At 44.0% G+C, this 115343-nt stretch carries 109 protein-coding genes, 1 pseudogene, 1 riboswitch and 1 other annotated feature (1 of these 112 cut by a window edge); of the genes and pseudogenes, 6 read left to right on the forward strand and 104 right to left on the reverse strand.

Annotated elements, in window-relative coordinates:
• Positions 1-151: 151 nt before the first annotated feature.
• From ACTNB3_RS00805 to ACTNB3_RS00825, 5 genes are all read right to left on the reverse strand, one after another.
• Positions 152-2242, reverse strand: a complete 2091-nt coding sequence (locus ACTNB3_RS00805; RefSeq protein WP_441024126.1) for an alpha-amylase family protein — start codon at positions 2240-2242, stop codon at positions 152-154.
• A 21-nt stretch (positions 2243-2263) separates the two neighbouring features.
• A complete protein-coding gene (locus tag ACTNB3_RS00810) occupies positions 2264-4444 on the reverse strand; it encodes an alpha-galactosidase (protein ID WP_427818905.1) in 2181 nt (726 codons plus the stop codon).
• Positions 4445-4546: 102 nt separating this feature from the next.
• On the reverse strand, positions 4547-5389 hold the full coding sequence (locus tag ACTNB3_RS00815) for a carbohydrate ABC transporter permease (protein ID WP_427818904.1): 843 nt from the start codon (positions 5387-5389) through the stop codon (positions 4547-4549).
• On the reverse strand, positions 5389-6267 hold the full coding sequence (locus tag ACTNB3_RS00820; protein WP_427818903.1) for a carbohydrate ABC transporter permease: 879 nt from the start codon (positions 6265-6267) through the stop codon (positions 5389-5391). Before ACTNB3_RS00820 ends, ACTNB3_RS00815 begins: the two co-directional genes overlap by 1 nt.
• 18 nt (positions 6268-6285) lie before the next feature.
• Positions 6286-7575: an ABC transporter substrate-binding protein gene (locus ACTNB3_RS00825; RefSeq protein ID WP_441024129.1), complete on the reverse strand. Its 1290-nt coding sequence runs from the start codon at positions 7573-7575 to the stop codon at positions 6286-6288.
• A 206-nt stretch (positions 7576-7781) separates the two neighbouring features.
• Here ACTNB3_RS00825 and ACTNB3_RS00830 point away from each other — a divergent pair, with 206 nt between their 5' ends.
• Positions 7782-8657, forward strand: a complete 876-nt coding sequence (locus tag ACTNB3_RS00830) for an AraC family transcriptional regulator (protein WP_427818901.1) — start codon at positions 7782-7784, stop codon at positions 8655-8657.
• A gap of 44 nt (positions 8658-8701) precedes the next feature.
• Here ACTNB3_RS00830 and ACTNB3_RS00835 read toward each other — a convergent pair whose 3' ends face one another.
• Together ACTNB3_RS00835 and ACTNB3_RS00840 are read right to left on the reverse strand one after the other, a co-directional pair.
• Entirely contained in the window at positions 8702-9874 is a 1173-nt protein-coding gene (locus ACTNB3_RS00835; protein ID WP_427818900.1) for a M20 family metallopeptidase, read from the reverse strand.
• A gap of 2 nt (positions 9875-9876) precedes the next feature.
• On the reverse strand, positions 9877-10263 hold the full coding sequence (locus tag ACTNB3_RS00840; RefSeq protein WP_427818899.1) for a RidA family protein: 387 nt from the start codon (positions 10261-10263) through the stop codon (positions 9877-9879).
• A 190-nt stretch (positions 10264-10453) separates the two neighbouring features.
• On the opposite strand from ACTNB3_RS00840, the gene ACTNB3_RS00845 reads away from it, so the two are divergent.
• Positions 10454-11155 (forward strand): helix-turn-helix transcriptional regulator, encoded by a 702-nt coding sequence (locus tag ACTNB3_RS00845; RefSeq protein WP_427818898.1) that lies wholly within the window; start codon positions 10454-10456, stop codon positions 11153-11155.
• A gap of 138 nt (positions 11156-11293) precedes the next feature.
• On the opposite strand, the gene fliB is transcribed toward ACTNB3_RS00845, so the two are convergent.
• From fliB to ACTNB3_RS00990, 29 genes are all read right to left on the reverse strand, one after another.
• On the reverse strand, positions 11294-12400 hold the full coding sequence (fliB, locus tag ACTNB3_RS00850) for a flagellin lysine-N-methylase (protein ID WP_427818897.1): 1107 nt from the start codon (positions 12398-12400) through the stop codon (positions 11294-11296).
• Between the two features lies 1 nt (position 12401).
• Positions 12402-13085 carry a Crp/Fnr family transcriptional regulator gene (locus ACTNB3_RS00855; RefSeq protein ID WP_427818896.1) on the reverse strand — a complete coding sequence of 228 codons (684 nt, stop codon included), beginning with the start codon at positions 13083-13085 and terminating at the stop codon, positions 12402-12404.
• A 639-nt stretch (positions 13086-13724) separates the two neighbouring features.
• Positions 13725-15812 carry a molybdopterin-containing oxidoreductase family protein gene (locus tag ACTNB3_RS00860; protein WP_441024133.1) on the reverse strand — a complete coding sequence of 696 codons (2088 nt, stop codon included), beginning with the start codon at positions 15810-15812 and terminating at the stop codon, positions 13725-13727.
• Positions 15813-16072: 260 nt separating this feature from the next.
• Positions 16073-17113 carry a sulfate/molybdate ABC transporter ATP-binding protein gene (locus ACTNB3_RS00865; protein ID WP_427818894.1) on the reverse strand — a complete coding sequence of 347 codons (1041 nt, stop codon included), beginning with the start codon at positions 17111-17113 and terminating at the stop codon, positions 16073-16075.
• A gap of 45 nt (positions 17114-17158) precedes the next feature.
• Entirely contained in the window at positions 17159-17863 is a 705-nt protein-coding gene (modB, locus tag ACTNB3_RS00870) for a molybdate ABC transporter permease subunit (RefSeq protein ID WP_427818893.1), read from the reverse strand.
• Between the two features lie 13 nt (positions 17864-17876).
• Positions 17877-18785 carry a molybdate ABC transporter substrate-binding protein gene (gene modA / locus ACTNB3_RS00875; protein WP_427818892.1) on the reverse strand — a complete coding sequence of 303 codons (909 nt, stop codon included), beginning with the start codon at positions 18783-18785 and terminating at the stop codon, positions 17877-17879.
• Positions 18786-18970: 185 nt separating this feature from the next.
• Entirely contained in the window at positions 18971-19906 is a 936-nt protein-coding gene (locus ACTNB3_RS00880; RefSeq protein WP_427818891.1) for a molybdopterin-binding protein, read from the reverse strand.
• Positions 19907-19912: 6 nt separating this feature from the next.
• Positions 19913-20878: a GTP 3',8-cyclase MoaA gene (gene moaA, locus ACTNB3_RS00885; RefSeq protein ID WP_427818890.1), complete on the reverse strand. Its 966-nt coding sequence runs from the start codon at positions 20876-20878 to the stop codon at positions 19913-19915.
• A gap of 46 nt (positions 20879-20924) precedes the next feature.
• On the reverse strand, positions 20925-21953 hold the full coding sequence (locus ACTNB3_RS00890) for an XdhC family protein (protein WP_427818889.1): 1029 nt from the start codon (positions 21951-21953) through the stop codon (positions 20925-20927).
• A gap of 3 nt (positions 21954-21956) precedes the next feature.
• Positions 21957-22982: a molybdopterin-binding protein gene (locus ACTNB3_RS00895; protein ID WP_427818888.1), complete on the reverse strand. Its 1026-nt coding sequence runs from the start codon at positions 22980-22982 to the stop codon at positions 21957-21959.
• A gap of 93 nt (positions 22983-23075) precedes the next feature.
• Complete coding sequence (gene mobB / locus ACTNB3_RS00900; RefSeq protein WP_441024137.1) at positions 23076-23594, reverse strand: molybdopterin-guanine dinucleotide biosynthesis protein B; 519 nt, start codon at positions 23592-23594, stop codon at positions 23076-23078.
• Positions 23576-24781, reverse strand: coding sequence for a molybdopterin molybdotransferase MoeA (locus ACTNB3_RS00905; RefSeq protein WP_427818886.1), 1206 nt, complete (start codon positions 24779-24781; stop codon positions 23576-23578). Before ACTNB3_RS00905 ends, mobB begins: the two co-directional genes overlap by 19 nt.
• Positions 24782-24969: 188 nt before the next feature.
• A riboswitch (molybdenum cofactor riboswitch) is annotated at positions 24970-25106 on the reverse strand.
• Positions 25107-25217: 111 nt separating this feature from the next.
• Complete coding sequence (gene mobA / locus ACTNB3_RS00910) at positions 25218-25817, reverse strand: molybdenum cofactor guanylyltransferase (RefSeq protein ID WP_441024139.1); 600 nt, start codon at positions 25815-25817, stop codon at positions 25218-25220.
• Positions 25818-25945: 128 nt separating this feature from the next.
• A complete protein-coding gene (fdhD, locus tag ACTNB3_RS00915; protein ID WP_427818884.1) occupies positions 25946-26671 on the reverse strand; it encodes a formate dehydrogenase accessory sulfurtransferase FdhD in 726 nt (241 codons plus the stop codon).
• A gap of 131 nt (positions 26672-26802) precedes the next feature.
• Positions 26803-29511, reverse strand: a complete 2709-nt coding sequence (gene fdhF / locus ACTNB3_RS00920) for a formate dehydrogenase subunit alpha (protein ID WP_427818883.1) — start codon at positions 29509-29511, stop codon at positions 26803-26805.
• Positions 29508-31346, reverse strand: a complete 1839-nt coding sequence (locus ACTNB3_RS00925; RefSeq protein ID WP_441024142.1) for an NAD(P)-binding protein — start codon at positions 31344-31346, stop codon at positions 29508-29510. The genes fdhF and ACTNB3_RS00925 overlap by 4 nt, the downstream gene beginning before the upstream one ends.
• A gap of 28 nt (positions 31347-31374) precedes the next feature.
• Positions 31375-32199 carry a formate/nitrite transporter family protein gene (locus ACTNB3_RS00930; RefSeq protein WP_441024144.1) on the reverse strand — a complete coding sequence of 275 codons (825 nt, stop codon included), beginning with the start codon at positions 32197-32199 and terminating at the stop codon, positions 31375-31377.
• A 208-nt stretch (positions 32200-32407) separates the two neighbouring features.
• A complete protein-coding gene (yqeB, locus tag ACTNB3_RS00935; protein WP_441024146.1) occupies positions 32408-33235 on the reverse strand; it encodes a selenium-dependent molybdenum cofactor biosynthesis protein YqeB in 828 nt (275 codons plus the stop codon).
• A 175-nt stretch (positions 33236-33410) separates the two neighbouring features.
• On the reverse strand, positions 33411-33593 hold the full coding sequence (locus ACTNB3_RS00940) for a hypothetical protein (RefSeq protein ID WP_441024148.1): 183 nt from the start codon (positions 33591-33593) through the stop codon (positions 33411-33413).
• Between the two features lie 126 nt (positions 33594-33719).
• A complete protein-coding gene (locus tag ACTNB3_RS00945) occupies positions 33720-35060 on the reverse strand; it encodes an ATP-binding protein (protein ID WP_441024150.1) in 1341 nt (446 codons plus the stop codon).
• Positions 35050-35736 (reverse strand): response regulator transcription factor, encoded by a 687-nt coding sequence (locus tag ACTNB3_RS00950; RefSeq protein ID WP_427806295.1) that lies wholly within the window; start codon positions 35734-35736, stop codon positions 35050-35052. Before ACTNB3_RS00950 ends, ACTNB3_RS00945 begins: the two co-directional genes overlap by 11 nt.
• 72 nt (positions 35737-35808) lie before the next feature.
• A complete protein-coding gene (gene phoU, locus ACTNB3_RS00955; RefSeq protein ID WP_427806294.1) occupies positions 35809-36465 on the reverse strand; it encodes a phosphate signaling complex protein PhoU in 657 nt (218 codons plus the stop codon).
• A 1-nt stretch (position 36466) separates the two neighbouring features.
• Positions 36467-37216 carry a phosphate ABC transporter ATP-binding protein PstB gene (gene pstB, locus ACTNB3_RS00960; protein WP_427818878.1) on the reverse strand — a complete coding sequence of 250 codons (750 nt, stop codon included), beginning with the start codon at positions 37214-37216 and terminating at the stop codon, positions 36467-36469.
• Positions 37203-38078, reverse strand: a complete 876-nt coding sequence (gene pstA / locus ACTNB3_RS00965; RefSeq protein ID WP_427806292.1) for a phosphate ABC transporter permease PstA — start codon at positions 38076-38078, stop codon at positions 37203-37205. The genes pstB and pstA overlap by 14 nt, the downstream gene beginning before the upstream one ends.
• Complete coding sequence (gene pstC, locus ACTNB3_RS00970; protein WP_441024153.1) at positions 38071-38958, reverse strand: phosphate ABC transporter permease subunit PstC; 888 nt, start codon at positions 38956-38958, stop codon at positions 38071-38073. The genes pstA and pstC overlap by 8 nt, the downstream gene beginning before the upstream one ends.
• A gap of 19 nt (positions 38959-38977) precedes the next feature.
• A complete protein-coding gene (locus tag ACTNB3_RS00975; RefSeq protein ID WP_441024156.1) occupies positions 38978-39892 on the reverse strand; it encodes a substrate-binding domain-containing protein in 915 nt (304 codons plus the stop codon).
• 245 nt (positions 39893-40137) lie between these two features.
• Positions 40138-40785 carry a GTP pyrophosphokinase gene (locus ACTNB3_RS00980; protein WP_441024158.1) on the reverse strand — a complete coding sequence of 216 codons (648 nt, stop codon included), beginning with the start codon at positions 40783-40785 and terminating at the stop codon, positions 40138-40140.
• Positions 40786-40803: 18 nt separating this feature from the next.
• Positions 40804-41316, reverse strand: a complete 513-nt coding sequence (locus ACTNB3_RS00985; protein ID WP_441024160.1) for a cysteine hydrolase family protein — start codon at positions 41314-41316, stop codon at positions 40804-40806.
• Between the two features lie 128 nt (positions 41317-41444).
• Positions 41445-42263 carry a glucosaminidase domain-containing protein gene (locus ACTNB3_RS00990; protein ID WP_441024162.1) on the reverse strand — a complete coding sequence of 273 codons (819 nt, stop codon included), beginning with the start codon at positions 42261-42263 and terminating at the stop codon, positions 41445-41447.
• 135 nt (positions 42264-42398) lie between these two features.
• Between ACTNB3_RS00990 and ACTNB3_RS00995 the strand changes: the two genes are divergently transcribed.
• Entirely contained in the window at positions 42399-42662 is a 264-nt protein-coding gene (locus ACTNB3_RS00995) for a hypothetical protein (RefSeq protein ID WP_320856036.1), read from the forward strand.
• 61 nt (positions 42663-42723) lie between these two features.
• On the opposite strand, the gene ACTNB3_RS01000 is transcribed toward ACTNB3_RS00995, so the two are convergent.
• The 8 genes from ACTNB3_RS01000 to ACTNB3_RS01035 all read right to left on the reverse strand — a co-directional run bounded on the left by ACTNB3_RS01000 (position 42724) and on the right by ACTNB3_RS01035 (position 52496).
• Positions 42724-44079, reverse strand: a complete 1356-nt coding sequence (locus ACTNB3_RS01000) for an MATE family efflux transporter (protein ID WP_320856037.1) — start codon at positions 44077-44079, stop codon at positions 42724-42726.
• Between the two features lie 39 nt (positions 44080-44118).
• Entirely contained in the window at positions 44119-45447 is a 1329-nt protein-coding gene (locus tag ACTNB3_RS01005; protein WP_320856038.1) for a TldD/PmbA family protein, read from the reverse strand.
• A gap of 1 nt (position 45448) precedes the next feature.
• Positions 45449-46828 carry a TldD/PmbA family protein gene (locus tag ACTNB3_RS01010; protein ID WP_320856039.1) on the reverse strand — a complete coding sequence of 460 codons (1380 nt, stop codon included), beginning with the start codon at positions 46826-46828 and terminating at the stop codon, positions 45449-45451.
• 18 nt (positions 46829-46846) lie between these two features.
• Positions 46847-47809 (reverse strand): ABC transporter ATP-binding protein, encoded by a 963-nt coding sequence (locus tag ACTNB3_RS01015; RefSeq protein WP_320856040.1) that lies wholly within the window; start codon positions 47807-47809, stop codon positions 46847-46849.
• 5 nt (positions 47810-47814) lie between these two features.
• A complete protein-coding gene (locus tag ACTNB3_RS01020) occupies positions 47815-48828 on the reverse strand; it encodes an ABC transporter ATP-binding protein (RefSeq protein ID WP_320856041.1) in 1014 nt (337 codons plus the stop codon).
• Positions 48829-48838: 10 nt separating this feature from the next.
• Positions 48839-49759, reverse strand: a complete 921-nt coding sequence (locus ACTNB3_RS01025; protein WP_320856042.1) for an ABC transporter permease — start codon at positions 49757-49759, stop codon at positions 48839-48841.
• Between the two features lie 16 nt (positions 49760-49775).
• Positions 49776-50711: an ABC transporter permease gene (locus ACTNB3_RS01030; protein ID WP_320856043.1), complete on the reverse strand. Its 936-nt coding sequence runs from the start codon at positions 50709-50711 to the stop codon at positions 49776-49778.
• A 105-nt stretch (positions 50712-50816) separates the two neighbouring features.
• Positions 50817-52496 (reverse strand): peptide ABC transporter substrate-binding protein, encoded by a 1680-nt coding sequence (locus ACTNB3_RS01035; RefSeq protein ID WP_441024169.1) that lies wholly within the window; start codon positions 52494-52496, stop codon positions 50817-50819.
• Positions 52497-52671: 175 nt separating this feature from the next.
• On the opposite strand from ACTNB3_RS01035, the pseudogene ACTNB3_RS01040 reads away from it, so the two are divergent.
• Positions 52672-54148: pseudogene (locus ACTNB3_RS01040) on the forward strand (DDE-type integrase/transposase/recombinase).
• 452 nt (positions 54149-54600) lie between these two features.
• Here ACTNB3_RS01040 and ACTNB3_RS01045 read toward each other — a convergent pair.
• Positions 54601-55455, reverse strand: coding sequence for a MurR/RpiR family transcriptional regulator (locus tag ACTNB3_RS01045; RefSeq protein ID WP_320856045.1), 855 nt, complete (start codon positions 55453-55455; stop codon positions 54601-54603).
• A gap of 141 nt (positions 55456-55596) precedes the next feature.
• On the opposite strand from ACTNB3_RS01045, the gene ACTNB3_RS01050 reads away from it, so the two are divergent.
• Entirely contained in the window at positions 55597-56613 is a 1017-nt protein-coding gene (locus ACTNB3_RS01050; RefSeq protein WP_441024171.1) for a M42 family metallopeptidase, read from the forward strand.
• 35 nt (positions 56614-56648) lie between these two features.
• On the opposite strand, the gene ACTNB3_RS01055 is transcribed toward ACTNB3_RS01050, so the two are convergent.
• The 45 genes from ACTNB3_RS01055 to ACTNB3_RS01275 all read right to left on the reverse strand — a co-directional run bounded on the left by ACTNB3_RS01055 (position 56649) and on the right by ACTNB3_RS01275 (position 99170).
• Positions 56649-58025 (reverse strand): ABC transporter permease, encoded by a 1377-nt coding sequence (locus tag ACTNB3_RS01055; RefSeq protein WP_441024174.1) that lies wholly within the window; start codon positions 58023-58025, stop codon positions 56649-56651.
• Positions 57982-59538, reverse strand: a complete 1557-nt coding sequence (locus ACTNB3_RS01060; RefSeq protein ID WP_427806283.1) for a COG1361 S-layer family protein — start codon at positions 59536-59538, stop codon at positions 57982-57984. Before ACTNB3_RS01060 ends, ACTNB3_RS01055 begins: the two co-directional genes overlap by 44 nt.
• Positions 59535-60299, reverse strand: a complete 765-nt coding sequence (locus tag ACTNB3_RS01065) for an ABC transporter ATP-binding protein (protein ID WP_427806282.1) — start codon at positions 60297-60299, stop codon at positions 59535-59537. The genes ACTNB3_RS01060 and ACTNB3_RS01065 overlap by 4 nt, the downstream gene beginning before the upstream one ends.
• Before the next feature lie 110 nt (positions 60300-60409).
• Positions 60410-60943: an AAA family ATPase gene (locus ACTNB3_RS01070; protein ID WP_427806281.1), complete on the reverse strand. Its 534-nt coding sequence runs from the start codon at positions 60941-60943 to the stop codon at positions 60410-60412.
• A gap of 134 nt (positions 60944-61077) precedes the next feature.
• Positions 61078-62718 (reverse strand): Na/Pi cotransporter family protein, encoded by a 1641-nt coding sequence (locus ACTNB3_RS01075; RefSeq protein ID WP_427806280.1) that lies wholly within the window; start codon positions 62716-62718, stop codon positions 61078-61080.
• 13 nt (positions 62719-62731) lie between these two features.
• Complete coding sequence (locus ACTNB3_RS01080; RefSeq protein WP_441024176.1) at positions 62732-63247, reverse strand: NUDIX hydrolase; 516 nt, start codon at positions 63245-63247, stop codon at positions 62732-62734.
• Positions 63248-63323: 76 nt separating this feature from the next.
• The gene (locus ACTNB3_RS01085; RefSeq protein ID WP_427806278.1) at positions 63324-63680 is read right to left on the reverse strand and encodes a SpoVA/SpoVAEb family sporulation membrane protein; all 357 of its coding nucleotides are present in this window, start codon (positions 63678-63680) and stop codon (positions 63324-63326) included.
• Positions 63681-63740: 60 nt separating this feature from the next.
• Entirely contained in the window at positions 63741-64751 is a 1011-nt protein-coding gene (locus ACTNB3_RS01090; protein WP_427806277.1) for a stage V sporulation protein AD, read from the reverse strand.
• Positions 64748-64951, reverse strand: a complete 204-nt coding sequence (locus ACTNB3_RS01095; protein WP_427806276.1) for a hypothetical protein — start codon at positions 64949-64951, stop codon at positions 64748-64750. The genes ACTNB3_RS01090 and ACTNB3_RS01095 overlap by 4 nt, the downstream gene beginning before the upstream one ends.
• A gap of 103 nt (positions 64952-65054) precedes the next feature.
• Positions 65055-66800 carry an EAL domain-containing protein gene (locus ACTNB3_RS01100; RefSeq protein ID WP_441024179.1) on the reverse strand — a complete coding sequence of 582 codons (1746 nt, stop codon included), beginning with the start codon at positions 66798-66800 and terminating at the stop codon, positions 65055-65057.
• 173 nt (positions 66801-66973) lie between these two features.
• Positions 66974-67426 carry a SpoVA/SpoVAEb family sporulation membrane protein gene (locus tag ACTNB3_RS01105; protein WP_427806271.1) on the reverse strand — a complete coding sequence of 151 codons (453 nt, stop codon included), beginning with the start codon at positions 67424-67426 and terminating at the stop codon, positions 66974-66976.
• A 19-nt stretch (positions 67427-67445) separates the two neighbouring features.
• A complete protein-coding gene (locus tag ACTNB3_RS01110) occupies positions 67446-67862 on the reverse strand; it encodes a stage V sporulation protein AB (protein ID WP_427806270.1) in 417 nt (138 codons plus the stop codon).
• Positions 67822-68487, reverse strand: coding sequence for a stage V sporulation protein AA (locus ACTNB3_RS01115; protein ID WP_427806269.1), 666 nt, complete (start codon positions 68485-68487; stop codon positions 67822-67824). The genes ACTNB3_RS01110 and ACTNB3_RS01115 overlap by 41 nt, the downstream gene beginning before the upstream one ends.
• A complete protein-coding gene (locus tag ACTNB3_RS01120; protein ID WP_427818870.1) occupies positions 68471-68650 on the reverse strand; it encodes a hypothetical protein in 180 nt (59 codons plus the stop codon). The genes ACTNB3_RS01115 and ACTNB3_RS01120 overlap by 17 nt, the downstream gene beginning before the upstream one ends.
• Positions 68651-68720: 70 nt before the next feature.
• Complete coding sequence (sigF, locus tag ACTNB3_RS01125) at positions 68721-69434, reverse strand: RNA polymerase sporulation sigma factor SigF (protein WP_441024181.1); 714 nt, start codon at positions 69432-69434, stop codon at positions 68721-68723.
• Positions 69413-69883, reverse strand: coding sequence for an anti-sigma F factor (spoIIAB, locus tag ACTNB3_RS01130; RefSeq protein ID WP_427806266.1), 471 nt, complete (start codon positions 69881-69883; stop codon positions 69413-69415). The genes sigF and spoIIAB overlap by 22 nt, the downstream gene beginning before the upstream one ends.
• Positions 69883-70197, reverse strand: coding sequence for an STAS domain-containing protein (locus ACTNB3_RS01135; RefSeq protein WP_427806265.1), 315 nt, complete (start codon positions 70195-70197; stop codon positions 69883-69885). The genes spoIIAB and ACTNB3_RS01135 overlap by 1 nt, the downstream gene beginning before the upstream one ends.
• A 131-nt stretch (positions 70198-70328) precedes the next feature.
• A complete protein-coding gene (locus tag ACTNB3_RS01140; RefSeq protein WP_427806264.1) occupies positions 70329-71711 on the reverse strand; it encodes a tetratricopeptide repeat protein in 1383 nt (460 codons plus the stop codon).
• Between the two features lie 11 nt (positions 71712-71722).
• A complete protein-coding gene (locus tag ACTNB3_RS01145; protein ID WP_427806263.1) occupies positions 71723-71857 on the reverse strand; it encodes a hypothetical protein in 135 nt (44 codons plus the stop codon).
• Positions 71850-73160, reverse strand: a complete 1311-nt coding sequence (locus tag ACTNB3_RS01150; protein ID WP_441024183.1) for a bifunctional folylpolyglutamate synthase/dihydrofolate synthase — start codon at positions 73158-73160, stop codon at positions 71850-71852. The genes ACTNB3_RS01145 and ACTNB3_RS01150 overlap by 8 nt, the downstream gene beginning before the upstream one ends.
• Positions 73161-73184: 24 nt before the next feature.
• On the reverse strand, positions 73185-75443 hold the full coding sequence (locus tag ACTNB3_RS01155) for an LTA synthase family protein (protein ID WP_441024186.1): 2259 nt from the start codon (positions 75441-75443) through the stop codon (positions 73185-73187).
• Positions 75444-75526: 83 nt separating this feature from the next.
• Positions 75527-78175 carry a valine--tRNA ligase gene (locus ACTNB3_RS01160; RefSeq protein WP_427806260.1) on the reverse strand — a complete coding sequence of 883 codons (2649 nt, stop codon included), beginning with the start codon at positions 78173-78175 and terminating at the stop codon, positions 75527-75529.
• Positions 78176-78255: 80 nt separating this feature from the next.
• Positions 78256-78488, reverse strand: a binding site (T-box leader).
• 110 nt (positions 78489-78598) lie between these two features.
• Positions 78599-79837 carry a DUF1015 domain-containing protein gene (locus ACTNB3_RS01165; RefSeq protein ID WP_441024189.1) on the reverse strand — a complete coding sequence of 413 codons (1239 nt, stop codon included), beginning with the start codon at positions 79835-79837 and terminating at the stop codon, positions 78599-78601.
• Positions 79838-79913: 76 nt separating this feature from the next.
• Positions 79914-80699, reverse strand: coding sequence for a DUF6179 domain-containing protein (locus ACTNB3_RS01170; RefSeq protein WP_441024191.1), 786 nt, complete (start codon positions 80697-80699; stop codon positions 79914-79916).
• A gap of 4 nt (positions 80700-80703) precedes the next feature.
• Positions 80704-81240 (reverse strand): DUF6323 family protein, encoded by a 537-nt coding sequence (locus tag ACTNB3_RS01175; RefSeq protein WP_441024193.1) that lies wholly within the window; start codon positions 81238-81240, stop codon positions 80704-80706.
• A gap of 173 nt (positions 81241-81413) precedes the next feature.
• Positions 81414-82685 carry a phosphoribosylamine--glycine ligase gene (gene purD / locus ACTNB3_RS01180; RefSeq protein ID WP_441024195.1) on the reverse strand — a complete coding sequence of 424 codons (1272 nt, stop codon included), beginning with the start codon at positions 82683-82685 and terminating at the stop codon, positions 81414-81416.
• A 10-nt stretch (positions 82686-82695) separates the two neighbouring features.
• Positions 82696-83322 carry a phosphoribosylglycinamide formyltransferase gene (gene purN / locus ACTNB3_RS01185; protein WP_441024197.1) on the reverse strand — a complete coding sequence of 209 codons (627 nt, stop codon included), beginning with the start codon at positions 83320-83322 and terminating at the stop codon, positions 82696-82698.
• On the reverse strand, positions 83316-84341 hold the full coding sequence (gene purM, locus ACTNB3_RS01190; RefSeq protein ID WP_427806255.1) for a phosphoribosylformylglycinamidine cyclo-ligase: 1026 nt from the start codon (positions 84339-84341) through the stop codon (positions 83316-83318). Before purM ends, purN begins: the two co-directional genes overlap by 7 nt.
• A gap of 25 nt (positions 84342-84366) precedes the next feature.
• On the reverse strand, positions 84367-84879 hold the full coding sequence (gene purE, locus ACTNB3_RS01195) for a 5-(carboxyamino)imidazole ribonucleotide mutase (protein WP_427806254.1): 513 nt from the start codon (positions 84877-84879) through the stop codon (positions 84367-84369).
• Positions 84880-84997: 118 nt separating this feature from the next.
• Complete coding sequence (locus tag ACTNB3_RS01200) at positions 84998-87040, reverse strand: aminopeptidase (protein ID WP_441024348.1); 2043 nt, start codon at positions 87038-87040, stop codon at positions 84998-85000.
• Complete coding sequence (locus ACTNB3_RS01205) at positions 87037-87417, reverse strand: DUF6142 family protein (RefSeq protein WP_441024200.1); 381 nt, start codon at positions 87415-87417, stop codon at positions 87037-87039. The genes ACTNB3_RS01200 and ACTNB3_RS01205 overlap by 4 nt, the downstream gene beginning before the upstream one ends.
• Entirely contained in the window at positions 87365-87862 is a 498-nt protein-coding gene (locus tag ACTNB3_RS01210) for a VanZ family protein (protein ID WP_427806252.1), read from the reverse strand. The genes ACTNB3_RS01205 and ACTNB3_RS01210 overlap by 53 nt, the downstream gene beginning before the upstream one ends.
• A 15-nt stretch (positions 87863-87877) precedes the next feature.
• Positions 87878-88030, reverse strand: coding sequence for a hypothetical protein (locus tag ACTNB3_RS01215; RefSeq protein ID WP_427806251.1), 153 nt, complete (start codon positions 88028-88030; stop codon positions 87878-87880).
• A 12-nt stretch (positions 88031-88042) separates the two neighbouring features.
• Positions 88043-88723: an orotate phosphoribosyltransferase gene (gene pyrE / locus ACTNB3_RS01220; RefSeq protein WP_427806250.1), complete on the reverse strand. Its 681-nt coding sequence runs from the start codon at positions 88721-88723 to the stop codon at positions 88043-88045.
• Between the two features lie 37 nt (positions 88724-88760).
• Positions 88761-89663: a dihydroorotate dehydrogenase gene (locus ACTNB3_RS01225; RefSeq protein WP_427806334.1), complete on the reverse strand. Its 903-nt coding sequence runs from the start codon at positions 89661-89663 to the stop codon at positions 88761-88763.
• A gap of 11 nt (positions 89664-89674) precedes the next feature.
• Positions 89675-90457, reverse strand: coding sequence for a dihydroorotate dehydrogenase electron transfer subunit (locus ACTNB3_RS01230; RefSeq protein WP_427806249.1), 783 nt, complete (start codon positions 90455-90457; stop codon positions 89675-89677).
• Between the two features lie 115 nt (positions 90458-90572).
• Positions 90573-91499 (reverse strand): orotidine-5'-phosphate decarboxylase, encoded by a 927-nt coding sequence (pyrF, locus tag ACTNB3_RS01235; protein ID WP_441024202.1) that lies wholly within the window; start codon positions 91497-91499, stop codon positions 90573-90575.
• Between the two features lie 30 nt (positions 91500-91529).
• Positions 91530-92807 (reverse strand): dihydroorotase, encoded by a 1278-nt coding sequence (locus ACTNB3_RS01240; RefSeq protein WP_441024205.1) that lies wholly within the window; start codon positions 92805-92807, stop codon positions 91530-91532.
• 108 nt (positions 92808-92915) lie between these two features.
• Positions 92916-94115, reverse strand: coding sequence for a S41 family peptidase (locus ACTNB3_RS01245; RefSeq protein ID WP_441024207.1), 1200 nt, complete (start codon positions 94113-94115; stop codon positions 92916-92918).
• A gap of 33 nt (positions 94116-94148) precedes the next feature.
• Positions 94149-95267, reverse strand: a complete 1119-nt coding sequence (locus ACTNB3_RS01250; protein WP_427806245.1) for a murein hydrolase activator EnvC family protein — start codon at positions 95265-95267, stop codon at positions 94149-94151.
• A 28-nt stretch (positions 95268-95295) separates the two neighbouring features.
• Positions 95296-96207: a permease-like cell division protein FtsX gene (ftsX, locus tag ACTNB3_RS01255; protein WP_427818858.1), complete on the reverse strand. Its 912-nt coding sequence runs from the start codon at positions 96205-96207 to the stop codon at positions 95296-95298.
• Positions 96197-96883 (reverse strand): cell division ATP-binding protein FtsE, encoded by a 687-nt coding sequence (gene ftsE, locus ACTNB3_RS01260; protein ID WP_427806243.1) that lies wholly within the window; start codon positions 96881-96883, stop codon positions 96197-96199. Before ftsE ends, ftsX begins: the two co-directional genes overlap by 11 nt.
• Before the next feature lie 16 nt (positions 96884-96899).
• The gene (locus ACTNB3_RS01265; RefSeq protein WP_427806242.1) at positions 96900-97988 is read right to left on the reverse strand and encodes a PucR family transcriptional regulator; all 1089 of its coding nucleotides are present in this window, start codon (positions 97986-97988) and stop codon (positions 96900-96902) included.
• Positions 97989-98147: 159 nt separating this feature from the next.
• The gene (locus ACTNB3_RS01270; protein ID WP_427806241.1) at positions 98148-98846 is read right to left on the reverse strand and encodes a WecB/TagA/CpsF family glycosyltransferase; all 699 of its coding nucleotides are present in this window, start codon (positions 98844-98846) and stop codon (positions 98148-98150) included.
• A 126-nt stretch (positions 98847-98972) separates the two neighbouring features.
• Complete coding sequence (locus ACTNB3_RS01275; RefSeq protein WP_427806240.1) at positions 98973-99170, reverse strand: small, acid-soluble spore protein, alpha/beta type; 198 nt, start codon at positions 99168-99170, stop codon at positions 98973-98975.
• A 113-nt stretch (positions 99171-99283) separates the two neighbouring features.
• Here ACTNB3_RS01275 and ACTNB3_RS01280 point away from each other — a divergent pair, with 113 nt between their 5' ends.
• Positions 99284-99559 (forward strand): DUF3343 domain-containing protein, encoded by a 276-nt coding sequence (locus ACTNB3_RS01280; RefSeq protein ID WP_427806239.1) that lies wholly within the window; start codon positions 99284-99286, stop codon positions 99557-99559.
• Positions 99560-99601: 42 nt separating this feature from the next.
• Here ACTNB3_RS01280 and ACTNB3_RS01285 read toward each other — a convergent pair whose 3' ends face one another.
• From ACTNB3_RS01285 to hisH, 14 genes are all read right to left on the reverse strand, one after another.
• Entirely contained in the window at positions 99602-99793 is a 192-nt protein-coding gene (locus ACTNB3_RS01285) for a PspC domain-containing protein (protein ID WP_427806238.1), read from the reverse strand.
• 45 nt (positions 99794-99838) lie between these two features.
• The gene (locus ACTNB3_RS01290) at positions 99839-100705 is read right to left on the reverse strand and encodes a DUF4097 family beta strand repeat-containing protein (protein ID WP_441024209.1); all 867 of its coding nucleotides are present in this window, start codon (positions 100703-100705) and stop codon (positions 99839-99841) included.
• A complete protein-coding gene (locus ACTNB3_RS01295) occupies positions 100705-101424 on the reverse strand; it encodes a DUF1700 domain-containing protein (RefSeq protein WP_427818855.1) in 720 nt (239 codons plus the stop codon). The genes ACTNB3_RS01290 and ACTNB3_RS01295 overlap by 1 nt, the downstream gene beginning before the upstream one ends.
• The gene (locus ACTNB3_RS01300; RefSeq protein WP_441024212.1) at positions 101421-101744 is read right to left on the reverse strand and encodes a PadR family transcriptional regulator; all 324 of its coding nucleotides are present in this window, start codon (positions 101742-101744) and stop codon (positions 101421-101423) included. Before ACTNB3_RS01300 ends, ACTNB3_RS01295 begins: the two co-directional genes overlap by 4 nt.
• Positions 101745-101925: 181 nt before the next feature.
• Positions 101926-102192, reverse strand: coding sequence for a DUF1294 domain-containing protein (locus tag ACTNB3_RS01305; RefSeq protein WP_427806234.1), 267 nt, complete (start codon positions 102190-102192; stop codon positions 101926-101928).
• Positions 102189-105833 (reverse strand): helicase-exonuclease AddAB subunit AddA, encoded by a 3645-nt coding sequence (gene addA, locus ACTNB3_RS01310; protein ID WP_441024214.1) that lies wholly within the window; start codon positions 105831-105833, stop codon positions 102189-102191. Before addA ends, ACTNB3_RS01305 begins: the two co-directional genes overlap by 4 nt.
• Positions 105834-109169, reverse strand: a complete 3336-nt coding sequence (gene addB / locus ACTNB3_RS01315; protein WP_441024217.1) for a helicase-exonuclease AddAB subunit AddB — start codon at positions 109167-109169, stop codon at positions 105834-105836.
• Between the two features lie 2 nt (positions 109170-109171).
• Positions 109172-110416, reverse strand: a complete 1245-nt coding sequence (gene hflX, locus ACTNB3_RS01320; RefSeq protein ID WP_427818852.1) for a GTPase HflX — start codon at positions 110414-110416, stop codon at positions 109172-109174.
• A 5-nt stretch (positions 110417-110421) separates the two neighbouring features.
• The gene (locus ACTNB3_RS01325) at positions 110422-110988 is read right to left on the reverse strand and encodes a tetratricopeptide repeat protein (RefSeq protein ID WP_441024219.1); all 567 of its coding nucleotides are present in this window, start codon (positions 110986-110988) and stop codon (positions 110422-110424) included.
• Positions 110989-111013: 25 nt separating this feature from the next.
• The gene (locus tag ACTNB3_RS01330; protein WP_441024221.1) at positions 111014-112879 is read right to left on the reverse strand and encodes a heavy metal translocating P-type ATPase; all 1866 of its coding nucleotides are present in this window, start codon (positions 112877-112879) and stop codon (positions 111014-111016) included.
• Positions 112880-112918: 39 nt separating this feature from the next.
• Entirely contained in the window at positions 112919-113278 is a 360-nt protein-coding gene (locus ACTNB3_RS01335; protein WP_427806228.1) for an ArsR/SmtB family transcription factor, read from the reverse strand.
• Between the two features lie 53 nt (positions 113279-113331).
• On the reverse strand, positions 113332-114006 hold the full coding sequence (locus tag ACTNB3_RS01340; RefSeq protein WP_427806227.1) for a uracil-DNA glycosylase: 675 nt from the start codon (positions 114004-114006) through the stop codon (positions 113332-113334).
• Between the two features lie 22 nt (positions 114007-114028).
• The gene (hisF, locus tag ACTNB3_RS01345) at positions 114029-114790 is read right to left on the reverse strand and encodes an imidazole glycerol phosphate synthase subunit HisF (RefSeq protein WP_441024224.1); all 762 of its coding nucleotides are present in this window, start codon (positions 114788-114790) and stop codon (positions 114029-114031) included.
• A 12-nt stretch (positions 114791-114802) separates the two neighbouring features.
• Positions 114803-115343, reverse strand: partial view of an imidazole glycerol phosphate synthase subunit HisH gene (gene hisH, locus ACTNB3_RS01350; protein WP_427818849.1) — the 3' portion only. The gene runs 65 nt beyond the window's last position; 541 of the gene's 606 nt are visible here — the last part of the coding sequence; its start codon lies off the right edge, out of view — the gene reads right to left on this strand; the stop codon is at positions 114803-114805.

Here is a 115343-nt window from a genome sequence, read left to right on the forward strand (position 1 = left end):
AATTTTCAATTATATTTTACTTAATTTCTTTTGATGCTGATAGGTAAATAATGAAGATGGATGTGTCAATTTTATAGTCATTAGATTGCGGCAATCAAAAAACAGCCAATCTGCCGGCAAGTTTGCAGACTGGCTGTTCATTTAGGCATTACTATACTTTATTATGTTTTTTTGCCGCTCTTCTTTTACTTACATTTCTGATCTTTTTGTTCTTGTTCGGAACTGAAACCGGCTTCACAGGTTCTTTTTTTTCTTCTAATGGCGCAGTCACTGTTTCCGAAGATTCTTCTGCCGCGTCACCTATTACACTTTCTTCCGCGATCGGCTTTTCCTCTATAACGTCTTCCGCCACAACTGCTTCCGCTATAGCTTCTTCCGCCACATCTTCTTCCATCTCATCTTTATCCTTCGCAGTCATCGCCCAGATAAAGTCATGTGCCGGAATCCTGATATCTTTGAGCTCTGTTTTTTCTCCGGTCATCAGGTTCTCATATTCCTCTTCTTCGTACATCCATGCAGTTCTTTCCTGGTCACTGAAATTGTAGAAGCTGTAGAATTTCTCACCATCTTTTTCACGCATGATGCCAAGTATCGCGGTATCATGAACGTCGTAAGTATATACATTGGCGGAAGCATCGAAAATTGCTTCGTTTTTACGAATCTGTTCCAGTTTCGACAATGCCCGGAAGATTTTTCCCTGGACAGTATCCGGATTCTGGCAGTTTTCTGTAAGATCCCACCGGAACGCGCCGCGGTGAATATAGCGGCTGTCTACGCATTTATCCGGATCTTTCTTATAAGTATAATCATTGACCTGTCCGATTTCATCTCCGCTGTACAGCATTGGGATACCGGACTGGGAGAGCATATAGGCATGAAGCATCAGGTCCATGCGGATAGCTTCTTCCATTTTCTGAGCATTCTGTTCAAATCCGGCGCTTTCTACTCCGCACATGGAAGCTGTTGTTCCGCAGAATCTTGCATCCTGTGTGACAGGATCATCGTTGTAGAGTTCTCCGCGGCTCGGACTTCCCTCGAATTTACCTGTGAAATAATCATTCAGGAACCGTTTGTGATCCACTTCCTTCATTCCCCATGATCTCAGCGTGCCGAAATCAAGTCCCCACCCGATATCATCATGACAACGGAGATAATTCAGGAAGGTATATTCTCTCGGAAGGCTGTTCACGATATCAAGCTGCTGCTTCAGCAGGCGTGTATCCTTGGTTGCCACACTGTTCCATGTGGTCGCCATGGTTGTTACGTTGTAAAGCATATGACATTCCGGCTTTTCTACCGTACCAAAATACGGAACTACCTTCTCCGGTTCCATAACTACTTCACCGAGAAGTGCCACACTCGGGCAGACGACCTCACCGATCATGCGCATCATACGGACAATGGTATGTACCTGCGGCAGGTTTCTGCACGGGGTTCCGAGCTGTTTCCAGATATAAGGAACTGCATCGATCCGGATGATGTCCATTCCCTGATTTGCGAAGAACAGGAAATTATACATCATTTCGTTGAATACCCGCGGATTCCGATAATTCAGATCCCACTGATACGGGTAAAATGTCGTCATTACAAAATGTCCGGCTTCCGGTACCCATGTAAAATTCCCCGGTGCGGTTGTCGGGAACACCTGCGGAACCGTTTTTTCAAATTCTCTCGGGATATCATAATTATTATAGAAGAAATAACGGCTCATGTATTCTCCGTCACCGTTCTTTGCCTTTACCGCCCATTCATGGTCCTCTGAAGTGTGATTCATTACAAAGTCCATGCAGAGATTCATCTCTCTCTTATGACAATCCTCCGCCAGATCAGCCAGATCCTCCATCGTTCCAAGCTCAGGCTTCACCTTACGAAAATCGGCGACTGCATATCCTCCGTCGGATTTTCCTTTCGGGGAATCCAGAAACGGCATCAGATGGATACAGTTTACATTACATGATTCCAGATAGGAAAGTTTCTCCTTCACACCTTTCAAATTGCCTGCAAAATTATCGATGTACATCATCATTCCCAGCATATCGTTCTTCTTGAACCATCCCGGATTCTCTTCCCGGATCAGATCTCTCTCTTTCAGAGATTCATGCCGGTTGGTATAATATTCATACATCTGAGAACATAATTCTGCGAACATATCTTCATTATGGTACAACTCCATATAGAGCCATTTTAATTCATCGTGGTGTTTATTCATCCTTTTCTGAAATACTGTATCTGCATTAACCATAATATTAACGTCCTTTCTCTATCAGTTTCTCACCAGATAAATCTGTATCGCCTGGTACTCACTCATACTTGCCAGAACCGGAATTCCCGCATCCATCAGTGCCGCCCCGCTATAAAGCGCACCTGTAGTCTGATTCCTATACATGGCATCTTCGTCCAGCCCCTGAAGTCTGACATAAGAAGCAGTCATATTTCCATGCATCTCAAGCATCACGATATTTAACAGGACTTCACTTCGATCCTCTGAGACAAACTCCCATGCTCCCGTCTCATCTTCAAAGGGATTGGTCAGGCGGAAATAGGTTCCGTTCTGAATCAGATCTGCATATCTATGATAATCCTGAATCTGTCTGCGGATTTCTTCTTTTTCTTCACTGCCGAGTTTGCCCAGATCAAGCTCATATCCAAAGGTTCCGGCCATTGCCACAACGCCTCTTGTATTCATCGGCATCGTTCTGCCTGTCTGATGGTTCGGAACTGCAGATACATGAGAACCCACCGCTGAAACCGGGAACCCGAATGAAGTTCCATATTGAATCCGAATCCGGTCTGCCGCATCGGTATTATCACTGCACCAGATCTGCGGTGTATAATATAACATCCCCGCATCAAACCTGCCGCCTCCTCCGCTGCATCCTTCAATCAGCATATCCGGATAGCGGTTCACAAGACGCTCCAGGAAATCATAAAGTCCAAGTATATAATCATAGAGGACTCTTCCCTGCTCACCTGCCGCTGCCGAGTAGACCTCTGCAATACTACGGTTGTAATCCCATTTTAGATATTCTATATTTCCCTGATCAAGTACCTCACAGATTTTATCATAGATATAATTTACCACGTCCCTACGTGAAAAATCAAGTACAAGCTGATTTCTGCTTCGAACAGGCTTTCTGCCTGGTATCGCAAAAGCCCAATCCGGATGCTCGCGGTACAGATCACTGTCTTCACTTATCATCTCCGGTTCCACCCAGATTCCGAATTTCAAGCCTTCTGCATTGACTTTCTGAATCAGTTCACTTAATGGCATTCCCAGTTTCTTTTCGTTGACATACCAATCTCCCAGACCACTGTTGTCATCGTTCCGTTTGCCAAACCATCCGTCATCCATGACCAGCATTTCGATTCCGGCTTCTTTGGCATGTCTGGCAAGCCGGCAGAGAGATTCGCCTGTAATATCAAAATAAGAGGCTTCCCAGCTGTTCAGAAGCACCGGCCGCACTTGATTCTTATATTTTCCCCTGCAAATATGTTTCCGGATACATGCGTGCTGATTCTGAGAAAGACGGTTCAGTCCCTGATCCGTATAAGTAAGGATTACTTCCGGTGCGAAGAAACTTTCACCCACGTCGAGCGGATAACAGAATGCTTCATCCTGAAGCCCCATCAGCATTCTCGTCTGATTATACTGATCTTTCTCAACTTCCGCCTTAAATTCACCACTGTAAACAAAGTTCATCGCATAGCAGCTTCCATGTGATTCGGTTGTCTCGTGTCCTGCAAGAATGACTACCGGACTGTACTGATGGCTGGATGCGCCTCTGCGGCTTCCGATCACTGTATTTGCATGCAGCACTTCGCTTCTCTGGAAATTTCGTTCCATCACATGGCGCCCATAGAAGCTGATTACATCATATCTTCCTCCTACAAAGTCAAGACAGGCAGACTGCACTTTTTCCAGATAAAGCTTATGTTTCCCCGCATTTTTGACTATGACACTTCTGGTAATGATATTCTCCTCCGGAAGAACACCATATAATAAAGTCACTTCCAATCCGTTTACCGGATCCACAAGATCAATTTCCAAAGTTTCGGCTTCCTTCTCCGAAGCATAGACTGCCGGGAGCCCCGGAAGACTGTATTTTCCATCTTTTATTTCATATCCACGAAACTTAAGATCACTTCCCGTGATTCCCGCGCCGTCACGGACAATCAATGCCGTACTCCGATAATCGCCCGTTCCTCTGCAGGGATACTCCTGCGGGAGCGCATCCATCGAATAGGTACGATCCTCACCCGCCTCATACGGATTTCCCGAAAAGCCTCTGTCAGCGCAAGTAATAAGGTAATCCATACATCCTTTTGCTTTCCTTCCATAATAAAGATGAAGAAGATATCCGTATGCATCTACCTGCATTTGGTATGTCGTTTCTTTTGTGTCTAATGTAAATATTCTTGTCTTCTCTTCAAAAATAATGCTCATGCTGTCTCTCCATTTGTAATTGCCATATTTTTGTTGTTACAGCGCAAGGGCCAAAATTAATTTTGACCCTTACTTTCACCTTATATTATATACATTTGATTCTTATTTTACAGCCCCATTTACTACACCATTTAGTATTTGTTTCTGACAGATCAGATAGAAAATCAGAATTGGCAGAAGTGCCAGCAAGTAGGACGCAAATGCCAGATTAAAATTGGTTCCGAACTGCGTCTGGAATGTCATCTGTGCCAGTGGGAGGGTTGTCATACCGGAACCTGACATAATGACAAGCGGAGTCATAACGTCATTCCATGTTCCGAGTGCGGTCAGAACTGCAACAGTCGCATGCATTGGCTTCATGATCGGGAAAATGATTTTCCAATAAGTCTGCCATGTTGTCGCGCCGTCCACATAAGCGGCTTCTTCCAGTGCCATCGGAATATTTACCAGATAGCCGGAATAAAGAAGTACGTTCATCGGCATATAGAATACCACATAAAGGATGATCACGCCAACCCAGTTCGCAAGCCCGAGACGCGCAGTCTGTTTTACCAGAGGCATCATCAGGATTGCGAAGGGTACGAACATACCGCTGACGATGTAGAGATATGCAAAATTATAAAATTTGCTGTGTCCTTTATTTCTACCAATCGCGTATCCGATGAGGGAGTGGATCACAATGGAGATCACAACCGTCAGTACAGTGATCAGGATACTGTTAAATAAAGAATGCCAGAAATCGGTGACTCTCATGGCTTCCGCGAAGTTGGAGAGACTCCAGCTCTTAGGAAGAGAAAGGATTCCGCTGATACTGTTCGTCATTTCTGACGGCTGTTTGAATGCGATCACAATTGTCATATAAAGCGGAAATGCAACTGTAATCAGCCCCAGGATCAGCAAAATCGTAACCGGCCAGTTTACTTTTTGATTTACTTTTTTCTTCATTATAACTGCTCCTCCTTCTTACCTAATACTCCAAGCTGGAATACGGAAATTCCAACGATTACTATAAAGAAGATTACCGCGTTGGCACTCTGAAATCCAAATTGTCCGCCGCCCATACCATTCTGGTAAATGAGGTAGGAGATGGATTCTGTACTCTGTGCAGGGCCGCCTTTCGTCAATGCCATGATCTGATCGAACACCATCAGGAAGTTCTTCACACAGAGCACCATGTTGATAGTAAAGAACGGAAGGATCAGAGGGAAGGTCAGATTCTTGAATTTCTTCCATCCTGTCGCTCCGTCGATGGAACCGGCCTCGTATACATCCTCCGGCACTGTCTGCAGACCGGAAATATAAATAATCGTGTTCATCGCAATGGACTGCCATGCACATACAATTACAACCGCAACCCATGCCAGCTTCTCATTGGACAGCATACTGGAACCAAGCGTTCCGCTTCCGATCATCTTGCCGAATGCCGGAAGAATATATGTAAAGAAATAGTTAAAGATGTAACCAACAACCAATGCACCAAGAATATTTGGTACAAAGTATGCACCGCGAAGTGCGCTTTTGAATTTGATCTTACTGTTCAGTCCCATTGCCAGCATAAGACTGATCACATTTACCACGATAGTTGCTGTAATTGCAAGCTTAAATGTAAACAGGTAAGAGTTTCCCACACGGGAATCCTGGAACAGATCGATATAGTTACGAAGTCCGACCCAGTCGAAGCTTCCATATCCTTTAAAGTTTGTAAAACTGTAAATAACACCCTGAATCAACGGTAAAGTATTAAAACAGAAGAATAATAACATGATCGGGATTGTGATTGCGAGAAACGTACGTTTCCGTCCTGTCATTCCTTTTTTATCCATATTCCGGTTCCCCCTTTTCTAGTTTTCGTCCGGATGTTCCGCTTCATATGCTTCAACTTTCCGGATAATATCTCTGTTGTAACGTACCCAGTCTTTGTCAAATTTTGCAAGGAATGCATCCACATCCTGCTTCATAAGGAAAGTCTGGATCTGCGCATCCACAGACATTTCTGCAGGATAGTAATGATCCTGGTAATCAGCCATTCTTCCGTCAGCAATATAGGATTTCATACCATCCAGCATAGATGGAAGTTCGAAATCACCTTCTTTACAAGGTACCGCATTCTGGTTATCAAGATATTCCTGAATGCTTTCATCTTCCAGAAGGAATCTTAAAACTTCATAAGCTGCTTCTTTATTTTCACAGTCTTCCATCACACAGAACTGAAGGTCGATACCTGAATTCAGCACATTGTCTTCTTCATTGTCATTTACCGGGAATACGAAAGAATCGATATCCATATCCGGGTTTACAGATTTGATCTGCGGAACCGCATAGCTTCCGATGGTGTACATCGCTGATTCTCCATTTGCAAAGGCAGTACATGCTCCATTGTAATCATATGCAAACGGATCGTCCGGTCCATATGGCAGAAGCTGAAGCATCTTTTCAGCTACTTCCCGGTATTCTTCGGTAAATGTAGTTGCCCCTTTATTGACCTGTCTGCACACATCTGCATCTACAAGTCCTACTGCCATCGCATTCCACGGTGCCAGTGTTGTCCAGGTGTCTTTGAATCCGAAATAAAGCGGAAGGATACCTTCAGACTGGATTTCATTACAAAGTGCGATAAATTCATCCCAGGTCTCAGGAATTTCCCATCCATGTTCCTCAAACATTTCTCTGTTATACAGGATTCCGGCAGCATTTGCCACATACGGCACCGCGTAAATTCCTTCCTCCGGCACATACTCAAGTGCTTTGTCAATATCCTTATATGCCTGTTTGATATCGTCAAGCCCGTCAAAATCGGAAATATCCATCAGCATATCAGAATCGACAAATGAAGAAAAATTCACATCTCCTCCGATTCCGATAATATCCGGATTGTCTTCTCTTATAAATCTTGTCTTTAAAATTGTCATTGCATCACTTGGAGACTCAATGGTAAGATGAATATCATCATGCGTTTCATTAAATCTTTGCTCAATCGCTTCAAACGCATCGACTGCTTCCGGCTTGTACTGCACCAGATTGATTTCAATCTTTCCGCTGTTCTCTTTGTTTCCGCAGGCTGTCAGCATCATCGCCGCAACCATGGTCACACTTAAACCTACGCTAACTAATGCTTTTCCTTTTCTTCGCATCTCTCATTTTGCTCCTCTCTCTCATAACATCCGCGCGCTGTTGTTTGTAATGCTATTATAACTTATCAAAATGCTGTCATAAATAGCCTTGTTTTTGAATTTTTATACCAAAATAATGCCTTTATGTGATATAATTAAATTCATCTAGCATTTTGGTATAAAGTGCGGAGAAATCCGTGCATCATATAATTAAGGGGGATTATCCTATGAGTGATTTACTTTTTTCTGTCTTTCCAAATGAAAATTTTGTTGATCTCGGACTCTATCAGTACGGCTGGGAACAGTGTACTCCATCCCATTCTTTTGGTCCTGCCGCAAGAAATCATTTTCTCTTTCACTACGTCATTTCCGGAACAGGACTTCTTTTGGCAGACAATTCAAAAGGGGTGACTCAGACTTATCCAATTAAAAGCGGACAGGGTTTCATGTTGTTTCCCGGCCAGATTTCCACTTATGTTGCTGACAAAGAACTCCCCTGGGAATATACCTGGCTGGAATTTGACGGGCTCAAAGTTCATGAAATGGTAGAAATTGCCGGGCTTACCCGTGACGCTCCAATCTATCATGCCAAGTCCAAAGAACTGCGGCAGAATATGATGGCGGAAATGCTGTATATTGCGCAGAACTCAGACAAATCTCCGTTTCATCTGATTGGACATCTGTATTTGTTTCTGGACTATTTTACCCGTTCTACTGCCACGATGAGACTGAAGCAGGATGGACGCCTGCGGGATTTTTATGTAAAAGAGGCACTCTCTTTTATTGAACAGAATTTCCAGAATGATATCTCTGTAGAAGATATCGCAGGATTCTGCGGTCTGAACCGGAGTTATTTCGGTAAAATTTTCCGTGACACGATCGGGAAATCGCCTCAGGAATTTCTGATGAGTTACCGGATGCAGAAGGCAACCGAGCTTTTGAAGCTGACGCAGCTTAATATCAATGATATCGGAAATGTGGTCGGGTATCCGAATCAGCTGCATTTTTCACGCGCATTTAAAAATATTTACGGAATCTCGCCAAGACAGTGGCGGAATGAAAACCGGATCGGTCCTCCGGGAAGTGGAACCATAGAGACCTAATATGATACAATGGTCCCAAAAAGAAGAGACGCAGCACCTAAAAGCTACGTCTCTTCTTTAAGTTGTACAATCAATTGTCTAAGAACCTGTTCGCATCGCTCAATATCCGCGATTTCTACGAATTCATCAGGTTTGTGTGCATACTTCAGATTTCCGGGACCATAGGACAGACAGTTTCTATTCCCAAGTTTTCCGGCTATGACAGCAGTATCTGTATATCCGGGAAATGGTCTTACAGACGGCTTTTCTCCCGTAACTTCCTGCACTGCCTTCTTCAGTTCCTTCAAAAACCCGGATTCATCATTTTTCTCTATGTATGGACGATTTCCGGTAATCCGGTATTCAAATTTTACTCCGGGCACAGCATTTTGGGCATATGCAATCGCCCGATCTGTAATTTCCAGAACTTTGGTATCTGTCGTAGGCGGTGTCAGTCGGCAATCCACCCACAATTTACACTCATCCGGCACTACATAAGGCTGATATCCTCCCTGGATCTGTCCGAAGGTCACTGTTGTCCTTCCCAGTTCTTCATGAACCGGAAGCTGTGCAAAAGAATTTCTCATGTCGCTGATGCATTCCGCCATCGCGGCAATCGCATCCGCTCCTTGTTCCGGCTTACTGGCATGTGCCGTGATACCATGCGCACTCAGTTCCAACCAGAATCTTCCTTTGTGTGACATCTGAATCTGTCCGTCCGTTGGCTCCAGATCCATCACCCAGTCCTCTTTTCTGACCTGATTCCATCTGACGACGCATTCTACACCGTTCATATCGCCTTCTTCATCTACCGTGCAGATCAGGCGGAGCGGCCGTTTAAGCCTGCATTCACCTGATTCGCACCTTCTGGCTGTTTCTTTAAAAACCGAAAGAGCACAGGCCAGTCCCGATTTCATATCACAGGAACCGCGTCCATAAATCCGTTCCCCTTCTGTATCTGCTCCAAATGGATCTCTGGTCCACTCTTTCCCGACCACTACGGTATCCATATGACAGATCAGAACCAGCGCAGGCGCTTCTTTATCGAATTGATATGAGGTAATCTCTGCGATAAGATTCCTTCGTCCATCAAACACTTCATTTTCCGTAATCCTGATTCCCGGAACTGATAAATACTCTTTGATAAATTCTTCTACATTCTTCTCACCGACACCAGGGTTCGTACTCTCGATCCGAACCAGTTTTCTGGTGAGATTTAAAGCTTCGCCCGTAATCACTTTTATTCTGCTTTCAGAGCAACTACTTCGATTTCTACAAGTGCAGCCTTCGGAAGAGCAGCTACCTGAAATGCGGATCTTGCAGGATAGTTTCCTTCATTGAAAAATTCTGCATATACGCCGTTCATTTTCGCAAAATCGGCAATATCATTCAAATATACCGTTGTCTTTACAACGTCATCCATGGTGCATCCTGCAGACTCGAGAATTGCTTTTACATTTTCCAGAGACTGTCTGGTCTGCCCTTCGATATCCGTTGCTGCAATATCTCCTTTTCCCGGGCAGATTGGAAGCTGGCCTGAAAGAAAAAGAAGGTTTCCTGTATTGATTCCCTGAGAATATGGTCCGATTGCAAGCGGTGCCTTGTTTGTGTTTAAAATAGTTTTCATTGCTTAATTCCTCCTGTTTATGCGCCTTTCATTCGGCTAATTTATTATTATAAGAATAATTTATCACTATATTTATTTAATGTCAACTTTTTCTTATTTTCACAATAGTTTTTTTCAGCATTGAAAAATAATGATTTGCATGCGATAATACTTTTAAGATATTTTATATCAAAGCGAGGGAATTTTATTTATGACATCAAGTATTTTAGAACCATACAAGATACTGGTTGAATTTCTCGGTCAGGCCCTTGGATCAGATTATGAAGTAGTTCTTCAGGACCTTTCCAGTGAAAGCAAATCGATCATTGCAATTGCTAACGGACACATCAGCGGGCGCTCCGTAGGCAGTCCACTTACCAATGCCGCACTTCAAATGCTCTCTTCCAGGCTCTATGAATCCAGAGATTATCTGGCTAATTATAAAGGCATTGCCGAAAACGGACATATTCTACGCTCTTCTACCATGTTCATTAAAGATGAATCTGGTATTCCGATTGGAATGTTATGCATTAATTTTGATGACAGCCGATATAACGACCTTCACGAAAAGCTTCTTTCCGTGATTCATCCGGCCTCCTTCCGTGGAAATACACCTGTTTTCCAGAAAACCTTATCCGTATCTCAGACAGAGGCACCGGAAGAATCCGTTCAGATCACGGAAAGCTTCCCGATGGACATCAATTCTTTGATGCAGAAAATATTCGAAGATTGTACAGCTGCGCTTACAACGCCTGTAGACCGATTGAATCAGCTCGAAAGGAAAGAAATTGTCAGCAAATTAAATGAACAAGGCCTTTTCAAACTCAAAGGAGCGATTTCCTTTGTCGCGAAAAAGTTCTCCTGTTCAACAGCAACCGTTTACCGGTATCTCAGTGAGATTACGGCGCAATAATAGAATTAAATAGTAACAGTTCAGCCATGAGCAAGAGCCTTAGTTGCTTCAGCAGTCGGGTCGAGCTTCATGGCCGAACTGGTACCTCCTAACACTGCCTATGTTACATATTACGCAGCATCACAATCAATACCTTACCTAGAGAATCTTCTTCAAATTTTCATCCGAATGCTCCACTTCTCTGGAATACCGATAGACCAGCTCTGTCAGTTCATCCAAATCCAGCATATATCCATTTCTCACCCAGCGTGCCTTAAAAAGTTCCTTAATGAGGAACACACTCTCCATCGCCATCCGCGCTTTTGCATAAATCTTTTCATCATAGACGGCACCACAGAAATAAGTAAAAAGGAAATAGACCATAAGCTGTTCCAGTTGAATGTCCATATCCGGCATCTCATTTTTCTGCCATTTTGCAAACTGCTCTGTCAGTTCTCTGTATTTTTCTGCACCGTCTGCATATAAGATTTCCTCGGTTTCCATAAGAACCGTATCCCAATCCTCCCGCAAAAGTTCCAATTCGTACAGCTTCCGAAATATCTTATGGGCATAGTAATACTGCTCCAACCGATTCTCATATGCCATAAAATATTCATATTTCTCTTCCACGAATTTGCGCGTTTTTTCCGTCTGGTACCGTTTGATCACTTCTTCACAAGAAAACATTTCCTCATGATTGATCCGAACCTGCAGATCATGCGCCATTCCCATAATGAGACCGATTCTTACAGCTAGAGAAATGCTTCTGTTCTGAAGAATTTCCAGCATTTTCTCCCTTGCATCTGCCAGAATAGAATACAAAAACGGATCAAAATCCTCGTATTCTTCTTCCCCTTCTTTTTCATAAGTAAGAAATCGAACCGGTTCTTTTCGGTTCATCAGCATTTTTGCCACTTCCGGACAGGATACGGAAAGTGTAATTTCCCGAATGTTTTCAAACTCTTCCACATGTCGCGGATAAAGTCTGCAAGTTTTGCAAAGGCTCTCTTTTCCGAGATTTGAATACAGATCACAGAGATTATTTTCATTTAGAAACGCACATCTTTTTTCTTTATCCTGCCGAAAAGTTTCCTGCATAAAATCCACGGAAGCGAACATTCTTTTGCGGAACCTCCCCTTCACCTGACCGTATTTTCTTAACGATTTCCTGTCGATCACAATCTGCCAACCGGCACAGCAGGTATCCTCACACTGATCTGCTGTGCAATAAAATTCTTTATAATAATCAGGTATTACATAACGCATTCTACTTCTCCTTTTCATGTATCACAAAATGATTCTTTCTCACCGTGAGAATCCCTTCTTTTTCCATCATTTTCAGTTCGTGTGACAGCACGCTCCTATTAAGCCCTAAGTAGCTTGCCATCTGTTCTCTGTTAAAATCGATATCAAATTCATTGCTTTTATATCGGATCATCTGGATCTTCAAATATTTTTCAATCCTTCCTCTTGCACTTTTTGCGGATAGGATTTCGATCTTTCTGTACTTTCGGATGTCTTCATTTGCCAGAAACTGTACCGTCTGCTGGTATAGGAAAATCCGATCGCTTTCCGGGAGATATCCTTCCTGCTCCAGATATTTTACAGGGAACCAGAAAATAGATGCCTCTTCCACAGCATAGACTGAATACGGACTTGTTTTTTTCTGACTGATTGCAATTTCCAGTCCTACTACATAAGAAGGGAGCAGTTTCTGGACCATCTGCTCTGTTCCATCAGGATAGTATTGGACCTTGCACAGTTCACCTGATATCAGGATTCCGATTTCATGAAGCTCCTGTTCTTCTTGGATGATCATTTCATTTTTCGTATATTGGCACAGCTTTCCATTCAGACTGCGAATCGTTTTCTCGGCACGCTCTCTTTCCAGATTCCGAAATAGAATGCTTTGGAAAATTTCTTTTTGAATTTCTATGTCTTTTTTGTCCATAATATTCTCTCCCCTATCGTTTGTATTATAGCATAGACTATAGAACGAAATTCACACTTTTTTCATTTGTTTAACAATCTGTAGTATGCTATACTCGTTTTGCCTGAAAATATCGATTGCAGCTCTATATTTTCAACGCCGTTCGGCAAATCATTCAACTTTATTAAACTATTTACTAATTGCAGACTCTATAATCCTTTGCGAAGTTACATTGCTGTTTTTTTCCACGATTGTTATAATACATTATAGAAATTTCTGAATTCTTCTATTGCAGAATTTTCACAGCAAGCTGCATTCGTTCCGATTATGGTTTCTGCAGAAAGGAGAACCTATGACAAATAACCAGAATGAAAGTGCAGTGAAAAATCGTATTGTAAAAGATAACGGAGCAAAACTTATTGAAAGGGATACCCAAAGAATACTTTGATAATCTGGCAGAAAATACCCCGGATTATTTTTTAACATTGATCAGTAAGATTATTGCTGAACTTATGAAATCTGAATAAAACATAAACTTGGGATTTCCACTTTAATAATTTCTAAATTCATCAAAGCGGGAACCCCAAGTTTTTTTAATATACAATACCATTTATGGCAAAATATGCCAATGGGCGCTGGTCGTGACAAATGCAGCGTCCCCTATCTCACTATTTTTTCGATGCGGCATGGAACCGATTTCATAGTCGGGAATCCTGTAATTGGATCATTGTAATCCAGGCTTGTCAGTTCATTTACATTTCCTATTTTCCATGCTTCTGGCATATATGCACTTCCGCCGCCATGGGGAATGTGAATACAATGACGCGTCATGCCCGCCAGTCTGGTTTTGAATGTTCCTGTACCAAATGGAGTTGTCACTTGTGCCCAGTCTCCATCATCAATTCCCAGTTCTTTTGCATCTTCTGGTGAAAGATCCATATATGGATAAGGTTCTACTTTAGCAACACCCGGAAGGTTTGCGCCAAATACGCCCATTCTATGAATACTTCTCGCACCTGTTGTCATTATGAATGGAAATGCCGGATCATTCATTTCCGAAATAGAACGTATATCGGTGTATTCCGGATATGGTGTAAATCCGTTTTCTTCTAAAAGAGTGGAACAGATTTCAAATTTTCCTGATGGAGTCGGGAAACCTGGCTGTCCGTCTGCACGAAGTCCGCCTGTTACATATTTTTTATAAATACGAGGAGGCTGTTTTTTTCCAGATCCAAAATCACCGGCATACGGCGGCATTTCTTCGCAAAGCCACTTCTTCAATTCTTCGACATTGGATGGATAATCATCACCCACACCAAGTGCTTTTGCAAGCCGTCCGAGAATGATACAGTCATTACAGCTTTCTCCTACCGGAGATATGGCCGGTTCCATTAACTGAATCGTTCCATTTTCATCTACATATGGTTTATAGGTTTCAAACAACGTACATGCCGGGAAGATTACGTCAGCATAGCGGGAATCTTCGGTTGGATATCGGTCTAATACGATCAGACAATCCAGTTTCTTATATACTTCCCTCCATTTCTTGCTGTCCGGGAACGTAAGCGCAGGGGAACCACCGGCAAGAATCAACGCTCTAATCGGATAAGGATCATCTTCCAGCACTGCTTTCGGAAAACGTGCAAACTGTCCACTTCCCATAAATTTGTAGAACATTGGGAATTCGCGGGTGCCGACCAGTTCTTCTTCCGGAAGTTCTTTTGGTTTAAAAGTAGGAAGTCCTTTACAGTTAAAATAAATACCTCCTTCTACGTCCAGCTTGCCCGTGATCGCCCATAATGTAAAAATAGCACGGTTATTCTGGATTCCGCTGAGCTGATATTCCAGACCAGTATAAGAAACCAGTGATATTTTTTCTGTTGAGCAGAAGATATCGGTCAATTCGTTAATCATATCAAGAGAGACACCACACCATGTAGAAAGCTGTTCGATTGTCAAAGTGTCCAGATATTGTTTGAATTCTTCAAAACCGCGCGTGTAATCGCGTACAAATTCTTTATCATAACGTCCCGAATTAATGATGAGTTTTAACATTGCCAGAGCCAGCGCACCGTCAGCACCTGGGACAACCGGAACCCAGAGATCCGCAAGTTCTCCGATTCCTGTTTCACGCGGATCTATAACAATCAGTTTTGCACCTCGTTCTTTTGCCGCTTTGATTGCCTTTAGTGCCATCTGTGGACCGTCATCTGTAGTGGAATTCTTCCCCCACGCGAAGATGTAATCACTATTTGGAATATCCTGTACCATCATACGAGTACCGATTCCCACGGTTGTCATTGGTGTGACCATGCTGGAAGCCATGTTGCAGATAGAAGCCACGTTGAAATCATTTGGTGAACCAAGACGTTTCATAAGACATGGCTTTGTTCCATTATTTAGAATACGACCGATCGGCATTCCAAGAACCCCTCGGCCAAGATAAGACGCCAGCGATTTTTTTCCATATTTTTCAGCTGTTTCGCGGATTAATTGAGCCGCATATTCAATTGCTTCTTCCCATGTGGCACGACGGAATTTTCCTTCTCCTTTTTCCCCATTCCGGATAAGTGGATATGTAAGACGATCCGGGCTGTACAAGAGTTCCGGGGTAAGTGCTCCCCGGACGCAAAGACGTCCCTTAGGTGATGCTTTATCTGGTTCTACACGAACAATCTTGCCATATTCAATGGTGACATTTACCTGACACCCTCCCTGACACATTCCGCAAATACGATTTACTATCATATGTATTACCTCCTTTTCCCCTTTTGTTACATCATATGATGTTGGGATCAAAAGCCTTTGACCCCATGATGCTTACGGATTTCTTCGCGTTTCACGCTCCCGAAATCCTAAAGTATCATCATATCATAGAAATATGATTTTGAGCAGAGTATCATTTGATATTTCGTCGTAAATATTCTATGTTCTTATTGGGAAAAAAGATTAATTAAAATGTAAACAAACCCACCAATGGGCTCTGCTCGTGACGGATGCAGCGTCCCCTATTTAAGTACCAGTACTTTCTCATGCGGTACTACAAGCGCTTTCGGCATTCCTTTTTCATCGATTTTATCATACAGATTCCGCTGGACGAACCAGCAGATGTCCTCATTTCCTGCTTTGGATTTTATGAAATATTTTCGTTCAAATGGGCACTCTACCATGTTCCATTGTTCGACTGGAATTACATTTTCCATAGTGCCATTCCAGATTGGAATAAAATCGTGGGCTCTGATTCCAATAGATTTTGCCTGAGCAGGAATATCTCCTTTTAGTGTGATTCCCCATTCAAGGATATCGTATTTACCGTCACTTGCTTCAGATATCTTAACGATATTCTTGCATCCGGTGAGTCTTGCTGCGGCTTCCCACTGTGGGTTATCGAAGAGTTCTTTTGTCTTATCCATGCAGATTCCTTTTCCGTTTTCCATGATCAGAATTTCTTCGCTGAAGCTGTAGATTTCATCACGGCTATGGGATACGAGTATTGCTGTTCCATCGTAATCTTCCAGTAGTTCCAGTAGTTCTCTGAGCATCCGGTCCCGAAGGTGGGCATCGAGAGCCGAGAATGGTTCATCCAGAAGGATGACATCCGGTTCGTATACCATGATTCTTGCAAGTGCAACTCTTTGCTGCTGTCCTCCGGAAAGCTGTCCGGGAAGGTGTTTTTCCAGTCCCTGTATCTGGAAACGTTCCATCATCCGGTGCACTTTTTCCATTTTTTCTGCTTTTTTACCGGTAAGACCTGCTGCTATATTTTCTTCCACCGTCATAGTCGGGAACAGTGCATAATTCTGAAAGAGATATCCTACTCTTCTTTGTTGTGGTTTTAAGTCAATTTTTTGATTGATGTCAAGTAGAATCCGACCGTTTATGTTTACATATCCTTCGTCCGGGCGCTCGATTCCGGCAATGCTTTTTAAGGTCAGGCTTTTTCCGCAGCCGGATGCACCAAGGATTCCGATCCGTTTGCCCTTGCTTTGCATACTCACATCCAGGCAGAATCTTCCGAATTCTTTTTTGATTTTAATATCGATAGCCATCCTTTTCCTCCTGATTTGTTATCAGTTTCTTATTACTGCCTTTTCTTACCAGTGCCTGATGTTCTTCATCTTCTTGCCGGATACCAGATTCATGAGTACGACGATTGCAAATGCGATCACCATCACAATTACGACCCATACACCTGCTGTCAGGAAGTCCCCATCCTGAATAACCATAGCGATTTTCTGGGAAATGGTTCCGGTCTTTCCGGGGATATTTCCCGCAAGCATGGAGGTTGCACCGTACTCCCCCATAGCTCTTGCAAAGGTAAGTACCGTTCCTGCTGCCACTCCGGGACCTGCCGCCGGTACGACAACTTTCCAGAAAATCTTCCGTTCCGACATTCCAAGCGTCCGCGCTGCATAGATTAAGTTTACGTCTACCTGTTCAAATGCTGCTCTGGCATTCCGGTACATGAGCGGAAATGCAATCACGGTTGCTGCGATCACACATCCTGTCCAGGACTGTACAATTTTAATGTCAAATGTCGTATAGAGATATTCTCCCACCGGTCTTCTGGTACTGAAAATCAATAATAAAATGAATCCTGCAACGGTTGGCGGAAGCACGAGAGGGAGTGTAAGGATCCCGTCCAGAACCGCTTTCACTCCCGCTTTTGTATACATACATTTTCGCGCTGCATAGATTCCAAGAAAAAAGGAAAGGATTGTCGCCGCCACTCCGGTCTTCAGCGAAATGAATAATGGGCTGAAATCCAGAGATGTAAGTATTTTTCCTATTTCTCCCATGCATCTGCTCCTTTTACTCTACATTTGTGTCAAAATAGTAGCTGTCAAATACCTGTTTTGCCTCATCCGATGTGATAAATGCGAGGAAATCAGCTGCCGCCTGCTTCTCGGCATCATCTGCTTCTTTATTTTCAACCTGGCAGACTGGATAGATTACATTTCCTGTCAGATCATAGCTTACTTTTTCAAGAATGTCTAATTTATCTTCATATCCATAAGTATCTGAGTAGTAGGTTGTTCCAACTTCACATGCACCTTCTGCAACAGCGATGAGAACTTTACTTACATTAGCCTGTTCACTGATTTCCACTCCGCCGAGTGCCTGGATAATTTCTTCAGTGGTAATAGCGGATACATCATCAACCTTATTCAGAATTCCAAGATTTACAAGTGCCTGACGAGTATATTTTCCTACCGGAACGCTTCCGCCTGCAAGTGCAATGCTCTTTGCTTTATTCAAAGTCTCAAGACCTGTAACTTCTGTACCACTGTCCTTTAATGTAACGACAACTACCTGGTTATTTACAACATTTTTTCTGGTTCCATCTACTACAAAGCCATCGGCTTCGAGCTGATCCATCTGTTTCTGTGCTGCGGAGAAGAAAATATCACATTCATATCCTTCTTCAATCTGTGTAAGCAGGGTTCCTGAACTGTCTGCATTAAATGTAATCTTCACTTCCGGATGCTCTTCATTATACTGCGCTGCCAGATCTGTCATAACGGTATTTAAGCTGGCTGCGATAAACACCTGAATTTCTACCGGCTCTTTTGTTTCCTCTTCCTGATCTGTCTCCTGCTCCTCTGTGTTCGCAGTTTCAGGCTCTGACTCTGTTTTAGCTCCGCATGCTGCAAGTCCCGCTAACATAGCAAGAATCATTGCTGCAGCTGCCAGTCTCTTTCCAATTTCTCTCATTTTCATAATTTTGTTCTTCCTTCTTTTTCCTTTTATATTTGTAACTGTTCAGAGCCAAGCAGATTTGTCAAAAAAGGGTGATGAATGCTTGCATTCGTGAGCACTTTTTTGTACAAATCTATTTGGCGGATACGCCACACTGAGGAAACACGAAGTGTTTTCGAGGTTGGCTCTGAACAGTTACTTATATTTTATTGTCTTGCGCACTCACCTTCGCTTCCTCTCAGGATTCCAAGTCCGTGAGAGAGCTCCGGTAAAATGAATTCAAGAGATTCTTTGACTGCTTTCGGGCTTCCCGGCAGATTCACAATCAGTGTGCCCTTTCGTATTCCCGATTCTGCTCTACTAAGCATAGCCCGTCTGGTGATCGTCATGGAATATCCGCGGATTGCTTCGGCAATTCCTCGTGCCATCCGGTCACATACCGCAATCGTTGCCTCCGGCGTGATGTCCCTCGGAGAAAATCCGGTTCCGCCTGTCGTAAGAATCAGGCTCACCTGCCTCTGATCGGCAAGGCGCTTCATCTGACGCTCAAGTCCCACTCTTTCATCCGGAAGGAGAATCGTCTCCACCACATCGTATCCGGCTTCTTTTAACATTTTGCAGATGAGCGGCCCGCTTTTATCTTCCCTTTCTCCGGCAAAGCCTTTATCACTTAAGGTAATCACAGCCACTGTAAATGGCCTTTCCTGCTCCGGCGGAATCATTTCGATCTTATCACCTTTTTGAATATATCCTCCGTGAAGCACCTTTGTAAATACACCTTCTCTCGGCATGATGCAGTCACCCATTTTTTTATAAATCTCGCAATGACTGTGACACTCTTTTCCAATCTGGGTCAGTTCCAGAAGGACTTCGCCAATCTTAAATCTGGTCCCCACCGGAAGCGCCCGCAGATCATACCCTTCTACGATGAGATTTTCGCCAAATGCGCCATAATCTATTTCTGCTCCTCTTGCGCGGAAATCTTCAATCTTTTCCACTGCAAGAAGGCTGATCTGGCGATGCCATTTACCGCCGTGGGCGTCTCCTTCAATGCCCCAATCCTCCAAAATCTGCGCCTCCGGTATTTCTTTCTTCTGCGTTCCTCGCTTTTCGCTGATACAGATTGCTTTTATCTCTCCCATATTTTATTATCCTCCTATCGAAGCCATTTCGCGCTGCTCCGTAATCATTTCCTTCTGTTCAAACTGATGCGATACCGGTTTATTTGAAATCGCAAGTACCAGCAAATGATTTACTTCTTCCATGTCTCCTGCTCTGAGTGCTTCTTTAATGGATAAGCTCTCATCAAAACACAGGCATGCTTTTATATCACCCGTTGATGTCATGCGGATCCGATTGCAGCTCTTGCAGAATTTGCCATGAATTGCACTGATAAATCCGATACTTCCTTCAAATCCCGGAACAGAATAATAGATTGCCGGTCCGTTTCCATGTACACGGGTATCGGGCTTTAATTCCCCGTATTTTTCTTCCATTTTTTTCAGCAGCTCTTCATTATAAACAGGCTCAAATTTTTTTCCATATCCGATTGGCATCATCTCGATAAACCGGACATCCAGCTTTTTATGATGTGCAAGTTCGGCTAAAGCCTGCCATTCCTTTTCGTTCTGCCCTTTCTGAAGAACCGAATTGATTTTCACCGGAATCTGAAGTTCCAGTGCTGTCTCAATTCCATCCAGCACTGCCTTAAGTTCATCCCTTCCGGTAATCTCTTCAAATCTTTTTTCGTCCAGAGTATCAAGACTGATATTTACAGCATCCAATCCTTTTTCCTTCAGTTGTTCTGCGTATTTTGAAAGGAAAACTCCGTTTGTCGTAAGTGTAACCTTTTCAATCCCCGGAACTTTCTTTAGCATTCCCACAAGCGTAGGACATCCAATTCTTGCCAGCGGTTCCCCGCCTGTCACTTTTATTTTTTTAATTCCCAGTGTTGCCGCTTCTTTGACTACGACTTCTATTTCTTCAAACGTCAGTATTTCTTCCATCGGGACCCAGGAAATTCCTTCCGGCATGCAGTACCGGCAACGCAGATTACATCTGTCTGTGATGGAAATTCTCATATAATCGATTTCTCTTCCAAAACCGTCCTTCACTTGAGTTTCCTCCTTTTTTCTGATTCGTTCGGTTATCAGCCAAAAACTATATCAATTCAAGAAGTACGCTCACGACGCCTCCGCAGACCATCCCTTCTTCCTCTGCGTCCGCGCCTGTCATATCCACCTTACAAAGAGCGATTTCGGGGCCTTTTCCTGCCGCCATCAGAAGTGCCTTCTGTGTGACATTCGCCTCCATACATCCTCCGCCTATCGTACCGATACATTTCCCATCTCTAAGAACCAACATTTTGATTCCGACTCCCTGTGGTGCAGAACCTTTTCTCTTTACAATCGTTGCCATGACTTTCTTTTCTGGATAATCCTCCCGATCCAGAACCGCCTTCACAATTTCTTTCGTATATCCGCAGGTTCGTTTCTTTTTATTCTTCACTTCGATAATCTCTGCCATGATCGCAACTGCAATTTCCACCGGTGTCTGTGCTCCGATGTCAAGGCCGATCGGTGTATATACTTTGTCTAATACTTCTTTATCAATTCCTTTTTCTACAAGCGTCTGCTTCACCATCGTGGTTCGGCGTCTGCTTCCTATCATCCCAATATAGGCATGTTCTTTCTGAGCAATCTTTTCAAGGCAAATCTGATCGTATCTGTGACCGCGGGTTACGATTACAAAATAAGTGTCTGAATTTCCTTCCACTTTATCCAGTCCTTGTTCAAATGGTTCACATATCACGTTCGTTGCCCCTGCGCGTCTTGCATTGTCAGCAAAAGTCGGTCTGTCTTCCAAAACCGTCACTTCACATCCCATCATGACACCTAGTGTAATGACAGGAATCGATACATGACCGCCTCCGCAGATGACAATTTGCTTCTCCTGCCCCAGAACATCACAAAATATCTCACGGCTTCCAAGAAGAAAAGTTTCTGTTTCATTCCGTTCTTGGATTTCCTTCTTATATTCCCGGAAAAATCCATTTTCTCTGCTCTCCCAAACGATATTTCCATCTACTAATAAAGCCTTTTCTCCGATATTTTCTCCGTCCAGAACGGTCAGAACGCTTCGAAGCCTGTTCACATCTGTCTCTTGTATTGCCTCAAATAATGCTCTCATTTTCTACATTGCCTTTCCAAATCCACAATTTGGGAACGTACATACAGGACATGAGAGGCAAAGTCCTCCTTGTCCAAGTAGATTTAGATCTTTGACTTTTAATTTTTCACCGGTCATAATTCTAGGAAGAACCAGATCGAAAATGGTCCGTTTCGCATACATCACGCAGCCCGGAAGGCCCATTACCGGAATTACACTATCATAATATGCCAACATGAACATGGCTCCCGGAAGCACCGGTGCTCCATATGTCACGATCTCGGCTCCCGTATTCTTGATGGCAAGCGGTGTCCGGTCATCCGGATCCACACTCATCCCGCCCGTGCAGATCACCATGTTACATCCTCTTGCAATCATTTCCATGATCGCTTCTGTGATTTTCACATGATCATCGTCACACAGAATATGTTCCGCTTCTTCAATTCCATATTCTGCGATTTTCTCCCGGATCACCGGGGTAAATGTATCCTGAATTCTTCCTTTAAAGACTTCGCTTCCCGTGGTCACGATACCGACTTTTTTCTTCTCGTAAGGTCTGACCTGAAAAATCGGTTCGTCACCGCCGATCTCTTCCGCCGCCTTCATCTTGTCCTCATGAATCACAAGCGGAATCACTCTGGTTCCTGCAATCTTGTCTCCCTTTTTGATTGGGAAATTTCCATGACGGCTTGCAATCATAATCTCACCAAGCGAATTGATCCGGTTCAGCTTCTCCACATCAATTTTCAGCACTCCGTCAATATCTGCAATCAGTTCGATTTTTCCTTCTTTTACATCTGAGGGGTGCATATTACTTCCCTGACAGATCTTTCGAAGGATCTCTGCCGCTTCATTTTCATGCAGCATTCCTTCTTCCTTTTCCCAAATATACAAATGCTCTTTTCCTACAGACAGAAGAACCGGAATATCTTCTTCCTTCACTACATGCCCTTTCCGAAATACGGCATCCTTCGTGACTCCTTTAATGATCTGTGTAATATCATGGCACAGAACCTGTCCTACAGCATCCTCTGTTTTTACTAGTTTCATCTTTTTTATCTCCTAAATCTACTTTGTACGTTCTCATTTCCCGAAAACAGTATAACAAAACCGTACATAAAATCATGTTGCCCAGACAACTTTTTATCGATTTAATCCTGCTTTTTCCAGCAGTATCCCTAATATTGTCTCGATTTCATCCAGTCCTGTCATCTTTTCTTCTTTAAAATGTCCGTCCTCCCAATCGCTTACAATCAGAAATCTTCCCTCAGGATTGGAAGCCGGCTCTCCTGATATCTCCCTGCGGATCACTTCTATTTTCGGATAAGTACTGTTCTTCATTCCCTCAATCAGAATAAGATCCGCTTTCGGAAACTGTGCAATCATTTCCTCAGGAGTTTCCCTGCAGCCTTCTTTGTATACGAAACTTCGATATTTTGAAAATACCGCCGTTCCATACGCACCGGCTTCGCGAATCCGGTAGCTGTCCGTTCCGGGTATATCACACTCAAAATCATGTCCGTCGTGCTTAATAACCGCCGTTCGGATTCCTTTTTCCGAAAGAAGCCTCACAAGCCGCGTGATCAGTGTCGTTTTTCCGGAATTTTTCACACCGCATATTACTGCGACAAATGGTTCTTTTTTTACAACATCACCACACATACCGTCTCTCCTTTTTCTATCTTAGGAGTTCCCGCCGGAATCTCAATCAGGCAGTTACAACCACACATACTGCTTAGAATTCCGGAATCATTTGAACCATCTGCGATTTTCACATGGCCATCCGCGCATCTCGCTCTGACATAACGTGTGACATGGCTCATTTTCAAAAATTCACTGTCACATACTGCCATGATTCTCTTAATGGCAAGGTCGTATCTTCCGGACATTTTTGCAAGTACCGGGCGGATTAAAAGCTCCAGATTTACAGCCGCACCATACGGGTTTCCCGAAAGACAAATGAGCGGCTTTCCCTGATAGAGTGCACAAAGGGTCGGCATTCCGGGCTTAATCTGTACTCCCCAGAAGAGCTTTTGACAGTCCAGAATCTGAAGCACTTCATGCATGATGTCTTTCTTTCCTACCGATACACCTCCTGTCGTGATCAGGATATCTGCATTTTCGGCAGCTCTCTGGATGTGCCCTGCAACAATCTTTGCATCATCTTCTGCCCTTCCCTGATAAGTAACCTGTACTCCCCAGGACTTCAGGCGCGTGACACAAGTATATAGATTCGAATCATATATTTTCCCCGGAAGAAGCTCTTCGCCGGGGAGCATGAGCTCATCTCCGGTTGTCAGCACCGCCGCGCGCGGCGCTCTGTAGACTGATATCTTCTCCATCCCAAGACTTGCCAGGACTCCCGCTTCTATCGAACCAATTACCATTCCCTTTGTCAGAAGCTTCGCTCCCTTTTTGTAGTCTTCCCCTTCAAAGCAGTAATTCTGGTATGCTTTGATCTCTGCATAGATTTCTACCGTATCTTCTCCGTAATCTGTATCTTCCTGCCCGATGATGCAGTCGGCTCCTTCCGGAATCGGCGCACCGGTCATGATTCTAACGGCCAACCCCGGCTCCACTTTTTTCTCCGTCACATGACCGGCATCCACTTCATCGATCACACGCAGCCTGACCGGCCTTTCCCTCAAAGCTCCCCGGATATCCTCGCTTCTTACTGCATATCCATCCAGGGGTGACCTAGAAAACGGAGGCTGATTTCTTGTCGCATAAATATCTTCGGCAAGCACCCCTCCTACGGCATCCCACAGAGATATTTCCTCACATGCAGTGATTTTCTCCGTATGACTGAGCAGAATTTCTGCAGCCTGTTCTAACAGTAACCTTTCCATTTTCCTCTCCTTTTTTAAAGTATTATTCAAGTACGCCTCAGCGTACTTGCTGCGAGGTGCGCGTCATGCTTTGCATGACACAATACATCTGCGCACCTCTGCAATCCGCCGGAGGCTTTATCTTCTTTCAAGATAAAAAAAGGCAGCAGAAAGACATGAAAGTCCTCCTACTGCCGTTTATGCACAATACGACCACTTCATGTTCTTTTTTTCAAATAAGGAAGGCCTTCACATTTCTATTCGGACCCCGGGGATGAGAGATTCATCCCGGCTTGGCATCATATCTCTTCGACTTAGATGCTTTCGCTCAAAGAACACTTATATTATATCATATTTTATTATTGGGGAACATCCCCTAATCATTATTTTGCTTTTTTATCAGTACCGGGGACGTTCCTTTTGTAATGCATGACCTTTTGTCCCTTGGCTCATAATATCATTGAACATCAATAACAGAAAGCATTTTATACTCTTCCATAGTATTCACATTCCGCAACATCCTGGCAAAATTTTCATTCTCAGTCACATCTACATATAAAATATGCATTTTTTCAAATGCATCTCTGATTTTATAATTTCCCGATAAAATCTGCCGTTCCATCACCTGTGCAACACATTTCCGGTAAATCGCTGCCAGCGGATGCATTCTTCTTTCCAGTACCGGCATGACACCGTCATATATGATATGCTCCTGTTTTCCCGCTTCGTCCATCTTTGTTTTCAGATAACGGAACAATTCGATTTTCAAAAATGGCATATCGCACGCGGCAACCATCACTTCATCCGACTCACACGCTGTAAGTCCGGCATGTATTCCGCCAATTGGACCGCAATCGGGATAAATATCCCTCACAATCCGGCAATTCTCATACGTTCCATGGACCTTTGCTCCGTAGGAAATCCAGATTGTATCTGCGTCTTTTGAAAATTCATGTATCATTCGGGTGGTAAATGTCTCATTTCCATAGAGAAGATCTCCTTTATGTCGCCCACCCATGCGGCTGCTTTTTCCGCCTGCAAGCAGTAATCCATCCATATTCTATCACCTTATCTTTTCACGTCCTTTAGAAAGTATAGCATATTCTGACTCCGAGCAGATACATTTTTGCAGAAATTCAAGACTCACCGCCTAAAGAGGCGGAAGTCATCTCCCATCTGATATTACTACGACACATACACCCTAATCCGATCCGGTCTTGCCGCACAGATCAAGGTAAGACGATATTTCTTTGCCAATTCTACTGCTTCTGCCGTCGGAACCGCCTTACAAACTGCTATGGGTATCCCGGCGCGTATCACCTTTTCAGCCATATCTGAGGGCATTCTTCCACTGGAATACAGCATACATTTTTTTAAATCTATTTCATGTAACAAAGCATAACCAACCACTTTATCGATTGCATTATGACGGCCGATATCTTCGCAGGCAAATATTACTTCCCCCTCTTTTGCAAGAAAGCAGCTGTGTGTTCCCCATGTTTCGTTGTGAAGCGGCATTCCTTCTGCAAGGATATCTGCCAAATGGAAAATCCATTCTTCTTTCCACTTGACAGGCAAAACCGGGGACAACTTTTTACACTGCTTTTCATTCCATGCATCATTTTTCATGGTAATCGTTGCAATTTTCCCTTCGTTTCCTATATGAATCTTCTCTATTTCATCTACCTTCTCTATGATTCCTTCTGTTCGAAGTCTTCCAAGGACAGCTTCCGTAAGATACTGTGGAGTGCACATCGTATGAAGAATAAGCTTCTCATTGATGATAATATCTATTTTTTGTTCTCGTAAAATTCTCGTATTTTCCTGATATCGTTTTCCTTCCCGACTTATATACAGACACTCACTCTTTTCTGTTAACGGTCCCTGTTCATATTGATTCATTACTTGCATGAAGTCTTCCTTCCTATCATGTCAAATCCTGCACTATTTGCAAGGAAACCGGCACCATACAGGCACCGGTCTCATCATACTTTCAAGTACGTCTCAGCGTACTTGCTGCAAGGTGGGAGTCTCATCTTCTTTCAAGATAACTTTTCTACTCTAACGGCACAGACTTTATATTCCGGTGTGCTTGAAATTCCGTCCAATGCATCATTCGTCAGCCAGTTCGCACCGCCTTCGATGTAGTGGAACGGCATCCAGCACTCACCTTCTCTGGTCTTTCCTGATACACTCGCTTTCACCTTGATTCTTCCTCTTCTGGAAGAAACAGCTACCATCTCGCCATCTGCAATACCAAGTTTCTTAGCGTCTTCATTATTCACTTCAATGAAAGATTCGCTGGCAATCTGATTTATTCCTTCTGTTTTATCCGTCATTGCGCAGGCATTGTAATGGTACAAGATACGTCCGGTCATCAGTACAAGCGGATAAGTTTCATCCGGAAGTTCCATGGATGGTTTGTATTCTGCCGGCCTGAAATATCCAAGACCTCTCGCAAATTTACCCACATGCATAATCGGAGTTCCAGGATGCTCCGGATTCGGGCATGGCCACTGAAGTCCTCTTCCCGCCACTTCTTCGCTGTCCAGACGGGCATGACTGATGCCGCCAAATGACGGGGTAACAGAAGCGATTTCATCCATGATCTCTGCCGGTTTCAGATGAGGCTGCGGATATCCCATACGGTTCATAATCTCCGTAAAGATCCATGTATCCGGTCTGGTCTCCCCTGCAATTTCAACAGCCTTTCTGACACGCTGTACACGGCGTTCTGTATTGGTAAATGTTCCTTCTTTTTCCGTATATGAACGTCCCGGAAGAATCACATCCGCAAGTTTTGCGGTCTCCGTCATGAACAGTTCATCCACCACGAAGAAATCCAGAGATTCCAGTGCATGGATCACATGACTGGTATTCGGATCCGTTCTGACCGGATCTTCACCGAAAATGAAGAGTCCTTTGATCTCTCCCGAGATCATCTTCGGGAAACAGTCGGTCGCTTTGATTCCGACGTTCGGGTTAAGTTTCGTATTCCATGCTTTCTCAAACTTCTCCACAATACCCGGTGCAACGATATTCTGATAACCCGGGAACTGATTCGGAGCGGCGCCCATATCGCAGGCACCCTGTACGTTATTCTGTCCGCGGATCGGATTTACACCGCATCCCGGACGCCCGATCTTTCCGACCATCATCGCAAGATTGGAGAGTGACATAACGCCCTCTGTACCGGTATGATGCTCTGTAACTCCCAGACAGTAAAGAATCGGTGCGCGATCTGCCGTTGCATACATTCTTGCCGCCTCTCGCAGAAGATCCGGATCAATACCGCAGATTTCTGCCACACGCTCCGGAGTGTATTCCTTCACAGCTTCTTTCATTGCTTCAAAGTTCTCGGTCCTCTCTTTGATGAATGTCTCATCCGTCAGGCCTTCTTCAATAATAATATGCATCATTCCGTTCGCAAACGCAACGTTTGTTCCCGGTCTTAATTTCAGGTGGATATCCGCCTTCTTTGCAAGATCGATCTCACGCGGGTCAGCTACGATCAGCCTGGTTCCTTTCTCCACCGCCTGGCGGATCTGCATACCGATGACCGGATGTGCATGTTCCGGATTCGATCCAACGAGCATGATCACATCGGATTCGTGTGTGACATCGTAAATCGTATTTGTCATGGCTCCTGAGCCTAATGTGGTTGCCAGCCCGGCAACAGTAGGAGCATGTCAAACACGCGCACAGTTATCGGTATTGTTGCTCTGGAATGCGGTTCTCACCATTTTCTGAAGCATATAGACGTCTTCATTGGTGGAACGTGAGCAGGCAAAACCGGCCAGTGCCTCACCTCCGTAATTATTTCTGATTTCGGTAAACTTTCCGGCAACCAGGTCAAGTGCCTCATCCCAGGTTGCACGCTCAAATTCTCCCGTCTCTTTATTCTTGATCAGCGGATAACGGATCCGTTCCGGAGAATCCACAAAATCAAAAGAAGCACTTCTTCCTTTTACGCATAACAGGCCGTGATTGGATGGACCGTCCGCTCCCTCTACATCAACAATCCTGTTATCCTTCACGATCAGATCCAACTGGCATCCTGTCGCACAGTGCGGACAGGTTGTACGGACCTTTTTCGTCTCCCATGTCCGGTATTTTTTCTTTCTTTTCTCTGTGATTGCTCCTGTCGGGCATGCCTGAGCGCAGTTTCCACAGGATTCACATAATGTCATATCCCAGTCTTCTCCGAACGGAGCCTCGATGATATTGAACATTCCTGTCTTTCCCAAAGTAATTGCATGTCTGCCTGTCATCTTTGCGCAGGTATTTACACATCTCTGACAGTGGATACAAAGTTCCGGCTGGTAGCTTAAGAACGGATGGCTATCTTTAGCCGGACGTTCAATCTTCTTTCTTGTTCCAAGATAAGAGGTTTCCTCGATTCCATATTCGTTGCAGACATCCTGAAGTTCACAGCTTCCGTTCTGCGGGCAATAAAAACATCCTCTGTGGTGATTGGAGAGAAGCAGATCGAGTACTATTTTCCGGGCCTCCACCACACGTCCACTCATGGTCTGAACGACCATGCCTTCTTTGACAAGTGTATTGCAGGAGGTCGGCAGTTTATCCATACCTTCCACTTCTACTACACACAGACGGCAGGAACCGATCTCATTTACTTCTTTCAGATAACACAGTGTAGGAATCCTGATTCCAACGGATCTTGCTGCTTCAAGGATCGTTGTTCCTTCCTGCACTTCTGCCTGAATTCCGTCAATTTTCAGATTAATCATTCGTCACGTCCCCCTTTCAGTACACCGCATCCGAAGTGATCGCAGCGCAGACATCTTCCGGCCTCCTGCATTGCCTCCTCATGAGTATACGGATTTTCCACATGCTCAAAATCATGCTTTCTCTCATATGCCGGACGTTCAGTAATGTTGGCACGTCCGGTCGGAATTCGATTGTTTTCTTTTGGACTTGGCACTGTGGCTTCACAGTTCAGTTTATGATGATAACCGAGGTATTCATCAATATTATGTGCCGCAACTTTTCCGGCTGCTATAGCCCGGATTGCCGTAGCAGGCCCGGTTGCGCAGTCTCCTCCGACAAATACTCCGGGAAGATTCTCCACTGCCGTATCCAGGCCGGCCTTAAATACACCGCGTTCTGCCTCCATTCCGAATTCTTCAAACGGACGGCTCACGATATCCTGTCCTACCGCGATCAGGATAACTTCACACGGAATTCTCTCCGGATCTTTTTTCGCATCGACCGGACTCGGGCGTCCCGCACGGTCATACGGTCCGATCATCTGCGGCTGCACGATGAGTGCCGAACAGTTTCCTTCGGCATCTTTTTCAATGCTCTTCGGAGATTTCAGCGTCAAAAGCTCGATGCCTTCCATTACAGCCGATTCAATTTCCGTATCCAGCGCCGTCATATCATCCTGACGCCTTCTGTAGACGATACGCACGTCTTCGGCATTGCAGCGCACTGCACTTCTCGCTGCATCCATCGCCACATTTCCGCCACCGATTACAACAACATTTTTGCCGGTGTAATCCGGAATATTTCCATTCCCGATCCGATCCAGCATCTCCACTGCGGATTCCACATTTCCCGCATCGCTGCCTTCCAGACGAAGACGCTTGCCTGCCTGTGCGCCGATCGCTACAAACATCGCATCGTATTCTTTATGTATCTCTTCAATCGGAATCTCGGTTCCGACTTTTGCTTCATATTTGACTTCAATATCTCCTGCTGACAAAATCGCACGGATATCCTCATCCAGCCGATCCTTCGGAAAACGATAATTCGGAATACCATACCGAAGCATACCGCCCAGCGCTTTCTGTCGCTCAAAGATCGTTACTTTATGTCCCATAAGTCCCAGAAAATATGCTGCAGTCATACCGGCAGGACCGCCTCCGATGACTGCCACCTTTTTACCGGTTGACTTATTCGCTTTCGGAACCGCAACTTTATCTGCCGCAATCTGATCCACCGCATATTTCTTGAGTCCGCGGATATTGATGGAATCGTCAATCAGATTTCTCCGGCATCTCTGCTCACAAGGATGTTCGCAGATCATGGCACAGGCCGTCGGAAGCGGGTTGTCCTTACGGATCATGTTGATCGCCCCCGCATAGTCTTCCTCCCCGATCAGCGCAATGTATGCCGGGATATCCACATGCGCCGGACAAAGATTGATGCACGGCACCTTCTGTCCCATCTCGCCGGGACAGACATGGTCTTTAATATGGCTCTCATATTCTTCCCGAAATGTATCCAGTCCCTGCAGCACTTCAATAGCTGACTGATAGCCAATCGCACAATCCGCCGTATCCCGGATCATGACAGCAAGCCGTCTCATATGCTCCAGCGTCTCCATGGTAGCATCACCTTCCAGGATGCTCTTCAGTAATGTTTCGAGCTGCGGAAGCCCGTCACGGCAGGGAACACATTTTCCGCAAGTCTGGTTCTTTGAAGCCGTAAGCAGTGAAAGCTGTACGGTCAGCGGACAGGTTCCCGGCGGATATACTTTTACTTTTGTCTCAAATTTTTCCAACAGCCTGCCGATTTTTACGTCACAGCTTTTTGGATCTGCAAGAAAAATCTTACTCATTTCCTTCCCTTCTTTCTCTTTCTTTTTTCTATTTCTGATTATTTCTCAGATAAATAAACCAGTAAACACATCCGACGCAGATACCGCCGCCGACAATGTTGCCGAGCGTAACCGGAATCAGATTCGTTCCCAGGAAATTCCCCCATGTGATCACATCCAGATTTACGCCTGCCGCCGCTGCCGCTTCCGCATATGCCGGAACTCCTTTGGCAAAAATACCAGCTCCGATATAATACATATTCGCCACACTATGTTCAAATCCGCAGACCACAAAGATCATGATCGGAAAAAACAGACCAATAATTTTGCCGGCAACATCTTTTGCCGCAAAGGAAATCCATACTGCAAGACATACCAGGAAATTGCAGAAAATTCCTCGGATAAATGCATCTCCAAAGCTTAACGTGCATTTTCCTGCTGCCGTAGAGAGCACGGAAACTGCCATTCCGTTATCGAAAAGGCTGATCTGATGAGAATACACCACTCCGGCTGCCACAAGAAGTCCCCCGATAAAATTGCCGAGGTAAACAACAACCCAGTTCTTCAGCATACCGGACACCTTGATCTCCTTCTCCAGAAGCGGGATCGTAAGCAGACAGTTTCCGGTAAACAGTTCACTTCCCGCAAGAAGCACCATCGTAAGCCCTCCCGGGAAAATGCATGCTCCTATCAGTTTTCCGACAGATGCCGGTTTTACTCCTACCGCTGCTGTCGTTGCTCCTACGCCGCCAAGTGCAATAAAAGCTCCGGCCATGACTGCCATGAGAAGCATCTTCGGAATCGGTGTATTTACCTTGCCTTTTCCGATATTGATATAATTTTTGGCCACTTCAGCCGGTGAAAATAAATTCATTTTCTTTTCTCCTCCCTTTTATCAATTATTTTAATAATTCTATTTGTAAATATTATTGTATAAGAGATATAACCAGATTTCAAGAAAAGTTATTTTCTAGACAAGTAAGTTATTTTTGTGACATTTTACAGTACTAAAACAAGACCACTGGACATTTTGAAAGTATACATAGTAGCGAAAAAAGGTCATCTGACACGACCGATGACCTTTACTTCTTATGTTCTTTTATTTTTTTCGTCTCTACAATGCTGCACACGCTCTTTCCGATTATCCTGGCTTTATCTGAGATCAGGAAACAGTTCCTGCGGTCAGGTCTTGCATCGATATCACCAATTTTGAGTCCTTTCTTTACTTCTACTCCTTTCTGAAGCATTCCTCTTACGATTCCCGACATTTTTGCGGTCACCGATATTCCCCCAGTCTTTGCGACAATCTGCCCTTTCTGAACCAGATCGCCAATCTGTACTAATGGTTCCATGATCCCATCCGCCGACGCACTTACTAGTCTCTCCCGGGTATAGCCTCCGACTTCTCCGGGAATCCCCGTATTCGGAGCCGCAGTTCCTTCTGTAATAATTCTTCCAAGCTCATCTCCTCTTAGAGTCTCAATCACATAATGACAATCTTTTCCTGCATGGAATCCCGGACCGATTCCAATCACAAGAGGCGCATCCTGAATCGAAGTGCCCAGATTTCTTTTTGCCATAATTGCATCCACCAACACATCTGGAAGGTACTCACCAATTATTTTAGCTTTTTTATCTACAAGAACAGGAATATTCCCATTCTCCACTTCCAAGTCGATCTCTTCCAGATTGCTGACCAGAACTGCTTTCGCCTTTTCAACCTGTGCTTCCCCTTCGTATACCGCACGCGAAAATGACACCATCCTTCTAACTGCAAGCGGAATCGGGATTTCCGTCATCACGACCTCATGTCCTGCTTCCCATAATTCATATGCAATCCCTGTTGCCAGATCTCCTGCACCTTTTATCAATATCCTCATCTCATTATTCTCTTCTTTCTTCAGCACCATCCGATTCCTTTTATTTTCAAACACCGTAATAACATTATGTACGCCTTTATCAAAAAGTGCAAACAAAATTTATATTCTTGTGAATTTTTTGTCGACTCCAAAATCATTTTCTCATTTGCATAGCAACAAAGAGGGGCACGGCTCTCATCGCCGTGCCCCCTCTTACTATTTTGTCTTATCTTTCATAAATAATATATGCCGGATTATGCAAAGTAACAGATTTTTCGAACTTTTCTTTCATTTCCTTCCGTTCTGCCTTATCTCTCTTCTTTCCATATTTATACCAGTACGAAACTCCTCCGAAAAGAACAAAAGCGGCACAAGTTGATAAGATTTCTGCAATCGCCAATGATGTCATAATAGTTACCTCCGAGTTAATGCTTTATTTTTTCTTTATCTAACGGCTATTCTAGTACTCATTTAGCTTTCAGTCAATTCATATTAACAAAAATAATAAACGAATTTTCTTTATTTATGAATAGAATTATGTACATTCCGACGTATCATTTTCTTCATGGAAGATCAGTTCCATCCTGGTTCCCTTTCCGACTTCACTCTCCACATGTATATCCGCCCCATGCAGGAGCGCTCCATGCTTCACAATCGAAAGTCCAAGGCCGGTTCCTCCCGTCTCTCTTGAATGACTCTTATCTACCCGGTAAAACCTTTCGAAAATTCTGTCCTGGTGTTCTTTCGGAATTCCGATTCCGGTATCATTCACGATCACTTTTTTTCCATTCAGCGTATTTCCGACCCATACACTGACTTTTCCGTTTGGTACATTATATTTGATTGCATTTTCAATCATATTATAGATCATCTCATCCAGAACCTGCCTGATTCCGTGGCAGGTCACATGCTCTCCCACTACCTCGATCCGCACATTTTGTTTCTCGGCCTGTACGGAAAGCCGGCTTACAATATCACGGACCAGCCGATACAGATCTACATCTTCTTTTTCCAGTTCAATTGTTCCCTCATCGAGCTTGGAAAGCCGGATGATATCGCCGATCAATGTGATCATACGACTGGCTTCATTATAGATCCGGCGCGAAAACTCTCTCATATCCTCCTGACGTACAAGACCGTCCATCATGATCTCCGCATATCCGGAGATTGAAGTCAACGGTGTCTTCAGTTCATGCGACACATTGGCAGAGAATTCTCTTCGCATCTGTTCCATCTTTTCCTTTTCCCTGTTCTGCCTGTCGATTCTCTCCAGAAGCGGCGAGAGTTCTTCATATACATCATTTTCCAACGGTTTTTCCAGATCCAGCGTATTGATCGGCCGGATCAGACGTCCGACTTGTACGTTCGTCACAAACCAGGAAATCAGAGCCATTGCGATCCCGATCAGGATCATATACGGAAGAACTTTAAGAGCCGTCCGCCATACTGTGTCCATATTCTTCGCCACACGCAGAATCGTTCCGTCATCCAGTCTCACTGCATAATACAGCATTTCCTTTCCGACTGTATCCGACAGGCGGATGTCCTGCCCGGTTCCGCTCTTTTTTGCCTCTTTAATTTCTTTTCTGCTGCTGTGATTCTCCAGTGCGTTCTGTTCTCCTGTCGAATCGTAAAGGACCTTGCCTTCTGCACTGATCCAGGTCACGCGGGTCTCCTTGCGCGCCTCATCCATATCCTTCATATACTGTTCGCCCGAAATACGGATAGCCGTCCGGATATAATCTGCCTCCTGCGCCAGTTCCGTTTCCATGATGCCAAGTGTCTGCCGATAGATAACAATCGTCATCAGACTATAAGAACAGAGCAGTGCCAGCGTCACGATCAGGATCATACTTCGCTGAATTTTATTTTTCATCTTTCTCTCCCCGTATCCTATATCCGACTCCGCGTACCGTCTCAATCCGTTCGCCTTCTTCTCCAAGCTTCTGGCGCAGAGTTCTTACATGGACATCCACGGTCCGGGTCTCACCGCCAAATTCATATCCCCAGATCTCCTCCAGAAGGCGATCCCTTGTGAGAACGATATTCCGGTTCTCCATGAGCATTCTAAGCAATTCAAATTCTTTCAAGGTCAGCGTCACATCCACTCCTGCGGCATACACCTCATGTTTCTTCTTGTTCAGCCGGATCTGTCCGACAACAAGTTCTTCCGCCTCTTCGGTCTTCACACCGCTTCTTCGAAGTACTGCCTTGATTCTTGACACCAACTCCATCATGCCGAAGGGTTTGGTTACGTAATCATCTGCTCCCGAATCCAGTCCCAGCACTTTATCATATTCTGCGCCTTTGGCAGTCAGCATGATGACCGGAATATGCCTTGTTTCCGGCGCCGCTTTCAGTTTTTTCAGAATGGACATTCCATCCTCACCTGGAAGCATGATATCAAGCAGAACAAGCTCTGGCAGATTCTCTGCCAAAGCTTTAAAAAAAGCGGGACCATCTTCGAAGCCTCTTGCTTCCATTCCTGTAGTTTCCAGTGTATACACTACTAAATCACGGATGTTTGCCTCATCCTCCACACAAAAAATCATTTTGTTTTCTCCTTCTTTACAGATCAAAGGCTCCCAGATCCATTTTTCCAGACATGCCGCTTTCATTCAATGTCAGATACGGACATTTCCCGCATGAATACCTGTGATGGAAAATTCAACCCACTCTGCAATATTCGTCGCATGGTCACCGATTCGCTCCAGATATTTCGTGATCATGATCAAATCGATCGCTGTATCACCGCCGCAGCCTTTCTGTTCCGCAATGGTATCTACAAGCTCTTTTTTGATTCTGTCAAACAGTTCATCCACCACATCATCCGCATCCATGACTTTCCTTGCCAGTTCCAGATCTTTCTGCACGTAAGCGGATACACTGTTTCTCACCATCTTCATCGTTGCTTCTGCCATACGCCCGATATCTTTCAGGTTTTCATCTCCATTAAACTCCGCTGAAGTAACAATATCTGCAATATCTGCCGTTTGATCTCCGATTCGCTCCATATCCGTAATCATCTTGAGCGCCGCCGATATCTGCCGCAGATCTCTCGCAACCGGCTGCTGCTGAAGAAGCAGTTTCAGGCAAAGATTCTCGATGTCTTTTTCCATCTGGTCGATTTCCTCATCTGCTGTGATCACCGCTTTCGCACGGCCCATGTCATTTTCTTCCAGTGCTCCGGTAACCTCTTCGATCGCCGTCTCACAGAGCTCTCCCATATGTATGAGCATCTGGTTCAGCATTTCAAGCTGTCTGTCAAATCTGTTCCGCATGTTATCCAAACCTCCCTGTAATATAGTCTTCTGTCCGTTTGTCAGAAGGAATTGAGAATAGCTTCTCTGTATCATTATATTCAATTACTTCACCCAGGAGGAAAAATGCCGTATTGTCAGACACGCGGACTGCCTGCTGCATATTGTGCGTGACCATGACAATAGTATAATCTTTTTTGAGTTCCATCGCAAGGTCTTCTATTTTCGATGTTGAAATCGGATCCAACGCCGAAGTCGGTTCATCCATCAGCAGGACCTCCGGCTGTACTGCAAGTGCTCTCGCAATGCAAAGTCTCTGCTGCTGCCCGCCTGACATTCCCAGTGCACTCTTTTTCAGTCTGTCCTTGCACTCCTCCCAGATTGCCGCATCCCGAAGGGATTTTTCCACAATTTCATCTAGTTTTGCCTTGGAACGGATTCCATGCGTTCTCGGTCCGTAAGCTATATTATCATAGATGCTCATCGGGAACGGATTCGGTTTCTGGAATACCATTCCGACCCGCTTTCTCAAATGATTCACATCGATATCCCCGTAAATGTCTTCGCCATCCAGAAGGATCTCTCCTTCAATGCGGCAGCCTTCCACCAGATCATTCATTCGGTTCAGAGATTTCAATAAAGTAGATTTTCCACAACCGCTGGGTCCGATAAATGCTGTGATTTTATTTTCTTCTATGTCCAGATTTACATTTTTCAGCGCTTTAAAATCACTGTAATATAAATCCAGATTCTTCACACTAATTTTCGCCATTTCCATTTCCTTTCGTAATCTTTTTTGCAATCACTCCGGATAACATATTAATACCGATAACCAGAATCAGCAGAATCACTGCCGTTGCATATGCCTTATCCGTATGGAGTCCTTCATTTGCCAACACATACATGTGAAGCGCCAGCGTACGTCCGGATCCCAATACATTTTTCGGAATCTGTGCAACGGTTCCTGAAGTATACATAAGTGCTGCCGTTTCACCGACGATACGTCCGATTGCCAGGATCACACCTGCAAGAATTCCGGGAACCGCACTTGGAAGTACGATTCGGAAAATCGTACGCAGTTTTCCTGCTCCGAGTCCGAAGCTTCCTTCTCTATAGGAATCCGGGACAGATTTCAATGCCTCTTCCGTCGTACGCATGACAAGCGGAAGAATCATGATCGCCATGGTAAATGCTCCGGCAAGCAGCGATAATCCCCATTTTAATGTCGTCACAAAAAACAGCATACCGAAAAGTCCGTATACGATTGACGGAATTCCCGATAAGGTCTCTGTAGTAAGACGGATAACTCCGATAAACCGGTTGCCTCTTTTTGCATATTCCACAAGGAAAATGGCAGAGAAAATTCCCAAAGGTACCGCAATGATCAGCGAAAGCAGCGTCATTGCAACCGTGTTGACCAGCGCCGGGAATAAGGAAACATTATCCGAATTGTATTCCAGCGCAAATAAATCTGCGGAAATATAAGGGATTCCATGAATCAAAATATACGCGATCAGAAATAACAGTACCGCAAAAGTCAGGAACGCGCTAAGCAGAACCAGAAGTGCGAGCACTGCGGAGCCGGGTGCATTCTTGTAAGAAATCAATTTTTGTTTGATCTTTTTTTTACTCATTCTCACCCCTCCTGTTCAATAACGCTACACTGAAGTTAATGATCAGAATGAATACAAAGAGCACGACGGCTGTAGCAATCAGCGCTTCTCTGTGAAGCCCTGACGCATATCCCATTTCCAGGACGATATTTGCAGTCATGGTTCGTACTCCTTCGAAAATACTTTCCGGAAGACGCGCCTGGTTTCCGGCTATCATGATTACTGCCATCGTCTCACCGATTGCGCGTCCGATTCCCAGAACTACACCGGCAATCACACCGGATTTCGCAGCCGGAAGCACAACCTTGAAAATGCTCTGTTCGTGTGTTGCTCCCAGCGCCAGAGAGCCTTCATAATACTGTGACGGAACCGCGCGGATGTTGGATTCCGTCACACCGATAATCGTCGGAAGAATCATCATTCCAAGCAGAAGAGATGCCGTCAGGATCGAATTCCCGTCTCCACCCTTATGCAAAATTCCTGCCTGTCTGAGTGTTTTCCCGAATTCCCGAATTGCCGGAACCATGACCACAAGCCCAAAAAATCCATAAATGACCGAAGGGATTCCTGCCAGAAGTTCTGTTGCGCCTTTAAGCACCGGGTAGATCTGTTTCGGACAATATTTTGCCATAAACACGGATGTAAGAATTCCAATCGGTACACCGATCAGGATTGCACCAGCTGTGACGTAAATGCTACCCATGATCATCGGGAAAATTCCGTATATGTCATTATTCGGACGCCATACCGTACCTGTCAGGAATTTTACAAATCCTATTTCTTTCATTGCAGGGACACCATTTATGAATAAAAATACACAAATGAGTGCTACCGCCAGCACCGAAGTGCAGGCGGCAATAAAGAACACACCCTGCATGAGTTTTTCTTTCCATGCATTCATATGAAGTACCTCATATTATTTATTTAACGATTTCATCCCAGGCAACTGTTTCACCGGTAAAGATTGCTTTCACCTGATCACTTGTCAGTTCCTCTACCGGACTGTCATTATTTACGATTACTGCAATACCGTCTGTCGCAATTACGATAGAAGTAAGTTCCTGTGCTTCTTCATCCTTCAGTTCGCGGGATGCCATTCCGATGTCGCAGATGCCGCTCATTGCGGAAGTCATACCGGTTGTAGAATCACTCTGGTTGATTTCAATTTCAGCTCCGGAATTTACTTTCTGATATGCTTCTTTTAATTTCTCCATAACCGGTGTTACAGAAGAAGATCCTGCCACAACTACTTTACCGGTTGCTCCGTTTGATTCATATGGTTTTACATCATCAAGTGAAATGTATCCGTTCTCAGACACAACCTTCTGTCCTTCTTCGCTCAGAATGAAATTGATGAAATCCTGTGCGATGTCTGAAATCTCATCTTTTGTTGCAATGTTAAACGGTCTTGATACTTTGTATGTACCGGCTTTGATGTTTTCCTCTGTTGCTTCCGCACCGTCGATCTTCACCGCTTTCACGCTGTCTCCGAGAGATCCCAGTGAAACATATCCTATTGCATATTCATTGCCTGCTACGGTTGACATCATAACTTCTGTACTGTTTGTAATATTGGCATCCTCTGTTGTATGGTCTACCTTATTTCCGTTTTCATCTTTCTGCTCGATTCCGAAAAGTTCGATAAATGCTCCTCTTGTACCGGATCCGTCTTCTCTGGAAACTACCGTAATATCATTGGAAGCATCCCATTCTGCTGTCTGCTGTTTTCCTTCCCCTTCTGCTCCAGTCTCTTCTGATTTGCTTCCACATCCGGCTGCAAGAGCTCCGGTCATTGCCACTACTAATGTCATTGCTAATAACTTTCTCAGTTTCATAATTACCACTTTCCTCCATTTGGTTATTCCTGTTTTTCTTTACAGGTGATATCATATAGGAATAATGTAAAATCCAAAACGGAGAGTATGTAAAGTGTTTGTAAAGTTTTCCGGGATTTAAAAGCGTCTCCGGATCTTTTTAGACGTATGCATGGCAGCACAAAAAGACATCCGGCCGTATTTTAGTCGGATGTCTTTCTATATATAACTCTGCGGGAAAACTCTCTGCAGATTTCTTATTCATTTCAGGTAGTATAGCGTTCTCCAGCCAATGCGGTGATTGCTTCATTCAGCGAAAGCATCTTATCATCCAGTGCAGATACCATATCCGCACATTCCCGTAATTCCTGACTGATATAGTCCGGTGCCTTTCCTTCAAATTTATAGTAGATTTTATGCTCCAGACTTGCCCAGAAATCCATAGCTATGGTCCGGATCTGGATCTCAACCTTCGTATCCACCACACTGTCCGAAAGAAAAATCGGCACAGACACCAGCATGTGATAACTTTTATAACCGCTTTCCTTCGGATTCTTAATATAATCCTTAATGGATAAAACTTTCAGGTCACTTTGTTTCCCAATCATCTCCGCGAGGCGGTAAATATCCGATGTGAACGAACAGATCAGTCTTACTCCCGCAATATCATTGACATATCGCACCATATTCTCGATAGAAGTCTCATGGCCATTCCTTTTCAGCTTCTTGACAATACTTTCCGGTGTCTTGATTCTGGTCTTAATATGTTCAATCGGATTATAACTGTGAACATGCTGAAATTCGTCATTCAGAATATCCAGCTTCGTCCCTACTTCCTTCAGTGCGGCATTATAAAGAAACATGACGGTCTTCCAGCTGTCCACATCGTCATAATTCTTAAGTGCTGCTTGCATGTAGTTCTCTCCTTTACCTTATAAAATATCAATCTGACACATTTTCATCGTTTCCAGAGCTGCCTTATGGCTTTCCGGTGTAACCCCTGCACAGCAGGATGCATCCACGCTGATATTAGCCTCCGGCAATGCTGCTTTCAAGAGTAACGCATTGGACACAACACAAATGTCCGTGCAAAGCCCTACCAATTCAATATCCGTGTATTTTCTCTGCGCCGCAAAATGCGCAAGCTGTGTACTTCCAAACGACGGCTTGTCGATTACTTTCCCGGCATATGGTTTCAAGGCCCCAACGATCTCCCATCCCGGAGTCCCTTCTACACAATGTACGACCGGAAGCTTTCTTCCCTCCTGTGTCTTTAAATAATCTTCTCCGTGTGTATCTCTGGTAAATACGATATCCGTCTCTTCTTCTTTCGCATCTTTCACTTTTTCCACTACGCCCGGTACGATTTCCACGGCTTCCGGTGTACCGAGACTGCCATCAACGAAATCCTTCTGCATATCAACGACAACCAGTAATTTCTTCATCTTCACTTAGCCCCCTTAATACATAATTCTTCTATTCGAGAGCGTCCTTTCACCTATCATCTTCAAGCGCGAGACACCTCTATGCATATTGTACCATACTCCAGTTCTTATCTGAATTGATTTGAAAGTTATTTAATAAAAATTTTCGTATTCCACATATCATGGATCATTTCCACAATATCATAACCGTAGTTTTCTCCGGTCGCCCATCCATATCCCTGCGGATTCTCTTTTTGCCCCAGCCATTCCACATAAGGCGCACACCCTTTCGTCACATAATCATAACGATCATCGACACATTCCCCGGACAACGCTTCTGTTGTCGCATATGCTTTCAAATGCTGAATCTGGGCTCTGACTCCCGTACGCACATCCGGAAAACTGTTGCCCGGAACTCCTCCTCCTGTCGTACCGATTCCCGCGAAATTATACTGTGTGATCTTCGCGTCACCTCCATATTGGAGCCATCCGGTCTCTTTCATGGTCTGCGCAAAAGCAACCTCCGGCCTTACCCCCTCCTGAACCGCTTCTTCATAATATATCCGGCAAAAAGTCTCAATGTCGGGAGCTCCGCCCTTAGCAAGGGCATCCGCCGGATAGTTCTCACCACTCTCATTAAAATATTCCACCATCTGCGAAGTCTGAATACTACTTTCTCCCATGATCGGATACTGCCCGGGAACGATCGACGCCTCCAACGCCTCCACTTCACTACTCCCCGCATCTTTCTCACTGCTTTTCTCCGTCCCGGTCTGTTCGTCTTCCTTCTGCGGATTCCCGTCCGTCTTTTCCGTATGCTGTACTTTTACGTTTTCATGGAACCTTTTCATAATCTTCTGTTCCAGAAGCATGGCACCACACACCAACGCCATTACAAATATCGCAATCAGTATCTGTATATTCCTTTTTCCCAATCTTTTCTCAACTCTGTTCCAAAACTGTATCATGCCACTTTGTCCACTGCACTTTCTTACTTAATAACTATTCTATTTTACACAAATTATTTCCATTATAAAAGGATTTACTTTCTATTTATATTCCTTTATACTGAGAAAAGATTGATTGATAAGGAGTGGAAAACGATGTTCCGATTATGGGCGAAAGAATTCAAAGATAACCGCATGTTACGAGACACTATGATCTGCGACGACAGTGATGATACAAGAACACATAAGATTTTTCGTGCATTGGACGAGGTCTGCTATGAATTTGATCTCAGCAAACCGATCTGGCTGGATTCTACGATAAATGAATTTAAACGACATGCAAAGACACGGTTTTATCAGGATAATTTTGTGGATTCAATTGATTTTGATTATTTAGAGATTCATGTGATTGAGGAATAAGGTAGCTGAAGAGAATATAAAAAAGAACAATCAAAACTGATTGTTCTTTCTTCATTTTGTCTCAATATGATTTTTTTAACCCATGTATCCAGTCTGTTTTTTTGTAAATAATCAAAAATACCACTGAACTGATCGTCCAGGTGATTGGATACGCCCAGAAAACAACGTTAATGACTGGCACTAAACGGATTGCAATTGAAATATAAAGAATTCTGATTCCACACCAGACGATCATCATAACAAACATCGGGACAAAGCTTCGTCCGGCACCTCTTTGTATTGCACCCATACAATGCGAAAACGCAAGTAAACAGTAGAATAATGAAATCGTTCTCGCCTGCATGACTCCAATCTGTACCGCCTCGCCACTTCCGCCAAAAGCCTCGATCAAAAGTGGAGCTAAACTAAAAATACATACTCCTATGATTTCTGCCATGAACATAGAGCAGGAAACGCCGAATACGGCACCCTTTTTCGCTCGGTCATATTTCTCAGCTCCCAGATTCTGACTGATAAATGTCGTGAGTGTCTGACAAAAACAAGTGACCGGCATGAACGCAAAACCTTCTATCTTAAAATAAGAACCACTTCCTGCCATAGCGCCTGCACCAAAGCTATTGATCTGTGACTGGACAAACACATTTGCAAATCCTACAATAGAATTCTGGATTCCTGCCGGAATTCCATTCGATACAATTTGCTTTAACATTCCTTTGTCCAGACAGATTTCCCACAGGTTCAGTCGTAGATCTTCCGGATTATGCGCAAGTTGCCAGATGCATAAAAATGCACTCAGGCACTGTGAGACCAGGGTTGCAAATGCGGCGGCTCCAACGCCAAAATGAAGACCGGCAATCAGAACAAAGTCCAACACCACATTTGTAACCGATGAAATAATCAGATAAATAAGTGGATGTTTACTGTCACCAAGAGCCTGTAGGATTCCCATAGAAAAATTATACAGAACAAAGCCCAGTGACCCTGCAAAATATACGCGGAAATATGCCATAGAACTTGGCAGCACTTCATCCGGGACCCCAATAAGCTTCAGAATCAGCGGTGCAGCAATCTCAGCCATCACCGTTATGAAAATACCACAAACAAGTGCAAAACCTATTGCCGTATGCATGGCCTTTCGCATATCTTTCATGTTTCGTGCACCAAAGTTTTTCGCTATGACAATACCAGAACCGATACCGATCCCGTTAAAAAAGCCGACCATCAAAAGAATCAGCTGTCCTGACGAACTGACCGCTGCCAGTGCATTATTTCCCATAAAGTTTCCTACAATCAATGAATCGACCGTATTATAAAGCTGCTGAAACAAATTCCCCCAAAAAAGAGGGACCGCAAAAGCAACCATTCGTTTCCAAATAGGTCCCTCTGTCATAAGAGTGGCCGAAGAAGAGCGCGACATCTCTATATTCCTCCATTTCTTATGTATAAATCTTCTTTTTTATGAACCAGATACCACTAATTGTTTAATAAAAACAGATGGTGCCACAAACGCTCCAGTTCCTGTCAGACTGGTTAGGTAATCATTCCCTATCGCCCCTATTTCTTTTAACATATCATAGAAATTTCCAGCCACAGTGATCTGATTGACTCCACCTGTCATCTGTCCATTTTCCACAAAATAGCCTTTGGAAATCAGCGTAAAATCACCACTGACCACATCTGCTCCTGCAAACATACCGTCGCAATGTGTGATGTAAAGTCCATCTTGCATTTCACGAATTAAGTCTTCTCTTGATTTCTTCTGGCCTTCCAGTCTTACATTGGTCACTCCAATTTCCGGTTTGCCTTTATAGCTGTTTTTAAATCCATTTCCAGTTGTCTGTCCATTCGTTTTTTCTGCTTCTTCCTTATTATATAAGAAGAGTTTCAACACACCGTTCTCAATCAGAGCTTTTTTACTCGTAGGCGTTCCTTCATCATCAAAACTGCGATTATTGACTCCTCCCGGAAGCATTGGATCTTCTACCAGACTTACGATCTCTGATGCAATGGATTCTCCTTTTTTCTCTGCAAGCTTACTGATTTTTTTATTTACAGAATCCGCTCCAAACGCGCTGATGTACATGCTGAGCATCTCGCAGATCACACTGTTTTTGAGGACAACCGGATATTTTCCTGAAGCTGCCGGTCTTGCATCCAACATTCCACAGGCGTCTTTTGCAGCTTCTTCAAAAAGTGCCTGAAGTCTTAGGTCTTCCATCATACATGCGGTCGCATCATTTCCCGAAATCTGTACCACACTATCTTTTTCCGCTGTCGCATTTACCCATACATGGGCAAACTTGATACTGTCTTCCATGCAAACTCCACGGTCATTCAGGATACGGATCTCACGAACCGTCTCTCCCAGATGGCAGCTGCTGATTTTCTTCAGCTCTGGATACTCTTTCAGAACCTGCTTCTCTGTCCTAAGAACATGTTCCGTCATTTTATCCAGCGTATTGAGCTTCCATTCTTTTTTACACTCTGTCGATGCAAGATTCAAAGCCTTGAATGGGATATTTTTCATCTCCGCCGCCATTTTCAAAAACTGAATCTCTTCCTCAAAAAGTTCTTCTGAAAAATCCTCTACAGAGATTGCCCCTGCCTTTCCCTGGTATTCACCCTGCACATGGCAGGAAGTCACATTGCTTTGCTGGCTTTCAAAAGCCCTTCCTTCATGGGCATTCACCGACACTTTCTTTTCTGTCTCAAAGTAAAATTCCAGATTGGAAATTCCCTGCCCATGGGCAGCTTCTGTAAATTTCTGAACAAATGCATTCATCATCTTACTGAATCCCTCCTACTGTCATATTACTTACGCGAACGGTCGGCTGTCCTGCTCCGATAAATAATGCTCCACTGGAAGCATAGCAGAATCCCTGACGAAGTTCATAGTTATTTGCGACCATATCCACATTCTGAAGCACGGTAAGGCCGTTTCCAATTAACGTGATTCCTCTCACCGGAATCGTAATTTTCCCATTTTCGATCAAATAGCATTCTCCGGCGCTAAAGTTAAAATCACCGGTTGCCGGTTCCACAGACCCGCCATTGATTGCACTGACAAAGAGTCCTCTTTCTGTGGAGCGGATGATTTCTTCCGGAGTACTCTTCCCAGGTGCAATGTACGTATTTGTCATTCGTGAAGTCGGAACAAATTTATAATTCTGTCTTCTGGAAGACCCGGTCGGTGCAAGTCCTGCACGCATCCCGTTCAAACGGTCCACCATATAGCTCTTCAGAATTCCATTTTCAATCAGAATATTCTTCTGTGTAGGCATTCCCTCATCGTCAACATGAAGAGAACCCCATTCATTTGGAATGGATCCATCGTCAATCAATGTGACCACATCAGAAGCCACTTTTTTCCCGAGCTTTCCACAAAATTCGGAAGACTTGTTGGCAATCACGGATGCTTCCAGACTGTGTCCACAAGCTTCATGGAACAAAAGTCCACCAAATCCATTAGCAACGACTACACTCATCTGTCCGCCCTTGCATGGCTGAGCATGAAGAAGAACTTTTGCCTGTCTTGCTGCTTCTCTTGCACAGGCTTCTACATCGATCAAATCATAATATTCATGTCCACGCATTGCACCCGGTCCATAGTAGCCTGACTGGGTGTCTGTTCCCGACTGTGCAAACGCATCGATGTAGAGTCTTGTTTTCTCGCGGTGGTCTTCTACAAAAAGTCCTTCTGTGTTAGCAATCTGGACCATCTGTTCCATATCGGTCAGCTTTACTTTCATCTGTACGATTTCCTCATCGTACCCCATTCCGGCTTTCACCGCTGCCTTTAACGGACGCAGCCTTTTCTCTGCAGTAAGCAAAGACGCCGGAATCACATCACTGCCCATCGTATATATCTTCTTTTCCTGAAGGGCAGCTCTTGCCAGAGCGTCGCCCTTCATCGTTTTTGTTAAATTCTGAATCAGTTCTTTCAATGCTTTTTCAGAACGATCATTCGTGTAACCATAATAACAGTTCTTATCCTTGAAAATACGGATTCCAACACCACTGTCTCGTCCTACCTTACTTTGACCGATTCCATCTGGATTTCCTTCTGTTTCCTGTAACAACGTGTTTTCATCGAAAACTTCTGCAAAATCAGCTCCACGCAAAGATGCCTCATCCAAAATGTTATCTATCGCGTTTTTCGAAAGCATACTGCATTCTCCTTTATTTTATTTTGCCTGGCAATGATGGCAGGCAACAAAATGATCTGGTGCCACTTCTTTTAGTGTCGGTGCTTCCTGTGCACAGATTTCTGTCGCATATGGACATCTTGTACGGAATTTACATCCACTTGGCGCATTAATAGGACTTGGCACTTCTCCTTTGATTTCCATACGATTTTTCGCTCCACCGGCATCCGGATCTGCAACCGGAATCGCAGACATCAGGATCTTTGTATACGGATGAATTGGATTTGCAAAAATCTCTGTACTTCCAGTCAGTTCCACAAGACTTCCCAGATACATGACACCTACACGGTCTGAAATGTGTCTTACCATAGAAAGGTCATGCGAAATGAACAGGTAGGTGAGTCCTCTTTCCCTCTGTAATTTGATCAGAAGATTTACCACCTGTGCCTGAATCGAAACATCAAGGGCTGAAATCGGCTCATCACAAACGATGAAATCCGGGTCTACCGCAAGCGCACGTGCAATACCAATACGCTGTCTCTGTCCACCGGAAAGTTCGTGTGCGAAACGGTTCGCAAATTCTTCTTTCAAACCTACACTTCGAAGAAGTTCTGTCACTTTTTTGCTCTTTTCTGCTGCACTGTAATTAAAATGCACATCCATACCTTCTGCAACGATTTCTCCAATCGTCATACGTGGGTCCAGAGATGCATATGGATCCTGTAAAATAATCTGTGCTCTCTTCTTGAATGCAAGCAGATCTTTTCCCTTTAATTTGCTCACATCCTGTCCATCAAAATAAACTTCACCAGATGTTGCGTCATATAATTTCAGGATTGTTCTTCCGCAGGTCGTTTTTCCACATCCAGATTCTCCTACGAGACCAAGGGTTTCCCCTTTTCGAATATTCAGTGTAACATTGTCAACTGCCTTCAGTGTCCCTTTTTTCCCAACGCTGAAATATTTACACAAGTTTTTTACTTCAATTAAAATCTCACTCATTGACGCTACACCTCTTTTTCATAAAATGATTTTACTTTTGGTGCATTTGGATGCTGTAACCAGCAGGATACTTTGTGTGTACCATCTACCAGTGTCTCTTCTGGCATTGCTTCTTTACAGATCTGCATGCAGTATTCACATCTTTCCGCAAATGGACAATGCTTCAACTCATTGATCAAATCCGGCGGTGTTCCCTGAAGTGCATATAAGTCTTTTTTATTTTCTGAATCCAGTCTTGGAACAGACGCCAAAAGTGCCCATGTATATGGATGTTTCGCATTCTTGAAGATTTCCTGCACGGTTCCTCTTTCAATGACCTGTCCGGCATACATGACCTGAATTCTGTCTGCAAAGTCTGCAACAACACCAAGATCATGAGTAACAAGAATGATTGCCGTGTTAAGCTCCTTTTTCAGTTCTCCCAAAAGCTCCATAATCTGTGCCTGGATCGTAACGTCAAGGGCGGTCGTCGGTTCATCTGCGATCAGAAGGGTCGGATTACATGCAAGTGCAATGGCAATCATGACTCTCTGACGCATACCACCTGACATTTCGTGAGGATAAGCATCAATACGCTTTTCCGCATCCGGAATCTTAACGAGTTTCAACATATTGACTGCTTCTTCTCTTGCAGCTTTTTTATCTAAGCCACGGTGAAGTCTAAGACCTTCCATGATCTGTTTTCCGACCGTCATCGTTGGGTTCAGAGAAGTCATTGGATCCTGAAAAATCATACTTACTTCATTTCCACGATAGTTGGAAAGTTCTTTCTTGGACATGGCAAGAACATCCTGATCCCGATAAATGATTTTAGAACCTTCTTTGATTTCTGTCGTATTTGCAGGATGGAGACGCATAATCGCCTTGGCGGTTACAGTCTTCCCACATCCGGATTCTCCTACGAAAGCAAGTGTCTCCCCTTCATTCAATTCAAAGCTGACACCACGAACTGCTTTTACTTCTCCGGCATATGTATGAAAAGATACTTGTAAATTCTCAACATTTAATAATTTTCCCATAGCTCTATCTCTACTTTCTTAATTTTGGATCCAGGGCATCTCTGAGGCCATCACCAATGAGTGTAAAACAAAGCATGGTGAGGGCAATCATTCCTGCCGGGAAGAACAACTGTGTCGGGTAGAAGGTCATCTGGGCCTGTGCTGCTGAAGCAAGGGCACCCCAGCTGGTGTTCGGCGGCTGAATACCAAGTCCAATATAACTCAGGAAGGCTTCTGAGAAAATGTATCCCGGAATATCAAACGTAATAGCTACGATAACGGTACTGAGTGTATTTGGAATCATATGACGGGTAATTATTTTCGAAGGTTTTACACCAAGTGCCTGTGCTGCAAGCACATACTCTTCATTCTTGATCGTCAGCATCTGGGCACGAACCATACGGGCCGTTCCACACCAGCCGGTAATTGTCATGGCAAGGATCAGCGAGAACATTCCTCCACCTCCTAATACCAGGGAAAGAACAATAACTACGATGAGGTAAGGTACACTGATCAGAATTTCCACAATTCGCATCATGATATCATCTACGACACCACCAAAATAAGCAGCAATTCCACCATAAAGGCAGCCGATAACTGCTGAGAGAAACGCTCCTACGATACCAATAGTAAGAGACACACGGCCCGCGATCCATACACGCGCGAAGATATCTCGTCCTAATTTATCTGTTCCGAACCAGTGTTCCTTACATGGAGCCAGGTTAATAGCACCTTCGTCAATCTGCTCGAATGCATAGCCACTGATTCCCGGTCCGAAGATGACCATGAATATGATAATCGCAAGCAAGATGAGTGCTGCTGTTGCAATTTTATTCTTACGAAATCGTCTCCAGGCATCCTGAAAATAACCAATACTCGGTCTTGATGTTGATTCGACACCATCATTTTCAATCCCGATAATCTGAAATTTTTCTTTTGCAAAATTCTGCATCCTCTTTTCCTCCTGGTTACTTCTTTCCTGACACACGGATTCGTGGGTCAAGAATCATATACACAAAGTCTACTACCAGCTGCATTACAATAAAAAGTACTGCATAGAATACGGTCGTTCCTAATATCATTGTATAGTCATTACTGTTGATAGAAGTCACATAGTAAAAACCGATTCCTGGAATTGAGAACATTCTTTCAGTTACAAAGGCCCCTGTAAATACACCAACCACACTGCTTGAGAAAATAGTTACGGCTGGAAGTAAAGAGTTGCGAAGAACATGTCTGAAAATGACTGCTCTCTCACTTAACCCTTTGGCACGGGCGGTAAGGACATAGTCCTGATTTAACGTATCCAGCATGCTGGATTTGATATAACGGGCATACGTTGCAATCGAACTGAAGCTCATACATAAGATTGGTAAAACTAAATTTTCCGGTTTGCCCCATCCGGAAGCAGGTACCATATGAAGTTTTACAGCGAAAATATACTGTACTAAAGAAGCAAGCACGAACACTGGAACTGTAGCACCTAGAATCGCGATGAACATTACGATGTAATCCGGCCACTCGTTCTTCTTAAGTGCTGCAATGATACCAAGTCCAATACCGATTGTTGTACCAATGAGGAGTGCGATTCCACCTACCATACCTGAGACTGGCGATGTTTTTGCAATCTCTCCTGCTACAGAACGTCCGGCAAAAACAAGACTTTCTCCAAGGTCAAAATGCAGCAATCCTTTCATATAAAGAAAATACTGTTCGATCAGTGGTTTATCGAGTCCATATTTTGCATAAAAGTTTAATTTTGTCTGTTCTGGCAAGGCTCTTGCCATATTTGCGAGAGGATCTCCAGGTATACTTCTCATCAAAAAGAATGTAACAGTTGCAACCGCAAGTATTGTCAAGATCATATAGAAGAGACGTTTCACTATATATTTCGCATTAGCCACAATATTTCCCCCTTTATCATAAGAGTTTTATTCAAAGAGGGCCATTCCCCCTACAGGTAACGGCCCTTTGGTGTTTCCTTTTTTCGATATTAGATTGTCAGAAAACTATCTTCCTTCCACATAAACATTCTTCCATCCTTCATGTGTGAAGTAAAGGTTGTCCTGTCCATATTCTGCGTACTTGTCATGTAAGTATGACTTTGTGAACTGGTGAGAAACTGACGTAGCAAATGGGCACATTACATTTGCTTCAAGTAAGATGTTTTCTGCATCAATGTACATCTGCATACGTGCATCTTCGTCCATTTCCTGTGAAGCTCCAAGAACAAGTTTGTCGTATTCCGGATCAGACCACCCAGTTGCGATCTGGTTGAAATCTGTCAAATGGACGCTTAACATATCGTATGGGTCATTATAGTAAGCTCCCCATGCCATGAAACCAAGCTGGAAGTTTCCGCTGTATACGTTATCAGAAAAGATACCCCATTCACTGAAATCAATCTTAACATCTACACCAAGTGCTTCTTTATACATCTGCTGTAAGTATTCACCGAATGTACGGAACCAGTCTGATGTTCCTGCAAGCGAGAATGTAACGTCAAGTGTAGAAGGATCATCACCAAGACCAAGTTCTTTCATACCTTCCAGTAAGATGTCTTTTGCTGTTGTCTTTGCTAATGTTTCTTTTCTCATTTCTTTCAATGTATCTCCGGCAACAGAACGCATTGTCTTGTCCCCTACAGAGATTGCCGGAGCGATCCATCCGTATAATGGTTCTCTCAGTCCACTGAATGCGATGTCATTAACTTTTTCCTGGTCTACCGCCATTGTAAAAGCTTTACGGATGTTTGCATTAGAGAAGAGCTCGTCTTCTGTGTTGTAGAAAGCAAATGAGATTGTTCCACCAGAAATCTTTGTATGAACATTACTGTCATCTGCCTGATATTTCTGAAGCTCTTCCTGTGAGCTTACTGTGATAACATCAATCTGTCCAGATTCATATGCGTTCATGATAGCCGCCGTATCTGACATAATCTGGTATGTTACGTAATCAAGATCAACATTTTCAGCATCCCAGTAGTTTTCATTCTTTTCAATTTTGATAGAACTGTTATGTGTCCATTCTGTAACTTTAAATGGTCCATTGTAGACAAACTTATCAAAATCTGCACCATACTGTTCGCCATACTGTTCCACGATTTCTTGTCTCTGTGGATAGAATACAGAAGCATCTGTGGATTCAAGGAAGGATGGCATTGGGTTTTCCAATGTGATGACAAGTGTGTGTTCATCTGGGGCTTCAACACCAAGTTCTTCCGGTGCCATCTCACCTTCTGAGATTGCAGCGTAGTTCTTGATTGGTGACACGAAGAATGAGTTTGGTGATCCGGTTTCAGGATCAGCTGTTCTCTGAAGAGAATATACATACTGATCTGCTGTTACAGGTTCTCCATCGCTCCATTTTCTGTCTTCTCCCAGGTGGAAAGTCCATACAGTACCAGTTTCATCTGATTCCCATGTCTCGGCATCTCCAGGTACGAAGGTGTATTCTCCGTCTCTCTGTCCTACACGGATCAGACTTTCCATGCTGTTCATAAGAATATCACTTGAATATGTGTCTGAACGAAGGCTTGGGTCCAGTGTTGTAGGATCTGCTGCAAGATATGTATTCACATACTGTTCTTCTGCTCCACCTTCTGTTGCTTTTTCTTTACTGCCACTACATGCCGCAAGAGAAAATGACATGACTGCTGTTAACAGTAAAGCAATGATTCTTCTTTTCATAATTTTAACCTCCTCCTAAAATTAGGTAGTGTCAAAAACTACCTGTTTTTTATTTTAAGAATTCTTTTAAAACCTTGATTTTCGGAGGTTTGCAAATAAAAAGAGCAATTACCTCCCTTTTTGTAGTATAATGTCTATCGCCAAACAAACAAAACACGAAAGGATTTAATTGCTCATGGACATTATACTTTATTTACTTCAATTTATTCAATACCAACATAAACAAATCTGCTGGCTTCTTAACTTTATCTGCAGATACATCCCACTTAAGCAGTGGGCCTTTGATGATTCCCATTCTCCAAAGTACCAAAAGTTCAAGATTGATGAACTTCCTCTGGTTACTGACTTCCGCCAGGACTGGACTTATAAAGATCTCATCCCTTACTATGAAAAACGTTATGGTAAGAAGATCCGCCCTGTCAGCCGTCGGTCAGAGTGTGACATTCCTGATGACTGTACCTGCCCCCGCTGTGATGCCCCAAAACCTTTTTTGTACAAAAACAACGGTTCCAAAGGACAACTCCTCTGTAAGATCTGTGATACAAGATTCTCACCGGATGAAAATCGCTTCTCCTCTGTGAAACTACGTTGCCCCCACTGTGGAAACACTCTAGTTCCAAAGAAAGACCGCAAGCACTTTATCGTCCATAAGTGTGTCAATCCCAAATGCCCTTACTATATCCACAACCTCAAAAAAGTGGATAAGGATGACCTAAAAGAGGATTACGGCAAAAATAAATATAAGCTCCACTATATCTACCGTGAATTCACGATGGATTTTTTCAGCATGGATTTAACTACCCTGCCAAAGAATGCCTCCTCTCTGAAATTCAGCAAGCACAACGCACATGTCATGTCCTTATGTCTGACTCTTCATGTAAACCTCGGCCTTTCACTCCGCAAAACTTCTCAGGCTCTCAAAGACCTGTATAACATCAGCATTTCACATCAGCAGATTGCCAACTATTGCAAGACTGCCGCCATCTGCATTAAACCAACCCTTTGTAGACCAGTATCCCTACGAAAAAGGAGACGCCTTCACGGCCGATGAAACCTACATAAAAATCCGTGGTGTTAAAACCTATATCTGGCTTATCATGAATGCTGCCACCCGCTCCATCATCGGCTACCAGGTGTCGGATAACCGTGGGGTGGATCCCTGCATCCTCGCCATGCGTATGGCATTTCAGGGGCTAACAAAACTGCCGGAGAACTTCAAGTTTATCGCTGACGGCTACAGTGCCTATCCTCTCGCCGCAATGGAATTCGTAAAGAAGTTCGGGAAAGACTTTACTTTCAAAATCACTCAGGTGATTGGGCTTACCAACGACGATGCTGTTTCTAAAGAACACCGCCCATTCAAGCAGATGATCGAGCGGCTCAACCGCACCTATAAGGCTTCTTACCGTCATACAAACGGTTTTGACAACATCGACGGTGCCAACTACGACCTTGCTCTCTGGGTTGCTTACTATAACTTCCTTCGTCCGCACAAACACAATAAATACAAAGTTCTAAACGAAGTGGATCTGTTGCAAGGTGCTGACAACATGCCAGGTAAGTGGCAGCTTCTCATCTTCCTTGGCCAGCAGACCATCCTAAATATGCAGAAAACTGATGTTTCTACATCGGAGCGGAGCTGTTGTCAATAGAACCGTGGAATACCGGAGCAGGCGGCAGCGCCGACTGTGAGGATATGCCGCGAAAGTCTATTGACATAAGGCTCACGGATAATCCTATCCAGCAGAAAAGGGGCAACTGCACCCTTTTCCTGCCTTCCGGCGAGGACGGGTTCGGGCGGAGCCCATTAATGGGTCAAGGGACAAGTCCCTTGCAGGTTCTTAGGGCAGCGCCCTAAGCCCTCGGAGAGCTTATCGGAATAAATATCTGCAATTATCAAGGTTCATTTGAGCCTATTTTATTGACTCTGTTTTTTCATAACTTACTTGACACTACCTAAAATTAAAGTATTTCTTTCAATTTGTTATCACTATTATAACATTTGCTTTAATAAATATCTATAAAAACAAAAAAAATATGCAATTTTGTACAAATTGCATATTTTCATTAATATTTTTACTATATTTTCACCAAGAGTTTTTCATCAATTACTGAATCTTCTGAATTCTTCTCTTACTTTTCGCCCTTTTTTATTTCTTTCAACAATTCTAACTGCGGCAATCAGCAAATTCACAATTGCTGTCGGCGATGACAGAGTATTCAGTGACAGACGGGTAGTACTCTTTGCCAAGATCAATCTGTCTGCATGAGAACAGATCTCTGCATTTTCAGAGTCTGTAATTACAATCACTTTCGCGCCAAGTTCTTTTGCATAGCCGGCAAATTTATCTGTGGCAAAATAATAATCCGGGAAAGAAAAAGCAACAACCACCGTGTGTTTATCAATCAGAGGGAGGGTGGCGAATACATTTTCATTCAGCTCCGTATTCACCTTGACGGAACCAATTTCGCCGCCAGCCAGTCCTGTAGCAAGAAAATCGGTTAATAAATAAGAAATACCCCTTCCACAAATGACAACTTTCTGGGTTTCTACAATAATTTTCGCCACTTCCAGCAAATTTCTCGTATCCATTTCTCTGATTGTATCGACAACAATTTGTAATTCTTCCTGTCTGAGTTCCTGCAGAAATTTCTCTTCATCGCTCAGTTCATATTCTGGAATGTCAATTTGATAATATTCATTTCCTTCATACAGCTGTTGCTTTTCTCCATTACCAAGCAGTTTTCTGAATTCATATTTCACTTCATTGAAACTGTTGTACCCCAGCGTTTTGCACATATTAAGGATCGTAACTTCCGTGACTCCTGTCTGCCGGCTCAACTCCCGCAAGGAAATAAATGTCAGCGTATCTGTATTTTGAAGCATAAAATCCGCAATTACTTTCTGCTTTTTTGTCATTTCGGAATAAGATTCTTCTATTTTTTTTATGATATCCATCGCTCTACCTCTTTACTACAACAAACCATATTAGTATTATTGTAATCTCTTTCCATTTTTTTTGCAAATGTTATTGTATTTTTTTCAAAAAAGCATTAAACTAAAAATTATAGTAAATACTTTAATTTCAAGGAGGAATTTATGAACACTTATATGAATTATATCACCGAGGAACTGAAAGCCCTCACTTCGATTCCAAGTCCTTCCGGCTTTACCAAAGAAGTGACTGTTCATGTTCACAAAGTGTTGACTGATATGGGCTATGAACCATATTTTTCTAACAAAGGGAATGTTCATGTTACGCTCGGTGGTGAAGAAAATCCGTTGCTTCTTGCAGCCCATCTTGACACCCTTGGCGCAATGGTCCGTTCCATCAAGGACAATGGACGTCTTCGTCCGACAACACTAGGCGGTCACCAGTGGACAACCTGCGATGGTGAGAACTGTACGGTTCACACACGGGATGGAAAAGTGTACACAGGCGTTGTACTCAACACCGAACCTTCTGCTCACGTTTCCGATGAAAAGGCGGAACGCAAAGAAGCTAACATGGAAATTCTTCTGGATGAAAATGTAAACACAAAAGAAGACACAAAAGCACTTGGAATTCAGGTCGGAGATATTATTTCAATGGATCCTCGCACGACCGTAACTAAAAGCGGTTACATCAAGAGCCGCTTCTTGGATGACAAACTTTCAGCAGCCATCCTTCTCGGACTCGCCAAAATGGTAAAAGAAGAAAATATTCAGTTAAAGCGTAAAGTTTCTCTTCTCTTCACTGTGTACGAAGAAGTTGGTCATGGCGGATGCTTTATTCCAGAAGACACAAAAGAAATGTTGTCTGTAGACATGGGATGTGTAGGCGCCGATCTTGAATGTACAGAACGTCAGGTTTCAATTTGCGCAAAAGATTCCGGCGGGCCTTACAACTACGATGTAACCAGCGCTCTCATCAAAACAGCAAAGGAAAATAGCCTTGACTTCGCAATCGACGTATATCCTCATTACTGTTCTGATGTTGAGGCAACACTCAAGAGCGGATATGATGTCTCTCACGGACTCATCGGACCTGGTGTATATGCATCTCACAACTATGAACGTTCCCATGCAGATGGTGTAAGAAATACACTCGCTCTCTTAAAAGCATATATCTCATAAATGAAAAGCCAGAGTACACCGTACCCTGGCTTAAATTACTCGTTCCTAATAGCCGCCAGCGGGCTTAACCGCATTGCCCTTAGTGCAGGGAAATACCCCGCTACCATTCCGACCAGTACCGCAAATCCTATAGATGCAAGTGCCAGCCAGGGCGGAATATAAGAGATTCCGCTACTCATTCCCATCGCATCTCCGGCACTTCCTACAACAAAGTTGATCACACCGGATATTGCGAAGCTTAATATATTTCCGATCACTCCTCCAAGGAAACCGATGAATGCTGCCTCCAGAAGGAAGAGCTGCTTGATATTCTTTAAGCTGCAGCCCAGAACCTTAAATACACCGATTTCTTTTGTGCGTTCGTAGATAGACATCATCATTGTATTGGCAATTCCGATTGCTGCGACCAGCAGAGATACCGCTCCGATTCCCCCAAGAACCGCCTGAACAATAGCGAACTGTTTCTTCATACTCTCCATATATTCGATGTTGCTGTCTACATTGTATCCCAGTTCCCGAAGCGTATTGGAAACCTCTTCTACATGATCCAGATCATCCACTTTCACTCTGGCAGAAGAGTAAGCAAAGAATTTATATGGCTTACCCGTCTTTGTTGATGGCTGCCCCGGAATCACTCTTCCGGAAAACTCTTTTTTCAACATATTTTTCAACGTTGTCACATCACAATAAGCACTATAGTAAAATGGTGTATATGTTTCCACGTCTCCATCCACCACACCACTTGCCTTGACGACATGCTTTTTTGCAGTATGCGTAGTTCCGGACGAACCATCACCGTACCTCATATCATCATATGACTGCACATCCAGAATCAGGAACAGTGAATCCTTCTCCAGATCAATATCCGGAAGCTCACCTGTTTCCCAGTATCCGCTTCCTCCGTTTTTGTCATAAAACTGCATCAGTACACCGTTTCCATAGACCAACTCCAATACATTGCCTCCCTCCTTCGGAAAGCTTCCGCCTTCCTTCAGAGGCATATTCTGTGCTTCCATTGCTTCTTTGGTGGTTCCGATCAGATTGATATAGCCCATGTATTTTCCCTTTAACGCATAGGCACTCATCTCATAGACCGGCGCAGCAAGGGTTACATGTTCCACACCCGCAATTTCCTTGATTGTATCATCGGTAATGTACTTGGTCGTATCATCTTCTTCACCGTCATAATACGTCATGGCGTCACCGGCGCTTTTTCCGGTAACCGTGAGCATCGTAAGACCACCCGACTGTTCCACCTCTTCATACAGCGAACGCTGAAGTCCCATTCCCAGAGAAATCATAACAACAATAGAGGCTGTACCGATAATCACGCCCAGAACTGTCAGAAATGTCCGGAGCTTCCGTCTCTTAAGATTCCCGATGCTCATCCTCAATAAGTCTATGATACTCATCGACTAAGCCTTCCTCCTCTTCTTCCAGTCTGCGTTTTTTCTTCTTTTTCATGATCATTATTCCTACAACCACCGCCGCAATGATCAAAAGTCCTACAATAATCGGTATGATTGGAAGAGACGATTTCGATTCTTCCATCATGGTATCGTCCATGTTCATATCATCCATGATTGCTTCCATAATCTCAAGCTGAAACTCTTTCTCGGATTCCGTCACATTTCCGGATTCATCTTCATAGCTCAGTATCATTTTCATCGTCTCCGGACCGGCTGTCGCCTCTTCCGCCAGCAACATTCCGTCGATACTCGCCGTTGCTCCGGATTCTACATTTCCCACAAAAATTTCTTCCGTCTTAATACCGTTTCCTTCAAACCTTGCTTTCACGTTGTATAATTTGACTCTTCCGAGGTTATACAGCTCACACATAATGTTGGCTTCTTCCCCGACAGAAATCGTTGCCGGATTGATCTCGAACTCACTGAATTCAAATCTTGCATCCTGCTTGACCGGAATAGAAACCGAAGACATACTCTCGTACTGTCCGCCTTCCGAATCTTCATATTTCATCGATATTTCCACACTATACGGTTTCTGTACCAGATCTGATTTTGCATTCAGTTCAATCGAAATATCCTGTGTTCCGTTTGCCTTGATCTTCTCCAGATAAATGGAACTGGAACCGGAAGATGGGAGAAATGCCGGGGAAGCCGTCTCATCACTTCCCTCTGTAGGCGAACTCAGATCAAACAGCATATTACTGACCGCCGTCTTCTTGGAAGTATTTTTCAAATGAATCGTCAGGCGGAAATCGCTTCCTGCCTTCACTTCTGCCGGATTCGTTGAAAATCCGGTCACGATCACACGCGGAGTTGATACGTTTCCGCCTCCGGAGGATCCTCCGTCTATATTTGTGATACCGCCTGCATCCCCATAGTTTGTTGGAAGGTCGTCAACGCTCGTTCCAGTATTTCCGGACGGTTCCTGTGTCGTCTGTCCGCCCTGATTATTCTGACCGGACTGATTGTCCTGTGATTTTTCTTCTTCCTTCGCAATCGTCTTTACATAAATTCCATATTCGCCGTCAATTTTTCTGCCGGATTCATCATCCGCTTCTGCCGTAAAGTCAAACGGCAGTTTATAATATGTAAGGCTGACATTTTCACGGGCAGTGAACTCAAATTCTACCGTCAGTTTCTCACCCGGTTCCATATGATCGATACCATAAGTATAATCTTTGTTCTCAATCTCAAACGGCCATTCTTCAATCTTTTCACTGACCCTTGGTGTAATCCGTATATTTTTCAGATTCACACCTCCCGTATTCTGGGCAGTCAGTTTCAGTTTCTTCGTTTCCGAATACTTATAACTTAAAATCGTATTATCGGCTGCCTGCACGCTCAGCATGGGAATCCCCACAGAAGTTTCTTCCGCTCTTGCCGGAATTGCCGGCACCACTCCCATCAGAACTGCCAGGCAAATCATGATTGCTCCCAGTTTTCTCAATTTTTTCATACTCTCTGCTCCTTGTTTTCTGCTTTTTTCTCTTTCTTCTCTTCCTTCAGCGTCTGAAGTGCCTCTTTCCTGCCTCTGTTATCCTCGATTCGTACAATTTCTCCATCTATAATATGAAAGACTCTGTCCGCATAAGTGGCAAGATGATCGTCATGCGTAACCATAACCAGGGTTTTGTTCTGTTTGCGTACCACATCCTGCATCAGCTTCATCACCTCTTCGGAGGTGTGCGAATCCAGATTGCCTGTCGGTTCATCCGCAAATATGATCTTCGGGTTCACGACCAGTGCTCTGGCGACCCCGACTCTTTGCTGCTGTCCGCCCGACATCTGGTTCGGAAGATGTTTCTTATGTTTCTTCAGATTGACCAGCTCCAGCATTTGATCTGCCTTTTTCAATCTACTCGTCCTTCCCTCCCCTCTGAAAGTAAGTGGCAGCGCCACATTTTCCAGAGCATTCATTGTACCGATGAGGTGAAAGGACTGGAAGATAAATCCTACATTATCCCGCCGGAAACTGACCAGTTCGTCTTCCTTTAGCTTTTCAATATGCTGACCGCCTATGATGATTTCTCCCTTTGTGGGCTTTTCAAGTCCTGCCAGCATATTCAGAAGTGTGGATTTTCCGGATCCGGATGTCCCGACTATCGCACAGAATTCACCTTGATGGATCTCAAAGTCAACACCATTCAGCGCACGAACCACACTGTCTCCGACGCGGTAGAGTTTATACAGATTATGTACTTCGATAACATTCTCCATGAAACTCCTCCTCTCACAAAGTTATGTACTCAGTATATCGGATAATTCTACACAAAAAACGGTGAAATTAGTTAAGATTATCTTAATTTTCCGCAGAAGGAACAGACAGACTATCTTCTTGCCCGATACATAGCTGCCAGCGTATCCACCACGTCCTGAATATCCATGAGACTAACATTAAATAACATCTGGTGAGATTCAATGCTCCCCCATGTATTTCCGGTATGCTTCTCATAGTATTCTTTTCGTTCCGCATCGGTTTTCTTGATTTTTTCCCATGCTTCTTCTTCATTCAGATTATAGATTCTCATGATTCTGTGAATTCTGTCCCTGATCTCCGCATAAACAAAAGCATTCAGGCAGGTATGCCGCCCTTCCAGAATGTAATCCGCACATCGCCCGATAATGATACAGGGCTCTTTATCTGCCAGCTTACGGATCAGATCAGATTGTATCTGAAAGACTTCTTTACTGAGCTGCCCTTCATCGGACTGATCCGGCAAAAGCCCCATTTCTTTGGTTGCCATCTGAATCAGGTTGCGGTCATAAAGGGGTATGCCGAGTCTGTCGGACAAACGCTTCCCGACTTCGTGTCCACCGCTTCCGAATTGCCTTCCAATAGTAATAATCACATTTTTTTTCATACTGACCGCCTCCCATTTTATCTGAAAATAGTTGATTATATTATACAATATTCTATCTTTTGCCGCAATCACGAGAAGAAAAAACAGACAGCTTTTCTCAAAGAAATCCTGTCTGTTTTACAAAGTCTGATCGATTAATTATGTGCTTCCAACACTTCTTCCGCAATATTTCTTGCATGATCGGAAATACGTTCCATGCATACAAGCGTATCCAGAAATACAATACCTGCTTCTGTATTGCACTGGTTGTTCGTCAGCCTTTCGATATGTTTTGCGCGAAGCGAGATCTCCATTCCATCCGCTTCCGTCTCTTTCTCAATTGTCTTAAGTGCGCTGTCCTTGTCGTTTTCTTCAAACGCCTTCAACGCGTTCAGATAACTATCTGTACAAACCTCTATCATCTCTGTCAGATGTTCTCTTCCCACTTCTGAGAACATCACCTTTTTCTCAGCCAGAGCTTCTGCAAATTCGGAAATATTCTCACAGTAATCACTGATACGTTCCATATCAGATACGACCTGAAGGATGTGGGCAACATCCTGATGTTCTCTCTGACTGATCTGCAGTGAAGTCAATTTGATCGCATAAGATGTAATTCCGGCACTCAGCTTATCGACAGTCTCTTCATCCTCCCTAAGAAGCTGAATTTCGTCTTCATTCAATGAGAACAAGACATCTTTGGCCACCTGTAGTGACTTTTCAACAATATGTCCCATTCTGATAACTTCTGAAAACAGAGACTGAAGTGCAAGACTCGGCGTCTCCATCATACGTTCATCAAGGAGTACCATACTGTCATCTTTTTCACCATCCTCGACTTTACCGATCTTCTTCGCAAGTTTAATAATATAATCGGAAAGTGGGAAAAGCATTACAGTTGTCGCAATATTGAATATCGTATGCACCATACTGATCTGTGTCTGCGTTATTGTTCCTGTTGCCCATGCGGGGTTTACTGTTTTCAAGTAAATGATTGCCACAATACTGAATAAGACGGTTCCTATAATATTAAACAGAAGATGCATCAGCGCTGCTGTCTTGGCATTCTTCTTCGCTCCCATACTTGAAAGGATCGCAGTCACACATGTACCGATATTCTGACCCATGATGATATAGATTGCAGCACCGAAAGGTACCAGTCCCGCTGCAGCAAGACTCTGCAGGATTCCGACCGATGCAGAAGAACTCTGGATGACAGCCGTCACAACCGCGCCTGCAATAATACCAAGTATCGGATTGTGTCCCAATTTCACAAAAATACTGCAGAACGCCTCTGAATCCTTAAGTGGTGCAACGGATGCGGACATCGTTGAGATTCCGACAAACAGAAGTCCAAACCCGATCACGATACTGGAAACATCTTTTGATGAACGCCGCTTTCCGGTCAGCATAATGATAACACCAAGCATGATCGCAAGCGGCGCAAGCGTAGACGGACTCAGGAACTCGGCCCATTCCACACTGGACACCAGCCAGCCGGTGATCGTTGTACCTACATTGGCTCCCATGATAACACCCATGGCCTGCTGCAGATTCATGATTCCGGCATTGACAAAACCGACCACCATGACCGTTGTGGCGGAAGAACTCTGGATTACTGCCGTGATAAATGCTCCTAGAAGCACACCGAAAAACTTATTTTTCGTCAAGACTCCCAGCAGTGATTTCATGCGGTCCCCGGCAGCATTCTCCAGTCCCTGTGCCATGATCTGCATTCCATAGATAAACATTCCCAGTCCCCCGACAAAGGGGATGATAATACTTACATAATCCATGCTTTTTCTCCTCTTATGTATGATTGTTTGAAATGTCAGACCGCCCTGTTTCCGTACATTCCGGTATGATTCGGTGTCCGTTCAGGATAACCTCTTTTAATACGTCACCACAATAACAGAGCTTCATAGAGAAGAACGGAGCATTTTCATTCAAAAGCCGGAAGAAAATCTTATCTCCTTCCCACAGATTCAGTTTTTCAACATCCTGCTTTTTCACCCACTTCAGTGTACCTTCCCGACACTCACCGATCTCACCGGTATAACCATCTGCCGTGTACAAAAAAATATACTCTGATTCCCATCCTTCACTCAAAAAAGTCAGGACACCGCGCAGGCGGTAGGAAGTAAGACGCAGTCCCGTCTCTTCCCATACCTCCCGCAGCAGACATTCTTCCGGACTTTCATCCGGCTCAAACTTTCCACCGACTCCAATCCATTTATCTTTATTTACATCATTTTTCTTTTTGACACGATGAAGCATCAGATAAGAATCTTCATTTTCAATATAGCATAGTGTTGTTAATACCATTGTTCCGTCCTCATTTCAGACATTTTCCGTCAATTTTGATTGTATCATTCTTTATACGAGAACACAATGAAGTTTTTTATTTCTTCATCTTCGGCTCAAAAATCCAGGATGCCAGATATCCGAATACAAGAGCAGCACAGATCCCTACCGCGCTGGCCTTAAATCCTCCCATGAAGATTCCGATAAATCCGTTTTGATCGACTGCCTCTTTTACGCCCTTCCACAATGTATTTCCAAATCCCAGAAGCGGCACGCTCACACCGGCACCCGCATATTCCTGCAAGGGTTTGAAAATCTGGGTAAATCCCAGAATACAGCCTGTCACAACCAAAAACACCATAACCCTTCCGGGCATCATCTTCGTACGATCCAGCAGAATCTGTGCCAGTGCACAGAGCAGCCCGCCTACCCAGAATGCATTCACATAATCCATTTGTCTCTCCTCCTGTCTCTGTTACATTTTCTTATGCCTCATCCAATCTGCTTTTTCCTTCTAACAGTGTTCCAGAATGATTCCATGTGCGATTCCCGGTACGCTTTCTCCTTCGTTATAGCTGACGGTAGACATCAGTGCGCCGGTCGGTACAAATAAAATTCGCTTCCACTCACCCTTTTCCAGTTTTGGAAGAATATATGCAGACAGTGTTGCCGCCGCACATCCGCAGCCGCTTCCTCCGGCATTGGTGTTCTGTGTTTTCTGGTCAAAGATCAGCATTCCGCAGTCCATATGATTTTCTTTGATATCTTCTCCGTTTTTACGGATCAGGTCAAATAATATCGTCTGTCCTACATATCCCAGATCTCCGGTTATAATCCGGTCATAATCACTTGTCTGATATCCGAAATCCGCAAGATTCTGCAAAATCGTATCACAGGCCGCAGGCGCCATACAGGCTCCCATGTTTTGTGAATCCTTCATACCGTAATCCACTATTTTTCCAATTGTCACACCACCGATTCGCACATGACTCTTCTTTTTGCCCACAAGAAATGCCCCGCTTCCGGTCACAGTCCAAGACGCGGAAAGCGGCCTCTGATTCGCATATCCAAGCGGAAACCGGAACTCTTTTTCCGCACTCCCGAAATGACTGGAGGTTACTGCCAGAACCTGCTCTGCGTAACCTCCTGCTACCGTCATTGACGCAAGTGCAATCGCCTCCCCGGAGGTAGAACAAGCTCCAAAAAGTCCGAACATGGGTATTTTCAGCTCCTCCACACCCATTGAAGTTGCAATTCCCTGGCGAAGCAGATCACCGCCAAAGAGATACCGAATCTCTTCCGGCATAACTCCTGCCTTTTTCATCGCAAGCTGACAGGCCATAGTCTGCATCGTGCTTTCCGCCGCTTCCCATGTCTGCTCTCCAAACAGATCGTCGTCTGACGCAATATCAAATTTTTTTCCCAGCGGACCTTCACTCTCTTTCTTTCCAACTACCGAGCCGCTGCTGGTAAGAAACGGAGATTCTCCAAATAAAATGCTCTGCATCCCTTTCATGTGATTCATTGCCGGCACCCCATTTCTTCCTGTGCCAGACGGTTCACAAGATTCTCCATTTCATTTTTAGATTTCACTCGTCTGCTTTCTTCTTCTACACTCCTTTTCTGCATTTCATCCATATTGGAAAATGCTTTCATCGCCTTCTCATTCATTGCCAGATTCATTGTAAAACCGATCGGCAATTCTCTTACATTTCTTTCTTCCATACTTCTTTCTCCTGTCATTTCATCCTGATAAATCAGATAATCTTTTAAGTCATCTTCTAAAATGATTTTCTTACCTGCATAGTATAACTCATATCTTTCGTTTCTAAGCTGGAAACATTATCCAATCTATTCCATGATCCGGCATCAGCGCCACTCCGACCGAGGAGCTGTCAGGAATCGGCGTGAGCACTCCAATCTCCTCGTTCTGGCCACGGTTGATTGCATACAGAATCTCTTCCTTTTTCTTCATTTTTTCCAGCACCTGTGTGCTGTTATGTACTTGTGGATTGTCCTTATCAAATCGGACCATATCCAACGTTTCTATCAAACTCTTTTCTTTTAGTGTAATTCCATATCTGACGATATAATTACCATCGCTGTCCATCAGGAATAAATATTTAGCCTGCTTCTCCTCCAGAATCTGATTAAACAGTTCCATATCATCCAGCGGAATTTCACCATACAGAACTATCAGGGAAATCTTTCCAGGATGCTCCAAAAGATAGTCCATTGCCTCCTGACCATTGCAAACCTCATGCACAGTGTAATACTCTTCCAGCATTGATTTCAGGAGTTCTCTGTTCATTTCATTATCATCAACAATCAGAATCGAATATTTTTCTCCACTACATATTTTCAATATTTCTTCTTCCTTCGCAATCACATCAACCGATGCTTTGCTTTCTGTCTTTTTATCCAACAGCTGTTCAAACTCCTCATACGGTACAGGTTTTGCGTAGTAATATCCCTGCACATAATCGCAGCCTAAACTTTTCAGCTTTTCAATCTGCTCTTTCGTCTCCACGCCTTCTGCAATCGTAGACAGATTCAGCCATTTTGACAAGCTAATGATAAACCCAAGAATATTTTTCCGGTCATTGGAGTTCTTTTGTATGATCTGCTGCGGTTCATCGGTGTAAACCGATTCCGTGATTTCCAGATGCAGATATTTTCGTTCGATCTCATACTGATCTGCAAGATGGGTGATCCTTTCTACGAGTCCCGGCAATTCAAAATCCACCCGAGAAACATTGACAGAGATTGGAATCATCGTTCTGTTTTCCTCTTTCCATTTTCTCAGTATTTTACATGCTTCCTCCCACACATAATAATCCACTTTTACAATAAATCCATTTTTTTCAAATAACGGAATGAACTCCCCCGGAGACATAAATCCCATTTCCGGATGGATCCATCGCACCAATGCCTCTGCTCCGATGATATTCTCTGTATTGATATCATATTTTGCCTGATAATAAACCTGAAACTGGCGTTCTTTTAACGCTCTTTCCATCGTATCAAGGATTTGCTGTTCACGAAGAAGTGTTGCACGAAGAGAGTCATCGTACATAGCTACATTTTTACCGTACATCTTTTTGATACGGTTCAGCGCCAGTACAGCTCTGTCGCACATCCCGGACGGTACGATTCTGCGATCTACATGCTCATATATTCCATATTTGATCACCAGATTTCGAAATTCCATCTCATTCTCATTTTCTCCAAACTGCCATAGAATCCGTTCCTTCCAGCTTCCGTCACCATGCCGGATCAGCATAGCAAATACATCTCCATGCATACGGGTACAGATTCCTTCTCCATTCAGAAGTCTCTGATACTTATCCGCCAGGTAGCAAAGCACTTTATCTCCATTTTTGATTCCAAAACGTTCATTGACCACTTTAAAGTTCTCTACGTCTGCTACGACCATATCATACTGCGTATCCGGATCTTTCTCCAGAATGTCTGAGACCTGCAAGTAAAACGCTTCTCTGCTGCAAAGCCCGGTAAGATGATCGCACTCATTGTTATGCGTTCTTTCACTTTGCATTCTATTTCCCGTTTTCACAGTACCCCTCCCCGATCTTTTGTCCTTTCATATCTTTGATACAATACTCCTTTCAGCAGCATGATTGCCCAAAATGCCACTATATGTTTCATTTCACCAAAATATGCTGTGTTTTACTAGATAAACATGAGCACTTTTTCCATTTTTACACACGAAACTAATAAAGGAGTGGCTTACACCACTCCGGTCACTGTTCCGATCCAATATATGATTCCTAATACCCAGCTTGTAAAGATTCCATATAGAATGACCGGTCCGGCTATCGTAAAGATCTTACATCCGATTCCCATGACCTGTCCTTCTTTCTTATACTCGATTGCCGGTGCAGCTACTGAGTTGGCAAATCCCGTAATCGGCACAAGCGCACCTGCTCCTCCCCAGTCTGCAATCTTCGGATACACTCCGATTCCGGTGAGGATCACACTCAAAAGCACTAAAATCATAGAGCACCACCCTCCACTCGTATCTTGATCCAATCCCAGCATTTCACAATAGTTCAGAATCCCCTGCCCTATCACGCAGATCACTCCTCCTGTCACAAAAGCTTTTGCCATATCCGGTCCCAGCTTTCTTACTGGAGTTCTTTCTTTTACATACTTTTCATAACCATTCTGTTTCATTTGCATCCTCCAACCACATTCTTTTTTACCATCTCATGTAGAAATACCAGATTGCTCCGATTCCTTTTCCGAGTGCCATCCCCAGAATCAGAAACGGAATACACTTTATCAATTTTATTCTTCGCACAAAAATAGGAAAAATATTCAGCACCTCCGCCAGTGCCATAGACCAGCAGCCCACGAAGATTCCGGAGAATAATCCGAACACAGACAGCAGCCATCTTCCCCCCGGAATCCAGATCTGATAGACCCAGAAGAGATTTCCCAGAATTCCTCCGGCTGCTATACAGTCCTCATACCACAGAATTTTTTCTCCGGTATGGGTTCGATCGGCAAAATCCGAAACAACTCCTAATCCGATGATAAATGAGAACAGTCCTGCTGCCGTTCCCATTCCGGCACTAAGCCCCAGTATTCCCAGAAGAATCTGTTTTCCCCACATCCAGCTCCATCTCCTTTCTGGAGTATGCCTCGATCAGAGTTGACTGTATATCGTTTTCATAGAGCCGCATTTCCACTTCCATAGGCGTCGGATCTACAGAGAACCTCTTTCCTCCAAAATGATTGAAAAATACCAGTATCCCTATAATCAGACCAATACTGTATGTGAGTTCCAGCAGAGAAAAACCGTCTGACGGATGCCCCATTACCTGACTGTAGATCTGACCGAACATTTTCGTTATTCCGACATCATTATTAAACGACATGATGGAAAAAGCAGCTCCCAGAAATGTAATCCCCGAAATAACGCAGACTTTGGCCAGATGATACAGCCGGTTTTGCTTTTTCGGGTTTTCATATGTGATGATAAGATCGATCTCTCCTTCATTCTGAATCGTCAGGTTCGGATATTCCTTATGAATGCATTCAATCACTTTCAGAACCGATATAACAAAACGATGCTGCCCTTTTTCAGGAATTTTCAGAATCCGCAGAGTTTTGACCTTATTCAGCACATTCTGATTACTGCATTCCATAGAAAGTAAATCTCCCAACGTCACTTCCAGCTTTGATACCTCTGTGTTTTTTTCCCCTTTTATATACAAAATATCATTTCCGGATGCCATAGCAGTTGTCCCCTTCCCATCCATACATTTTTGCAACCAGAGTCCCCTCTGTCCGATCGTCCGAGTATTCCATGGTCTGAAAATAGTAAACTGCTCCGATAATGACCGCAAACATCAAAACTGCCAGCAGTAAGATGCGGATCCTTCTTTTTGTTTTTTCCATAATCCACACACCTCTCTTTCTGCTGGTAGTATGTCATCTTTTTTGTAAAATATGCAGTTTTCTTGTTTTTTTATAGTTGTCTCCTGAGCTCTTCCAATATCTTTTTCTCCATTCTTGACACCTGAACCTGAGAAATTCCCAGTTGTTCTCCAACTTCTGTCTGAGTCTTGTCCGCAAAATATCGAAGATAGATCAATTGTCTTTCCTCCTTTCCGAGCTGCTCTAGCAGTTCTCTGAACAAAATTCGTTCCAGTACCCGGTCTTCTCCAGATTCCTGCTCTTTCAGCTTGTCCAGAAGTTGAATCTCCTGCCCATCTTTCTGATAAACCGTTTGGTGAATCGATTCCACTTCTGCATTTGCTTCCATAGCCATGACCAGATCTTCCTTTTCTACCCCCATACACTCTGCAAGTTCATGGAGCATTGGCTCTCTTCCCCATTTTCTCTGTAATTCCTCCTGACATGCAAAAGCCTTGTATGCCAGCTCTTTTAGAGACCTGCTTACTTTGATCATTCCGTCATCTCTCAAGAAACGTTTGATCTCTCCTGAAATCATTGGAACTGCATAAGTTGAAAATTTCACATCATAAGACAGATCAAATTTATCAATTGCTTTTAAAAGACCGATACTTCCAATCTGAAACAGATCCTCCGCTTCTGCGCCTCTTCCATAAAATCGTTTTACCACACACCAGATTAGTCCGGTATTCTCTTCCACCAATTGTGCTCTCGCTTCTTCATCTCCTTCGTGAGATTTTTGGATTAAAGCGAGCGTGTGTTCCATATTTGATTACTGTCTCCTGTTGTTTTTTTCATTTTAACGATCGTCCCTTCGCCGGGAATGGATTCTACTTCTACTTTGTCCATAAACGCTTCCATAAATGCAAACCCCATACCGGAACGATCCTGCTCCGGTTTCGAAGTATAAAGTGGCTCCATCGCTCTTTGAACATCTTCAATTCCGATTCCATAATCTTCCACTTCTAAGTAAAGTTCCCTTCCTGAAACACAACAATAAATTCGTATTTTGCCTTTTTCCTTCTCATAGCCGTGAATAATCGAATTTGTAACGGCTTCGGAAACTGCTGTTTTCACATCGGACACTTCCTCCAGAATCGGATTCATCTGTGTCATAAATGCCGCCACGGCAACTCTTGCAAATCCTTCGTTTTCTGACAGGCTGTCAAATACCAGCTCCATCTCATTTTTCTTTCCCTCTGCTGCATATTCCATTACTCCATATCCTCCTCATAAAGCTGCATAATTTTGGTTACCCCTGACATATTCAGGATTTTCTTCATGCGTTCTCCCACATGAACTGCCCAGACTTCACCTCCGAGAAGATAGATCTGCCTATATCTTCCCATAATGACTCCAATCCCGGAGCTGTCCATAAAATTCGTACTGCTAAAATCAAATATCACATGCTTAATATGCTTCTTTGCAATGACCTGATCGGCCTCTTTTCTGATTTCTTCCGCATTGTGATGATCCACCTCCTTTGGCAGAAAAATCGTCAGACAATTTTCTTCAACCTGATACTGCATAGATACTCCTCCTTTTATTAATTCACGCCCAACGGACGCTTTTGTCATATGCCTTACCACAGAACCAAAAGAAAAAGGATATGCATATCCGCATATCCTTCTCTCTCGTATATTATGATAATGATTTTCCTCTATTCTGTTCCTGTATTTCCCGTCTGGCTGCCATCTGCTGTATTTTGTCCGTCATTCTGTGACGATGCTGTATTCATTGCATCCAGAGCACTCTGGGCATCTGTCGCAGCCTGTGTTCCTGAATAATCTGATACGACCTTCCCATATGCTTCTTTCGCCTTATCAGCATCACCGCTGCCGGCATATGCATCTCCCAGAAGTTTCATAGCCTCACCATCGCTATAACCTGCCTCCATTCTGACGACCTTCTCCAGATTCGTGACTGCATCTGCATAATTGCTTTCATTCAGATTCTCCTTTGCCCGTGCAAGAAGGCGTGAACACATCGTCGGGAAAAGCTCTCCTGAGATTTCATCATAGATAGCTTTTCCTTGTTCGCCCAGCGCATCCGGGCTCACCGTAAACAGTCCATCCAACATGTCTGCATTACTGGTTGCTCCGCCTTCGTACTGCTCCGCCACCTTCATCAAAGCCTCATAACTTTGCTGTGTGGACTGGGCAGTCTGCAATGCATTTTCTGCCTGATCACTGGTATTCCGATAACTTTCCAGTTCTTTTTTCAATGTCTCAATCTGTGTATCCCGCGACTCCACCTCTTCACTCAATGCAATCACATTCCGGTTCGCATTTTCTGTACGTTTCTGGTTGACAGCAGGCGATATAAGAAACCAGACTACTGCTGCCCCGACCAGAATGCCAATCAGAATGTTGACAATCGTCAGCACAGCCGCATTATCTTTAAGGCTCGCAGATACCGGCTGGATGATCGTTTCATTTCCGAGATTATAGGTTACCGTCTGTTCCTTCTCTTCTTTCAGCTTTGCCACTTTCTGACTTCGCATCTGTGTCAATTCATGCATATACGCAAGTGTGATCTCGTTGGTAATGTCCATCTTATGCGCACGTCGCAAGATCTGCCTTGCCTTAGCATACTGCTCTGTATGAAGGTATAAAAGTGCAAGAAGCTGATGCGCCTTCAGGAAACTCGGATGCGCTGCAATGACCTTTTTAAGCTGTATGATTGCAAGATCCTCTCCATTCTGGCGACAGTATAGAAGGCACTGATTGTATTTGTGAATCGCCTGATTGATCGTCTCCAGCTCACTCGGTGTCTCCTGTACTTTTTTAATATAGTAATTGGCAATATTCTCATAAGACTTGAAATTCTTACTGATGATCCACTCCACCAAAGCCTCTACCACTTCACCTCGGCCATAATACACAAGTCCCAATAGATTTCTTGCCGCAATATTCTCTCTGTTATATTGTAAACTCCTCCTCAAAGACAAAATAGCCCCGGACAGATCCCGGATTTTTGCCTTTTTCAGACCATCATTGTACCAGTAATTTGACTGATACGCAAACTTCTGTAAATAATCCATGAAACTCTCCCCTATTTTGCTTTTTCAAGCATCTCCCGCAAAATATCTGTCATATCCGTCAAATCTTCTTCATAAACAGCTTTTTCAATCTCTTCCACTTCCAGACTTGGTTTAAATTTCTTCAGTTCTTCTTCAAAATTAAGCATGTCTGCCTCCTATCAGCCTTTTCAGCTCACCAATCAGATACAAAGAACCAAGGCAATACAGCCTTCCATTCTTTCCTTTCTCTTCTATTGCACGTTCAAATGCCTCACTAAGAGACGCTTCTTCCAGAACCGGCTTTTCCGTATATTTCTCAAATACTTCCGCCAGGGTCCTGGCATCTGCCCCTCTTTTATCTTCCAGTTTTGTTATAACATATACGTCTGCATCCACATCCTGACAAAGCACCTTGATCATATGTTCATAATCTTTATCCGAAACTGCCGAAAATAAAATGACCAGTTTATCTTTCAATAAATTCCCTGATTTTTTCTGCTCCCGGATACTTTCCGCGAATCGGTTTATTGCAGCCAGATTATGTGCCCCATCCAGAACGACATTCTTCATAACTGTTTCCATTCTTCCCGGCCAGTATGTGGCAGCCACTGCGGCCTTCCATTTCTCCGTGTCTGCCTCATCACCCAATATGAACCGCATCGCCATAATGGCTATTCCTGCATTCATAACCTGATAAATGCCGGTACTTTCAACCTGCCATTTGGTATTACTATCATACTCACTACAAATGGAAAAAGCAATATGTTTGTCCGTAATTTCCTGAATTTCGAACGCATCTTTCCCGATTTCTTTACATGGTGCACCGACATTTGCTGCCATTCGACGGATTACGGCAGCTGCTTCCGGACAGCTTCCATCGAAGAAAACCGGAACCTTTGCCTTTATGATCCCGGCCTTTTCTGCAGCAATCTGTTCCAACGTATCCCCCAGAATCTCTGTATGATCCATTCCAATGGAAGTAATCACCGTAAGACACGGATGTGCAAATGAATTTGTCGCATCCAGACGTCCTCCCAGCCCGGTCTCCAGAATCACATACTCTGTCCCGGCATCTTCAAATGCTGTCATTCCCATTCCGTACAGAAATTCAAAATACGAGGGGTGTCCGATTCCTTCCTCTTCCATTTCATTCACGACACCCTTCACACTGTTAAATATTTTTTCAAATTTTTCATCTGTAATGTCGATTCCGTTAATTTTGATTCTCTCATTCATTTTTTCTAAATGAGGGGATGTAAAAAGTCCAACACTTTTCCCCTCAGAAAGAAGAATCGCCTGCATATATGCGCAGACGCTCCCCTTTCCATTCGTCCCTGCCACATGAATGATTTTTCTGTTGTGACAGGGACTTCCAAGTCTTCTCAAAAAATCCCGAGTATGTTCTAATGTGTGTTTTTTCGTAAATTTAGGTATCTCTTCTATATAATGAATAATTTCTTCGTAATTCACGCTTTCCCCTCACTGTGCAGAATGTTACTGATTTTCCTCCGTTTCCGGCTCTTTTTCTGCATCTGTATCCTTCACTTCAGAAACTGTCGTACCCTGATCTCTTTCCAGTTGCTGCTTCAGCTCATCTGTATATTTTAATAGGTTTCCACTCATCCAGATATATTCCGCAGATGTGCGAAATATCGTATTGCTGGATCCCACCTGACTAACTGTTATAATATCGCCCTCTTCCAGTTTGCTTTCCGGAAGTTCAATTCGCGTATTATTCAAAAATGTGCTCTTCTGCTTCTCTCCGTTAATATAAACTTTACTCCATTTCGTAAAGTTTGTTCCATAGAGGCTGTAACTTCCATTCAGATTACTATTCAGTCCGGTCAGCGTCACTTCTTTAATTCCCATTTCCATATGGCCTTCCGTAATCGGAAGCTCTCCCTCATACACATACTGTTTTCCATAAAGTATATCATACTGCAGAAGTTCCAGATCGAGCAGATAATCCTTCGTCTTTCTTCTCTGCTGATGGTAATTAAATACTGTTCCGGAATGCAGTCCCAACCGTTCCATCACATCGGCCATAATCTGATATGCCGGTATATTGCGATCCTGCTTCTCAAGTCCAAGATTATCCCAGATCACATAATTCGTATTATAGAGATAACGGCTCTTCAGATCCTTTGCCTCCAGTCCCATTGTCGGAAGATGGTCACCATAGAAAACAATGACCGTAGGCTCTCCCCGCTCTTCCATCATCTTCACCAGATTTCCGGCAAACTGATCCATCTCATATACCTGATTGACATAATATTCCCAGGCATTATTCTTTTCCTCAGTTTCCATTCCGCTGACTGTGATCCTCGGATTCTCGATCAGCTTCGTCTCCGGGTAATTTCCATGACCCTGCACACTAATGGTAAAGACAAAATCCTGCTGTTCTGTTGAATCCAACGCATCCGCAATATGCGTTAGAAGAATATCATCCTTGGCCCATCCGTTTTCAGTCAACTGAAGAATATTCATAAATTCTTTACTGGTAAATGTATCAAATCCAATATTGTTAAATACTTTTGCACGACTGTAGAAATTTCCGCCGTTGTTATGAATCGCATGTGTACCATATCCGAACTCGGCAAATGCAGTGGCTGCACTCTCTGCCGTCTGATTCTTGAGAACCGTTTTATACGGATATTCTCCCGGGCCGAAATAACGCAGGTTCATCCCCGTCAGCACCTCAAATTCCGTGTTCGCCGTGCCGGCACCTACAGAAGGCACTTTAAAATACCCGGAAGAATACTCTTCAAACATCTCTCTAAGATTTGGCAACGGATCCATCGATGTCTGAAGTGCTTCATACTCAGAAGTGTCAAAGAATGACTCCAGCTGCACAAAAAGCACATTCGGCATAACATCCGTATCAGCAGTACTCTCTGTCAGTTCTCCGTTATTGCTGATTCTCTGAATTGTATCTTCATTATAATCATTCGGCTGCGAAATTCCTGTATTAAACAGGCTCGCGGCAAAGCAATATGGAAGTCCATAATCCTCATAGGCAAACGCAATATTCCCAAAATATGTGGAAACAACTCTGTTTTCAACTGCCAGATCTGTCACCAGAGAATATGCTCCAAAGCTCACAATAACACCTGCAAGCGCAAGAAGACGGTGCAATTTTCCTTCATATTGCCCTCCTCTTCGCCACATGGCAACACCCCATACCAAAAGTGCACTCACACCGACTGCAATCATGATCAGTTCTAACGGGGAAAAATAATTAGTAAAAAGCGATAGGCCTTCTTTAAAAGTCTTCAAATCTTGGGCATTAAAAGGCGTAACTCGTTTCAACAGCATGATGCCATTGCAGACCCCCAGGAACAACCATACCACGCTGATAATAATTCTTGCAAACACCCTCCGCCGTACCAGATATACAACGGTAAAAGTGACAAATATCATAAATGCATTATAGGAAAATACAAGCGGTGACTCTGTCATGTAATCCCATGCTTCTATCAAAGAATGTCTTGATAAGGCTTCAATTATAAAATTGATCAGAATTGCCCAGATTGCGTGAAGAAGCAGCGAGAAACGATTCATCAGCCGGTAATACGGTGCCATCTTTCTGGAAAATTCACTGTTTCTTCGCTCCTCCAGAATCCTTTCCCGGCGTTCATGCTTCATTTTCCAGTAATCCTTGATGTCTTCCATTCTTAAATTCTTCAGTTTTTGAATACTTCCACTGATATCAGGTTTCTTGAATTTGAATTTCTTAAACTGAATTTTTTTCATAAAACAACCTCTTGTATTCCTCTCTTTTTACGTTTTTATGCACCATTCAGGCAGATACCTTCCGGCATCTGCCTGCCATACTTTTATTTTTTCAGACCTGCAAGACGTTCTTTTACCTGCTCAAGCATCTGTGTATATTTTTCAAGCTTCGCCTTTTCCTCATCAACCTTTGCCTGAGGTGCTTTGCTGACAAATTTTTCATTGTTCAGCATTCCGTTTGCGCGGGCAATTTCTTTGTTCAGTCTTGCCTCTTCTTTTGTAAGACGCTCAATTTCCTGTTCAAAATCGATCAGTTCTTCCAGCGGAACATAAACCACTGCATCCGGCACTACGATCGACACCGCATCATCTGCAATACCTGCTTTATCAGCCTGAATATCCAATTCGCTCGCACTCATAAGCGGACATGCCGAAGTGATCAGCTGCGTAAGTCCTTCCCTGAGTTCAGCACTTTCACATACGACAAACACTTTCGCTTTGCGGCTAGGCGGAACATTCATCTCTGCACGTGCATTTCTTACACCGCGGATGACTTCCTTCATGTGATCGGTAACCTTCTCTGCTTCCGGGAAGTTCCACTCATCAATATAGCTCGGCCAGGAAGACATCATCAAAGATTCCTCTTCCGGAACCAGTGCTCCATAAATCTCCTCCGTTACAAACGGCATAAATGGATGCAGCATCTTCAGTGCATTTCCAAGAACCGTTTTCAGAGTCCAGAGTGCTGCATTTGCACTCTTATAGTTCTCATCAGAATGATAGATTCTGTATTTTACAAGTTCGATATACCAATCACAGAATTCATCCCAGATGAAATCATATACTTTCTGTACTGCGATACCAAGTTCGAATTTGTCCATATTGTCAGTCACATCTTTTGCAAGTGTATTCACCTTGGACAAAATCCATTTATCCGTCATGGTCAGATCCCTGTCATCCGGTTTGGAGATCACTTTGTCTTCCATATTCATCAGGATGAACCGTGATGCATTCCAGACTTTATTTGCAAAATTCCGGCTGGATTCCACACGTTCATTGTAGAAACGCATATCATTTCCCGGTGCATTTCCGGTTACCAGTGTAAGACGCAATGCATCGGCGCCGTACTCGTCGATAATTTCCAGCGGATCGATTCCGTTTCCAAGTGATTTACTCATCTTACGTCCCTGAGAGTCACGTACCAGTCCATGGATCAGTACGGTATGGAACGGTGCCTTTCCGGTATGCTCGTATCCGGAGAATACCATACGGATTACCCAGAAGAAAATGATATCGTATCCGGTTACCAGTACATCTGTCGGATAGAAGTAATCCAGATCCTCTGTCTTATCCGGCCAGCCGAGTGTGGAGAATGGCCACAGTGCAGAACTGAACCATGTGTCCAGTGTATCTTCATCCTGTGTAAAATGTTTGCATCCGCAATGCGGGCAAACCTCCGGCATCTCTCTTGCGACTACAAACTCACCGCATTCATCACAGTAGTAAGCCGGGATTCTGTGCCCCCACCAGATCTGACGGGAAATACACCAGTCACGGATATTTTCCAGCCAGTGCAGGTAAATCTTATTGAAACGCTCCGGAACAAACTTCAGTTCTCCCTTTTGAATTGCTTCGATAGCCGGCTTTGCCAGTTCGTCCATCTTAACAAACCACTGTGGTTTGATCAGCGGTTCTACCGTTGTTCCGCATCGGTCATGAGTTCCTACATTATGTGTATGTTCTTCAATTTTAACCAGATATCCCTGTTCTTCCAGATCTGCTACGATAGCCTTTCTTGCCTCATAACGATCCATGCCGGAATATTTTCCATAGCCTTCTACGATCGTTGCATCGTCATTCATGATATTGATCTCCGGAAGGTTATGACGTTTTCCTACTTCAAAGTCGTTCGGATCGTGAGCCGGTGTGATCTTAACCGCTCCTGTTCCAAATTCTTTATCCACATAAGAATCGGCAACAATCGGTATTTCTCTTCCAACCAGTGGAAGCAGTACCATCTTGCCTACAATATCTGTATATCTCTCATCATCCGGATGTACCGCAATCGCCGTATCACCAAGCATCGTCTCCGGACGCGTTGTAGCGATCTCAAGGAACCGGTCTGTTCCGATGATCGGATACTTGATATGCCAGAAATGTCCTGCCTGTTCTTCGTGTTCTACTTCTGCGTCTGAAAGACAGGTCTTACATACCGGACACCAGTTGACGATGCGTGAGCCTTTGTAAATATATCCTTTTTCATATAAGCGGATGAATACTTCTTCTACTGCTTTGGAACATCCTTCGTCCATGGTGAAACGTTCTCTGTCCCAGTCACAGGATACACCGAGCTTTTCAAGCTGTCTCTCGATGGTTCCGGCATATTCTTCCTTCCACTGCCAGGTCCTCTTAAGGAATCCTTCTCTTCCCAGCTCTTTCTTATCAATTCCTTCTGCTTTGAGTTGATTCGTAACCTTTACTTCTGTCGAAATCGCCGCATGGTCTGTTCCCGGAATCCAGAGTGCATTGTAGCCCTGCATTCTTTTGTAACGGATCAGGATGTCCTGAAGCGTATTGTCAAGCGCATGTCCCATGTGCAGCTTTCCTGTGATATTCGGTGGCGGCATCACCGTTGTAAACGGCTTCCTGTCTCTGTCCACCTCTGCGTGGAAGTACTTTTTCTCACACCACTTTTTGTAAAGCTTCGGTTCAATTTCTTTCGGATTATATGTTTTCTCCAAATTCTTACTCATTGCTTCCTCCTCAAATTTCATTCACTTTCTGTGTGTTCATAAAGGTTCCGCCAAGAATGTAAAAACGCCCTCTACAAAACGTAAAGGGCGTAGTAATCACGCGGTACCACCTTTGTTATATGAAGTCTCTCTAATACTTCATATATCTCATAGTTCTGTAACGGAAACCACCCCGTGATATCCTACTCGCCCGTTCAGATATCCGGCTCAAAAGCTACCTTCTGTATCCGTTTCCCGCGAACCACCTTTCAGCCAGTGAATGGTCCTCTCTTTCCGGCCCTAAATACATACTCCTCTTTCTCTCTGCCTTTCTCATAACTATTGATTATAATAGTATTCAATCCCCGGTTTGTCAAGAATGGAAAATCAAGATTCATAAAAGATTCATAAAATCTTTAGAATCTAGTGTGCTGGGGCAGTGCACTAAAACTCATGAATAAAGATTCCGCTTCTTAGTTTTGGTTCAAACCATGTGGATTTTGGCGGCATCAGTCTCCCTTCATCCGCCACTTCAAGAAGTTCCCGCATAGAAGTCGGGAACATGGCAAATGCCACTGCATTTTCCTCCCCATCCACAATATTCATCAGTTCCTTAAGGCCGCGGATTCCTCCGACAAACTGGATCCTTGTATCGGTCTTCGGATCCTGGATTCCCATAACCGGTGAAAGAATGTGATCCTGAAGAATAGAAACATCCAAACCTCTCACGGCATCTTCCGGGCAAATTTTCGGTTTTGCCTTAAGAAGGTACCATCCTTCTTCTAGATACATGGCAATTCCACCTTTCTGCCGCGGCCGGATTTCTTCTTTCCCTGTGTACTCAACCCAAAACCCGCTCTTAAGAAGCTCCGGAAGATTTCCAATAATCTCACTTGGAACCTGATGCACCACTCTGTTATAATCCAGAATCCTTAGTTCTGCCTCATCAAAAAGAACCGCCAGAAAATAATTAAATTCTTCTTTTCCGGTGTATTCCGGATTTTCCTTTCTTCTCTTAAGCGCCACCTTTACAGCTGACGCTGCCCGATGATGTCCATCTGCGATATAAAGACTATCCAGTTCACCGAATCGTCTGCAGATATCCAGGTTCCATTCTTCCTCTTCTATTTTCCAGACACGATGCCTGATTCCATCATCACTCACGAAATCATACACCGGCATCCGGGATACCGCCTCCGTAATCTTTTCTCTGATTCCTTCATTGGAACGATAAGCCAGAAAAATGGGCCCCGTATGTGCACTGCAGATATCGACGTGCCGAATCCGGTCAATTTCTTTGTCCTCTCTGGTATTCTCATGTTTTTTTATAACCTGATTCAGATAATCATCTACGGATGCACAGCACACCAGCCCTCTCTGACTCCTGCCATCCATGGTAAGCTCATAAAGATAAAGACAGGGATTCTCATCCTGAATAAGCTGCCCCTCTGCCTTCATTTCCCGAAGCGTATCACGGGCTCTTTCGTATACCTGATCCGAATACATATCCGTCCCCTCCGGAAATTGTGTCTCCGCACGGTCTATTTTCAAAAAAGACAGCGGATGTTCCTCCACGATTTTTCTCGCCTCTTTGCTGCTGTATACATCATACGGGAGTGCTGCGATTTCTCTGGCAAGCTCCGGCGCCGGACGGACTCCTCTGAACGGTCTGATCTCTGCCATGTTCTTCACCCTCTTCTATCACATTTGATAAATTTATGTCCAGTTTACTCTCTTTGTTCTTATTTCGCAATAGAAATTATCTCTGTTTCAACTCCACACAGAAATCTTTTACATCTTCCCTGAGATACCGCAGCAAATCCTTCGAGTCTTTGTACTGCTCCTTCACGAGAATTCTCAGATACCCTTCTATCGCCCTTTCCAGGTGCTCCGGCTCCGGTACATTCTCCCCCATCATACGGCGAAGAATTCCCCGCAGCACGATATTGCAGATATTGAAAAACTGCCTTTCATAATCATACTGATATTCTTCCAGTGTTCTTCTGACATACTCATCGGGAAGTTTTCCAAGGAATCTCTGCTCCAGGCGGATTGCTTCCACATATTTCTCAACCGCATCTACTCCCTGAAGCTGCTCCATGCTCCAGAGCACCGGATAGTCCATCGTGATAACCGGATCCTGAGGGGCAAATCTCGGGTTATAGTAACGCAGAAATGCCGGAATACCCTTTTCAAATGTATCTTTGTAATTTTCATTGCCGTATGATTTAAAATTCGGAAGAATGACATGATACATACGTCTGACACAATCCACTTTTTCCAGTGCGATCTGGTATCCTCTCTCATAAGCCAGTTCAGCCGGAACTTTCTTCTTAGAAACCTCCGGCATCTGTCTATCCGCCTCCTCTTCTTTATCTGTTTTCTGCTCTTCCTGCACATATTCCCGGATGCAATACTGCACCGCTTCCATCAGATGTGCTGCCGCTTCGTAGGTAATCGATGTACTTTCTTTAGAAGTATATTTCTCTGCAAGCCGGATTACGATTGGTATCAGTTCCTCTATCTCATATTCCAGATATTTCATCTCGCTACCTCCAACACAATTCTCGCAGTACTTCCAGGTAGACTTCGTGATCCCAACGGGAAACCAGATCGAATTTTCCGTATTCTGACTTTCCTTCTGTCACATGGTATCCCTGATATCCTGCCCGGATCGCCTGCGCAAAAACATCCAGACAGGTGCTCTCCAGATATTCCAGATCTCCATAACAGACAGTCTCAAACTGCTCCTTCATAAAATGCAGAAGTTCGTCATCCGATATTTCATCCATCATCTCATTCTTGTAAAGAAAGAAAATGTCCTGAAGACGTCCGATCGTCTCCACATAATTTCTCTGGGAAATGTAATCCGAATCGCAGAATTCATAAATGATCTTCGGAAGGATGCTCTCCCCATATTCGATTCTTTTCTGCTCCTTCAGACTTTCCGACTTTTCATTCACCAGAAGCTTCGCATCCTCCTCTGATAATACAAGGCCAAATTTTTCTGTAACCTGATTGGTCTCTATGACTTTCGCCAGCTGGTTTTGTCCGGACAGGATCTGCATCCAGTTTTTCTCTTCCATCCTGATTTCCCCCTTATTATGATTTCATTTGGTTTATCGTCTGCCGATTATACCGCAGTGCAGGATTATTTACCAGTCTTGAAATTTTGGCCATTTTATGATAATATAATTACAGAAAGAGGAAAGATTTTCGATAATTCATCAAAATCTTTCCTCTTTCTGTACTGTTTTATCTATGCTTCATCAATCGCTTTTCCGATATCATGGCGCATATATTTATTATCAAATTTTACCCATTCGGTTGCCGCATATGCATTTGCACGTGCTTCTTTCAGGGTCGCACCCTTCGCGGTCACACCCAGTACACGTCCTCCGTTCGTCACGATCTGATCGCCGTTAAACTTTGTTCCGGCATGGAAGCAGTAATATCCTTCATGCTTCTTGAATTCTTCCAGTCCCGTGATCGGAAGTCCCTTTTCGTATGCGAGCGGATAACCGTCTGAAGCTAATACAACACAGACTGCTGCGTTGTCTTCAAATTCCAGATTAATCTGATCCAGCGTTCCGTCGATACAGGCTTCAATGACCTCGATCAGATCATTCTTCATTCTCGGAAGAACAACCTGTGCTTCCGGATCTCCGAATCTTGCGTTGTACTCCAGAACTTTCGGTCCGTCCTGTGTCAGCATCAGTCCGAAGAAAATGATTCCCTTGAATTCTCTTCCTTCTGCCGCCATAGCGTCTACCGTTTTCTGGTAAACATATTTCTGACAGAATTCATCTACTTCTTCCGTGTAGAACGGGCTTGGAGAGAATGTTCCCATTCCTCCGGTGTTCAGTCCCTGATCGCCGTCCTTTGCACGCTTGTGATCCTGTGCACTTGTCATCGTCTTGATCGTCTTGCCGTCAACAAATGAGAGAACAGACACCTCACGTCCGGTCATAAATTCTTCAACAACCATCGTATTACCTGAGGCACCGAACTTTTTGTCAAGCATGATTTCTTTGACACCGTCTTTCGCCTCTTCCAGCGTGTTGCAGATCAGCACGCCTTTACCGAGTGCAAGTCCGTCGGCCTTCAGCACGATCGGGAATTTCGCTGTTTCCAGATAAGCAAGCGCTTTTTCCGGGTCATCAAAGTTTTCATACGCTGCTGTCGGGATATCATATTTTTTCATCAGATCTTTAGAGAACGCCTTGCTTCCTTCCAGGATCGCCGCATTTTTTCTCGGACCGAATGCACGGATACCTGCAGCTTCAAACTCGTCTACCAGACCGCCTACCAGCGGATCATCCATTCCCACGATTGCAAGATCAATTGCGTTATCCTTCGCAAATGCTGTCAGCTTATCGAATTCCATTGCTCCGATCGGAACACATTCTGCGAATTCTGCAATCCCCGCATTTCCGGGTGCACAATAAATCTTTTCTACTTTGCTGCTCTTTGCCACACAATACGCGATAGCGTGCTCTCTTCCGCCGCCGCCAACAATTAATACCTTCATAAGTCCCTCCTTACTGTGTGATGGATACCTTTCCATCCACAATCTGAACCTTACCATTTGCAATCAGATCAATAGCCTGCGGAAGAATCTTCCATTCCGCCTGCTCCATGACACGTCTCTGCAGGATTTCCGGAGTGTCACCTTCTTCTACTGATACTGCTTTCTGCAGAATGATCGGTCCGGTATCTGTTCCTTCATCCACAAAATGCACTGTGGCACCTACCACTTTTACGCCTCTTTTAAGCGCCGCCTCATGAACTTTCAGCCCGTAAAATCCGGTTCCGCAAAATGACGGAATCAGTGACGGATGAATATTGATGATACGATTCCGGTATTCCCGGATCATCATCTCCGGAATCACAACCAGGAATCCGGCAAGTACGATCAAATCTGCCTTCAGTTCATTGACCTTGTCCAAAAATACTCTGTTAAATTCGTCTCTTGTCTCAAAATCCTTCGGAGAAATGCACTGTGCCGGGATTCCATGTCTCCCGGCCCTTTCCAGTGCAAACGCATTCTTATTGTTACTGATTACTCCGACGATCTGCGTATTCGTGATCGTCCCGTTTTCCACCGCATCAATAATCGCCTGCAGATTCGTTCCGCCTCCGGATACAAGAACTGCAACTCTTAGCATACAGTTACTCCTTTTTCTCCTGCCTCTACATATCCTACCACATATGGTTCTTCTCCGGCTTCCTTCATTGCCTTCATAGCTGCATCCACGTCTTTTTCATCTACTGCTACAATCATTCCAAGACCCATATTGAACGTATTGTACATTGCTCTTTCTTCAATATCACCGTCTTCTGCAAGCATACGGAAGATCGGTGGAATCGGGTAGCTGTCTTTCTTCACTACTGCGTGAGTACCTTCGATCAGCATACGCGGAATGTTCTCATAGAATCCGCCGCCGGTAATATGGCTGCAGGCTTTGATCTTAACACCCGCTTCCTTCACCATACGAAGTGCTTTTACATAAATCTTGGTCGGTGCAAGAAGTGCATCTCCAAGCGTTGTTCCCAGACATTCATATTCTGCGTTCAGGACTTCCGGCTTCATGCTGAATACTTTTCTTACAAGAGAGAAACCGTTACTATGTACTCCTGACGAAGCCATACCGATCAGAACATCGCCCGGCTTCAGATCTTTTCCGGTGATCAGGTCCTTCTCATCAACGATTCCGACTGCAAATCCGGCAAGATCGTACTCATCTACCGGATAGAATCCCGGCATCTCAGCGGTCTCTCCACCGATCAGGGCACATCCGGACTGTTTACATCCTTCTGCCACACCGCTTACGATCGTAGCAATCTTTTCAGGTTCATTCTTTCCACATGCGATATAATCCAGGAAAAATAACGGTTCTCCACCTGCACATGCAATGTCATTTACACACATCGCAACACAATCAATTCCGATGGTATCATGTCGATCCAGAAGGAACGCCAGCTTCAGCTTGGTTCCAACACCGTCTGTACCGGAAACGAGGGTCGGTTTTTCCATATTTTTAAATTTTTCAAGAGAAAATGCACCTGAGAATCCTCCGATTCCTCCAAGAACTTCTTCTCTCATCGTCTGCTGAATATGTTTCTTCATAAGCTCCACTGATTTATAACCAGCTTCGATATCTACACCCGCATTCTTATAGTCCATCTCAAATCCTCCATTAACTGTTTTTCTACATCTGTTTTAAGTATTCTTTATGTCCGAGCTTTTCCAGTTTTTCTGCTTTCTTCTGCACCGTTTCTTTCATCTCAGCAGTATAGTCTTTCAACTTCTGAAGCAGTTCCGGATTCGATGTTGCCAGAATCTTAGCTGCAAGAATTGCTGCATTCGCCCCGCCATCTATTGCCACCGTAGCAACCGGAATTCCCGGCGGCATCTGAACGATAGAATACAGTGCATCCATCCCCTCAAGATTCTTTCCTGACATCGGGACCCCAATAACCGGCATTGGGAAAATTGCCGCGCACATTCCCGGAAGATGCGCTGCCATACCTGCACCGGCAATAATGACCTTAAAGTCCTTTGCCTCCGCAGACTTTGCGTATTCATAGAACACGTCCGGTTCACGGTGTGCAGAAATAATTGTCATCTCATACTCGATTCCAAATTTCTCCAGCATGTCCGCAGCTTTGCTCATAACCTTCATGTCAGAGTCACTGCCCATTACAATTCCTACTTTTGGCATAATAGTCTCCTTTTCTTATTTATAAGTATTTTAATAAATATCTCTTTATTTATTAGCTATTTTACTAACACTTCTTTCCTCTGTCAACTCAAAAAAGAATCTCAGATACAGAAATCTCCTATTTATCCAAAGGTTCATTCAGAATTTCCGTTCCCGGAAGCGTAAAACGTCCATTCTCGATCAATACAATTTCTTTTCCTTCACAAGTAAATACACTGATTTTTCCCAGTTCCTCATATGGAATGGTAATATCCGTATGACACTGGAAATATGCTTGTTCCGGGTTTTCTTTCCGGCATGCACTCACACTGTTCTCTTTGGCGATGATCTCCTTGCCGTTTGGATTATATACCACGTTATCCTCCGCCCAGCTGTAGCAGGTATCCCCCACCGCAAAATGCGGTCCCATCTTTTCGGCGATCAGAATCGGAAGCTTATCCGCTATGTCATACTTTTTCGCTGCCATATATGCAGTTGTATTCGTACCGATTGCGAACTCACCCAATGGAAGTGATTCATGATTGTGCATAATATTATCACAAATATACTTTTTATTCTCTTCCTCAGATTCAAAGTTACTACAAGTATATTCTGTCGTTTTTCCTTCTTTAAAATGAATTTCCAAATCCCGGTACTGCAGTTCGTTCAGATAAACCTTACTTACATATAAGACGCCTTCCGTTCCTTCAAGCATTGGGGAAGTAAACACTTCGCCGACCGGAATATTCACATCCGCGACACAATTCTCAAAAATGGTTTCCTTCTCCGGATTCTTAAGTCTGCAAAGGCTCACCTTCAAATCAGTCTTATTGGCTCCTTTTCCCAAAATTCTAACATATTCTCCCTGATCCAGCGCATCGATCAGCGTCTGCTGCACCTTTTCATATACATTTGCATCCAGTGTATTGATCCGGATGACTTCATCAAAAATTTCCGGATATTTATTCCCAATTTCCGGAAGTGGCCAGGAAATGATCGTAAAACTTCTCTCCTCACCTTTGATGTATTGATTGGTAATCTGACCTGCACGAGAATTCATTATAAGAAGTAACTCTTCCTGCTTTTTCGAGAAAGTAACCGCTTCCGGTTTGGTCACCGGTGCAAACGGTTTTTCGCCAAATACTTCCATGACCGCAGGACCTGCAAAACTCCCCGCCAGCTCTTTATTTTTCTCCAAAACAGTCCGCATCACTTCCAGCTTTCTTTCCATGAATTGTTTATCCAGGACCAACCCCAGATCATCTTTATGATCATAATCGTACTGCTTATTCGGAATTCCTCCATAGAATCCATTCTTTCCCAGACGCGGACGCGTAATCACGCTGGATGCAGCTCTGTAAATGGTCGGCTTCAATCCCATTTTTTCAAAATTTTGAATAGCCTTGCGTACAACTCGTTCAAATCCCAGTACATACCGAATATTGACAACAGATTTCTTTGACAAATCTTTACCCGTATTGATGAATCCTACACGAAATCCCTCTGTATAGGTATCCGCCATCTTATCAATGGTCTCCTGTGGAAGACTATTAAGATATTCTGCCGTCTTTAATTCATTTTCACTCACATATTCTCCAAACCGGTACAGGTATCTGAGGTCTGTCAGATCCGACTCCATAATACGCTTTACTGCAAAATCATATGCCTCAGGATCGATCTGCTCAACCACTCTGTCCGCTGCATAGACATCACAATAATCACTGGCATACCAGTAAAAAATCTCCTTCAGACTTTCAGGCGAAGGAGTCTCTTCTTCTTCAAATTTATTATAAATTTCAATGAATAATTCGTTTCCTATAACGATATAATCATATCGTTCCTCATACACATATCCGATATCTCCACGAAGTTCCGTATAAAGTGCACTTAAAAAAGCACCGAGTTCTTCTCCGAGTTCTCTCACGGCATATTCCGGATTTGCGTAGGATGTCTCATAATTCTGGGGCAGCACATCATAGTAAAGCATTTGCATCTCTTCTTCCAGACGTTCCTTCGTCATACTCGCTCTCGCTGAAGTATGTCTGCTGTCTTTGATATCATGAATCCTTAGCAAGAATTCCGCCACATGTCGAAAATAAGATTGATACGGTTCTTTTACCGTATTTTCTTCGGTAATTTTCATAATTCGTTCCAATGTCAGATAGTATCTTTCTTCCACTATATAAGCCCCCTTACAAACACCAGGATAAGACAGAACAATATAAATCCATTGATTCCTATGCCTATTTTACAGCTTAGATAATTCTTATCCCGCTCACGAAACCCTTTTACTCCAATACTCAGCCCCACTCCTGCAAGAATCATATCAAAAAGCCCGAAGCTGCCGATCATCGCCACCGAGTTTCCTTTATGTATAAAAGCGGTCAGGATCAATGCGACAAAAATCCCCGCAACAACAACCGCTATCATACAGGACAACAGGCCTTTCCTGGAATGTCTGAGTTTCGCCTGTCCATATTTCCGGTTTCCCCTTTTTTTTCTCTCTCTATCTCTTTCCCTTTCTCGCGCCTGCTCTTTTTCTCTCCCGATTCGCATCATGCCATCTCCTTATCGTGTTGCAAATTACAAATATAATGTATCCGAGCACACCGCCGATCGTATTGAGCAGCAGATCATCCACATCAAAGCTCCCCACCCGGGAAACAAACTGAAAAGCTTCCACAAGGAAGCTCAGTCCAAAACTATAGAACAGCGTCAGAAAGAGACTTCGGTACCTGCTTGCCATCGGCATAAAAAATCCAAACGGTACAAAAATCAGTACATTGCCAAACAGATTCGCATATGCGATCCAACCAAGCCGGTCCCGGTGATACCAAAATCTATTGATTTCCTGAAACAGAACCAGATTATAATGATATTCTCTCATTTCTCCGGTTCGTCCATACCAGTCCGAAAAGATCAAAAAATACAATAGAAATCCTATATATAACACAAATAAGATCTTTCCGAGTATCCGAAATCGCTTCCTTTTTTTTGCTTTCAATTCAAAGCATCCTTCCTAAAACGTCAAACCTCTTTTTGCCTTGAACAGATTCGCCCCACTGATGATCATGACTACTCCGGCCACAACACCGACAACAATCATTACGATTCCCACTGCAAGACTCGCTGCTCCGGTATATCCCATTACTTTATATGCTTTCTCAGTCATCGGATTTCCTCCTTATTTTGCACCATACTGTTCATAGTATGCATCGATTGCCGCTTTCAATGTATCGTCGATTACAACCTGTCCATTCACTTCTTTATTATAAAGACATTCTACGACTTCTGCCATTGTAACAATTGCTGATGTATCAAATCCATACAGATCCTTTACTTCTTCCAGCGCGCATTTTACACCGCCCTTTCCAACTTCCATTCGGTCCAGAGATACAATCAGGCCAACGATCTCGACCTCAGCGGCGTTCCTTACCTTCGGAACGGTCTCTTCCATTGATTTTCCGGATGTAGTAACATCCTCGATCATGATCACACGATCTCCATCCTTCAGTTTACTTCCAAGGAAACTTCCTTTGTCAGCACCATGATCCTTTTCTTCTTTTCTGTCTGAACAATAACGCACTTCTTTTCCGTACAATTCACTGTAAGCAACTGCTGTTACAACACTGAGTGGAATTCCTTTGTACGCCGGTCCGAACAGCACGTCGAAATCATCTCCATATTTGTTATGAATTGCTTTTGCATAGTATTCTCCGAGCCTTTTCAGCTGGGATCCGGTCACATATGCACCTGCATTCATGAAGAATGGTGATTTTCTTCCGCTTTTCAATGTAAATTCTCCAAATTTTAAGACCTGGCTTTCCACCATAAATTCAATAAACTCTTTCTTATACTGTTCCATAATCCATTCATCCTCCAAATTGATCACTGTTCTGTCTCTATTTCACAATTCCTACCATATCTTTCACATTTGCAAAACCATATTTCTTCATATATGCTTCAATTCCATCCACGATTTCCATCGTTACTGCCGGATTGTGGAAGTTTGCAGTTCCTACCGAGACAGCACTTGCCCCGGCAAGTATCATTTCAATGGCATCCTTTGCACTTGCGATCCCTCCCATACCGATGACCGGTACCCGTACCGCATTTGCTGCCTGATACACCATTCGTACTGCAATCGGATGGATTGCCGGGCCAGACACTCCTCCGGTTTTATTTGCCAAAACAAATTGTCTGCGGTCAATGTCGATCTTCATTCCTGTCAGAGTGTTGATCAGAGAAATGGCATCCGCCCCTCCAGCTTCAACCGCTTTTGCCATTTCAGAAATATCAGTCACATTTGGGCTCAACTTCATGATTACCGGTTGTTTTGCATATTTTTTCACTTCTTTTGTAATATTCTCAGCCGCTTTCGGGTTCTGTCCGAATGCGATTCCACCTTCTTTCACATTCGGACAGGAAATATTGATTTCCAGCATATCCACGTCTTCCTCTGCAAGACGTTCTACAACTTCACAATAATCCTCTGTTGATTTTCCGCAGACATTTACAATAATTCTGGTATCATATTTTTTCAAAAATGGAATGTCTCTTTTACAAAACAAATCAATCCCGGGATTCTGAAGTCCCACGGCATTCATCATTCCTCCGCAGGTCTCCGCCACTCTCGGCGTAGGATTCCCCGCCCATGGAATATTTGCCACACCTTTTGTAGTAACTGCCCCCAGTCGGTTCAAATCCACAAATTCTTCAAATTCAGCTCCGGACCCAAAAGTACCCGATGCTACTGTTACCGGATTCTTCCATTCTACGCCAGCTATATTTACACTCATGTTTATTTCTGTACTCATCAGATTTCCACCTCCGTAGATAAGAACACCGGTCCATCTTTACAGATTCGCTTGTTATTTACATTACTGTGATGATCCTTTTCTTTGGACTTGCAGACACAGGCCAGACATGCACCAATTCCGCATGCCATTCTCTCTTCCAGGGAAATGTAGCATTCGATTCCGTGTTCCTCCGCAAAAGCCTTGATTGCCCGCAACATCGGAGTCGGTCCGCACGCATAAATAATATCTGCGGTAAGTCCGTTCTCCCGGATTGCATCCATGACATTGCCTTTGGTTCCCACGCTTCCGTCTTCTGTCGAAATATATACGTTACCGTTCTGTTCGAATTCTTCCCGAAGGAATGTATGCTCATCTCGGTAGCCGACCACGATCTGTCTGTCGGCATCTAACTGCTTTGCCAATTCCAAAATCGGCGGCACACCGATTCCGCCTCCCATAAGAAATGCCGTTTTCCCTTTTCCTCTGTCCAGCGGGAAACCATTGCCCAGCGGTCCGATAACAGGAACCGTATCGCCCGCTTTCATTTCTGAAAACTGTTTTGTCCCCGTATCTTCACCTGTTACACGGTAAACCACGCGAAGCTCACCTTTTTCCCGATCAATCTCACAGATACTGATCGGTCTCGGCAGCAGCTTGCTTCCATCATTCGTGTACATGGAAATGAACTGCCCCGGGCATGCCGTCTTCGCCGCTTCAGTCTGAAGCCACATACTGAAAATGCCATCCGCAATCTGCTCCTGTGAAGATATGACTGCGCTTTCTTTTTTTCTGTCTGCCATCTTTATGCTATCTCCTGATTCTGATTTCTCTATTTTTTCGCTCACAGCTGTTTTTCCTGCTCTTGGATCCTTTACAGCAAAGCCTCGTAAAGTCTCCACTCTCCCCGGTTCCATTTTACCGCTGCTCAATGCTCTCACGAATGTCTAAAGCCATGGCTTCTACCGCAGCACGGGCAGCATCACCAAAATTCTCCGCTCCGTATTTTGCGTATGCCTCCTGTTTGTAAGCTGCGATAATTCCTCGTGATGAGTTTACGATTGCACCCAATCCATCCTCATTGAAGAAATGCACCAGATCTTTTCCTTTTCCCCCCTGTGCTCCGTATCCCGGAACCAGGATATAAGATTTCGGCATGATCTTACGAAGGACTTTTCCCATCTCCGGATAGGTTGCTCCAACAACCGCTCCAATGTAGCTGTATTCGTCTCCCATATGGTCAGCACCCCATTCAGCCACTTTTTCTCCAACCAGTTCATAGAGCGGACGTCCGTCTATCAGACGATCCTGAAATTCTCCGCTGGACGGGTTTGATGTTTTTACCAGAATGAAAAGGCCTTTCTTCTCTTCTTTACATACCTCAATAAAAGGCTTTACGCCATCTGATCCAAGATAGGGATTCACCGTTGCAAAATCTTCATCGAACGGCACATATGTCTTGCTTCCCACCTGCACTTTACCAAGATGCCCTACTGCATATGCTGCAGATGTAGAACCAATGTCGCCTCTCTTAATATCACCGATTACGACAAGTCCTTTCGACTTGCAGTAATCTACGGTCTTTTTGAATGCTTCAAGCCCCGGAATGCCAAACTGCTCATACATAGCGATCTGTGGCTTCACAGCAGGAATCAGATCATATGTCTTATCAATGATTTCTTTGTTAAACTGCCAGATTGCCTCACCAGCGCCTTCCAGCGTCTCACCAAACTCTGCAAATGCTTTCTTCTGTACATGTTCCGGCACATAATTCAGCATAGGGTCAAGCCCTACCACAATCGGTGCTCCTGTTTTTTTAATGTTTTCTACTAATTTGTTAATCATAATAGTCTTCTCCTCATATTTCTCATGTATTTATCTTTGATAAACAATCTTTCCATCTACAATTGTACAGGCAACCTCACCTTTTACCGGATATCCATTAAAAGGAGTATTTTTCCCTTTCGAAGCAAATTTTTCTACATCAATCCGATATTCCTTCTCGGGGTCGAAGATAACCAGATCCGCGATTTTTCCTTCAGATACAGAACCTTTGTCATTTAAGCCGAGAATCTTTGCCGGATTATAGCTCATCTTTTCCGCCATCTTCATGACAGTAAGGATTCCCGGTTCCACCAGCTCTGTATAGGTAAGTGCCGCACTCGTCTCAAGTCCTACAATTCCAAATGCCGCCTTTGCCATGGAGCGATTCTTTTCTTCTGCGGAATGTGGCGCATGATCGGTAGCAATCACATCCATAGTTCCATCTGCAAGACCTCTTTTCAGCGCCTCTACATCCTCTCTTGCCCTTAGTGGAGGATTCATTTTATAATTTCCATCATCTTCCCGGATATCATCTGTACACAAAGTAAAATGGTGTGGGCACACCTCTCCGGTTACCGGAAGGCCTTCCGCCTTCGCTAGTCGGATCATCTCCACGCTGTCTTGAGTCGAGCAGTGACACAAATGGAGTCTCACACCAGTTTCTTTTGCAAGAAGTATATCTCTTGCCACGATGACATCCTCCACTGAATTTGTAATTCCCGGAAGTCCCAGTTCTTTCGCCTTCGCATCCGCATTCATCACACCACCTTCTACCATTGTGATGTCTTCACAATGTGCGAAGATGGATATTCCTTCTTCTTTTGCAATCTTCATGGCTTTCCGGTATAGCGATGCATTCATAACCGACTTGCCGTCTTCACTGATGGCATGACATCCTGCTTCTGCCATTCCTCTTATGTCAGCAAGTTCCTCACCCAGCTGACCTTTGGTGATTGCACCAAGCTGAATAACGTGAACCGGGCTCTCATGTGCCGCCCGTTCATGCAGCTCCTCTATCATCTGACTCGTATCCGTAACCGGTCTTGTATTCGGCATTGCACAGATCGTCGTTACTCCGCCTCTTGCCGCTGCCATCCCTCCCGTTTCCAGAGTTTCCTTGTAGGTAAGTCCCGGATCCCTCAGGTGTACATGCAAATCAATAAATCCCGGCATGACATACATACCTTTGGCATCAAGCACTGTATCCGCATCATCCCGAACTGAATCAGCCACTTTGATAATACGGTCGTTCTCTATCAGAACATCCTGTACGGCGTTCAGATCGTTTTCCGGATTCACAACATGTCCATTTTTAATGAGTAATTTCATAGTTTCTAATCCTTTCTGCACATCCCGTTATCATAAACATTCTATCATAGACAACCTTAAAAGGGAATGCCGATTTTGGCATTCCCTTCATATTTTCTTCATTCTACATCACTGATCAAGCTTTTTCCGAATCTCCTCCAGCGCCGCTTCAAGCTGATTATCAGCATCCGGATTCGTTTCATCATACTGATACTCCACTTCAATATCAGGTTCAATTCCCTTTTTATGTATGTTTCTTCCATTTGGAGTATAGTACTCCATCGTTGTCATTGTAACACTGCTTCCGTCACTGATTGGGAAAACGCTCTGTACGATCCCTTTTCCGAAAGTCTTCTTCCCTACGATTGTACCAATTCCATAATCCTGAATGGCACCGGCAAAAATTTCCGACGCACTTGCACTGTTCTGATCAGCCAGAACACAAAGTGGCTTTGTAAACTGATGTTCTTCATCCGAATACTGCGTTTTCTCATTTCCCTCTTTGTCTTTGGTATATACAATCTTTCCTTCCGGCAAAAGCTGATCCAGTATCTCACATACAACATCCAGAAGCCCACCCGGATTGTTACGGACATCCACAATGAGTCCCTTCATATTCTGCCCTTCCAGTTCGTCAAATGCCGTCTGAAACTGTTCATACGTCACTTTATTAAATTCGGTGATCCGGATATATCCGATTTCCTCTTCCTTCATCTCGTACTGCACTGTCTGCGACTGGATTTTTTCTCTTGTGATGTCCATTTCCACTTTTTCTTTCTTCTCACCCCGGAGCACAACAACGTTCACCATCGTGTTTTCTTCTCCTCTCACAAGAGAAACCACTTCATCCAGATTCATATCCGTTACATCCACTCCGTCAACCTCATACAAAATATCACCGACCCGGACACCCGCTTTGCCGGCCGGCGTGTCCTCGTATACATGCACTGCTGTTATGAGCTTTGTTTCCGTATTTTGGCTGAAAAGAACGCCAATACCATAGAATTCTCCATCAACATCGCTATAATATTTTTCCGTCTCCTCCGCATCGCGGTAAATCGTATAAGGATCTCCCAATGCTTCGATATATCCGGCATACGCCCCCTCTTCCAGGGTTTCCTGATTCACTTCATCTGAGTAGAGGAATTTTTCTTCAATGAGTTGATCCAGTAATTTGATCTTACTTTTTCCGTTTGCCACATTCTGCTCCGCCTTGCTTACCGGCAGATAATTCTTTGCAGTCATTCCGATCATGACCACTAATAACACAGCAAGGGCACCACAAAGTGTGCCCTTCCAAAATTCTTTTTTATTTGAATTTTCTTCCATATTCTTCCTATTTCCACTTGTCTATGTATTTGTTTACAAGTATAGCAGCGGATCTACCGGGGTACCGTTTACATGTACTTCAAAATGAAGATGCGGCCCTGTAACAATACCGGTCGCTCCCACAGCTGCGATATTCTGTCCACGGGACACCTTATCTCCCACACTCACATACAAAGCGCTGCAGTGCTGATACCATGTCTGCATCCCATTACCATGATTGATTACAACATAATAACCTCGTGCACTGTTATACTGAGCAGTAATAACCGTACCACTGTCCGCTGCATAGATTGGTGTACCGGTGCTTGCACCATAATCGATACCATCGTGTCTGCTCGTCGCACCTGCAGTCGGCGCCACTCTGTAACCAAACCCACTGGTAATATAAGCTCCGGGAACCGGATGAGAAAGCTTCCCATTGCCGGTAATCACAATCTGACTGTTACCGTTATTCGGCTGATATACATTGCTTTGATTCTGCTGCTTTCTTCTTTCTTCCGCTGCTTTCGCTTCAGCGATCAGTTTCTTCAATTCATCTGCGTTTGCACTGATTTCAGAAGATAAGTTGTCAATCTGAATATTCTTTTCATCCAGAAGCGCCTGCATCTCTGTCTGTTCGTTCTGAAGCTGATCTCTGAGCGTTTCAAGCTGCGCATACTCCTCTTTCAGCGCTTCTTCTTTCTTCTCAATATCTTCCCGGATTTTCTGGAACTCCTTCAGCATATTTCTGTCATATTCCGTCACCTGCTGAATATACTCAATCTTATTCAGAAGCTCCGACATACTCTTTGAGGTGACGAGGATCTCGATCAGCTCTGTATTATTGTTCTCATACATATATTTGATGCGAAGCTTCATACTCTCATACTGATCATTCTCTTTTGCTTTCGCCTCAACCAGATCCGTCTCCGCAACATTGATTTCCTGTTCTTTATCAGATAGATCCTGCTGCGTCTTCTGCATTTTTTCCATAATAGAATCAAGCTCTTGCGACAGCTCAGCCTGTTCCTGTTCCGCTTTCTTCTTCTCTTCTTCAAGAGCTTCCTGCTTTTTCTTCGCATCTGCGACCTCATCAGCCCGCACAGGCTGTACCATTCCCAGGCACAGAACTCCGGCCAGAAGTAAGCTTAGTAACCTTTTCTTCTTTATCATATTCGTCCCCTTAATCCTCTATACACGATTACACATGTAAATGTTTCCTGATTGTAAAGAAACTTCCCATGAAACCAATTCCGATTCCTAACGCCAGTCCCACGGGCAAAAGTGTCTTATATACTTGTGCAACCGGAAGAAAATCCAGTATATTCTTGAGTAGTTCAAACTTCATAAGGACGTAATTAATCGCCTTATCATACAGGAAATACAACATTGCCAGTGGGATTGCCGCTCCTACCAGTCCGATCAGTACACCTTCAAAAATAAATGGTGCACGTACAAAACTGTCTTTCGCACCGATATATTTCATAATTGCGATTTCTTCTCGCCGCACGGTGATACCCATTGTAACCGTATTGCTGATCAGGAATACAGACACTGCAAGCAAAATGGCAATGATCGCTGCAGATACCCAATAGATCAGACGGTTAATGCTGTTCAAAGTATTTGCAACCAGATCCGATTTGTTGACTTTCCGCACACCCGGAAGTGATTTTGCGAATTCAACCACTTCTTTCTGTGAAGCCACATCATCCATAAAAACTTCATAACTGTCTGAAGTTGCAAGCGGGTTATCATTCTTGAATCCCTCTGCCGCCTCCTGTGCATCTTCACCGAAATAGTCGTCTTTAAAAGATTCCCATGCATCATCGGCTGATATATAATTTACTTTGCTGACATCATCTCTGGCCAATAGCTCCGTTTTAATATCAGCAATCTGTTCTTCCGTCGCATCTTCTTCAAAGAAAATTGTGATTGCCACACCTTCTTCTGCTTTGTGTACGATATACTGAAAGTTCATTACGATTGCAAAAAAGAGGCCGAACACAAAAATACAAGCCGACATGGTAGCAATAGATGCCAGAGAGAACATCTTATTTCTTCCGATATTTTTGACTCCCTGCTTCACCGAATATCCAATTGTACTAATTCTCATTTCTATACCCACCTTTTCGTTCGTCGCTGACAATGACCCCCTTTTTCATTGTAATAACGCGCTTTTTCATCTCGTTCACAATTTCCTGGTTATGAGTAACTACCAGTACTGTAGTTCCTCTTTCGTTCGCCTCTTCCAACAACTTCATGATTTCCCATGAGTTCGTCGGATCAAGGTTACCTGTCGGTTCATCGGCCAACAAAATCGCAGGTTCATTCACAACAGCTCGTGCTATCGCAACTCTTTGCTGTTCTCCTCCGGACAATTCCTTCGGATATGCTTTATATTTCTGTGCAAGTCCTACCAGTGAAAGCGCTGCAGGTACCTTCTTTTTGATGACCCTGCTTGATTTCTCTGTAACTCTCTGCGCAAACGCAATATTTTCGTAAATATTACGGTCTTTCAACAGTCGGAAATCCTGGAACACAACTCCGATTCCTCTTCGGTACTGCGGAATCTGACGATGCTTCATTCGGTTCAGATTCTGCCCGTTTACAATAATCGTTCCTGACGTCGGATCAATCTCCTTCATCAGAAGACGAATCAGAGTGGATTTTCCGGATCCGCTGTCACCTACAATGAATACGAATTCGCCCTGTTCGATCGTCAGATTGATCCCATTCAGCGCGGCAATACCCTTCGAGTATTCTTTCGTAACTTCTTTCAGTTCTATCATATGCTCCTCCTAATTATTAATACTCCAGTGTCTCCATATACTTCATGTATTTGACAACCATAAGTGCGATCTTAAATGTGATTGCATCCTCGAACACACGAAGATCCAGTCCTGTACTCTTCTGAAGTTTATCCAGGCGGTATACCAGAGTATTTCTGTGAATATACAATTGTCTGGATGTCTCGGAAACGTTCAGGCTGTTCTCAAAAAACTTGTTGATTGTCGTAAGAGTTTCCTCATCAAACTCATCCGGAGATTTCCCCTCAAAAATTTCACGGATAAACATCTTGCAGAGCGGAATTGGCAGCTGATAGATCAGTCGTCCGATTCCCAGAGCACTGTAAGCAATCACTTCCTTCTCATCGAAGAAAATCTTTCCCACATCCAAAGCCAGCTTGGCTTCTTTATAAGATTTTGAAACTTCTTTGATGTCATTCACGATCGTCCCATACGCTATGCGGACATTCTCTTCCCCTTCTGACTTGAGAAGATCCAGAATCTCATGCGCTGTCTTGTCCATTTCCGGATAACCGTCATTTGCTCCCAATTCTTTGACAACGATAATGTTTTTTTCATCTACAGCTGTGATAAAATCCCGGCTCTTTCCACCCAGAACAGAACGAAGACTGTCGAGCGCACTGATATCTCTTTCGTGAGAAGTCTCAACTATAAAGATAACACGTTTCACCTCAGTGTCAATATGTAATTTTTTGGCGCGGTTATAAATATCGACCAGAAGAAGGTTATCTAACAACAGATTTTTAATAAAATTATCCTTGTCAAACCGCTCCTTATATGCAACCAGCAGGTTCTGAATCTGGAAAGCAGCAATCTTCCCAACCATATAGACATCTTCACTGCCACCATTGGCAATCAAAATGTATTCAAGCTGATGCTCATCATAAATCTTAAAAAACTGGAAACCTTGTATTACCTGACTTTCCGCAGGAGATTCCACAAAAGAAAGCACTGCGTTTCCATAGTCACCTGGTTCTGTAAAAGTTGTGGCAAGAGTCTTGCCGTCTGTATCCATCACTCCCAAATCTATTCTCGTAATTGCTTTTAAACCTTCAATTGTGTTTTGCAATATCTGATTTGATATCATACTTTCTTCTCCTCCAATTATACATTTTACACAACAGCGTTCCCCCGAAAACATGGAAATGCAAATATACTTATACTATACTTTAATACAAATCAACAAAAAAATAAAGAGGAAATCACATTTTTTTATGCATTTCCTCAGTTATTTTTTTATAAATATTTATTTTTCAAGTTGGAAATTGTTACTAACTTTTTTCTTGTCCTTTTCCACTTCACGTTTCAGGATCTTACGTATCAAGAATTCTCTGAACCGCACTCTCCATGTTTCTTTCTGTGTCATAATTCCAGACTCTGTTCCGATTCCCAGCCAGAGCCGAGTATTGAGCAGGTTCTTACACCGCCGGATGAACTCCTCCTGTTTCGGAGAAACCATGCTGGACAACACACAGTCCACCTCCGCACCGTTAATCTGATTTGTAATCAGATCATCTGCACTCTCATCTTCCGGCACACATGCCGTTCCGGCAATCTGAATCCCCGTATATTCACTTTGTAAAAATTGCTCAAGCTTCTGTGTCTCTTCCGGCAAATCTGTCAGTAAAAAAACGCGCGAACGATTTTTATGAAAATAATGGAACACCAGCTTCATAAACACCTGATTATGCGCTTCCTGAAGCTTTTTCTTTTCCGTCACTTCTGCCGCTTCCAGAATCGATTCATCTCCTGCAATCACCAGATCAAGCTGCTCGATATCTTCTTTCAGGCCTTCTGTCTGAGCAGCCTTCATAAGGATATCCACTGTCAAGATTTCAACCGTATTTACAGGTTCTGTGTGCATATATTCCGTGACTGCCTTCATCGCGTCTTTTGCTGTATAATCATCCAACTGCACATTTAACACGTTCATTTTTCCATCCATAAAACTCACCTGTTTTCAAGTTTTCAGTCAAGCGATTATATCAAACCCACTGCATTTTTTCAACCAAAGTCGCAAAATATTCACAGTTATTTCTAATTATTCATATTTCTTAACAATATTGTAAACTTACTCCCCTTCTTTTTTCTTTTTCGACATCAATCCTCCGATTCTACCGGTCTCCTTCGCAGACAGCGATCTCCATCCGTCTTCCAGAACTTTATCCAGAAGTCCTAGTTCTTCGGCAATTTCGTATTTAATCTTTTCTTCTGTCTCCATCCGTTCAATATCTTCACGACATATCTTTTTTTGCTTCTTACCAGCCATCATGATCTCTCCTTTTCATGGAGTATTTCCTTACTTTATCAGATTTATTCTGTCTTTTCACACAAAAATGCTTTATAATAACATTATATCTGATAAGAAATGAGGTCCCACATATGCTGTCACAACAGGAATACTATATACTGACCTTCGAAACCAATGCTGATGTCATGTATGCAGAGAAACGAATCCAAGAACATTTTGCGATTACGATCATGCCAGTGCCCGGAGAATTTCACAGTGGCTGCGGTCTTGCAATTCGTTTTCTGGATCCGGACGAAACCTCCATTCTCACTTTTTGTCGCACGCTCCCCCTGCATGGAACGTTATATAAAATGCAGACAAGACGCGAAAATGGCAGAAGACCCTTCGAGAAGCTTCTCTCGTTCTGACAGGTCTTCTGCCATAAAACCATTCCGCGATTCTATGATTCTTTACGGCTGTTCCGGAATAATCACTGCTGCTATAAAATATACCAGAAGTCCGGTTCCGCAACTCATACATGCAAGAAGTGCACCTCCAAGCCGGATCAACGTCGGATCAATATTAAAATATTCCGCTATACCTCCGCATACTCCACAGATCATTCTGTTCTCTCTTGACTTGTATAATTTTTTTTGTTCCATTTTTCTTTCTCCTTTCCTTACAATTTTTCCCTTACAGGCCAATGTTTATCGTACAAATGTTATTGATACATCTCCGGCGCCACAGACGATCTCAACCGTTTTGCTGCTTCCATTGTCAATCTCCCTGGCAACTGCCAGTCCACCGTATTCCTGATCGGCAATCTCAATTTCTCCAGCTCCGCATTTCAAAGAGTAGTTAAAGTCCTTTTCATTTCCGCAAAGATCAAGATCCATTTCTCCAGCCCCGCATTTCAGATCAACATCTCCGTTACATGTTCCTTCCAGTTCTAGATCTCCGGCGCCCACTTCTGCCACAAGATTATCTACATCAGCGTTTCGAATATCGCAGTCCGCCGCTCCGATCTTCAATTCCATTTTTTTCGCGTAAAGCCCATCTGCCATTACATTTGCCGCACCCGCATGCAATGTGATGTTTTCCATTCTTACCGATGCCGGAACTTCTATATAAAGTATTCCAAACCCATGATTCTTGTTCTTGATTTTACAAACATCCCAGATCTGATTTCCTTTTTCCATATAAATTTTTAATTTACTGCCGCTTGTCTGCATTCTGATACTGACTCCCGTGTCTCCAAAAGTAAGTTTCGATGTATCGACTCGCAGCTTTTCATCTGTTCCCTGAACAAGTTCCACATCACAACCACCAAGAATCATCTCAAGCTCTGTGATATCATCATATTCCATCGCTGCTTCCGGATTCAGATATTCATTTTCCAGCGGATCATCATCCCATTCCATATCATCGTCTCCAAACAGCACAATTCCATTCGGATATTCTTTCCGTAAATCATGGATACGGAATCCAAGCACCAAAGCCGCTCCGCAGAATATCAATCCCATCACTACAATCGTCGCAATAACGATCCAGAATATTTTCCATCCTCTTTTCATTAGCAGGCCCCTCCCTTCTTTCTTAGAAATGGTTTTCTACAAAGTTCTACAAACCAACGGAATACCGGTGGGACGATTTTTGCACAGATCCAGCCAATCAATGCTGTCAGCATAATGCCTAATGCAAGTACCAGCAGTCCGGCGCCAATCAATGCCAAAGCCACCGGTGCCGAATGAAAGATCTGCGTAAATCCCACTGCTGCAATCCCGATTCCAGAAACGGAAACCGCAACCCCAGATACAAGGACTGCTGCAACCACTGCCACGATCGCAATCAGAATTCCAAGGATCGCCGCAAGGATTCCGACCACCGCCGGTATCACGAACGGTGCTCCGATCAGAACGATTAAAACGATAAGGATAATCTTCAGTGTCTTACTCGTCCAGGGTTTTTTCTCCCTATAATCACTTTCGCTCATTCTACGTCCCGTGCTTCGGTATCCTTCTCTTTTCGCCGGAGAATCATTCTTTTCAAATCGGGTATCTGTATATCCGGTTTCCCTGTATTCACTATGAAATTCGTTCTGTCCGCCAAGACCTGCTTTGATCGTCTCGGCTACCTTCCTCGGACTTTCCAATTCTTTGATAATGTCAGCTTCATTCTCTGCGCCTGCATCATCAAAATAATCATTATAATACTGCAATGCCTCTTCTCTTTCCTCCACGGACAAGTCCCAAAGCAATGCACGCAGCTCATTCATAAATTCTACGCGTGTCATAAGTTCACTCCTTCCTCGAACATATCAGTAATCTTCTGCGAGTATTTCTTCCACTCTGCCCGGTAAAGCTGAAGCTGCGCCATTCCCTTATCCGTCACTTTATAATAGCGTCGATTTCTTCCGTCAAACTGCATATCATATACTTCCAGGCATTCATCCTTCTGTAGTCTCCTCAATACCGGATACAGTGTCGATTCCGATACTTCCAGGGCTTTCCTTACATCCTGGGTTATCTTATATCCGTACGTTCCCTGCTGTTCTTTGGAAACTACTGCCAATACAATGGCATCCAGAAGAGCCGCTCCGGTGTTAAATACCATGCTCTCACTCCTTTTTCTATTTTAGAATCTGCAATATTATTCGATCCCTTATATTATTTTTATACTTATATTATATACCGTATAATATTGTTTGTCAATACATTATTATTTCAAAAATAAAAAAGCACTCTCACCCTGTTTTCTTCGGTAAAAATGCTTTTTTCATCGTCCAATTCGATTTTTATTTCATAACGCAATACAGAATGATCACCTGTACAACCAGAATCCCCGGTACTCCTAGTTTAAATTTTAAATGTCGCGTTTTATGTCGGAATACCTGCATTCCAGCCAACGCTCCGATTGATCCTCCGATCACCGCAAGGAAAAGTAGCGTTCTTTCCGGAACTCTCCATTGCTTTCTGATTGCCTTTCTCTTATCGATTCCATACACGCAGAATGTCAGCATATTGATCACGATCAGATATATCACTATTTCTTTCCAAATCATTTTTCCAGTCTACCTTCCTGATCTACCAGCAGAATTTCTTCACCAAGCGTAAAGGAATAAATCACTTCTTCTTTTACATTTTTTAATGTCATTTGTTCCAGTGCTCTGGCATAAAGCCGAAGCTGCTCCTGATATTTTTCCACCAGTTCTCTTCCAAATTTCACCTGATCCGTCTTATAATCAAGCACCACAAGTCCATCATCTTCTTCCAGATACACATCGATAATTCCCTGAATCAGCACCAGTTCCCCAGAAGCAGTGTCCGGATAAAGTTCTTTGGCATCAATCCCGAATACAAAAGGCTGCTCTCGATGAAGTCTGCCGCATCCTGCCGCTTTTTTCATTCTTTTTCCCATATCAGTATCCAGAAAATGCAAAATATCATCCGGCCGGATACATGCGGCCATCTCATTCGTCAGAAATCCCTGCTGCCGGAAATAATCGATTTCTTTTCGGAGCACTTCTTCATCGTACTCCTTCGTAAAATCCAGAAGTTCCAGCAATTTATGATAGGTACTTCCCCGGGATGCCCCTGTCAGTTCCTCTTTTTCCTGTAAAAACTCAGGGATCAACGGCACCACATCTTCCTCTTCCACCAGCATCTCTCCGTTTTCTTCTTCCCCCAAAAGATATGCTCGTTTTTTCAATTCAGAAACAGTAAATTTCATTTTAAGCTGTTCTTCACCCTCATATGGATACTGATAAGTGAACTGTTCGGCAATTCTGGCTGCAAACGCCTCATCGTGGCTCGCAAACGGGCTGCCTTCATTTGTGACTTCCTGCAGCATCAATGATGCATCCAGTTGTTCTTCCAGGCTCCTTTCCGCCTCCATAGCAGTAAGATCTGAAGGTGATATCACCTGGACCTGCACAGAATCCGATTCATGCAGTCTCAGGGTTGCCGGAATTACCCAGTCCAGATAAGTCTTTGCTCCGATCAGTCTGGTGAATTCCAGCGTGTCTTGTCCTTCTTCCAAAAATGTATCGAGTATCTCCAGTTTCTTTTGGGCTCCCGGAATGACTCCTGTCATAATCAGCTTTTCTTTTGCCCTTGTCATCGCAACATAAAGGACTCTCAGTTCCTCTCCCAGATTCTCCAGTCCGGTTTCCATCTGAATCACTTTTTTCAAAATTGCCGGAGACTTCGTACGTCTCGTCAAATCAACCGCATCGATCCCGATTCCCAGATCGGGATGAATCACAACGCTTCCCCGGATATCCTGAGTATTGAATCGCTTTCCCATGCCTACAACAATAACGACAGGAAATTCCAGACCCTTGCTTTTATGAATACTCATGATACGCACCGCATCCGTCTGTGCATCGTAAATGCCCGCCTCGCCATAGTCCACTTCATATTTCTGAAGCTGTTCAATGTATCGGACAAAATGAAATAATCCTTTATAACTGGTAGCCTCAAACGTCTTTGCCCTTACAAGAAGCATCTCCAGGTTCGCCAGCCTCTGTTCTCCGCCCGGCATGGCAGATATATATCCCCTATATCCGGTTTCCGTCATGATCTGCCAGAGCAGATCATGAATCGAGGTATATGGGATACGACTCCGCATATCCTCGATCTGTTTCAAGACTTTTCGAAGTTTCGCACCAGTCTCTCCTTCTATATTTGCCACCATCCGTACGGAGTCATAAAACGGCTGTTCCGGAAACATAACACGAATTTCCGCCATTTCTTCATTGCTTAGGCCGCCAAATGGAGATTTTAGGACCGCCGCAAGAGGCAGCTCCTGCCTGAAATTATCCAGAACGCGGAGGTAATCCAGCATCCACCCAATCTCCAGCGTTTGAAAGTACCCTTCCTTCGACTCTGTATACGCGGGAATACCTTCCTGACTTAAAACTCGCGCAAATACATCCGCCCATCCGCTGATACTTCTCGAGAGAATTACGATATCGCGGTATTCCACCTTACGGAATGTTTGGGCATCCTTATCCCAGATTTTCTGACTGTCCATCAACAAATGAATCCGTTCAGCCACCGCCTTCGCTTCCATTTCCCGCGCTGTCTGCACAGATTTTTTCTGTCGCGTTCCTTCAATTTGTCCTTCTTCTTCCTCCTGCGTGTCAATCAGTAATAGTTCCGCCTCATTGCCCGGACAATCCGGGTAGTCCGCTCCTACATAAAGGGCCGCGTGATCGTCATATTCAATTTTCCCCAGATTTTTCGTCATAATCTGACGAAAAATTCCATTGACAGGTTCCAGCACCTCCGCTCTGCTTCGAAAGTTCTTATGCAGATCAATTCGACGGCAATCTCCGTCCTCTGTACTGTAATGTTCAAACTTTTCCATAAAAAGTTCCGGTCTGGAGAGTCGGAATCGATAGATACTCTGCTTTACATCCCCCACCATGAAAAGGTTATTTTCTCCTTTGCTTACTCTGGAAACACTGGTCAGTATCGCTTCCTGAAGAAAGTTACTGTCTTGATATTCATCGATCATAACTTCCTCAAACTGTTCCTGATATTCCAGGGCAGTCTCCGAAGGAACCAGATACCCATTTTCCTTTCTGGTCAGAATTTTGAGTGCAAACTGCTCCATATCCCGAAAATCAATCAGATTCTTTTCCGCCTTCTTTTCCGCAAATGCCCTTTCAAATTCTTTCACCAGATTCACAAGTACAGTCACAACAGGTAAACACATCGCGAGGTCCTCTTTCATCCCCTCCGGGCTCTGGAAAAAATAGCCTTCTCGCAGATTCTCGATCAGTTTCTTCCACGTCTCTCTCAGCTCTTTAACCTGACCGGTAAGCTCCGGATCCACTTCTTTGTCACGATTCGGTGCAAGACGTGCCCAACTTCCTTTCTCCGGGAACACTCGCCACATCTTCTCATAAGTGTCCGCCGCAAAAAGAGGTTTCAGTATCTGTTCATCCTCATCGATCGTTTTTTCATACATATACGGGCCGGAAGGCTCATTACAAAGCATTCTCGCCTTTTCCATATACGCGCGAATGTCTCCCAGACAGTTTTGAATATAGGCAAATCCCCTTTTCATAAATTCCGAGTCTTCTTCCATCCCTGACTGATAGGCCGCCACACACTGATCCAGCCAGGCATCCGGGTCCGGATAACTCCCTGAAAAATGATACAACTGTTCAATAATCTCTTCCAGTTTCGTGTCTTCCCGTCCAGTTGCAAATGTCTCTACAAATTGGAGAAACAATTCATCTTCTTCGGCAAAATGTGCTTCCAGCATTTCTTTTAAGACATCCTGCCTCAAAAGGCGCAATTCTCCGTCTTCCGCCACCCTGAATCCCGGGTCCAGATCGATCACATGAAAATACTCTCGGATCACAGACATACAAAAACTGTGGATCGTTGTGATCCTGGCAGTATGTATCAGATCAAGCTGATGCTTTAAATGTTCATCCTGTGGATTTTCTTCCACTGCTTTTCCGATTGCCGCCGCAATACGTTCTTTCATTTCCGCTGCCGCAGCATCAGTGTAAGTCACGATCAGCATCCGGTCAATATCAAGCGGAGGAGTCTCTTTCGTCAGACGGCTAATGATACGTTCTACCAGAACCGCTGTTTTTCCGGAACCGGCCGCCGCCGAAACCAGGATATTCCGGTTTCTCAAGTCAATAACCTGCTGTTGCTCCTTCGTCCACGTCACGCCCATCTATCGTTCCCCCTTTCCGGATATTTTATGCAACACTTCTTCTCTGGTATATACAGGAAGATTCCGATACTCATATCCCTGAATCTGGTCATCAAATCCGCAGATCTCCCTATATATGCAATAATCGCACCCTGTCTGTTTTCCCATCTCGTAAGGCGCCGCTTCTGCATTTCCACTCAACATCTTTTCCCGCAGATCATTCCGTTTCTTTGCCGCATAATCCAGTATCTCTCTGAATTCTTCATCATTCACGGTCTTGGATGTTTTGGACAATCCATTCTTCGTTCGCGATACTGGAATCACGCTGGATCCCGCCGTAAAATCCTGATCCAGCTTCTGAATCACTGCCTCATCTGCATTGACCAGTCCATCCAGACGCAATTCTTTCATGATTGCCTCTTCCAGTTTCTCCTGATCGATCTGCTTCTCCACCACCGGATCTTTAATCCGATAATAGAAGATTCCTGCAGGTACAACCCTTTTTCCCGGATGTTTTCTCTCTTCCAGCTTCAATGCTTCCTCCATATATACAACAAGCTGCAGTTGGAGTCCATGGTAAAACGCTGCCATATCAAAAGTTTTTGTTCCGGTCTTGTAGTCGAGAATTTTCACGTAAACAGAATCCTCCGTCTCACAGGTGTCGATCCGGTCTATTTTTCCGCTGCCAAATCGCACCTCATACCCTTCCGGCCGAAACTGTCCCTTTTCCAATTGTCTGGTCATCGCCCACACCGTCCGGCGCATCATCCGTTTGATACGTGGAATCATATAAGCATTACGCGCAGAACTATAAAGGACCGTATTACTGTAATCCACAATACTCTCGTCCACGCTTTCCTCGATCAGTTTTCGACTATCCGCTTCAGATATTTCCGTCCACCCTTCCTGTTCTTTCTCCAGTTTAAGAGCATACTTCTCCATTGCTGAATGAAATATATTTCCGAAATCCAGCGCTGCAAAGCGGTATTCCTCTCTCTCCTTAAGCCGGAGCCCGTAAGCTATAAAATGTGCACAGGCACAAGCAACGAATTTCTCCATTCTGGATACACTCGGATCCCAGGGCCCATAGAGCTTTTCAGCCGTCTCTTTCGCCAGTGAATCTTCCCGTTTCCGATACCTGCTCGCATTTACCAGCCTTTCCACATCCTTTTTCCATCTCTCATCTTTCAAATACCAGCGATATAGCTCCTGCCATATTCCATCTTTTTGCCGCTGGGGCTTTCTCAATCCTTCAATCAGATAATCGATTCCTAGCTCCGGCACCAGTTCCAGCACTTCCGGTCCATACTGATCCATATCATAAATCGGTACTTCCGGAAAAATCTTCTTAAGCTCCCCGATCAGATAAGAAGGACGCAGACTTTTTCCTTCTGCCGAAACTTTGCTGAAACTGACAGTCAGTTCTTCCGTAGGTTTCGTCATATGAAGATAAAGATAAAACTTCTGAATACAGGTTTTTTCTTTCGTTCCCGGTGTCAGAGTGATTCCGGCATTCTCGAACCGCTCCCTGTCATGCTCGGTGATCAGTCCCTTCGTAGGCATAATCCCCGGCACCAGATTATCATTCGCTCCCAGGAAAATCAGAGCCTTGATATTCTTCAAACGCGTTCTCTCAACATCACCCGCCATTACTTCGTCCAGACTTGGAGGAATCACTCCCACTCTCGCCTCCTCGAGCCCGGCATCCAGAAGTTCTGAATATTCCTTGAGTGAAATATATTCATCTCCAAGAAGTCCAACAAACTTATCAAAGAGCTCCATGACAGCCCGGTAAATCTGCGAATATTCCTTTGCCAGTGCCAGCTCCCCCGCCTCCGCAAACTGGTTCTCCTGAACCTTTATCTTCTGCTGCATTTCCTCCTGTACCAGAAATTCATAGAGTGCGGTCGTCACATCCTTCACCGTTTTTTTACGCTGCTTCAGCACAAACATCAGTCCGTCCATCTTTTCCACCAGACGCACCCGCAAATGATTCAGTGTCTCCAGGTCTTCTTCTGTCGTCTGCGCACTGCGTCTGATCCATTTTTCCTGCCATTTCTTATACCCACGGATTCCAAGTGCAAGGACATAGTTTTCCATCAGATCCACTTCACCTGATGTAAATCCTGCAAGTCCGGTTCTCAAAAACCTAAATACACTCTCGTAGGAAAAATTCTGTTCTGCAATTCCAAGAAGACTCCGCACATATTCCACGAAAGAATTCAGAAGTACATTTCTCTTATAATCCAGGAATACCGGAATATGATATCTTGCAAAGTTCTTTTCGATTTCGTCAGCATAAACATTCATATCACTGGCAATCACGGCAATATCTCTATACCGATAGCCCTTCTTCCGCACAAGAAAGCGAATCCTCTGAGCCGCACACATAACTTCATCTGCCGGATTATGCGCCAGATACAAGCGGACACGATCCGTTTTTTTCTGATACTTCTCTTGAGCATGCCGAAACACTTCTGATTCCAGATGTGCAAGCGCAGGATTACAGCGGAAGCGATAAACCGGCCTGCTATAAAGACAGACCGACTCTTCCACCAAAACCTCTTTTTCCTGTGCCAGTTCTATGAGTGATTTCACCATCTGCTTACTTAATGAGAAAAGCTGATACTTGTCCTTTAACACATAAGGATTCTCACGCTCATCCATAGTAACCGTCATGCAGACTTTGCTGCAATATGTCAGCATTTCACCCAGGACCTTATTCTGTACCGGTGTAAATCCGGTAAATCCGTCCAGGGCGATCACGCTGTCTTTCAATATCCGGGATTTTCCCATCACCCGGCTGAGCACATCCAGAATTTCTTCCTTCGTAATATATTGATCAGCCAGATACTGTTCAAATGCCGAATAAACCGTTTGAATATCCTTTAGTTTCAGCAAAAGGCTCATATTGTCACCTGCCGCATCGAATAAAGGCCCCATTCCTTCCGGCTGGATATTATATTGTGTCAGTTCTGAAATAACCGATTTTACCTCACTGGTATAACCCGGTTTTTTCAGGTTAGCTTTGATAACTTTTAATGACGGTTCCAGCTTTCCGGCTATCTTTCTCAGAATCAGATTCTTTCCTTCGTCATCCAGTACTTTACGCCCACTTTCCCCTGTTTCTTCCATCACGCGAAATGCAAGACGAGCAAAACTAAGCACATCAATATTCATAATCCCATGTCTTGGATGACGCATGACCAGCTCCTTTTGTGTCTGCATCGTAAACTGTTCCGGAACCAGTACAATATAATTTTTATCCGGGAACCGTATTGATTCCCGGATAATATATTCATACAAATAATGAGATTTTCCGGATCCGGAATTTCCAAAAATAAACTGAAGAGACATGATCACAAACTCCTTCCATAGATCTCCTTCGGGACGTAAGCCCGGATATAAATTCCTTCTTCCGTATAGTGTTCTTCCAGAAGCTCTCCATATTTTCTAATCATCTGTACGCGGGAGCTTTCCTGATAAGGATACATTCTTTCTATTAGAATTTTCTGTTCCCGCAGCTGCTGTTCAATCGCACAGAGAAGCTCTGGAATCCCTTCTCCGGTCTTTGCCGAAATCTGCACGGTTCTGTCTGCCTGAAAATCGCGCAGCAATGCGTTCTCCCCACGTCGATCCATCTTATTAAATACTGTAATGACAGGTTTATTCATGACTTCCAACTTACGCAGTGTCTCATATACCACATACATCTGCTCGTCCATCTGCGGGTTGGAGGAATCTACCACATGGAGAATCAGGTCCGCATACTTTGCCTCCTCCAGAGTACTCCGGAACGCTTCAATCAGGTGATGCGGAAGCTTCCTGATAAATCCGACCGTATCCGTCACCAACATCTCCTGGCCGCTCGGCAGCTTCAAATTTCTTGTTGTAGGATCCAGCGTTGCAAAAAGCTGATCCTCTTCCAATACCTTTGCATCCGTCAGCGTATTAAGCAATGTGGATTTTCCCGCATTCGTATATCCTACGATGGCAGCCACCTGCATATGATTTCTGCTGCGCTGTTCTCTGGTAAGATCTCGATGTCTTTTGACATCCTTAAGTTCTCTGTTGAGAAGGGCAATCCGGTTCTTAATCAGCCTTCGATCCATCTCCAATTTCTTTTCTCCCGGTCCTCTTGTGCCAATTCCTCCTCCCAAACGGGACAATGCCTTGCCGGCGCCGGTAAGCTGAGTCTGCCTGTAACGGAGCTGAGCCAGCTCCACCTGGATCTTCCCTTCACTGGTCGATGCTCTCCCGGCAAAGATATCCAGGATGATGAGTGTCCGATCCATTACCTTTGTATCCAAAAGTTCTGTCAGATTCGCTGTCTGTGCAGGGGACAATTCATCATCACAAACAATGCCGTCCGCATCTGTTTCCCACAAAAGTTCTTTGATTTCCTCAATTTTCCCCTTACCAACATAAGTGGCGGGATGAATCATCTCCCGCCTCTGAATGACCCTGCCGACGACCACACCTCCTGCCGTATCGACCAGATCGCAAAGCTCATCCAATGACTGTTCGGTATCATCGTTCGCACTGCTTGCGACTCCCACCAGAATGAGCTTTTCTTTTTCATCTTTTATCTCATAGATTGCCATACATTCTATTCCTCTCTACTTGGGACCTGCGTATTCAAAAACTCTTTTTCTTTCAGCGCACGTTCATCATCCGGATACAGACTGAGATAAACTTCCAGCTTTTCTTTTGCTTTCTGATAATCCCCCACCTGCTCATAAGCCGCAATCAGATTAAATGACATTTCTTTCAAAAGCTCCTGACCCGCATCCGGAAACTCCTGCCCATTTTCAAAATAATAGACTGCCTTTTCCGGTTTATCCGTCATCAATGCACAGATTCCCAACATATTATAAATGGTTGCTGTTTCCTCCGAACCGTTTTGAAGTGCATTTCCAAACGCCTTTTCTGCCTTTTCGTAATCTTCTTCTTCCCAGTAGCAGATTCCCAGCCCCCTCCATGCTTCTCCCAGGTCTTTTCCTTTATCAACTGACTCCTGGAATTTTTCCGCTGCCTCTGTATAATTTCCTTCTTCAAGCAGCTCTGTCCCTTCTTTTACAATGGAAGTACAGCCAGAAGTTGCCAACATCACAGCCAGAAGCAGCATCACCAAACTATATTTGCTTTTGTTCCATTTCTTCATACTGTTTCTCATTCTAATCTACCCTTCTATATTAAGATTATTCCATCGGATATTTTGAAATTAAAAGTGCATTCAAAAGTCCCACAAACATAACTGCCAAATCCACAATCAAAATTGTTCTAAGTGTAGCAAGCTTAAGTCCTGCAAGTATCAGCGCCACAATCTTCACAAACATTGCCAGTCTGATATTCCCCTTTACAACACGGCAGGTTTCTCTTGAAAGGCCGATCACGCCGGCCAGTCTGGAGAGGTCATCCTCAAGAAGTACGATATCCGCAGCCTCAATCGCGGCATCACATCCGAGTGCTCCCATTGCCACACCGACATCTGCTTTTTTCAGCACAATCGCATCGTTCATTCCGTCGCCAACAAAAACCACTTTCTCGTTTTCTTCTTTCAATCCCTGAAAATGCTCCAACTGTTCCAGCTTATCCTTCGGAAGAAGTCCCGCATAGGCATAATCAATATTCAATTTCCGAGCGACATGAAGCGCCGCCGACCGCCGATCACCCGTCAGCATTACAGTCAATGCATGAACCTTCTTCTGAAGCCACTCGATCAGATCATATGCTTCTTCTTTGATTGTATCTTCCGCCACAATATATCCGGCATATCTATCATCCACAACTACATGTAAAACAGTTCCTCCACTTTCTACCTGCTCATATTCAGCACCATGCTTTTTCGCCATCCTACGATTCCCGATATGTACTCTTTTTCCTTCTACGGTTGCACTGACCCCGAGTCCCGCCGTCTCCTTGATCCATTGCACCTGCTTTTTATCAATCGGATGCCCATAGGCTCTTTGGAGGGATTTGGCAATCGGATGATTGGAATAACTTTCCGCATAAGCTGCATATTTCAGAAGCTCGTCTGTTGTGATCTCCGTTGGATGCACTTCCGTCACTTCAAACACGCCTTCAGTAAGCGTACCGGTCTTGTCAAAAATAAACACATCCGCTTCCGTGAGATATTCCAAAAACCTTCCGCCCTTAATGATCACACCGTGCTTCGCCGCCGCCGAAATTCCTCCCAGAAAAGCAATGGGCTCTGAGATCAGAAGGCCGCACGGACATGCGGCAATCAGGAACAAAAAGGCACGGTAGATCCATTCATGCCACTGCCCCCATGAAAACGTAAGGGGAGGAACAACTGCAACCGCAACGGCAAGCATTATAACAGCCGGAATATATTTCCACATAAACCGCCCCGTCATTGTCGTATTTTCTGTATCTTCCCCGCCTGCGTCATCCACCATCTGACGGATCCGTGATAAGGTCGACTCCTGATAAGTCCGGATCACTCTGATTTCGATCACACCGGTAAGATTAATGCTTCCCCCGTATACTCTGTCCCCTTCCCGGGCTGTCTGCGGAATCATCTCCCCCGTCAGCATCCGCGAATCCACCGTCGTTTCTCCGGTTGTCACGACCCCGTCCACAGGGATACGTTCTCCGGGTTTTACCACCACCGTATCTCGAATTTTCAAAAGCTCCGGTGCCACCTTGTATTCTTTTCCACGTACTTTTTTCACCGCCACAGTAGGCTGCATATCCATCAGCTTATTGATTACATTTCTAGAATGCTTCATAAGCATATCTTCCATGATTCCGGCAAATGCAAACAGCATCATGATCAGATTGCCTTCCGTATATCTTCCAATTCCGACTGCTCCCGCAGATGCCATCACGATCAGAATATTCTCATTAAAGTACTGCTTTTTTTCTATGTTTCTTATAACGTGCCGGAACACTGTATATCCCAGCAAAATGTAGGATATAAGAAAGAAGGGGAATACCATATTCCCCACGATCATTTCCTTCTCCCGGAGCACGATATTTCCCCAAAATGCAAGTAGACCCGCTCCAAATACGATCCACTGTCTTTTTATCTCTTTGGTCATAACCCTCAAACCCCTTTATCCATACATCGACAGCATTCTCTATTCCATGATATGTTCCATCCCCTGATTCATAATCGTCTGGATATGCCCATCCGCCAAAGAATAGAACACTGTCTTTCCTTCCCTGCGGTTCTTGACCAGCTTCATCTGCTTCAGGATCCTGAGCTGATGGGAAATAGCCGACTGCGTCATTCCCAACACTTCCGCCAGATCGCATACACACATTTCCGATTGAAACAAAACGCTCAGAATTCTGAGCCGGGTCGTGTCTGCAAATACTTTGAAAAAATCCGCAAGCTCCTTCAGCCTATCCTCATCGAGGATATTTTCCTCGGCCTTCTTCACCAGTTCTTCATGTATCTGAAAAATGTCACAGCATTCCACTTCCGTTTTTTTCATACAATCCCCTTTCCTTCGTACAGACAAAAAATTGCTTTATCTGTTTCTATCCACTACAGTTCATCGATCTGCCAGTCAATCGGCGTAAGGCCGTTTGCTTCCAGAAACTGATTCGTCTGACTGAACGGCTTACTTCCGAAAAATCCCCTGTAGGCAGATAATGGACTTGGATGCGGTGCTTCCAGAATCAAATGCTTTGGATTGTTCAGCATCCTCTTCTTAAGCTGTGCCGGTCTTCCCCATAAAATAAACACAATCGGTCTGTCCTGGGTGTTTAATACCTGAATCGCCGCATCCGTAAATTCTTCCCATCCGATTCCACGGTGAGAGTTCGCCTGATGCGCCCGCACCGTCAGAACTGTGTTCAGAAGCAAAACTCCCTGCTTCGCCCATTTGGTCAGATTCCCGTGGCTGGGGATCCGACATCCCAGATCATCATGCAGTTCCTGATAAATATTCACCAGTGAAGGCGGAATCTCCACATCCGGTTTTACCGAAAAGCAAAGTCCGTGTGCCTGCCCGTCTCCATGATACGGATCCTGTCCCAGTATCACAACCTTCACATCCTTAAGTGGTGTCAGATGAAATGCATTGAAAATATCATCTGCCGGAGGATAGATACGATGAGTCCGGTATTCCTGATTCACCGTTTCAAACAATTTCTTATAATATGGTTTTCTAAACTCCCCTTTCAGAGCATCCAGCCAGTCATTATTCAGCGCAGCCATTTTCTATTATCCCTCTTTTTCTCTATAAGCGTACCGAAATACCTCTCTCTCTCAGGTATTCCTTCACCTCACGGATCTCCAGTTCTTTGTAATGGAAAAGTGATGCTGCCAAAGCTGCATCCGCTTTACCCTTTTCACTTAACGCGTCATAGAAATGTTCCAGTGTCCCTGCTCCTCCCGAAGCAATTACCGGTATGGAGACATTTTCCGCGATTATCCGTGTAAGCTCCAGATCATATCCCGCCTTGGTACCATCGCAGTCCATACTGGTCAGGAGAATCTCTCCTGCTCCCAGTTTTTCCGCTTTCATGGCCCACTCAACCGCATCGATTCCCATATCGATACGTCCGCCGTTTTTGTAAATATTCCATCCGCCATCCTCACGGCGCTTTGCATCAATTGCAACTACCACACACTGGCTTCCGAACTTCTCTGCCGCTTCGCTGATCAGTTCCGGTCTCATGATCGCTGCGGAATTTACAGAGATCTTGTCCGCTCCTTCCCTGAGAAGCGCTCTGAAATCATCCACCGTACGGATTCCGCCGCCTACCGTAAAAGGAATAAACACATTTTCAGCCACTTTACGCACCATATCAACCACGGTGTTTCTGGCATCCGAAGATGCGGTGATATCCAGAAATACCAGTTCGTCTGCTCCGGCTTTATCATAAGCTTTTGCAATCTCTACCGGATCTCCTGCATCTTTTAAATCTACAAAATTAACGCCCTTTACCACCCGACCATTATTTACATCCAGGCATGGAATGATTCTTTTCGTAAACATACTGCTGTCCTCCTATAATGCCACAAAATTTTCCAGAATCCGAAGTCCCGTATCACTGCTTTTTTCCGGGTGGAACTGGCAGGCGAATACATTCCCCTGCTCTACAGATGCATGAATCAGCGTGCTGTATTCTGTTGTCGCTTTTACGATGCTTTCATCCTCTGCTTTCAGATAATAAGAGTGTACAAAATATACATAAGGATCTTCTTCCAGACCTTGAAATAATCGTCCATTATTCTGAAGTTTCAGAGAATTCCATCCCATATGAGGAATCTTCAGTCCTTCCTGTTCCGGAATACGAAGAATCTCTCCCTTCAGCACGCCAAGTCCTTCCACACCGGGCGTTTCATCGCTGCGTTCAAATAAAAGCTGGAGTCCCAGGCAGATTCCAAGCAGTGGTATCTGTCTCTTTACAACTTCATGTATCACCTTGTCCAACCCATATTTTCTAAGATTGTGCATGGCATCACCAAATGCTCCCACTCCCGGAAGAATTACTTTATCCGCCTTCAGAATCGTCTCTCTGTCACGGGTAATCACCGGCTCTTCTCCC

The sequence above is a fragment of the Bariatricus sp. HCP28S3_D3 genome, from assembly GCF_052065755.1.
Classification (GTDB): Bacteria; Bacillota; Clostridia; order Lachnospirales; family Lachnospiraceae; genus Allocoprococcus.

Coding starts and splice junctions, on each gene's coding strand:
- ACTNB3_RS00805 (WP_441024126.1), bottom strand. CDS start 2,242: ATGGTTAATGCAGATACAGTATTTCAGAAAAGGATGAATAAACACCAC.
- ACTNB3_RS00810 (WP_427818905.1), bottom strand. CDS start 4,444: ATGAGCATTATTTTTGAAGAGAAGACAAGAATATTTACATTAGACACA.
- ACTNB3_RS00815 (WP_427818904.1), bottom strand. CDS start 5,389: ATGAAGAAAAAAGTAAATCAAAAAGTAAACTGGCCGGTTACGATTTTG.
- ACTNB3_RS00820 (WP_427818903.1), bottom strand. CDS start 6,267: ATGGATAAAAAAGGAATGACAGGACGGAAACGTACGTTTCTCGCAATC.
- ACTNB3_RS00825 (WP_441024129.1), bottom strand. CDS start 7,575: ATGCGAAGAAAAGGAAAAGCATTAGTTAGCGTAGGTTTAAGTGTGACC.
- ACTNB3_RS00830 (WP_427818901.1), top strand. CDS start 7,782: ATGAGTGATTTACTTTTTTCTGTCTTTCCAAATGAAAATTTTGTTGAT.
- ACTNB3_RS00840 (WP_427818899.1), bottom strand. CDS start 10,263: ATGAAAACTATTTTAAACACAAACAAGGCACCGCTTGCAATCGGACCA.
- ACTNB3_RS00845 (WP_427818898.1), top strand. CDS start 10,454: ATGACATCAAGTATTTTAGAACCATACAAGATACTGGTTGAATTTCTC.
- fliB (WP_427818897.1), bottom strand. CDS start 12,400: ATGCGTTATGTAATACCTGATTATTATAAAGAATTTTATTGCACAGCA.
- ACTNB3_RS00855 (WP_427818896.1), bottom strand. CDS start 13,085: ATGGACAAAAAAGACATAGAAATTCAAAAAGAAATTTTCCAAAGCATT.
- ACTNB3_RS00860 (WP_441024133.1), bottom strand. CDS start 15,812: ATGATAGTAAATCGTATTTGCGGAATGTGTCAGGGAGGGTGTCAGGTA.
- ACTNB3_RS00865 (WP_427818894.1), bottom strand. CDS start 17,113: ATGGCTATCGATATTAAAATCAAAAAAGAATTCGGAAGATTCTGCCTG.
- modB (WP_427818893.1), bottom strand. CDS start 17,863: ATGGGAGAAATAGGAAAAATACTTACATCTCTGGATTTCAGCCCATTA.
- modA (WP_427818892.1), bottom strand. CDS start 18,785: ATGAAAATGAGAGAAATTGGAAAGAGACTGGCAGCTGCAGCAATGATT.
- ACTNB3_RS00880 (WP_427818891.1), bottom strand. CDS start 19,906: ATGGGAGAGATAAAAGCAATCTGTATCAGCGAAAAGCGAGGAACGCAG.
- ACTNB3_RS00890 (WP_427818889.1), bottom strand. CDS start 21,953: ATGAGAGCATTATTTGAGGCAATACAAGAGACAGATGTGAACAGGCTT.
- ACTNB3_RS00895 (WP_427818888.1), bottom strand. CDS start 22,982: ATGAAACTAGTAAAAACAGAGGATGCTGTAGGACAGGTTCTGTGCCAT.
- mobB (WP_441024137.1), bottom strand. CDS start 23,594: ATGTGTGGTGATGTTGTAAAAAAAGAACCATTTGTCGCAGTAATATGC.
- ACTNB3_RS00905 (WP_427818886.1), bottom strand. CDS start 24,781: ATGGAAAGGTTACTGTTAGAACAGGCTGCAGAAATTCTGCTCAGTCAT.
- mobA (WP_441024139.1), bottom strand. CDS start 25,817: ATGGATGGATTACTGCTTGCAGGCGGAAAAAGCAGCCGCATGGGTGGG.
- fdhD (WP_427818884.1), bottom strand. CDS start 26,671: ATGCAAGTAATGAATCAATATGAACAGGGACCGTTAACAGAAAAGAGT.
- ACTNB3_RS00925 (WP_441024142.1), bottom strand. CDS start 31,346: ATGAGTAAGATTTTTCTTGCAGATCCAAAAAGCTGTGACGTAAAAATC.
- ACTNB3_RS00930 (WP_441024144.1), bottom strand. CDS start 32,199: ATGAATTTATTTTCACCGGCTGAAGTGGCCAAAAATTATATCAATATC.
- yqeB (WP_441024146.1), bottom strand. CDS start 33,235: ATGGTGCTGAAGAAAGAAGAGAATAATGAGATGAGGATATTGATAAAA.
- ACTNB3_RS00940 (WP_441024148.1), bottom strand. CDS start 33,593: ATGACATCATTGGCGATTGCAGAAATCTTATCAACTTGTGCCGCTTTT.
- ACTNB3_RS00945 (WP_441024150.1), bottom strand. CDS start 35,060: ATGAAAAATAAAATTCAGCGAAGTATGATCCTGATCGTGACGCTGGCA.
- ACTNB3_RS00950 (WP_427806295.1), bottom strand. CDS start 35,736: ATGATTTTTTGTGTGGAGGATGAGGCAAACATCCGTGATTTAGTAGTG.
- phoU (WP_427806294.1), bottom strand. CDS start 36,465: ATGCGGAACAGATTTGACAGACAGCTTGAAATGCTGAACCAGATGCTC.
- pstB (WP_427818878.1), bottom strand. CDS start 37,216: ATGGCGAAAATTAGTGTGAAGAATCTGGATTTATATTACAGTGATTTT.
- pstA (WP_427806292.1), bottom strand. CDS start 38,078: ATGAGTAAAAAAAAGATCAAACAAAAATTGATTTCTTACAAGAATGCA.
- pstC (WP_441024153.1), bottom strand. CDS start 38,958: ATGAATGCATGGAAAGAAAAACTCATGCAGGGTGTGTTCTTTATTGCC.
- ACTNB3_RS00975 (WP_441024156.1), bottom strand. CDS start 39,892: ATGAAACTGAGAAAGTTATTAGCAATGACATTAGTAGTGGCAATGACC.
- ACTNB3_RS00980 (WP_441024158.1), bottom strand. CDS start 40,785: ATGCAAGCAGCACTTAAGAATTATGACGATGTGGACAGCTGGAAGACC.
- ACTNB3_RS00985 (WP_441024160.1), bottom strand. CDS start 41,316: ATGAAGAAATTACTGGTTGTCGTTGATATGCAGAAGGATTTCGTTGAT.
- ACTNB3_RS00990 (WP_441024162.1), bottom strand. CDS start 42,263: ATGATACAGTTTTGGAACAGAGTTGAGAAAAGATTGGGAAAAAGGAAT.
- ACTNB3_RS00995 (WP_320856036.1), top strand. CDS start 42,399: ATGTTCCGATTATGGGCGAAAGAATTCAAAGATAACCGCATGTTACGA.
- ACTNB3_RS01000 (WP_320856037.1), bottom strand. CDS start 44,079: ATGTCGCGCTCTTCTTCGGCCACTCTTATGACAGAGGGACCTATTTGG.
- ACTNB3_RS01005 (WP_320856038.1), bottom strand. CDS start 45,447: ATGATGAATGCATTTGTTCAGAAATTTACAGAAGCTGCCCATGGGCAG.
- ACTNB3_RS01010 (WP_320856039.1), bottom strand. CDS start 46,828: ATGCTTTCGAAAAACGCGATAGATAACATTTTGGATGAGGCATCTTTG.
- ACTNB3_RS01015 (WP_320856040.1), bottom strand. CDS start 47,809: ATGAGTGAGATTTTAATTGAAGTAAAAAACTTGTGTAAATATTTCAGC.
- ACTNB3_RS01020 (WP_320856041.1), bottom strand. CDS start 48,828: ATGGGAAAATTATTAAATGTTGAGAATTTACAAGTATCTTTTCATACA.
- ACTNB3_RS01025 (WP_320856042.1), bottom strand. CDS start 49,759: ATGCAGAATTTTGCAAAAGAAAAATTTCAGATTATCGGGATTGAAAAT.
- ACTNB3_RS01035 (WP_441024169.1), bottom strand. CDS start 52,496: ATGAAAAGAAGAATCATTGCTTTACTGTTAACAGCAGTCATGTCATTT.
- ACTNB3_RS01045 (WP_320856045.1), bottom strand. CDS start 55,455: ATGGATATCATAAAAAAAATAGAAGAATCTTATTCCGAAATGACAAAA.
- ACTNB3_RS01050 (WP_441024171.1), top strand. CDS start 55,597: ATGAACACTTATATGAATTATATCACCGAGGAACTGAAAGCCCTCACT.
- ACTNB3_RS01055 (WP_441024174.1), bottom strand. CDS start 58,025: ATGAGTATCATAGACTTATTGAGGATGAGCATCGGGAATCTTAAGAGA.
- ACTNB3_RS01060 (WP_427806283.1), bottom strand. CDS start 59,538: ATGAAAAAATTGAGAAAACTGGGAGCAATCATGATTTGCCTGGCAGTT.
- ACTNB3_RS01065 (WP_427806282.1), bottom strand. CDS start 60,299: ATGGAGAATGTTATCGAAGTACATAATCTGTATAAACTCTACCGCGTC.
- ACTNB3_RS01070 (WP_427806281.1), bottom strand. CDS start 60,943: ATGAAAAAAAATGTGATTATTACTATTGGAAGGCAATTCGGAAGCGGT.
- ACTNB3_RS01075 (WP_427806280.1), bottom strand. CDS start 62,718: ATGGATTATGTAAGTATTATCATCCCCTTTGTCGGGGGACTGGGAATG.
- ACTNB3_RS01080 (WP_441024176.1), bottom strand. CDS start 63,247: ATGGTATTAACAACACTATGCTATATTGAAAATGAAGATTCTTATCTG.
- ACTNB3_RS01085 (WP_427806278.1), bottom strand. CDS start 63,680: ATGGATTATGTGAATGCATTCTGGGTAGGCGGGCTGCTCTGTGCACTG.
- ACTNB3_RS01090 (WP_427806277.1), bottom strand. CDS start 64,751: ATGAATCACATGAAAGGGATGCAGAGCATTTTATTTGGAGAATCTCCG.
- ACTNB3_RS01095 (WP_427806276.1), bottom strand. CDS start 64,951: ATGGAAGAAAGAAATGTAAGAGAATTGCCGATCGGTTTTACAATGAAT.
- ACTNB3_RS01105 (WP_427806271.1), bottom strand. CDS start 67,426: ATGCAAATGAAACAGAATGGTTATGAAAAGTATGTAAAAGAAAGAACT.
- ACTNB3_RS01110 (WP_427806270.1), bottom strand. CDS start 67,862: ATGTGGGGAAAACAGATTCTTCTGGGAATACTGGGGCTTAGTGCCGGA.
- ACTNB3_RS01115 (WP_427806269.1), bottom strand. CDS start 68,487: ATGGCATCCGGAAATGATATTTTGTATATAAAAGGGGAAAAAAACACA.
- ACTNB3_RS01120 (WP_427818870.1), bottom strand. CDS start 68,650: ATGGAAAAAACAAAAAGAAGGATCCGCATCTTACTGCTGGCAGTTTTG.
- sigF (WP_441024181.1), bottom strand. CDS start 69,434: ATGGAACACACGCTCGCTTTAATCCAAAAATCTCACGAAGGAGATGAA.
- spoIIAB (WP_427806266.1), bottom strand. CDS start 69,883: ATGGAATATGCAGCAGAGGGAAAGAAAAATGAGATGGAGCTGGTATTT.
- ACTNB3_RS01135 (WP_427806265.1), bottom strand. CDS start 70,197: ATGCAGTATCAGGTTGAAGAAAATTGTCTGACGATTTTTCTGCCAAAG.
- ACTNB3_RS01140 (WP_427806264.1), bottom strand. CDS start 71,711: ATGGATTATTTACAGAAGTTTGCGTATCAGTCAAATTACTGGTACAAT.
- ACTNB3_RS01145 (WP_427806263.1), bottom strand. CDS start 71,857: ATGCTTAATTTTGAAGAAGAACTGAAGAAATTTAAACCAAGTCTGGAA.
- ACTNB3_RS01155 (WP_441024186.1), bottom strand. CDS start 75,443: ATGAAAAAAATTCAGTTTAAGAAATTCAAATTCAAGAAACCTGATATC.
- ACTNB3_RS01160 (WP_427806260.1), bottom strand. CDS start 78,175: ATGAGTAAGAATTTGGAGAAAACATATAATCCGAAAGAAATTGAACCG.
- ACTNB3_RS01165 (WP_441024189.1), bottom strand. CDS start 79,837: ATGGCAGAGATCAGACCGTTCAGAGGAGTCCGTCCGGCGCCGGAGCTT.
- ACTNB3_RS01170 (WP_441024191.1), bottom strand. CDS start 80,699: ATGAAATATCTGGAATATGAGATAGAGGAACTGATACCAATCGTAATC.
- ACTNB3_RS01175 (WP_441024193.1), bottom strand. CDS start 81,240: ATGGAAGAGAAAAACTGGATGCAGATCCTGTCCGGACAAAACCAGCTG.
- purD (WP_441024195.1), bottom strand. CDS start 82,685: ATGAAGGTATTAATTGTTGGCGGCGGCGGAAGAGAGCACGCTATCGCG.
- purN (WP_441024197.1), bottom strand. CDS start 83,322: ATGCTAAGAGTTGCAGTTCTTGTATCCGGAGGCGGAACGAATCTGCAG.
- purM (WP_427806255.1), bottom strand. CDS start 84,341: ATGGACTATAAGAATGCGGGTGTAGATATCGAAGCTGGTTATAAATCA.
- purE (WP_427806254.1), bottom strand. CDS start 84,879: ATGCCAAAAGTAGGAATTGTAATGGGCAGTGACTCTGACATGAAGGTT.
- ACTNB3_RS01205 (WP_441024200.1), bottom strand. CDS start 87,417: ATGATGCGAATCGGGAGAGAAAAAGAGCAGGCGCGAGAAAGGGAAAGA.
- ACTNB3_RS01215 (WP_427806251.1), bottom strand. CDS start 88,030: ATGACTGAGAAAGCATATAAAGTAATGGGATATACCGGAGCAGCGAGT.
- pyrE (WP_427806250.1), bottom strand. CDS start 88,723: ATGGAACAGTATAAGAAAGAGTTTATTGAATTTATGGTGGAAAGCCAG.
- ACTNB3_RS01230 (WP_427806249.1), bottom strand. CDS start 90,457: ATGGCAGACAGAAAAAAAGAAAGCGCAGTCATATCTTCACAGGAGCAG.
- pyrF (WP_441024202.1), bottom strand. CDS start 91,499: ATGATTAACAAATTAGTAGAAAACATTAAAAAAACAGGAGCACCGATT.
- ACTNB3_RS01240 (WP_441024205.1), bottom strand. CDS start 92,807: ATGAAATTACTCATTAAAAATGGACATGTTGTGAATCCGGAAAACGAT.
- ACTNB3_RS01245 (WP_441024207.1), bottom strand. CDS start 94,115: ATGGAAGAAAATTCAAATAAAAAAGAATTTTGGAAGGGCACACTTTGT.
- ACTNB3_RS01250 (WP_427806245.1), bottom strand. CDS start 95,267: ATGATAAAGAAGAAAAGGTTACTAAGCTTACTTCTGGCCGGAGTTCTG.
- ftsX (WP_427818858.1), bottom strand. CDS start 96,207: ATGAGAATTAGTACAATTGGATATTCGGTGAAGCAGGGAGTCAAAAAT.
- ftsE (WP_427806243.1), bottom strand. CDS start 96,883: ATGATAGAACTGAAAGAAGTTACGAAAGAATACTCGAAGGGTATTGCC.
- ACTNB3_RS01265 (WP_427806242.1), bottom strand. CDS start 97,988: ATGATATCAAATCAGATATTGCAAAACACAATTGAAGGTTTAAAAGCA.
- ACTNB3_RS01270 (WP_427806241.1), bottom strand. CDS start 98,846: ATGGATGGAAAAATGAACGTGTTAAATGTGCAGTTGGATGATTATACA.
- ACTNB3_RS01275 (WP_427806240.1), bottom strand. CDS start 99,170: ATGGCTGGTAAGAAGCAAAAAAAGATATGTCGTGAAGATATTGAACGG.
- ACTNB3_RS01280 (WP_427806239.1), top strand. CDS start 99,284: ATGCTGTCACAACAGGAATACTATATACTGACCTTCGAAACCAATGCT.
- ACTNB3_RS01285 (WP_427806238.1), bottom strand. CDS start 99,793: ATGGAACAAAAAAAATTATACAAGTCAAGAGAGAACAGAATGATCTGT.
- ACTNB3_RS01290 (WP_441024209.1), bottom strand. CDS start 100,705: ATGAAAAGAGGATGGAAAATATTCTGGATCGTTATTGCGACGATTGTA.
- ACTNB3_RS01295 (WP_427818855.1), bottom strand. CDS start 101,424: ATGACACGCGTAGAATTTATGAATGAGCTGCGTGCATTGCTTTGGGAC.
- ACTNB3_RS01300 (WP_441024212.1), bottom strand. CDS start 101,744: ATGGTATTTAACACCGGAGCGGCTCTTCTGGATGCCATTGTATTGGCA.
- ACTNB3_RS01305 (WP_427806234.1), bottom strand. CDS start 102,192: ATGATTTGGAAAGAAATAGTGATATATCTGATCGTGATCAATATGCTG.
- addA (WP_441024214.1), bottom strand. CDS start 105,833: ATGGGCGTGACGTGGACGAAGGAGCAACAGCAGGTTATTGACTTGAGA.
- addB (WP_441024217.1), bottom strand. CDS start 109,169: ATGTCTCTTCAGTTTATTTTTGGAAATTCCGGATCCGGAAAATCTCAT.
- hflX (WP_427818852.1), bottom strand. CDS start 110,416: ATGGCAATCTATGAGATAAAAGATGAAAAAGAAAAGCTCATTCTGGTG.
- ACTNB3_RS01325 (WP_441024219.1), bottom strand. CDS start 110,988: ATGAGAAACAGTATGAAGAAATGGAACAAAAGCAAATATAGTTTGGTG.
- ACTNB3_RS01330 (WP_441024221.1), bottom strand. CDS start 112,879: ATGACCAAAGAGATAAAAAGACAGTGGATCGTATTTGGAGCGGGTCTA.
- ACTNB3_RS01335 (WP_427806228.1), bottom strand. CDS start 113,278: ATGAAAAAAACGGAAGTGGAATGCTGTGACATTTTTCAGATACATGAA.
- ACTNB3_RS01340 (WP_427806227.1), bottom strand. CDS start 114,006: ATGGCTGCGCTGAATAATGACTGGCTGGATGCTCTGAAAGGGGAGTTT.
- hisF (WP_441024224.1), bottom strand. CDS start 114,790: ATGTTTACGAAAAGAATCATTCCATGCCTGGATGTAAATAATGGTCGG.